The organism is Magnetospirillum sp., assembly GCA_027532905.1.
GTDB lineage: Bacteria > Pseudomonadota > Alphaproteobacteria > CACIAM-22H2 > CACIAM-22H2 > Tagaea.
Genome location: JAPZUA010000001.1, coordinates 284,309 through 399,651 on the forward strand (window position 1 = coordinate 284,309; position 115,343 = coordinate 399,651).

101 protein-coding genes and 2 tRNA genes (2 of these 103 running past the window's edge) are annotated in these 115,343 nt (G+C 63.9%); 56 read left to right on the forward strand and 47 right to left on the reverse strand.

Annotated features, from left to right (window positions below; all coding sequences use genetic code 11):
• From O9320_01400 to O9320_01425, 6 genes are all read right to left on the reverse strand, one after another.
• A protein-coding gene (locus O9320_01400) for a carbohydrate ABC transporter permease (protein ID MCZ8309479.1) crosses the window boundary here: on the reverse strand, nt 1-543 show its 5' portion. It extends 288 nt beyond the left edge of the window; only the first 543 of its 831 coding nucleotides appear in the window; it begins with the start codon at nt 541-543; its stop codon lies off the left edge, out of view.
• Complete coding sequence (locus O9320_01405; GenBank protein ID MCZ8309480.1) at nt 540-1,430, reverse strand: sugar ABC transporter permease; 891 nt, start codon at nt 1,428-1,430, stop codon at nt 540-542. The genes O9320_01400 and O9320_01405 overlap by 4 nt, the downstream gene beginning before the upstream one ends.
• Nucleotides 1,431-1,502: 72 nt before the next feature.
• On the reverse strand, nt 1,503-2,852 hold the full coding sequence (locus O9320_01410; protein MCZ8309481.1) for an extracellular solute-binding protein: 1,350 nt from the start codon (nt 2,850-2,852) through the stop codon (nt 1,503-1,505).
• 46 nt (nt 2,853-2,898) lie between these two features.
• Nucleotides 2,899-3,843, reverse strand: a complete 945-nt coding sequence (locus tag O9320_01415) for a tripartite tricarboxylate transporter substrate binding protein (protein MCZ8309482.1) — start codon at nt 3,841-3,843, stop codon at nt 2,899-2,901.
• A 29-nt stretch (nt 3,844-3,872) separates the two neighbouring features.
• Nucleotides 3,873-5,363 (reverse strand): tripartite tricarboxylate transporter permease, encoded by a 1,491-nt coding sequence (locus O9320_01420; GenBank protein MCZ8309483.1) that lies wholly within the window; start codon nt 5,361-5,363, stop codon nt 3,873-3,875.
• 11 nt (nt 5,364-5,374) lie between these two features.
• Nucleotides 5,375-5,881, reverse strand: a complete 507-nt coding sequence (locus tag O9320_01425; protein MCZ8309484.1) for a tripartite tricarboxylate transporter TctB family protein — start codon at nt 5,879-5,881, stop codon at nt 5,375-5,377.
• Nucleotides 5,882-6,026: 145 nt separating this feature from the next.
• On the opposite strand from O9320_01425, the gene O9320_01430 reads away from it, so the two are divergent.
• Nucleotides 6,027-7,007, forward strand: a complete 981-nt coding sequence (locus O9320_01430) for a LysR family transcriptional regulator (GenBank protein ID MCZ8309485.1) — start codon at nt 6,027-6,029, stop codon at nt 7,005-7,007.
• Nucleotides 7,008-7,034: 27 nt separating this feature from the next.
• On the opposite strand, the gene rhmD is transcribed toward O9320_01430, so the two are convergent.
• Complete coding sequence (rhmD, locus tag O9320_01435; protein ID MCZ8309486.1) at nt 7,035-8,219, reverse strand: L-rhamnonate dehydratase; 1,185 nt, start codon at nt 8,217-8,219, stop codon at nt 7,035-7,037.
• Nucleotides 8,220-8,334: 115 nt separating this feature from the next.
• Here rhmD and O9320_01440 point away from each other — a divergent pair, with 115 nt between their 5' ends.
• From O9320_01440 to O9320_01465, 6 genes are all read left to right on the forward strand, one after another.
• The gene (locus O9320_01440) at nt 8,335-9,000 is read left to right on the forward strand and encodes a GntR family transcriptional regulator (GenBank protein ID MCZ8309487.1); all 666 of its coding nucleotides are present in this window, start codon (nt 8,335-8,337) and stop codon (nt 8,998-9,000) included.
• Nucleotides 8,997-10,139, forward strand: a complete 1,143-nt coding sequence (locus O9320_01445; GenBank protein MCZ8309488.1) for a mandelate racemase/muconate lactonizing enzyme family protein — start codon at nt 8,997-8,999, stop codon at nt 10,137-10,139. Before O9320_01440 ends, O9320_01445 begins: the two co-directional genes overlap by 4 nt.
• Complete coding sequence (locus O9320_01450) at nt 10,136-11,608, forward strand: sulfatase-like hydrolase/transferase (protein ID MCZ8309489.1); 1,473 nt, start codon at nt 10,136-10,138, stop codon at nt 11,606-11,608. Before O9320_01445 ends, O9320_01450 begins: the two co-directional genes overlap by 4 nt.
• 65 nt (nt 11,609-11,673) lie before the next feature.
• Nucleotides 11,674-12,630 carry a tripartite tricarboxylate transporter substrate binding protein gene (locus O9320_01455; GenBank protein MCZ8309490.1) on the forward strand — a complete coding sequence of 319 codons (957 nt, stop codon included), beginning with the start codon at nt 11,674-11,676 and terminating at the stop codon, nt 12,628-12,630.
• Nucleotides 12,631-12,641: 11 nt separating this feature from the next.
• Nucleotides 12,642-13,148, forward strand: coding sequence for a tripartite tricarboxylate transporter TctB family protein (locus O9320_01460; protein MCZ8309491.1), 507 nt, complete (start codon nt 12,642-12,644; stop codon nt 13,146-13,148).
• Nucleotides 13,145-14,629, forward strand: coding sequence for a tripartite tricarboxylate transporter permease (locus tag O9320_01465; GenBank protein ID MCZ8309492.1), 1,485 nt, complete (start codon nt 13,145-13,147; stop codon nt 14,627-14,629). Before O9320_01460 ends, O9320_01465 begins: the two co-directional genes overlap by 4 nt.
• Here the strand turns inward: O9320_01465 and O9320_01470 are convergent.
• Genes O9320_01470 through O9320_01500 form a run of 7 tightly spaced genes read right to left on the reverse strand, consistent with a single transcriptional unit; the run spans nt 14,619 to nt 21,166 of the window.
• The gene (locus O9320_01470) at nt 14,619-15,446 is read right to left on the reverse strand and encodes a carbohydrate ABC transporter permease (GenBank protein ID MCZ8309493.1); all 828 of its coding nucleotides are present in this window, start codon (nt 15,444-15,446) and stop codon (nt 14,619-14,621) included. The two genes, O9320_01465 and O9320_01470, sit on opposite strands and share 11 nt — an antisense overlap.
• On the reverse strand, nt 15,446-16,354 hold the full coding sequence (locus tag O9320_01475; GenBank protein ID MCZ8309494.1) for a sugar ABC transporter permease: 909 nt from the start codon (nt 16,352-16,354) through the stop codon (nt 15,446-15,448). Before O9320_01475 ends, O9320_01470 begins: the two co-directional genes overlap by 1 nt.
• 28 nt (nt 16,355-16,382) lie before the next feature.
• A complete protein-coding gene (locus O9320_01480) occupies nt 16,383-17,699 on the reverse strand; it encodes a sugar ABC transporter substrate-binding protein (protein MCZ8309495.1) in 1,317 nt (438 codons plus the stop codon).
• A gap of 30 nt (nt 17,700-17,729) precedes the next feature.
• On the reverse strand, nt 17,730-18,752 hold the full coding sequence (locus O9320_01485) for an aldo/keto reductase (GenBank protein ID MCZ8309496.1): 1,023 nt from the start codon (nt 18,750-18,752) through the stop codon (nt 17,730-17,732).
• A complete protein-coding gene (locus O9320_01490; protein MCZ8309497.1) occupies nt 18,749-19,051 on the reverse strand; it encodes a UxaA family hydrolase in 303 nt (100 codons plus the stop codon). The genes O9320_01485 and O9320_01490 overlap by 4 nt, the downstream gene beginning before the upstream one ends.
• Nucleotides 19,048-19,944 carry an NAD(P)-dependent oxidoreductase gene (locus O9320_01495; protein MCZ8309498.1) on the reverse strand — a complete coding sequence of 299 codons (897 nt, stop codon included), beginning with the start codon at nt 19,942-19,944 and terminating at the stop codon, nt 19,048-19,050. Before O9320_01495 ends, O9320_01490 begins: the two co-directional genes overlap by 4 nt.
• A gap of 10 nt (nt 19,945-19,954) precedes the next feature.
• On the reverse strand, nt 19,955-21,166 hold the full coding sequence (locus tag O9320_01500) for a UxaA family hydrolase (protein MCZ8309499.1): 1,212 nt from the start codon (nt 21,164-21,166) through the stop codon (nt 19,955-19,957).
• Between the two features lie 84 nt (nt 21,167-21,250).
• Here O9320_01500 and O9320_01505 point away from each other — a divergent pair, with 84 nt between their 5' ends.
• Together O9320_01505 and O9320_01510 are read left to right on the forward strand one after the other, a co-directional pair.
• Nucleotides 21,251-22,279: a LacI family DNA-binding transcriptional regulator gene (locus O9320_01505; GenBank protein ID MCZ8309500.1), complete on the forward strand. Its 1,029-nt coding sequence runs from the start codon at nt 21,251-21,253 to the stop codon at nt 22,277-22,279.
• Between the two features lie 16 nt (nt 22,280-22,295).
• Nucleotides 22,296-23,045 carry an SDR family oxidoreductase gene (locus O9320_01510; GenBank protein MCZ8309501.1) on the forward strand — a complete coding sequence of 250 codons (750 nt, stop codon included), beginning with the start codon at nt 22,296-22,298 and terminating at the stop codon, nt 23,043-23,045.
• Between the two features lie 3 nt (nt 23,046-23,048).
• Here O9320_01510 and O9320_01515 read toward each other — a convergent pair whose 3' ends face one another.
• Together O9320_01515 and O9320_01520 are read right to left on the reverse strand one after the other, a co-directional pair.
• Nucleotides 23,049-24,173, reverse strand: a complete 1,125-nt coding sequence (locus O9320_01515; GenBank protein ID MCZ8309502.1) for a mandelate racemase/muconate lactonizing enzyme family protein — start codon at nt 24,171-24,173, stop codon at nt 23,049-23,051.
• A 20-nt stretch (nt 24,174-24,193) separates the two neighbouring features.
• Entirely contained in the window at nt 24,194-25,081 is an 888-nt protein-coding gene (locus tag O9320_01520; protein MCZ8309503.1) for an amidohydrolase family protein, read from the reverse strand.
• A gap of 109 nt (nt 25,082-25,190) precedes the next feature.
• On the opposite strand from O9320_01520, the gene O9320_01525 reads away from it, so the two are divergent.
• From O9320_01525 to O9320_01540, 4 genes are all read left to right on the forward strand, one after another.
• The gene (locus O9320_01525) at nt 25,191-26,084 is read left to right on the forward strand and encodes an SMP-30/gluconolactonase/LRE family protein (protein MCZ8309504.1); all 894 of its coding nucleotides are present in this window, start codon (nt 25,191-25,193) and stop codon (nt 26,082-26,084) included.
• A 21-nt stretch (nt 26,085-26,105) separates the two neighbouring features.
• Nucleotides 26,106-26,897, forward strand: a complete 792-nt coding sequence (locus O9320_01530) for an SDR family NAD(P)-dependent oxidoreductase (GenBank protein MCZ8309505.1) — start codon at nt 26,106-26,108, stop codon at nt 26,895-26,897.
• A 60-nt stretch (nt 26,898-26,957) separates the two neighbouring features.
• Entirely contained in the window at nt 26,958-28,343 is a 1,386-nt protein-coding gene (locus O9320_01535) for a hypothetical protein (protein MCZ8309506.1), read from the forward strand.
• Between the two features lie 647 nt (nt 28,344-28,990).
• The gene (locus O9320_01540) at nt 28,991-30,928 is read left to right on the forward strand and encodes a PhoX family phosphatase (GenBank protein MCZ8309507.1); all 1,938 of its coding nucleotides are present in this window, start codon (nt 28,991-28,993) and stop codon (nt 30,926-30,928) included.
• Between the two features lie 95 nt (nt 30,929-31,023).
• Here O9320_01540 and O9320_01545 read toward each other — a convergent pair whose 3' ends face one another.
• The 4 genes from O9320_01545 to O9320_01560 form a co-directional block, all read right to left on the reverse strand.
• Complete coding sequence (locus O9320_01545; protein ID MCZ8309508.1) at nt 31,024-32,118, reverse strand: ABC transporter ATP-binding protein; 1,095 nt, start codon at nt 32,116-32,118, stop codon at nt 31,024-31,026.
• Nucleotides 32,119-32,127: 9 nt separating this feature from the next.
• Nucleotides 32,128-33,840: an iron ABC transporter permease gene (locus tag O9320_01550; GenBank protein ID MCZ8309509.1), complete on the reverse strand. Its 1,713-nt coding sequence runs from the start codon at nt 33,838-33,840 to the stop codon at nt 32,128-32,130.
• Nucleotides 33,837-35,141 (reverse strand): extracellular solute-binding protein, encoded by a 1,305-nt coding sequence (locus tag O9320_01555; protein ID MCZ8309510.1) that lies wholly within the window; start codon nt 35,139-35,141, stop codon nt 33,837-33,839. Before O9320_01555 ends, O9320_01550 begins: the two co-directional genes overlap by 4 nt.
• 158 nt (nt 35,142-35,299) lie before the next feature.
• Nucleotides 35,300-36,955, reverse strand: a complete 1,656-nt coding sequence (locus tag O9320_01560; protein ID MCZ8309511.1) for a Na/Pi cotransporter family protein — start codon at nt 36,953-36,955, stop codon at nt 35,300-35,302.
• Nucleotides 36,956-37,091: 136 nt separating this feature from the next.
• On the opposite strand from O9320_01560, the gene phnD reads away from it, so the two are divergent.
• The 4 genes from phnD to phnE (O9320_01580) are packed head-to-tail and all read left to right on the forward strand — an operon-like array spanning nt 37,092 to nt 40,574.
• Nucleotides 37,092-38,177, forward strand: coding sequence for a phosphate/phosphite/phosphonate ABC transporter substrate-binding protein (gene phnD, locus O9320_01565; GenBank protein ID MCZ8309512.1), 1,086 nt, complete (start codon nt 37,092-37,094; stop codon nt 38,175-38,177).
• Between the two features lie 32 nt (nt 38,178-38,209).
• Complete coding sequence (gene phnC / locus O9320_01570; protein ID MCZ8309513.1) at nt 38,210-38,971, forward strand: phosphonate ABC transporter ATP-binding protein; 762 nt, start codon at nt 38,210-38,212, stop codon at nt 38,969-38,971.
• A complete protein-coding gene (gene phnE / locus O9320_01575) occupies nt 38,968-39,768 on the forward strand; it encodes a phosphonate ABC transporter, permease protein PhnE (protein MCZ8309514.1) in 801 nt (266 codons plus the stop codon). Before phnC ends, phnE (O9320_01575) begins: the two co-directional genes overlap by 4 nt.
• Nucleotides 39,765-40,574 (forward strand): phosphonate ABC transporter, permease protein PhnE, encoded by an 810-nt coding sequence (gene phnE, locus O9320_01580; GenBank protein MCZ8309515.1) that lies wholly within the window; start codon nt 39,765-39,767, stop codon nt 40,572-40,574. The genes phnE (O9320_01575) and phnE (O9320_01580) overlap by 4 nt, the downstream gene beginning before the upstream one ends.
• A gap of 507 nt (nt 40,575-41,081) precedes the next feature.
• Here phnE (O9320_01580) and O9320_01585 read toward each other — a convergent pair.
• From O9320_01585 to O9320_01610, 6 genes are all read right to left on the reverse strand, one after another.
• On the reverse strand, nt 41,082-41,729 hold the full coding sequence (locus O9320_01585) for an HAD family phosphatase (GenBank protein ID MCZ8309516.1): 648 nt from the start codon (nt 41,727-41,729) through the stop codon (nt 41,082-41,084).
• Nucleotides 41,730-41,854: 125 nt separating this feature from the next.
• Complete coding sequence (locus O9320_01590; protein MCZ8309517.1) at nt 41,855-42,928, reverse strand: ABC transporter ATP-binding protein; 1,074 nt, start codon at nt 42,926-42,928, stop codon at nt 41,855-41,857.
• Nucleotides 42,925-45,135 carry an iron ABC transporter permease gene (locus O9320_01595; GenBank protein ID MCZ8309518.1) on the reverse strand — a complete coding sequence of 737 codons (2,211 nt, stop codon included), beginning with the start codon at nt 45,133-45,135 and terminating at the stop codon, nt 42,925-42,927. Before O9320_01595 ends, O9320_01590 begins: the two co-directional genes overlap by 4 nt.
• A 49-nt stretch (nt 45,136-45,184) precedes the next feature.
• Nucleotides 45,185-46,219 carry an ABC transporter substrate-binding protein gene (locus O9320_01600; GenBank protein MCZ8309519.1) on the reverse strand — a complete coding sequence of 345 codons (1,035 nt, stop codon included), beginning with the start codon at nt 46,217-46,219 and terminating at the stop codon, nt 45,185-45,187.
• A 232-nt stretch (nt 46,220-46,451) separates the two neighbouring features.
• A complete protein-coding gene (locus tag O9320_01605; protein MCZ8309520.1) occupies nt 46,452-47,348 on the reverse strand; it encodes a LysR family transcriptional regulator in 897 nt (298 codons plus the stop codon).
• 595 nt (nt 47,349-47,943) lie between these two features.
• Nucleotides 47,944-48,020 (reverse strand) — tRNA-Pro (locus tag O9320_01610).
• A 103-nt stretch (nt 48,021-48,123) separates the two neighbouring features.
• Here O9320_01610 and O9320_01615 point away from each other — a divergent pair.
• Nucleotides 48,124-48,882, forward strand: coding sequence for a transglycosylase SLT domain-containing protein (locus O9320_01615; protein MCZ8309521.1), 759 nt, complete (start codon nt 48,124-48,126; stop codon nt 48,880-48,882).
• Between the two features lie 10 nt (nt 48,883-48,892).
• Here O9320_01615 and O9320_01620 read toward each other — a convergent pair whose 3' ends face one another.
• Nucleotides 48,893-49,927, reverse strand: coding sequence for a polyprenyl synthetase family protein (locus tag O9320_01620; protein MCZ8309522.1), 1,035 nt, complete (start codon nt 49,925-49,927; stop codon nt 48,893-48,895).
• 114 nt (nt 49,928-50,041) lie between these two features.
• Here O9320_01620 and O9320_01625 point away from each other — a divergent pair, with 114 nt between their 5' ends.
• From O9320_01625 to O9320_01645, 5 genes are all read left to right on the forward strand, one after another.
• Nucleotides 50,042-50,788: a methyltransferase gene (locus O9320_01625; GenBank protein ID MCZ8309523.1), complete on the forward strand. Its 747-nt coding sequence runs from the start codon at nt 50,042-50,044 to the stop codon at nt 50,786-50,788.
• An 11-nt stretch (nt 50,789-50,799) separates the two neighbouring features.
• The gene (locus tag O9320_01630; protein ID MCZ8309524.1) at nt 50,800-51,651 is read left to right on the forward strand and encodes a S49 family peptidase; all 852 of its coding nucleotides are present in this window, start codon (nt 50,800-50,802) and stop codon (nt 51,649-51,651) included.
• Between the two features lie 22 nt (nt 51,652-51,673).
• The gene (locus tag O9320_01635; protein MCZ8309525.1) at nt 51,674-51,922 is read left to right on the forward strand and encodes a hypothetical protein; all 249 of its coding nucleotides are present in this window, start codon (nt 51,674-51,676) and stop codon (nt 51,920-51,922) included.
• Between the two features lie 1,136 nt (nt 51,923-53,058).
• On the forward strand, nt 53,059-53,757 hold the full coding sequence (locus tag O9320_01640) for a hypothetical protein (protein MCZ8309526.1): 699 nt from the start codon (nt 53,059-53,061) through the stop codon (nt 53,755-53,757).
• 14 nt (nt 53,758-53,771) lie between these two features.
• Nucleotides 53,772-54,521 carry a hypothetical protein gene (locus O9320_01645; protein ID MCZ8309527.1) on the forward strand — a complete coding sequence of 250 codons (750 nt, stop codon included), beginning with the start codon at nt 53,772-53,774 and terminating at the stop codon, nt 54,519-54,521.
• A gap of 365 nt (nt 54,522-54,886) precedes the next feature.
• Here the strand turns inward: O9320_01645 and O9320_01650 are convergent, their stop codons facing one another.
• Nucleotides 54,887-55,753, reverse strand: coding sequence for an alpha/beta hydrolase (locus tag O9320_01650; protein MCZ8309528.1), 867 nt, complete (start codon nt 55,751-55,753; stop codon nt 54,887-54,889).
• On the opposite strand from O9320_01650, the gene O9320_01655 reads away from it, so the two are divergent.
• Complete coding sequence (locus tag O9320_01655) at nt 55,739-56,161, forward strand: DUF4345 domain-containing protein (GenBank protein MCZ8309529.1); 423 nt, start codon at nt 55,739-55,741, stop codon at nt 56,159-56,161. The genes O9320_01650 and O9320_01655 overlap by 15 nt on opposite strands.
• Here the strand turns inward: O9320_01655 and O9320_01660 are convergent.
• Entirely contained in the window at nt 56,154-57,254 is a 1,101-nt protein-coding gene (locus O9320_01660; protein ID MCZ8309530.1) for a DSD1 family PLP-dependent enzyme, read from the reverse strand. The genes O9320_01655 and O9320_01660 overlap by 8 nt on opposite strands.
• A gap of 142 nt (nt 57,255-57,396) precedes the next feature.
• On the opposite strand from O9320_01660, the gene O9320_01665 reads away from it, so the two are divergent.
• The 5 genes from O9320_01665 to O9320_01685 are packed head-to-tail and all read left to right on the forward strand — an operon-like array spanning nt 57,397 to nt 62,850.
• The gene (locus tag O9320_01665) at nt 57,397-58,377 is read left to right on the forward strand and encodes a BMP family ABC transporter substrate-binding protein (GenBank protein MCZ8309531.1); all 981 of its coding nucleotides are present in this window, start codon (nt 57,397-57,399) and stop codon (nt 58,375-58,377) included.
• 3 nt (nt 58,378-58,380) lie between these two features.
• Nucleotides 58,381-59,940, forward strand: a complete 1,560-nt coding sequence (locus tag O9320_01670; protein MCZ8309532.1) for an ABC transporter ATP-binding protein — start codon at nt 58,381-58,383, stop codon at nt 59,938-59,940.
• The gene (locus O9320_01675) at nt 59,937-61,034 is read left to right on the forward strand and encodes an ABC transporter permease (protein ID MCZ8309533.1); all 1,098 of its coding nucleotides are present in this window, start codon (nt 59,937-59,939) and stop codon (nt 61,032-61,034) included. The genes O9320_01670 and O9320_01675 overlap by 4 nt, the downstream gene beginning before the upstream one ends.
• Entirely contained in the window at nt 61,034-62,008 is a 975-nt protein-coding gene (locus tag O9320_01680) for an ABC transporter permease (GenBank protein MCZ8309534.1), read from the forward strand. The genes O9320_01675 and O9320_01680 overlap by 1 nt, the downstream gene beginning before the upstream one ends.
• A 2-nt stretch (nt 62,009-62,010) precedes the next feature.
• Nucleotides 62,011-62,850 carry a purine-nucleoside phosphorylase gene (locus O9320_01685; GenBank protein ID MCZ8309535.1) on the forward strand — a complete coding sequence of 280 codons (840 nt, stop codon included), beginning with the start codon at nt 62,011-62,013 and terminating at the stop codon, nt 62,848-62,850.
• Nucleotides 62,851-62,855: 5 nt separating this feature from the next.
• Here the strand turns inward: O9320_01685 and O9320_01690 are convergent, their stop codons facing one another.
• Nucleotides 62,856-63,554: a YqaJ viral recombinase family protein gene (locus O9320_01690; protein MCZ8309536.1), complete on the reverse strand. Its 699-nt coding sequence runs from the start codon at nt 63,552-63,554 to the stop codon at nt 62,856-62,858.
• A 95-nt stretch (nt 63,555-63,649) separates the two neighbouring features.
• On the opposite strand from O9320_01690, the gene deoC reads away from it, so the two are divergent.
• Genes deoC through O9320_01705 form a run of 3 tightly spaced genes read left to right on the forward strand, consistent with a single transcriptional unit; the run spans nt 63,650 to nt 66,888 of the window.
• Nucleotides 63,650-64,393, forward strand: a complete 744-nt coding sequence (gene deoC / locus O9320_01695; GenBank protein MCZ8309537.1) for a deoxyribose-phosphate aldolase — start codon at nt 63,650-63,652, stop codon at nt 64,391-64,393.
• 5 nt (nt 64,394-64,398) lie between these two features.
• On the forward strand, nt 64,399-65,715 hold the full coding sequence (gene deoA, locus O9320_01700) for a thymidine phosphorylase (protein MCZ8309538.1): 1,317 nt from the start codon (nt 64,399-64,401) through the stop codon (nt 65,713-65,715).
• 3 nt (nt 65,716-65,718) lie between these two features.
• Entirely contained in the window at nt 65,719-66,888 is a 1,170-nt protein-coding gene (locus O9320_01705) for a phosphopentomutase (protein MCZ8309539.1), read from the forward strand.
• 11 nt (nt 66,889-66,899) lie between these two features.
• On the opposite strand, the gene O9320_01710 is transcribed toward O9320_01705, so the two are convergent.
• Nucleotides 66,900-67,736, reverse strand: coding sequence for an NAD(P)H-binding protein (locus O9320_01710; GenBank protein ID MCZ8309540.1), 837 nt, complete (start codon nt 67,734-67,736; stop codon nt 66,900-66,902).
• A 125-nt stretch (nt 67,737-67,861) separates the two neighbouring features.
• Here O9320_01710 and O9320_01715 point away from each other — a divergent pair, with 125 nt between their 5' ends.
• The 9 genes from O9320_01715 to O9320_01755 all read left to right on the forward strand — a co-directional run bounded on the left by O9320_01715 (nt 67,862) and on the right by O9320_01755 (nt 77,834).
• Nucleotides 67,862-68,800, forward strand: a complete 939-nt coding sequence (locus O9320_01715) for an AraC family transcriptional regulator (GenBank protein MCZ8309541.1) — start codon at nt 67,862-67,864, stop codon at nt 68,798-68,800.
• Between the two features lie 77 nt (nt 68,801-68,877).
• Nucleotides 68,878-70,239 (forward strand): oxygen-independent coproporphyrinogen III oxidase, encoded by a 1,362-nt coding sequence (hemN, locus tag O9320_01720; GenBank protein ID MCZ8309542.1) that lies wholly within the window; start codon nt 68,878-68,880, stop codon nt 70,237-70,239.
• 40 nt (nt 70,240-70,279) lie between these two features.
• A complete protein-coding gene (locus O9320_01725) occupies nt 70,280-71,662 on the forward strand; it encodes a M20 family metallopeptidase (protein ID MCZ8309543.1) in 1,383 nt (460 codons plus the stop codon).
• Between the two features lie 83 nt (nt 71,663-71,745).
• On the forward strand, nt 71,746-72,486 hold the full coding sequence (gene modA, locus O9320_01730) for a molybdate ABC transporter substrate-binding protein (GenBank protein MCZ8309544.1): 741 nt from the start codon (nt 71,746-71,748) through the stop codon (nt 72,484-72,486).
• A gap of 1 nt (nt 72,487) precedes the next feature.
• Nucleotides 72,488-73,180 carry a molybdate ABC transporter permease subunit gene (gene modB, locus O9320_01735; GenBank protein ID MCZ8309545.1) on the forward strand — a complete coding sequence of 231 codons (693 nt, stop codon included), beginning with the start codon at nt 72,488-72,490 and terminating at the stop codon, nt 73,178-73,180.
• The gene (gene modC / locus O9320_01740) at nt 73,180-74,289 is read left to right on the forward strand and encodes a molybdenum ABC transporter ATP-binding protein (protein ID MCZ8309546.1); all 1,110 of its coding nucleotides are present in this window, start codon (nt 73,180-73,182) and stop codon (nt 74,287-74,289) included. The genes modB and modC overlap by 1 nt, the downstream gene beginning before the upstream one ends.
• 41 nt (nt 74,290-74,330) lie before the next feature.
• Nucleotides 74,331-74,840 (forward strand): adenine phosphoribosyltransferase, encoded by a 510-nt coding sequence (locus O9320_01745; GenBank protein ID MCZ8309547.1) that lies wholly within the window; start codon nt 74,331-74,333, stop codon nt 74,838-74,840.
• A gap of 10 nt (nt 74,841-74,850) precedes the next feature.
• Nucleotides 74,851-77,226, forward strand: coding sequence for a PAS-domain containing protein (locus O9320_01750; protein MCZ8309548.1), 2,376 nt, complete (start codon nt 74,851-74,853; stop codon nt 77,224-77,226).
• On the forward strand, nt 77,223-77,834 hold the full coding sequence (locus tag O9320_01755; protein MCZ8309549.1) for a DUF938 domain-containing protein: 612 nt from the start codon (nt 77,223-77,225) through the stop codon (nt 77,832-77,834). Before O9320_01750 ends, O9320_01755 begins: the two co-directional genes overlap by 4 nt.
• Here O9320_01755 and O9320_01760 read toward each other — a convergent pair.
• Genes O9320_01760 through O9320_01770 form a run of 3 tightly spaced genes read right to left on the reverse strand, consistent with a single transcriptional unit; the run spans nt 77,802 to nt 84,680 of the window.
• Complete coding sequence (locus O9320_01760; protein MCZ8309550.1) at nt 77,802-78,692, reverse strand: transglutaminase family protein; 891 nt, start codon at nt 78,690-78,692, stop codon at nt 77,802-77,804. The genes O9320_01755 and O9320_01760 overlap by 33 nt on opposite strands.
• 25 nt (nt 78,693-78,717) lie before the next feature.
• Nucleotides 78,718-81,267, reverse strand: a complete 2,550-nt coding sequence (locus O9320_01765) for a circularly permuted type 2 ATP-grasp protein (GenBank protein MCZ8309551.1) — start codon at nt 81,265-81,267, stop codon at nt 78,718-78,720.
• 26 nt (nt 81,268-81,293) lie between these two features.
• Nucleotides 81,294-84,680 carry a transglutaminase family protein gene (locus O9320_01770; GenBank protein MCZ8309552.1) on the reverse strand — a complete coding sequence of 1,129 codons (3,387 nt, stop codon included), beginning with the start codon at nt 84,678-84,680 and terminating at the stop codon, nt 81,294-81,296.
• A 107-nt stretch (nt 84,681-84,787) separates the two neighbouring features.
• On the opposite strand from O9320_01770, the gene O9320_01775 reads away from it, so the two are divergent.
• The gene (locus tag O9320_01775; GenBank protein MCZ8309553.1) at nt 84,788-86,032 is read left to right on the forward strand and encodes a multidrug effflux MFS transporter; all 1,245 of its coding nucleotides are present in this window, start codon (nt 84,788-84,790) and stop codon (nt 86,030-86,032) included.
• A gap of 15 nt (nt 86,033-86,047) precedes the next feature.
• Entirely contained in the window at nt 86,048-86,374 is a 327-nt protein-coding gene (locus O9320_01780) for a hypothetical protein (protein ID MCZ8309554.1), read from the forward strand.
• A 4-nt stretch (nt 86,375-86,378) separates the two neighbouring features.
• Here the strand turns inward: O9320_01780 and O9320_01785 are convergent, their stop codons facing one another.
• Nucleotides 86,379-86,813: a hypothetical protein gene (locus O9320_01785; protein ID MCZ8309555.1), complete on the reverse strand. Its 435-nt coding sequence runs from the start codon at nt 86,811-86,813 to the stop codon at nt 86,379-86,381.
• A 57-nt stretch (nt 86,814-86,870) separates the two neighbouring features.
• Here O9320_01785 and O9320_01790 point away from each other — a divergent pair, with 57 nt between their 5' ends.
• The 3 genes from O9320_01790 (at nt 86,871) to O9320_01800 (ending at nt 89,363) form a co-directional block, all read left to right on the forward strand.
• On the forward strand, nt 86,871-87,068 hold the full coding sequence (locus O9320_01790; protein ID MCZ8309556.1) for a hypothetical protein: 198 nt from the start codon (nt 86,871-86,873) through the stop codon (nt 87,066-87,068).
• 86 nt (nt 87,069-87,154) lie between these two features.
• Nucleotides 87,155-87,595 carry a hypothetical protein gene (locus O9320_01795; protein MCZ8309557.1) on the forward strand — a complete coding sequence of 147 codons (441 nt, stop codon included), beginning with the start codon at nt 87,155-87,157 and terminating at the stop codon, nt 87,593-87,595.
• A 133-nt stretch (nt 87,596-87,728) separates the two neighbouring features.
• Nucleotides 87,729-89,363: an iron ABC transporter permease gene (locus O9320_01800; protein ID MCZ8309558.1), complete on the forward strand. Its 1,635-nt coding sequence runs from the start codon at nt 87,729-87,731 to the stop codon at nt 89,361-89,363.
• Between the two features lie 118 nt (nt 89,364-89,481).
• On the opposite strand, the gene O9320_01805 is transcribed toward O9320_01800, so the two are convergent.
• On the reverse strand, nt 89,482-89,808 hold the full coding sequence (locus O9320_01805) for a hypothetical protein (GenBank protein MCZ8309559.1): 327 nt from the start codon (nt 89,806-89,808) through the stop codon (nt 89,482-89,484).
• 207 nt (nt 89,809-90,015) lie between these two features.
• On the opposite strand from O9320_01805, the gene O9320_01810 reads away from it, so the two are divergent.
• On the forward strand, nt 90,016-91,848 hold the full coding sequence (locus tag O9320_01810; GenBank protein MCZ8309560.1) for a dihydroxy-acid dehydratase family protein: 1,833 nt from the start codon (nt 90,016-90,018) through the stop codon (nt 91,846-91,848).
• 350 nt (nt 91,849-92,198) lie between these two features.
• On the opposite strand, the gene fdhF is transcribed toward O9320_01810, so the two are convergent.
• Together fdhF and O9320_01820 are read right to left on the reverse strand one after the other, a co-directional pair.
• A complete protein-coding gene (fdhF, locus tag O9320_01815) occupies nt 92,199-94,955 on the reverse strand; it encodes a formate dehydrogenase subunit alpha (GenBank protein ID MCZ8309561.1) in 2,757 nt (918 codons plus the stop codon).
• Nucleotides 94,952-96,625, reverse strand: a complete 1,674-nt coding sequence (locus tag O9320_01820; GenBank protein MCZ8309562.1) for an NAD(P)H-dependent oxidoreductase subunit E — start codon at nt 96,623-96,625, stop codon at nt 94,952-94,954. The genes fdhF and O9320_01820 overlap by 4 nt, the downstream gene beginning before the upstream one ends.
• Nucleotides 96,626-97,256: 631 nt before the next feature.
• Between O9320_01820 and O9320_01825 the strand changes: the two genes are divergently transcribed.
• The 3 genes from O9320_01825 to O9320_01835 all read left to right on the forward strand — a co-directional run bounded on the left by O9320_01825 (nt 97,257) and on the right by O9320_01835 (nt 98,225).
• Nucleotides 97,257-97,328, forward strand: a tRNA-Thr gene (locus tag O9320_01825).
• Between the two features lie 35 nt (nt 97,329-97,363).
• Nucleotides 97,364-97,810 carry a heme-binding protein gene (locus O9320_01830; GenBank protein MCZ8309563.1) on the forward strand — a complete coding sequence of 149 codons (447 nt, stop codon included), beginning with the start codon at nt 97,364-97,366 and terminating at the stop codon, nt 97,808-97,810.
• A gap of 73 nt (nt 97,811-97,883) precedes the next feature.
• Nucleotides 97,884-98,225, forward strand: a complete 342-nt coding sequence (locus tag O9320_01835; GenBank protein ID MCZ8309564.1) for a hypothetical protein — start codon at nt 97,884-97,886, stop codon at nt 98,223-98,225.
• A 7-nt stretch (nt 98,226-98,232) separates the two neighbouring features.
• On the opposite strand, the gene O9320_01840 is transcribed toward O9320_01835, so the two are convergent.
• The 4 genes from O9320_01840 to O9320_01855 form a co-directional block, all read right to left on the reverse strand.
• Nucleotides 98,233-98,739 carry a chemotaxis protein CheW gene (locus tag O9320_01840; protein ID MCZ8309565.1) on the reverse strand — a complete coding sequence of 169 codons (507 nt, stop codon included), beginning with the start codon at nt 98,737-98,739 and terminating at the stop codon, nt 98,233-98,235.
• 25 nt (nt 98,740-98,764) lie between these two features.
• The gene (locus O9320_01845) at nt 98,765-101,518 is read right to left on the reverse strand and encodes a hybrid sensor histidine kinase/response regulator (GenBank protein MCZ8309566.1); all 2,754 of its coding nucleotides are present in this window, start codon (nt 101,516-101,518) and stop codon (nt 98,765-98,767) included.
• Between the two features lie 143 nt (nt 101,519-101,661).
• Nucleotides 101,662-102,936, reverse strand: a complete 1,275-nt coding sequence (locus O9320_01850) for a TAXI family TRAP transporter solute-binding subunit (GenBank protein ID MCZ8309567.1) — start codon at nt 102,934-102,936, stop codon at nt 101,662-101,664.
• Entirely contained in the window at nt 102,929-104,173 is a 1,245-nt protein-coding gene (locus O9320_01855) for a cytochrome P450 (protein MCZ8309568.1), read from the reverse strand. The genes O9320_01850 and O9320_01855 overlap by 8 nt, the downstream gene beginning before the upstream one ends.
• A 299-nt stretch (nt 104,174-104,472) precedes the next feature.
• On the opposite strand from O9320_01855, the gene O9320_01860 reads away from it, so the two are divergent.
• From O9320_01860 to O9320_01885, 6 genes are all read left to right on the forward strand, one after another.
• Nucleotides 104,473-105,687, forward strand: coding sequence for a DEAD/DEAH box helicase (locus O9320_01860; GenBank protein ID MCZ8309569.1), 1,215 nt, complete (start codon nt 104,473-104,475; stop codon nt 105,685-105,687).
• Between the two features lie 79 nt (nt 105,688-105,766).
• On the forward strand, nt 105,767-105,955 hold the full coding sequence (locus tag O9320_01865; GenBank protein ID MCZ8309570.1) for a hypothetical protein: 189 nt from the start codon (nt 105,767-105,769) through the stop codon (nt 105,953-105,955).
• A complete protein-coding gene (locus O9320_01870; protein MCZ8309571.1) occupies nt 105,952-107,367 on the forward strand; it encodes an amidase in 1,416 nt (471 codons plus the stop codon). The genes O9320_01865 and O9320_01870 overlap by 4 nt, the downstream gene beginning before the upstream one ends.
• Before the next feature lie 12 nt (nt 107,368-107,379).
• Complete coding sequence (gene pxpB / locus O9320_01875; GenBank protein ID MCZ8309572.1) at nt 107,380-108,108, forward strand: 5-oxoprolinase subunit PxpB; 729 nt, start codon at nt 107,380-107,382, stop codon at nt 108,106-108,108.
• On the forward strand, nt 108,105-109,139 hold the full coding sequence (locus O9320_01880) for a biotin-dependent carboxyltransferase family protein (protein ID MCZ8309573.1): 1,035 nt from the start codon (nt 108,105-108,107) through the stop codon (nt 109,137-109,139). The genes pxpB and O9320_01880 overlap by 4 nt, the downstream gene beginning before the upstream one ends.
• A gap of 8 nt (nt 109,140-109,147) precedes the next feature.
• Nucleotides 109,148-109,909 carry a 5-oxoprolinase subunit PxpA gene (locus O9320_01885; GenBank protein MCZ8309574.1) on the forward strand — a complete coding sequence of 254 codons (762 nt, stop codon included), beginning with the start codon at nt 109,148-109,150 and terminating at the stop codon, nt 109,907-109,909.
• On the opposite strand, the gene O9320_01890 is transcribed toward O9320_01885, so the two are convergent.
• The 5 genes in view from O9320_01890 to O9320_01910 are tightly spaced (at most 25 nt apart) and all read right to left on the reverse strand, a layout consistent with a single transcriptional unit that may run on beyond the window.
• Nucleotides 109,906-111,354 carry an amidohydrolase family protein gene (locus O9320_01890; protein ID MCZ8309575.1) on the reverse strand — a complete coding sequence of 483 codons (1,449 nt, stop codon included), beginning with the start codon at nt 111,352-111,354 and terminating at the stop codon, nt 109,906-109,908. The two genes, O9320_01885 and O9320_01890, sit on opposite strands and share 4 nt — an antisense overlap.
• The gene (locus tag O9320_01895) at nt 111,351-113,072 is read right to left on the reverse strand and encodes an ABC transporter ATP-binding protein (protein MCZ8309576.1); all 1,722 of its coding nucleotides are present in this window, start codon (nt 113,070-113,072) and stop codon (nt 111,351-111,353) included. The genes O9320_01890 and O9320_01895 overlap by 4 nt, the downstream gene beginning before the upstream one ends.
• On the reverse strand, nt 113,069-113,947 hold the full coding sequence (locus O9320_01900) for an ABC transporter permease (protein ID MCZ8309577.1): 879 nt from the start codon (nt 113,945-113,947) through the stop codon (nt 113,069-113,071). Before O9320_01900 ends, O9320_01895 begins: the two co-directional genes overlap by 4 nt.
• A complete protein-coding gene (locus tag O9320_01905) occupies nt 113,944-114,915 on the reverse strand; it encodes an ABC transporter permease (GenBank protein ID MCZ8309578.1) in 972 nt (323 codons plus the stop codon). Before O9320_01905 ends, O9320_01900 begins: the two co-directional genes overlap by 4 nt.
• 25 nt (nt 114,916-114,940) lie before the next feature.
• On the reverse strand, nt 114,941-115,343 hold the end of the coding sequence (locus O9320_01910) for an ABC transporter substrate-binding protein (protein MCZ8309579.1). The gene runs 1,169 nt beyond the window's last position; 403 of the gene's 1,572 nt are visible here — the last part of the coding sequence; the start codon falls outside the window, past its right edge; the stop codon is at nt 114,941-114,943.

Genomic DNA, 115,343 nt, shown 5'->3' on the forward strand with positions numbered 1-115,343 from the left:
CGTGGAGCACCCGTCGATGCGGGCCGCCTCTTCAAGCTCGATGGGCACGTCACGCACGAAATTCGTCATGAGCCACAACGCCATCGGCAGATGCACGGCGACATGGGCCAAAACCAAGCCCAGATAGGTATTGTCGAGACCGATCTCGCGATAGAGCGGGAACCAGGCCGCAACCAGCGTGATCGGCGGCACCATATGGAATACGACGGCCCATCCCAACATCGTGTGCACCGCCCAGCGCGGCGTGCCCAGACGTTCTATCGCATAGCCGCCCAGCGTGGCTGCCACGAGAATGACAAGCGTGCTGCCGGCCGCTACGACAAGACTGTTGAACGTGTTCGACATGAATTCGGTCGAGCGCGAAAACAGCACCTCGCGAAAGCTTGCCAAGGTCGGCGTGAAAAACACCTCGCCCAGCAGCAGCGAAATCTGCGACTTGAATGCGGCTGCGATGATCCAGACGAACGGGATCAGCACAAGGGCTGCGACAAGCAGCAAGCCCAGATGAAAAGCCGGAACCGCGCGTTTTTCCCAGGGATTCATGCGCGCGCTCCGTAGCGTCGGCTGGCGGCAAGCGAGCCGACGATCAGCAAAGAGATCCCGAACAGCACCGCGATCGACATGGCCGATCCGTAGCCCATGCGATCTTGCGTGAAGAACGTTCGGTAGATCGTGTAGCTCAGCACTTCGGTCGCCGACCCCGGGCCGCCGCCGGTCAGCAGATAGATTTCGTCGAACACTTTGAGCGACGTCACGAAGCGGAATAGGAACGTGACCACGATGACCGGCATCATCATCGGGATCAGCACATAACGCAGCTCGGTCCAGGTACCCGCCCCGTCGATGCGCGCGGCTTCCTGCACGTCTTGCGGCAGCGATTCGAAGCCCGCCAGAAGCAGCAGGAAGCAAAACGGCGTCCAGTGCCAGATATCGACCAGAATGACCGACGGCAACGCCCAAGCGCGTGTCCCCAGCCAATCGACGGGATGGAGACCGAGCAGCCCGACCGCCCCGTTGACCAAACCGAAATCGAAATTGAGCATGAGCTTCCACACCGCACCGATCAGAATGCCCGGCACCAGGATCGGCAGAATGAAGATCGTGCGATACAGCGTACGCCCCGATCGAATGCGCGACACCGCCCAGGCCAGGAAAAAGCCAAGAACGACTTGGATCGTCACGCCGACAACCGCGAAGATCGCCGTGTTGCCTATGCCAGCTTGCAGCAGTTCATCCTCGGCAAGGCGGCGATAATGCGTAAACCCGACATAGCTCCACACCGAGTGGCCGGCGACCCATTTGATCTCGTGCACGCTCATCGCCATCAGGTTCAAAACCGGCAGCAGCGACATTGCGACGAAGATCACGGCTGCGGGCGTGAGCGCAATAGCGCGCCATTTGCGGTCGATTTGAATGCCCTGTGCGGTCATGTCATGCGCCGTTCCGTCGGCCCGCTTGCTTGCCTTGGCAAGCTTGCGGGCCGAACTTGGAACGCCCCTTTTCTACAAAGCCGCGATCTTGCCGGTACGATATCCGGCCCGCTCCATAATCGCGTGCGACTCCTCGGCGATCGCGTTGAGAGCGCGCGTCGTCGTCAGCTCGCCGATCACGGCTTGGTTCAAGCGCAGTTCGAGAACGTCGCCGATTTGCGCGCCCTCGGGCACGCTCCACATCAGCTTCACGAACTCCGAGCTTTGCGCCATCGCTCCCATCCAGCGATTCTTGGGCTCGCGCATCAGTCCGGCGTCCGAGAGCACGTCCTGGCGCACGGGCGGAGCCCCCGCCGCCATGTATTTGAGCTGCGCATCGCGGGTCTGGAACCAGTTGAGGAACGCCAAGGCCGCTTCCTGGCGCGGGCGCGGCACGTTCTTGGGGATGCCGGCGAGCCAATGGCCCAAAACCGGAGCGGGCTTGCCGTTGGCCGAACCCGGCACGCGGGCAGCGTTGAGTTTGCCCACGACTGCCGACTTGGTCGGATCGTCCAACTGCGACCAAGCGGCGATCACTAGCATGGCGTGTGCCGCGCGACCCGTGGCGAGGTTCTGGATGATCTGCGCTTGCGCAAGGCCGCCGGTCTGCGGATGGCCCGCTTCCTTGGCCATGCGAATGTAGAAATCGAGCGCTTCTTTGGCCTGCGGGCTGTTGATGGTGATGGTGTAGTCGCCCTTGGGCTCGTCGCGGAACAGACTGCCGCCATGGCTGTAGAGATAGGGCCACCAGTCGTAGGAAACGTCGTTGGGCGCACCGCGTGCACCGCGCTGCACGATGCCGTAGATGCGCGGCGGATTGTGCAGTTTCTTAGCGTTTTCGAGCAGCTGGTCCCAGGTTTCGGGAACCTTCAATTTGTGTTCCTCGTAGAGGTCGGCGCGATACAGCAGCAGCGGAATATTGCCGTTGACCGGCACCGACATGAGCTTGCCGTTCGGGTCGTGCGATTTGGCGGCTGCGTTCCAGTAGACCGTATTGTCGTAGCGGATCATCTGCGGATCGAGGCGGAAGGCCGGATCGATGTCGTTGATCGGCGTCAAGAAGCCGCCATGGTACATTTCCTGGTAGTAGAGGCCGTTCATGATCAGCAAATCGAACTGGCCGTCGCGCGCCCGCACCGAAGCACGCTGTTTTTCGAGGCTGCCGCCGAACGGATTGACGTCGAGATTGACCTTATTGCCCGATTCTTTTTCATAGGCCTCGACGGCACCACGAAACCCGTCGAACCAAGGCGAGTTGTTGATGACGATAGTGAAAGGTGCGCGACGTGCAGCTTGCGCGCGTGCACCCGGCGTCCAGGCCAGCGCGGAAACGGCAGCACCGGCCCCGACAAGCATTTCGCGGCGATTGGGTCCTTGCGACATTTGATTTCTCCCCATTGTTTTTACTTTTTCGGATCGGCAGCGTAAGTCAGGTCGCCGTCACGTTATTGCGTTCAGCAAGTTTCTTCATCGCCTCGTATTGGCGCGCGATTTCAGCTTCGAGTTCGGCACCTTTGAGGAAGACCGCACTCATGTTGAACTCGGCGTATTTTTGCACAACCTCAGGATCGTTCATTGCGGTGCGCAGAGCATCCGCAAAGCGATCGACGCGTGCGCGCGGCGTCGCTTTCGGCATCCACCACCAGTAATTCAAGTTGAGCAGTAGGTCTGTGCCCTGCTCGCGCGCGGTCGCAAGGTTGGGCCAGCTCGCCAAACGCTGAGGAGCAAAGATCGCGACGATCTTCAGATCGCCCGAATCAACCAGCGGCTTGGCCTCGTTGACCGTAAGAAACGCGCAATCGACATGTCCGCCCGCAAGGGCCGTTCGCGTCGGGCCGCCGCCGCCCGTGTTGACGTAGCGGAACTTCGTGCCCGTCGCGTCACCGAGAGAGAGAAAAAGAAAATGGTTGATCGCGCCGATCTGCACGCCGGCCTTGAGATCGCCCGCCTTCGCTGCAGCCAGAAAAGCCGGCAGCGTCTGGTAGGGCGCCTTGCTGTTGACCACCACTGTCACGTATTCGGTCGCGACTTGGGCGACTTGGGCAAAGGCTTCGGGGCCGAAATCCATCACCTTGAGCGTCGCCGCCGTCAGCAACGCCTGGTGGATTGCAAGCACCGTGTGGCCGTCAGGGGCCGCATCCCGGACTTGGCGATTGCCGATCGATGTGCCGCCGCCAACGACGTTCGAGACCGCCAGCGGCTGGCCCAATGCCCTCTGTAAAGGTGCTTGAAAGAAGCGCGCGATGTAGTCAGCACTGCCGCCGGGTGGATTGGGCACGACGATGCGGACAGGTTTGTCGGGATAAGTTTGTGCCAAGGCGGGGACGGCCAGCGATACGGCCAGCGTTCCGGCAACAAAGTCTCTGCGCTTCATGCGTTTTCTCCCGTTTCGTTGATTGGGCGTCAGGCGGGCATTGGTGCTTGCCGCTTGCGCCGATAGTCGCGCCAGAGCGGCCATGCAAACATCAGAACCGAGACAAAGAGAAAGAGGAGTGCCACCGGTCGTTCGACCAGCGGCATCAGTGAGCCGTTCGATCCCATCAGCCCGGCGCGCAACTGCGTTTCGGCCAGCGGCGCCAGTATCAGGCCGATCACGAACGGCCCCAACGGTACGGCCGCCAGCTCGAGCAGAAATCCGACCACGCCGAAGCCGATCATTGTCCAGACATCGAACATGCGGCCGTTTTCGGCGAGCGCCCCGATCACGCACAAGACGATGATGATCGGAAGCACGAACGCGCGCTGCACGTACATAAGGCGCGCGATCATCATGCAGCCGGCAACCATCATGACGAACATCACAATGTGCGCCGCGAGATGCGTTGCCATCAAAGCGCTGACGACTTCGGGCGAATTCGTGAACAGCGTCGGCCCCGGCTGCACGTTGTGCATGAGCAACCCCGCCAGCAGGATCGACGCCGCCGGGCTGCCGGGAATCCCGAGCGTGATCATCGGAATGAGCGCGCCGCCCGTATTGGCATTGTTGGCCGTTTCCGAGGCCACGATGCCGTCTTCGAATCCGGTGCCGAATTTTTCGGGCGTCTTCGACATGTTCTTGGCGGTCGAATAGGCCACGATCGAACTGATGCTGGCGCCCACGCCCGGCAATATCCCGATCCAGACGCCGATGACCGCCGACCGCGCGATATTGAAGGCCTGTCCCAGATAGTCCTTGGGCGACAGAAAAATCCCCTTAACGCTGGGGTCGAGCCGTTCAAACTTTTGGCGCGCGTGCATCGCATCGGCAAGGACCTGGCTGATCGCAAATGCGCCCAGGATGACCGCAAGGTAACTAAACCCGCCGACCATTTCTTCGTATCCGAACGTCAGACGCATTTGGCCCGAGGTTTCGTCGATGCCCGGATACGAAACGAGCATGCCAAACAGGCCCGACAGCAATCCCTTGACGACCGAGCCCTGGCTCAATGCTGCGATCAGCACGAGCGCCATGAAGACCAGCGCAAAATTCTCGAACGGCCCGAACACCAAGGCGAGCCGCGCCATCGCCGGCGCCAGTGTCACGAGGGCCACCCACGACAGCACCCCGCCGATTAGCGACGCTGAAATTCCGAGCCCCAAGGCGCGGCCGGGCCTGCCGCCGCGCGCCATCGGAAATCCGTCGAGCGTGGTAACGACCGAAGCGGGTTCGCCCGGAATGCGCATCAACGTTGCGGTAATGAGCCCGCCGGAAATGCCGCCGACATACATCGAGGTCATCAAGATGACGCCATCGACGCTGCTCATGCGGTAAGTGAACGGCAAGGACAGCGCGAGCAACGCTCCACCCGTCAGCCCTGGCAGAGCCCCCACGACGATCCCCAGAAACGTCCCGACAAGCAGAAGCAACAGCGGCCCGCCGCTCACCAGATGCAAGAAACCCTGGACAAGATCCATATCCGCGGCTCCTAGGGTAAGTCGATCAGGAGGGCGCGGAAGCCATAGTCGAGTCCGACGCTACCGAGCAGAGCGACCACGGCCACGACGGCAAGCGATCGCGGCGTGCGATCGCAAAGCGCCGCACCGAAGACCAACATAAAGAGCACCGAGGCCGCCGCAAAGCCGGCCAGCGGGATCAGCGCCACATACAAAAACGACAGGACCACGGCATAGACCGAAAAGCGCGGAACGACCGCATAGCTGTCGTCGATCGCTTCGGACATCGTGAACAGCGACATTGCAGCGCCGCGCGTCGAATGCTTCAGCAGTACGCGCACGAGCAACGCGCTCGCCAGCACCAGCACCGATACCGCCGTCCAAAACGGCACCGCCGCCGCACCAACCGGATCGTACGGTGCGCGCGGCTGGTTGCGCACGCCCCACATGGTCATCAGAGCTACCGCCATCATTGCCAGCGCGAACAGCGCGTCGGCACGCGCGGATTTCGGTTCCTCTGTCGCGGACGGATCGCTCATCGAAGCGCGCGGCGCTGCATTGTTGCCCCTCCCCGTTCGATCGGCCGCTTTGCGGCTCGATCTCAGTTCTTGCAAAACCCTCGCATAGCAGTCAGAACCGCACAACGCCCATCTGGTCCCAAATCCATAACCATAGGGAATGTCGATGCAGCTTCAGCAGATGCGCCATGTCGTGGCCGTCATCGAACAGCGCAGCCTGGCAGCGGCGGCAAAGACGCTCGGCATTTCACAGCCCGCCCTCAGCAAAAGCCTCCGGCGGCTCGAAGCATATCTTGGTGTCAAACTGTTCGAACGCACGCCGCGCGGCATGCTGGCGACCGAGTTCGGACGGGAGTTCGCGCAGCATGCGCGCGCGATAGCGCTCGAAGTGAACGAGGCCGAGCGCGCGGTCGGCGCCATTCGCGACGGGCGCGAGGGTCGCATCGCGATCGGTTCGGCGCCCAGCGTGATCGCGAGCGTTCTGCCCGTCGCGACCGCGCGCCTGATCAAGAGCCGCAACGCGCTCAAAATCACCGTCGTCGGCGGGCTGCACGACAGGCTATTCGAATGGCTGCGGGCGGGCGAGATCGACGCCGTCATTTCCAATCTGGTCGATCAGCCCGACAATTCGGATCTGGTGCAGGAAACCCTGTTCATCGATACCGTCGTCGTCGCATGTCGGCCCGGACATCCACTCCTCGAAAAGCCCAATGCGTCGCGAAAGACGCTCGAGCAGTTCCGCTGGATCCTGCCCGCAAGCACAATCGTCACGCGCCAGCATCTGGAAATAGCGCTCAAATCGCACGGGCTGGCGGTGCCCAATCTGGCGATCGAAACGAATTCGCTCGCCTTCATGCGCGCAATGATTCTCGAGACCGACTTTCTTGGCTACCTGCCGTCGGTGACGATGGCGCCGGGCCGCGAGTGTGCGGGCGCCATCCCGGCTGGCATCGACTGGCTGGACTGGCATCGGCCTGTCGGCCTTACCTTGCGCGCCAAAGGCGTGCTGTCACCCGCGTGCCGGCGCCTGATCGCGGAATTGCGCAGGGCGTGCGCGGAGCAGTTTCCGACAAACCACAAGACGACCGCGCTCAAGGTCACGCGCAGCGCAAGCGCCAAGACCGCCGACCGGCACGGACTTGTGTGACGAAGGCTGCCCCGGCCGGAAGTTGGGTTAGCGCGGATAGGGGCGATGCAGCGCGCACGCGGGATTGAGACGCACGCCGAAACCCGGCTTGTCGAGCGCCGAGACTTTCATGCGGCCTCCGACCGGTACGGGTTCGTCGAGCAGCAACGGCGAAAACATCGGCACAATCCGGTCCGCCTGCGGCGCCATCATCAGAAACTCGGCGAACGGACTGTTCGTGCGCGTCGCGACGAAATGGTAGCTGTAGACGCTCGAGCCGTGCGGCACCACAAGTGCGCCGTGCGCATCGGCAAGCGCCGAAATCTTGACGAGTTCGGTCATGCCGCCGCACCAGTTGACGTCGGGCTGGATGATGTCGCAACAGCCCATTTCCAGCAGCAGCCGGAAGCCCCAGCGCGTGGCCTCGTGCTCGCCCGTCGTCACCAGCATGCCGCGCGGCACGTTGCGGCGCAGCTCCGCGTAGCCCCAATAGTCGTCGGGCGACAGGCACTCCTCGATCCATTTGAGGCCGTAAGGCGCGCACGCGTGCGCAAGGCGCATGGCATAGTTCAAATCCAGTGCCATCCAGCAATCGAACATCAGCCAAAATTCGTCGCCCACGCGCGCGCGCATCGCCGCCAGTTTCTCGACGTTTTTGCGCAGGCCGGCTTCGCCTTCAGCCGGACCGTGCTGCAGCGGCATTTTGCCGCCCACGAACCCCATCTCCTTGGCGAGGTCGGGGCGGGCGGTCGTCGCGTAGAAGGTAAACTCATCGCGCACCGGTCCGCCCAGCAAGGCATGGACCGGCTCGCCGCGGATCTTGGCCAGCAAGTCCCACAGCGCCAGATCGACGCCCGAGATCGTGTTGAGCACGACGCCCTTGCGACCGTAGAACTGCGTCGCGAAATACATCTGGTCCCAGATTTTTTCGATCTCGGTCACGCAGCGCCCTTCAACGAAGCGCGCGAGGTGCTTCTCCACGATGAAGGCACCGATCTCGCCGGCCGTAGTGACCGCGAAGCCAACAGTACCGTCGCTTGCCTCGATCTCGACGACCAGCGTGCCGAGCACGTTGATGCCGAACGACTGACGGCTCTGTCGGTACTCGGGGTATCTCGCCATCGGCGTGGCGATATGGTCGTCGATCCAATGGTCGCGGCTTTGGTCGTGATAGTCGGCCCCGCCGCCACGCACCGTGAAAGCGCGAATATGCTTGATGGTCGGCATGGCCATGCGCAGATCTCCCTGAATTTTTGATCAAAGATTGACTCTTCTTGTGTATCGACTAACATAATCACGGGGAAAAATTCAAATGATTGACATTTCTTGATCAATCTCGGGGGCGTTGATGTCGGTTGCGATCGCAGCAGGGTCGGTGTGTGCGCAGTTGCGCAAAGACATTCTGGCGGGACTATTTGCCTTCGGCGGTCGGCTAAAGATCGACGATCTAGCCGCGCGCTACGCAACTAGCCACATGCCGATCCGCGAAGCGCTGCGCCAACTGCAGGGCGAGGGGCTCGTCACGGTCGAACCCAATCGGGGCGCGCGCGTGCGCAGCATCGACATCGAATTCATCCGCGACATTTTCGACCTTCGCGTGGCGCTGGAGGGCATGCTGGCGCGGCGCGCTGCCGAGCGCATCACCGTTGTGCAGATCGCACGCATGGCCGCCATCGAAGAAAAGCTCGAAGCGAGTGCCGCACGCAAGGATTTCACAGCCGTACTTGCGGCGAATCAGGCGTTCCACGCCGTCATCAACGAGGCGGCCGGCAATGTCGAAGCGATCCGCGTACTCGAAGTGCACTGGAACCTGATCATCGCTCTGTGGGGCCGCCACGGCTACGGCACAGACCGTGCGGCGGGTGTCATCTCGGACCATCGCCAGTTGCTCGTCGCGTTGCGCGCGCGCGATGCCGAGGGGGCGGTGATGCTGGCAAGTGCCCATGCCGTCAAAGCCAAGCAAGAAATGCTTCGCCGTTTCGAAGCCAGCGCCAAATCGACCAAGGCCGCATGACACGAACGATCACCACCATCGAACTGCTTGGATTTCGCGCCAGCGACAAGACGGTATGGGTGTTTTTGCGCGTCGCAGACAGTGCAGGCGCCGTGGGCTGGGGCGAGGCGACGCTCGCGGGGCAAGAGTCGCAGCTTGCGGCGGCCCATGCAAAGCTCGAACCTGCTTTGCGCGGAACCGCGGCCGATTCCCGGCGCAATTTGTTGATCGAGTTTGGCGCGACCGTGTCCGACCGAGCGACCGCCGCGATCGTCAGCGCCGTCGATCAAGCCTTATGGGATCTCGACGGCCAGCATGCCGGCACGGCGTTGCACGTGATGCTTGGCGCAAACCCGCGCAGCCAAGTGCCGCTCTACGCCAATATCAATCGTCGGACGCGCACGCGCACGCCCGACGGGTTCGCTGCAAGTGCGCAGAAAGCGATGGCGGACGGGTTCGGCACGTTCAAGATCGCACCGTTCGATGGCGTTGCGCCCGGCAGCGCTTCTGGCGCCGAGCACGGGCTTGCCTGCGCAAGGGCTGTGCGCGACGCGATCGGGCCCGCGCGCGCGCTCTATGTCGATTGCCATTGGCGTTTCGACGAGGCCAACGCCGTCAATGCGCTCGACGCCCTCGCTGAGATCGGCATTGGCTGGTTCGAATGTCCGCTGCCCGAACGCCCAGAAAACTTCGCGGCACTCGGCCGGTTGCGAAAGAAAGCCAATGCGCGCGGCATTTTACTGGCGGGCTGCGAAACCGAAACCGCATTGGCCGGCTTCATGCCCTATATCGAACGCGGGCTCTACGACGTGCTCATGCCCGACGTCAAATATGCGGGCGGACTTGCCGAGATGGCGCGCCTATCCAATTACGCCGCACGTCACGGTGTCGCGATAGCGCCCCACAATCCGAGCGGGCCGATTTCGCACGCGTATAGTCTGCATCTGGGCGCAACACTCGCCGGATTTTCGACGCTCGAACACCAGTATGACGAAACACCGGCGTTTTTCGACATTGCGACTGGCGACCTGCCGCGCCCGATCAATGGCGCAAGTCGCCTGCCGGGCACGGAGGGTTTGGGGGTGGGACTCGACCAGGCCGCGTTGACAGATATCGGATCGACCACACGCGGAGCGCACGAACGGGAGACGGCCGGATGAACGATCCGAATCGCCCGAACCTGCTGTTTTTGTTTTCCGACCAGCATGCGCGCCACGTGACGGGTTGCTACGGCAATACGGTCGTTGCAACGCCCCATCTCGATCGTCTGGCGGCAGGCGGCCTGGTTTTCGACAACGCCTACTGCCCCTCGCCGATTTGCGTGCCGAGCCGCATGTCGATGCTGACCGGCTGCTATCCGAGCCAGCAAGATTGCTGGACCAACGACGATTTTCTTGCCTCCGATCGCGCAACATGGCTGCATGCGGTAGCTGCCGCCGACTATCGCCCGATACTTGTCGGCCGGTTGCACGCGATGGGACCCGACCAGATGCATGGCTACGCCGCACGCGAGATCGGCGACCACAGCCCCAACTGGGCCGGCATCAAGCGCCACAATCTGGGTGTACTTGCGAACGCCAACGATCCGTACCGGGCGAGCCTCACGGCCTCCGGCATTGGGCAGAGTGCCTACGAAGTCAAAGACATCGACGCGACGCAGGCGGCGTGTTCGGCGCTTGACCGGTTTGCGGGCGGGGCTGAGCCGTTTTGCCTCAGCGTCGGTTTCATCTTGCCGCATCCGCCCTATGTGGCACGGCCCGAAGACTATGCACGGTTCGAAACGAGCGTCGGCTTGCCGCGCCTGCGGGTTCCCGACGAAGAGCACCCGTGGCTTGCGTGGTGGCGGCGCGATCGCGGCATCGCGGACGCGACGGCGGAAGAGACGCGGCGCGCGCGGCGCGCCTACTTCGCGCTCGTCACGCGCCTCGATGCAATGATCGGACAGATCCTCGACAAGCTCGAAGCAACCGGCCTCGCCCGCAACACCCTTGTCGTCTACAGCTCCGACCATGGCGACCAGCTGGGCGAGCGCGGCCTGTGGTGGAAACATACATTCTATGAAGAGTCCGTCGCTGTACCATTGATCTTGCGCTGGCCCGGGCGACTGGCCGCTGGCGAGCGACGCAAACAGATCGTTAATCTGACCGACGTCAGCGCGACCATGCTCGATGCGTTGAGTGCGCCCGCCTTGCCCAATGCATCGGGCCGAAGTTTCCTTGGCGTCGCGCGCAATGCGACTGCTTCTTGGGACGATCAGACCTTCTCAGAATACTGCACCGATGCAGTGCCCGCCTGGACCGGTGGCCAAGCCGTGCGCCAGCGCATGATCCGCCGCGGGCGCTGGAAGCTTGTCTATTATCACGGCTACGCGCCGCAGCTCTTCGATCTTGTTGCAGACCCCGACGAATACCGCGATTGCGCCGCCGACCCAACCTATGCCGAGACCCGCGCCGAATTGACAACGCGCCTGCTGGCCGATTGGGATCCGGACGAGATCGAGCGGCGCATGCGCCGTCGACGCGCCGACAAAGACCTGATCGGTACATGGGCACAAAAGACTGCACCCGGCGACCAGTATCGCTGGGAGATGCGTGCCGACCAAAATCGCCTCGACGCATCGCCGCCATGACACGTGACAAAAGCCGCTGACGTGTCATGCTTGGAGCCGAAAAAAGACAAAAGGGAGGAATGAAAATGGTCAGAAAACTCGCTGCAGCCTTGGTCGCCATGTTTTTTGCCGCGACGCCCGCGCTGGCCCAATGGCCCGAGAAACCGATTCGCGTGATCGTGCCGTTCGGCCCCGGCGGGACGACGGACATTCTCGCGCGCACGATGCAAAAGGTGATCGACGAGAAGAAGATCGTCGCACAGCCGGTCGTCATTCAGAATGTCGGCGGCCATTTCTCGGTCGGCGCGCGCCAAGTCATGACGGCGGCACCCGACGGCTACACGTTCCTCGCCATCCATTTGGCGCTGCTCTCGGGCGAGATCGTCGATCCCAGTCGCGGCATTTCCTACCGCAACTTCGAACCGGTGGCACTGACCGGCGGCTTCTGCTTCCATCCGATCGTGCGCGCGGACGCGCCTTACCGCACGCTCACGGAGTTGCTGACGGCGGCCAAAGAACGGCCGAACACGCTCGTTGCGGGCGTCAATATCGGCGCACTCAACCATATGGGCGGCCTGTTCTTGGAGCAGGGTTTTCCGGGCGCCAAATTCCGCTACGCGCAGATCGGCGGCGGCGGCGAAAACTTCGCGGCCATTATGGGTGGCCACACACAAATGACGATCCTGTCGAGTTCGGAATACCAGACCTACAAAGCCAACGGCGTGCGGGCACTGGGCTATACCGGCCCCGCGCGACTGGCTCTCGAGCCCGACATCCAGACGACGCGCGAGCTTGGCCTTGGATTCGACTATTGCGCCGAAAACTTCTGGTTCGCACCCAAAGGGACGCCCGCTGCCGCGATCGAAGGGATGGCCAACGCGCTCGAACGCGCTACGGCAACGCCCGAGATGAAAGACTTCTTCAATAAGCAAGCCCAGACCGGTCAGTTCCTGCGCGGCGCTGCCTTCGCCAAGCACCTCGTCGATATCTACCAAATGATCGAACCGGTCGCCAAACTCGCAACACCGCCCCAACAGCGCTAGACGGACCGGCCGTGCCCGATAGCCAAGCGGCAAAAGAACGCAAACTCGACGCGGTCGGCGGCGCCGTCGTCGTCGCCATCGCAGCAATCATGTACGTCGCCGCGAGCAGGGAACCGCCCGCCTTCTACGATCCGCTCGGGCCAGGTTCGATCCCGATGGCGGTGTCGGCATTGCTAGGCTTGCTTGGTCTCGTGCTGCTAGGCCGCGCGGTGCTCGGCTGGCGCACGGGCCAAGCCACGCAAGCGATGATCTTGGGGCTCGATAGCGACGAGTCCGTCGATTACGCGCTGCGGCCGGGCTTGGCTGCGTTCTGCTTTGCGATGACGGCGGCATACACGGTGGCACTTGAATTCCAAGTGCCATTCATGTGGGCGACGTTCACCTTTCTGTTCGTATCGGGAGCAGCGATGGCCGGATTCAAGCGTCGCGAAACCGCTTGGGTTCTGGCCGCCTCGATCGCCGGTACCGGGGTTTCTGTCTATCTGTTCCAGTACGTGCTGCAGGTGAACCTGCCATGACGTTGCTCGATGCCTTCCAGCATTTGATCGAGCCGGCGCCATTCCTGCTGATGATGATCGGCGTAACTGTCGGCATTGCGGTGGGCGTCATGCCGGGCATTACGGCCGGCATGTTGATGGCGCTGACCTTGCCCTTCACCTATGCGATGGCGCCGGTCGATGCGATCATTCTGCTGATCTCGATGTTCGTAGGCGGCGTGTCCGGCGGCCTTGTGACCGCGACCCTAATGCGCATTCCAGGCGAGCCGTCGGCGATCATGACCACGCTCGACGGCTACCCGCTCGCCAAAAAGGGTTTTCCAGGACGCGCGTTGGGTCTTGGCAATGCCGCTTCGATCGTCGGCGGCATCGTCGGCTGGATCGCTCTTGTTATGCTGACCCGGCCAATCGCAGATTTTGCCGTGCAGCTCGGACCGTGGGAGAATTTCTCGCTGGTCCTCACAGCACTCGTGCTCGTCTCGTCGCTTAGTCGCGGCTCGTTCCTCAAGGGCATGATCTCGGCCCTGCTGGGCGTGCTGCTCGCCCTTCCCGGCGTCGACCAGACGTCGGGTCTTGTGCGCCTGACCTTCGGGTTTGACGCGATGACCAACGGGTTTCAGTTGCTGCCCGTCGTCATCGGTCTGTTTGCGATGTCGCAGCTCGTCGCCGATACGATGCATGTGAACCAAGGAACCGACCATATCCGTGCCAACATGAAGGGCGTGCTGATCGCATTGAAGGACTACACAACACACGGCTGGAACATGCTGCGCTCGTCGCTGATCGGGTTGTGGATCGGGATCCATCCGGGTGTGGGCGCAACGGTTTCGTCGATCGTCGCCTACACGGTCGCCAAAAACATGTCGAAAACGCCCGAAGAGTTCGGCAAAGGCAGCGAGGAAGCAATCGTCGCGGCCGAAAGCGCCAACAACGCCACGACGGGCGGCACGCTCATTCCGCTGCTGGCGCTCGGAATTCCCGGTGGCATTGCCGATGCGATTCTGCTCGCAGCGTTGGTGATGCACAATCTACGGCCGGGGCCTCTACTGTTCACGACCAATCCCGAAATCGTCAACACGATCATGGCAACGCATCTGGTGGCGCATCTGGCGATGTTCGCGACGATGACGCTTGGCACGCTCGTCTTCGCGCGCCTAATGCTGATTCCGCGTGCGATTCTGTTTCCGCTGATCATCGTCTTCTGCGCGATCGGCGCTTTTGCCATGGACGGCCAGATCTCCGACGTTTGGATCATGCTGCTGTTCGGCCTTGTGGGGCTTGCAATGGAGATCGCGCGCTTCCCGCTTGCCCCGTTCGTGATCGGCTTCGTGCTTGCACCCTTGGCCGAAGGCAAACTGCGCTCGGCCCTCATGATCTCGGATGGGTCGCTATGGCCGCTCGTGACGCGGCCGATTTCGCTGCTGTTGCTGCTCGTGTCGGTCGCGTGTTTCGTGTGGCCAATCTGGCGCGAATGGCGCCAGCGCCGCAGATCTACTGCTTGACAGATCCCGCTGCCAAGCCCGCGACCATGTAGCGCTGCAATGGCAAGAACATGAGCAGCGTCGGTAGCGTCGTGAGTGCGGCACCCGCCATCACGTTGCCCCAATCGGTTACGTTCTCGCCGAAATAGATGTAGAGCGCGAGCGGCATTGTCTTCATCTCTTCGCGAGTCAGGATCGCGACCGAAAAAAGATACTCCGACCAACACAGCAAAAACGCGTAGGTCGCTGTCGCCACGATGCCTGGAAACATGATCGGGAAAATCACGCGCCAGACGACTTGGACATAGCTCGCTCCGTCCATGATTGCCGCCTCGTCGAGGCTGCGCGGCACCGAGCGCAGATATCCAACCAGCAGATAGATCGAGAACGGCACAGATACGGCGATATAGACAAAAATCATGCTGATCCAACTATTGAGAAGCCCCATGCGCGCGAACAGAATAAAGATCGGCGTCACAAGAATGATCCACGGAAAGGTCTGGCCGAGCAGAATTGCGCCAAACAGCGTGTCGCGCCCGCGAAAGCGCAGTCGCGAGAACGCATAAGCCGCATTGACCGAAATGACGGTCGATAGCACGACGGCCGTCGTGCAAAGAAAAAGGCTGTTGAAAATGTTGTGGCCAAATCCGGCATCCATCAAACGCGTATAGTTGGCAATTGTCCAATCCCAGTTTCGCGCCGAAAACATCGTCTCAGGTGTCTTGAGCGACGCGACGAACACCCAGAATGTGGGATAGACAAGAAAAGCCAGTATCGCGGCCGTGGCGGCCACCGTGGCAAGTTCTCCCGCCCAATTTTTGGCGTCGCGCAGGCGCATCACTTGCTCTCCTCGACAAGTTCGCGCTTTGCGATGACGCGCAGATAGACAAGCCCGAAAAGCGTCATGACCGTCGCCATGACGACGCCTGTCGCGGCGCTGTAGCCGAGCCGCCCGTCGATAAATCCCTTGATGTAGATTTCGGTCGCCATCACGTTCGTGTAAAGCCCTGGCCCCGCACCAGTCGTCAGCCACACATAGACGAAATTGTTGAAGGTCCAGAAGGTCGACATCAGGACCATCACGATGATGGCCGGCTTCAGATGCGGCAGATAGATGTAACGCAGCAATTGCAGCGGGCCCGCGCCGTCGATCTCGGCCGCTTCGACCAGCTCGGCCGACAGCGACTGCAGGCTCGCCAAGAACGTGAGCGTAACAAGCGGCAACGTGTTCCACGTAATGATCAGCAGGATGGCTGGCCACACCCAGTTTGCGTCCGACAGAAACGGGATTGCCTGGTCTACGACGCCCGTCGCCGTCAATGCGGCATTAATCGACCCGACACGCGGATCGAGCATCCAGCGCCACACAATGATCGCGACTACCGGCGGCGTTGCCCAGGGCACGATGAGCAGCAGACGGGCCGCCGTTGTCAGGCGCCATTTCCGCAAAGTCCGGCTGTTGAGCAAGAACGCAAGCGCGAGCCCCAGCACGATCCTGACCGTTACGCCCGCAAGTGTGAGCCAGACGACCGTGTTGAACAGTACGCGCCGAAAATCAGGACTGGTCAGCAGTTCGACGTAGTTCTCGACGCCGATCCAGTCGCCGCCACGACGCAATGTGAATATTCCAAGATCGGTCAGGCTCGTTTGGATATTGAAGACGCTCGGATAGACATAGAAGCACGCCAGAAAAAAGAAAGCGGGCAACAACGCAAAGACGAGAAAGCCGCGTGGTGTTGTATGCATCGTTCCCGCTTCCGTTTCGTCGAACCGATCAGCGTTGCGTGCGCGCCAATTCGCGCGCGATCGTCTCGTGCAGTTCGGCCGCCGCGACCGCCGGGGTTTTTTCGCCAATGAAAACCGACCCGGCCGCACGCCCGACCGCGTTCCACATGAACGGGATTGGCACGGGTCCGGTTGCGTAGGGCCCCCAACTGCGGGAATTGGCGAGTTGGCGCGGATACCCCGCCAGTTCCGGCGCCCAGTTGCGGCTCGTCAGCGCCGAGCGCTGGGCGGGCGTGTAGTTCGTGTAGTGCTTCGTGAAGGTCGGCTCGGGCGTAACCAGGAAGCGGATCAAGCGCCACGCCTGCTCGACATTGCGGGCATTCGGGCTGATGCCCAACATGCGACCGCCGAAATTCGTGACCGACCCGTTGCGCCCGCCCGGATGCGGCGCGGTCGCGAAGGGTGCTTTTTTGCCGGGATTGCGCTGCTCCCACTTGGCGAGAATTTCCATCGCGACCGTGTCGGGGACGCTGGCGATGGCCGTGTTGCCGGACAGCATCGCTTCGACGAGTTCGGGAGCACCCCACAAACAGACCGACATATTGCTGCGCGGATTGTGGCCCTCGTCAATATAGCTTTTGAAGTACTCGAGCGCTTCTTGCGCTTGAGCGGGTGTCACGCCCATGACGTATTTTCCATCGGCGGCTTTGTCGATCCAGCCCGGTCCATTCGACCAGAAGAAATAGTTGATGTAGAACCAAATCGACGGCGTGGCGCAGCTCCCCGCCGGAAAGCCCCAGCCGGCTTTGCCCGTGCGCTGCGCCACCGTGCGGCTCGCCGCGCGCAACCCGTCCCAACTCGTCGGAAAGGCAGTGATGCCGGCCTGGGCGAACATCTCGGTGTTGTACATCATCGTGAAGGTGTCGGTCGTCCACGGCACGGCATAGATTTTTCCGTCGGCACCTTCGGCCAAATCGCGCGCGAAGAAATCTTCCCAACCTTTGGCGCCGAGCGACGCGCCGTCGCGCTTGATCAGATCGTCGAGGGCGCGCAACGCCCCGCCGCCGCCAAACGAGCGCGGTTGGACGAAGGAGATGTGCACGACGTCGGGCGCGGTTCCGGTCGCGGCTTCGCGCAAATACTGGGCCTGCATGTCGGCCCAGCTGATGCGCTGCATGTTGACCTTGATCGTCGGATTGGCCCGTTCGAACTCGTCGAGAGCGGCACGCATCTGCGGCGCTTCGGGATCGTTGAAGCGGAACGTGATCGTCGTCGGCGTCTGCGCCCGAATGGCGGGTGCGGCGAGAATTCCGGCGGCCGCAGCGCTACCAACGACAAAACTGCGGCGGGCGATTTTCTGGTGCATGGTTTCCTCCCGAGTTGTTTTTTTTGGATTTCAGTTGGGCAAAGGCGCGTCGATGTCGACAAGTCCGTCGGCACGCAGTTTTTTCCAGAATTCTGCAGGAATAGTGGCGCTGCAGGCCGCCAGCGCCGTCGCGACTTCGGCTGGCGAGCGATATCCGGCAGCCACACTGGCAATCGCCGGATGGGCGAGTGGGAACTGCGTCGCTGCGGCTTGCAGCGAAATGCCGTGCTGCTTGCACAGCGTTTCAATGCGCCCAACGCGCGCCAGGATGTCCGGCGGTGCGGGCGCATACCAATAGACCGCCCCGGGTACCGCCCCGGAAGCCAAGATTCCTGAATTATAGGGTGCTGCGAGCACGATCGAAATGCGTTTGCGCACGCAAATCGGCAGCAAAGCGCCAAGCGCACTCGTATCAAGCAGCGTGTAGCGGCCGGCCAGCATGAAACAGTCGAAATCGCCGTCGGTAGCGTAACGCTCGAGAATGCCGACATCGTTGATGCCGACGCCGATGGCCCCAATGGTGCCCGCTGCACGCAGTTCGGCCAGCGCTTTGTAGGCGCCTGTCATCGACTCGACGTAGCGCTGTGCGAGCAAGTCGCCCTGCCATTTTGGCGTCATGTCGTGGATATAGACGATATCGATCCGTGCCATCCCCAAACGTTGCAGGCTGTCTTCGATCGAACGCATCGCGCCGTCGTAGGAATAGTCGTAAACGATATCGAAAGGCAGCGTCGTCGAAAATGGCCCCACCGACCGCGAATGCTGCAATTGCGGCTTCAACAGTCGGCCAACCTTAGTCGACACCACGTAGCGCTCGCGCGCGTGGCCGCGCAAGGCTTCGCCCAAACGATGTTCGGAAAGTCCGTGCCCGTAGAAGGGTGCTGTGTCGAAATAGTTGATCCCGGCCGCCAACGCCGCATCGACGGCCGCACGCGTCGCATGGTCCGGCACGTCGGCCAGCAAGTTTCCAAACGGTGCCGCGCCAAAGCCGAGTTGCGAGACCGCCAGCCCCGTCCGACCGATCGTGCGCCGCTGACTCGGAGCGAAGCTCATGGAACGGCCTTCTTCGCACGGTTGCTCGCGACGTTGTGGACATGCACGTGTTGGCCCTCGGCGATGTCGCTTGTGGCAAGCGCGATCGCCGCGCCGTATTTCAGGACCGAAGCACCCTTGGCGATCGCGACCGTCGCTATCTTGTGGCCGAGCGCGATCGCGTCGATTGCCGTGACCTCGCGAATTCGTCCGTCGATCCGAACGGCGACACGCTCTCCCGCAGCAACATCGCGCAAGACCACCGCAACGCTATCGCCAGGGTGGATCGCAACGGCCGACCATGTGGCGCCCGCACTCACGATGCGGTCCTTACCTTCACGCCCGCCTTCTCTTCGCGCATCTTGACGAAGACGCCGACATCGTTGGCGCCGAAACCCTTGTCGAGCCCTTCTTGGCATGCCGCCAAAGTCGCGCGTCCGATCGGCGCGTCGAGCCCCATCGCGTCGATCATCTGCATTGCGATGCGGCAATCCTTGTGCGCCAAGCGCAGCATGAAGCCCGGCGCGAAATCGCCCTTCAGCGGGCGCAAAGGAAACGCCACGGCCAGCTGGCTGTTCCACGCCATCGTCTTTTGCATGACGCTGGTCATCGTCTCTAGCGTGAGGCCCGCCTTGATTCCGGCGGCCAGAATTTCGGCGTTCAAGGCGACCAGCGTTGTCGCCAGGAGATTGTTCGTCGCCTTCATCGCGTGCCCGTTGCCGAGCGCGCCGCACGCAAAGAAGTCCGTGCCCATGCAGTCGAGGATCGGGCGGGCGCGGGTCACCGCCTCCGGCGCTCCGCCCACCATCAAAGTCAGCGTGCCGGTCACGGCGTGGTCGGCCGTCTTGCCGACCGGACTGTCGACCATTGCGCAGCCTTTCGCCGCAAGGGCCGCACCGATCTTGCGCGTCGTCTCCGGGGCACTTGTGCTCATGTCGATCATCATGGAGCCGGGCTTGATGCCCGCCAAAATCCCATCCGGCCCGAGGGCGACGCGTTCAACATCCGGTGCGTCGGGCAGCATAGTGATCGTGAACGCACTCTCAGCAGCAAGTGCTGCAGGGGACGCGGCCGCGGCCGCCCCAAGTGCCACCAAACGCGCGACAGCAGACGCATCGATGTCGAAAACCCCGACGCGGTGCCCCTTCTTCAGCAGGTTCGCCGCCATAGGCGCCCCCATGATTCCAAGGCCGATGAAACCGACATTTGCCATCTTCGCCTCCCTACATCGACGCGCCGACGCGCACGAATGCTTCCCCGCCCTCGCCGTGGATTTCGCCCCACGTCGCAGCGCCTGACGCAACCGCCAGAACCGTTTCGAACAAGCGCTCGCCGAGCGGTCCGATATCCTCGCGCCCGAGAAACGCAGCACTTGCATCGAAGTCGATCTGGTCGGGCAGCAACTTTGCCGTCTGCGGTCGACCGGTAATCTTCACAGTCGGTGCGATCGCACTGCAGAAACTGTTCCCCGCACCCGTCGTGAATAGCATCAGTTGCGCGCCCGACGCCGCAAAGCCCGTCAGCGACTCGGGCGAAAAACTCGGCCCGTCCATCAGATGCAATCCCGGTACGCTCGGCCGCTCGGCCACTTGCAACAGACCGCGAATTGGCCGCGCGCCCGTCTTGGCAATGGCGCCAAGCGATTTCTCTTCGATCGACGACAAACCGCCACGAATGTTTTCGCTGCCTGGATTGTTGCCGGTAAGGCTTTGACCGCTTGCCGCGACTTCGGCTTCGCGGCGAAGCACGGCGGCAACGATCGCCTCGGCGACCATTGGCGTCGCGGCGCGGCGCGCCAGAATATGCTCGGCGCCGAGCCATTCCACCGTCTCGCCGACGACAGCCGTGCCGCCCGCATCGACAAGCCGATCGACACAACTGCCCGCAACGGGATTCGCGACGAGCCCCGATGTTGCGTCCGAGTGGCCGCATTCGACGCCCAAGAAGAGACGCGACGCAGGCTGGCGCGTGCGCTGAAGACGCGAGGCCGCATGCACCAGTTCGCCCGCAATGCGAATGCCCGCCGCACTCGCCGCAAGCGAATCTTCGTGGGTGTCGTCGAGGGCGACGATGCGCACCGGCTTGCCGCCCGATGCGGCCAAGGCCGCGATATCGTCGACTGCGCGACGGTCGGCGCCAACGATCAAGACTGCCGCGACATTGGGGTTGAGACACAGCCCTCCCAGTACGGCGCGATGCAGGGTTTTGTCGGCGCCATACTGCCCGCGCCCGTAGGGCGTTTCGACCAGCAATGTGCCTGCGACAGAATCCGCAATGCGCGCGGCAACGCGGTTGACGAGCCCCAGAATGGAGACAACTAGAACATGGTTACGCACGCCCACACTGCCGTCGGCACGCAGATATCCCATGAATGTCGCCGACAGGCCGTCCGACAAAGCGCCCCCCATACCGGCCCGATGCGCACTGCATCGCACCACAAGTTTCTTGATATTTCCTCAATGTTAGCGCATACATATCAATAGGCAAGAAAAACATTTCCGAACGGCTGTCTCCGATACATGGCCCGCAAACAAGCCGCCCGACCGTTCGTATTGCGCCCGCGCCTGGCGGACGTGGCGCGCGACGCGGGCGTTTCGACCATGACGGTCGTCCGCGTGCTGCGCGACCCAGACAAGGTGGCCAAAACCACGCGCGAGCGCGTTGCGGCATCGCTCCACAAAACCAAGTACACGCCCGATCTTGTCGCGCGTGCCCTCGTTTCGCGCCGCTCCGGTATCGTGGGCGCAATAGTGCCGACCTTGGCAAATTCACTGATTGCCGAGGTGATGCAAGGCATGACGGCTGAACTCGGTTTGCACGAACAGCAACTGATCGTCGGTACTTCGACCTACTCGGCGCGACACGAGGAAGCTCTTGTGCGCAGCTTCCTGTCGCGTCGCGTCGATGCAATCTACTTGACGGGCACCAGCCACACGCCCGAGACCGTAAAGCTTCTGAAGGCTGCGGGCGTGCCGGTCGTCGAAGGCGGCAATTTGCCGCAAACGCCCATCGACCTTGCCGTCGGCCTGTCGAACTTTGCGGCGGCCGGCAGCGTGGTCGAGTATTTGCTGGCGCGCTACGGAACAAATCTTGGCTTTTTGGGCGGCTCCACGACCAACAACGACCGCATGCGCGACCGGCGCCACGGTTTCAAAAAATGCCTCGCGCGCGCGGGCGTGCGACCGGACCCGCGATACATGATCGAGGTGCCGATCTCGATGGCGGGCGGACGTACCGGCATCGGGGCCTTGCTGGCGTTGGATCGACCACCGCGCGCCGTTTTCTGCGCGACAGACGTGATCGCAGCCGGTGCCGTGCTGGAATGTCGGCGCCGCTCGATCGACGTGCCCGGCGATATCGCGATCGCCGGCTACGACGACCTCGATATTGCATCCGAGCTCGTTCCGTCGCTGACGACGGTGCGGTCGCCGCGCTACGAGATCGGGCGCAAGTCGGCGCAGCTGATGCATCTCTGCCTCACGGGCAATCGTCCGCAGCAAAGCATTTTCGACTTAGGCTTCGTGCTTATGCCGCGCGAAAGCGCCTGAAAAGGGAGAACGGAAAGTGACAAGAACGCTAGTCGTAACCGGTGCAAGCCGCGGCATCGGTGCCGCCACCGCCATCGCGGCCGCCAAACAAGGCTGGCAGGTCTGCATCCATTGCAACAGCCACGAAGAAGACGCGCTTGGCGTGCTGCGCGCCGTCGAAGCGACAGGCGGCAAAGGCATCGTCGTCAAGGCCGATGCGGCCGACGAAGGCGCACTTGGCGCCATGTTCGCGCGCTGCGATCGCGAACTCGCACCGCTCGGCGGGCTTGTCAACAACGCGGGTTTCCTCGGCGGCGAAAGCGACATCGAGGCGTTCGACGCGAACGCCATGCGGCGCCTGTGGGACGTCAATGTCGTGGCGTATTTTGTTTGCGCGCGCGAGGCCGTGAAACGCATGTCGACCAAAAACGGCGGCCGAGGTGGGGCCATCGTCAACGTGTCGTCGATGTCGGCCGACAGCGGCGGCATTGGCCCGCGTATTCACTACGCCACCACCAACGGAGCGCGCCGCACGTTCACGTTCGGCCTTGCCAAGCAGTCGGGACCCAAGGGCATTCGTGTGAACGGCGTGATGCCCGGCGTTATCGACACAAATTTCAACGACAGCTTCGACAATGAAGGCCGCAACGCGCGCCTGCAGCCGTTGATCCCCGTCGGGCGCGTGGGCGTCGCCCCCGACGTTGCGTCGACCATTGTTTGGCTGCTGTCGGACGACGCTGCCTATGTGAACGGCGCCGTCATCCCGGTCAATGGCGGGTTCTTCTAGCGCCTAAGCCAACGGCAGATCGAGCAACGCCGGATCCACGCCCAAGCCTGGCGCTTCGCCAAGGCATGCGACGCCGTCGTCGAGTTTCAGCCGATCGCCAACGATGCGTTCGCGCCACGGGTTGGGATTGGTATCGATCTCGAGCAAGCCGGTGCCCCCCGCAGCCGCCAGCAAATGCGCCGACGCCAACAATCCGATGCCGCCGCCCAAATAGTGCGGACAATAGACTCGGCCAGCAGCCACCGCCTGGCGCGCGACGGCAAGGCAGCCCGACATGCCGCCCCATTTGGCGGCGTCGGGCTGGATGTAGGCAATCGCGCTGCTTGAGATTGCCGCATCAAACTCGGTATGCGAATTGAGATTCTCGCCCGCCGCGATCGGGATGCCCGTGCTTGCCGCAAGCTTGACCCACTCCGCCATCGGCCGATCGGCCGCCATCGGCTCTTCGAGCCATGTGAGAGCGAATTCGTCGAGCGACGGCATGTGCACAGCGGCTTGCGCAAGGTTCCAGGCTTGGTTGGCGTCGGCCATCATCTGGCAATCGCGCCCAATTTGCTGACGCAGCCTTTTCAATCCGTCGCGGTCGACTGCATCGCCAAATCCGATTTTGAGCTTGAAGGCGCGATGGCCCGCCGCCAGTTCGCGCGGTGCGACGACATCGACATCTTCGCACGCGATGCCGCTTGCATAGACCGGAATACGGTCCGAGACTCCGCCAAGGAACCGCCACAGCGGCAGGCCCGCCCGGCGCGCGGCCAGATCGTGGCATGCGATGTCGATCGCAGCGCAGACTTGGCGAAACGGACCGAACTCGCCCGACTGCAGGACCATGATGTGGAAACGTTTCATCAGCCGCGCGAACAGACCGGCCAGCGGCTGCTCGCCTTGCATACACAGAACGGGGCCGACCAATTCGTTGACCAGCCGCGCGCGATGCTCGGCCCCGACAGGCGGGAAGTTGCACCAAGCTTCGCCCCACCCGACATGGCCCGCACGGTCGCGCACACGCACGAACACGGCCGGCCGATTGCGCATCTCGCCAAAGGAACTGCGCACCGGCACAGCGATAGGTGCGCGCAGCGCCCAAGCTTCGACTTTCGCAAGATCAATCGTGACTGCCGTTGGCATCGACGCTCTCCCCTGGCTTTCTAGAAACGATAGAGCCGACGGCACGTACGCCCGAAGAGATCGGCCGATTCGTCCGGGCTCAAAGTCGACAAAATTGCCTGCAACGTTTCGACTTGGCGCGCCATCGTGCACATCGACCGCTCAATCGGCAGGTTGCTGCCATAGAGACAGCGCGCGGGTCCGAACAGCTCGACCGCCGTTTCGACCCAGAGCGAAAGGGCAGCACGGTTCCAGGCCCGATCAATCGGCCACAGTCCCGAGATTTTGAGCGCGACGTTGGGCAAACGCGCCAACAAGCGCATGCCCGAGCGCCATTGCAGAAACCCATCGCGCGACACATCCAACGGCCAGCCGAGATGGTTGATGACAAAAGTCAGCTCCGGAACCGCCGCGCAAAGCTGTGCCGCTTCTTCCATCTGGCTTGGAAAGAGACTGAGTTCGAACAGCCAACCGCGGGCGGCGATGCGCCGCAACCCATCGGCAAATTCCGCGCGCGACAAAATCGCCGGATCGTCGATCACAGAGCGACCATGCTGCAAATCGAAATTGACGCGCAGCCGCACGCCGCGCACAGGTCCCGCCGCTTCATGCGCCGCAAGCTCGGCATCGAGATCGGGCGAGCGCGGATCGACCCGAACGACCAGCACGAACGGGCGACCCATTGCAGGCGCTTGAGCGGCGAGCCAACGCGTTTCGTCGAGCGCGGTGTTGGGCGCGCACTCGGCCTGCACATGCACGCTGGCCAAAAGATCGAGGCCGTGCGCGTCGGCTGCGTAGTCGGCGGGCAAATAGGGACCCGCAATCGGCGCTTTGTCGCCGAACGGCGGATTGGGTGCCGCCGGCGCAAGCCACGGATAGGCAAGCATCCGCGGATCCCATAAATGATGATGCGCATCGACGATCTGCATGCCTGCCTTGATTCGCGAGCAGCCCGTTGCTTGACGTAGGATACCGATTATGTGCCATATGTTAGCGAATAACATCAAGATTTCGAGGATATTCAAAGGGCTGCACGCCATGGCGCACGCGACGATCGTCAGTGCCGAAGTTTTTGGGCTTCACCATGCCCATGCCATGACCGGCGAAGCGCCTTGCTGGGATGCACGGACCGGAGTTTTGTGGTGGATCGATATTCAAGGCCAGCGTCTGCTTGGCCATATGCCGGAAAGCGGTGTCAATCTGGAGTACGCGCTGCCGAGCATGCCAGGGCTCGTCGTGTGCCGTCGTCAGGGCGGACTGGTACTGGGCCTTGAAGACGGGCTCTATCCGTTCGCGCTGCAAGACGGGCTCGGGACGCGCCTTGTCGCGATTGAGGCCGACGATCCCCGGACGCGCATCAACGACGGCAAACCAGATCCCCGAGGGCGCCTATGGTTCGGCACGATGGACAAGACCGGGGCCGGAACGCCGATCGGCGCGCTCTATCGTCTCGACCTCGACGGCACCCTCGAGAAGATCCGCACCGACATTCGCATTCCCAATGCGATCGATTTTTCGCCCGATGGATCGCATTTTTATTTCTGCGACACACAGACGCATCTTATCGAGCGATTCGCGTATACCCCCGCAACCGGGACGCTGGGCCCGGCCACGGTTTTCGCAGCCTATCCCGACACGATCTCGCCCGATGGAATCTGCGTCGATCGCGACGGCGGCGTGTGGATCGCCCTTGTCGATGCGGCACGCCTCGAAAGACGCTTGCCCGACGGCACGCTCGATACCGTCGTCGAACTTCCTGTGTCGCGCCCGACCATGCCGATGCTCGGCGGGAGCGACGGACGCACCCTTTTCGTCGTCTCGCAGCGTCGTTTTTTGCCGGCACCGCAATTGGCACGCCAACCGCTGGCGGGCGATTTGCTGGCCTTGCGCGTCCGCATACCGGCCAAGGAAGCGTGCTTCGCATCCATCTAACGTCTCCAAAGGAGCCTCGGTATGTCGGATATTTTTTCGATGCGCGGGCGTACAGCCCTTGTCACAGGCGGCAGCGTGTCGATCGGTCGCGCGATAGCACTCGGTTTTGCCGCGCACGGCGCATCGGTTGCCGTCCAATCTGCAGCGAAGGCCGATGCAGTCTTCGGCTTGCCCGATGCCGCGCGCGATACGGCCGTCGATATCGCCAAACTCGGCGTCGCAGGGCATGCGATCGACGCCGATTTCGCGGAACCGGATGGCCCGCGCCGCACCTTCGACGCTGCAATTGCAGCACTTGGTCGCGTCGATGTGCTGGTACTGTGCGCGTCGATCCAGACGCGCGTGGCCTTCGACGACATCACGCCGGCCCAGTTGGCGCTCGAGATGCGCATCAACCTGGAAGCGTCGATCGAGTTGCTGCAACTCGCCGTGCCGCCGATGCGCGAACGCCGCTGGGGCCGCGTGCTGACGATCGGCAGCATCAACCAGGTGCGGCCCGAGCCGCAGCTTGCGACCTACGCGGCACTCAAAAGCGCCCAATGCAATATTGCAATGAACCTCGCCAAGCAGTCCGCGTGCGACAATGTCATGATCAACAATCTGTCGCCCGGGATTGTGGCGACCGAGCGAAATCGGTGGCGACGCAAAGATGCCGCCGAATGGCAAGCCATCCAGCAGAAAGCTGCCGGTACCGTCGGCCGCGCGGCGCAGCCGTCGGAAATGGTCGGGGCTGCACTTCTGCTGTGCTCGGATGCCGGCAGCTACATCGCGGGCGTCGATCTTATGGTAACGGCCGGCGCGCATCTTCCCTGATCGACCCGACTGGTCTGACGGCGGCCCGTCAAATTCCGAATTTGAAAGGCGAACACCCAAATGAAGCGCGACCTTGGAATCATCGTGTTTCCCGAATTCTTCCAGACCGAGGGCGTCGCGCAAGTGCTCGACAATCTCCAACAGCGCACCGGTCTCGCTGCGATCGCAACGTCGCCCTATGTGATGCGGCCAACACTTGACGGCGACGGCGGACGCGAACCGCCGATCGACGGTGGTGCGGGATCGGTTCGCCTGCTCGATCGACCCTTGTGGGGTCGGCGCGAATTGTTCGTACGAACATCCGTCGCCTACGAACCCAACCGCGCGTTTTATGAAGGACTGCGCTATCAGCCGCCGGCACCCGACAGCCATACGTCGGCGGACGGCGCCCTGGTCGGCAAAGCCTTGGCGCAGGCGCGCCAACGCGGTTTGCGCACCTATTTGCAGATCCAAGCGGCGATTCCTCCAGGCTACCGCGTGCAGTTTGGCGGCCCCGATCCGGACGACGAGCCGCGCCATGTCGATGGCCGCATCGTTGGGGACCGGCTCGACAAAAACGGCTCCCTGGCGAGCCCCCATATCCGCGACTACACGGTGGCACTGCTGAAAGATCTGGCGCACGCCTATCCCGACATCGACGGGTTTCATATCGATTGGCCGGAATATCCCCCCTACACGCTCGACAGTGCATTTTTGGATTTCGGCACCCACGCCCAGGCGGCGGCAGCGCGAATGGGGCTCGATTTTGACGCAATGGTCGCCGACGCGACGCGCTGCCACGCTTGGCTCACGCAACGTCTGACGCTAGACGAACTCGCGCGCGGCATGACTGCCGTCGCCGACTATCCGGGCGTTGTCGCCATGTGTGGCTTGAAGGCCCGTCTGGCTGCCGAATGCGCGGCCGCTTGGCGCACGGCGGTTCCCGATAAACAAATCGTGTTGCGAAGTTTTCCGCCGCCTTGGACGGCGATCTCTGGATTCTCCTTCGAAGCAATGGCGCCGTTTGCCGACGCCATATCGGTTAAACTTTTCACGATGCATTGGCCGATGATGGTGGGATCGTGGACCGCGCGTCTGCTGCGCGACAACCCGGCGCTCGGCTCCGCAAAAAGCGTTGCTCCGCTTGTCGCAAAAATTTTCGATGTCGCGGACACGCCCGAGGAATTTGGCGATGCCATCGGCCAGTATCCGGATCCGGAGGCGCCGCATCCGGTCGGTGCGGCGGCCATGGCGCGCAAAATCGAAGCGGCGCGGCGCCGGAGCGCGCCGACTTCCGTCTACGCGATGGCGCACGGCTACGGTCCCGTCGACGATTTTCGCGCGCGGCTGTCGACTGCCTGGGCTTCCTCGGCCCACAAAGTGTGGATCAATCGGTACGGGTATCTTTCCGACGAAAAACTCGACGCGATTGGGCTGGTTTGTCGGCCGCCGATGCTGCCGACTTGAGCCTTGCGCATTTCGACGCGACGGCGGTTGACTGATATGGACACCGGCAATTGCAGTGTTCGCTACGCGAGCCGTCGGCCGCTTTCTTGTACGAATATGCACTGTGCCGAAGCTCGATGGCGCCCCAAGATTTCGGATCGTGGATGTCTCCGACAATCCGTTTTAGGGGCGGCTTAAAACCGTTTTCCAACGAACGGCTCTGCCGATGGTCGGAGCGAGAGGATTCGAACCTCCGGCCCCTAGCTCCCGAACTATTGGGCTTTCCAGTGAAATCAATATGAGTTGGAAGATTTTCGGACCTTTTTGGGGCAAACTTCGGTTCCCCTGCGCTTGACCACCCGTTCCAAAACTTCTGCTCAGCTCGAATGCCTTCGCCATCCTCAACGTGCGTCCGTGCCCGCGCATGGCCGTTGCGAGAAAAATTAGACTGTCAGCAAAGTATGCACCTGAAGCGTTGCGCTGCAGACAGCGGAAATCGAGCAAGACGAGCTACCCTACAGCCACGATCATCGGCACGGCGATGCCTGCAGCGAATGCGGACGTGATTTTGTCGAACTCGGACACGAACAGACTAATAAACGGATTCGCCTGGATCGCGGCGTCACGGGACCGTAACATAACTGTCATAATTTGAGTGGGAGGGGAAAATGGCGAATTCAAACGATGATCCCGAAATGCACGGCATCGAACGGCCGATGGGTCGCGTCTTCGCCGATATTGCGGCTGAACGCCTGTCGCGCCGCACTGTGCTTGCCGGTGCCGCTTCGATAGCTGTCGGCGCAGCCATGCCCGCCGAAGCGCAGACGCGGCGGAACGCCTTGCGCTTTGCCGATGCGACGAGCGATCTCGACGGGAACGACCATGTGTCGCCCGGCTACAAGCGCCAAGTCGTGGTGCGCTGGGGCGACCCGCTCTTCGTCGACGCGCCCGAATTCGATCCAACCACCCAGACCGGCGCCAAACAGGAGCGCCAGTTCGGCTACAACAACGACTTTATGTGGTTCTTTCCCCTACCCTACGGCTCACGCAGTTCGACGCGCGGCCTGCTGCATGCGAACCACGAATACTGCAACGGCAATCTGATGTTCCCGGGCATCGGCGAGCGTGGCAACCAGACCAAAGCACAGTGCGACGTCGAGATGGCGGCACACGGACTAAGCACGGTCGAAATCGCCAAGATCGACGGGGCTTGGCGCGTGGTCAAAGACAGCCGATACAATCGCCGCCTCAGTGCGGCGGGTTCGGCGTTCCGTGTTTCGGGTCCGGCCGCTGGCCATCCGCGGCTGCGCTCGAACGAGGACCGCACGGGCACGCTCGTCGTGGGCACCCTGAACAACTGCGCGGGCGGCGTCACGCCGTGGGGAACGGTTCTGTCGGGCGAGGAGAACTTCAACGGTTATTTCGGCGGCGACGCGTCCAAGACGCCGGAAGCAGCCAACCATCGCCGCTACGGCGTTTCGCCGTGGCAAGGGGCACCCTGGGCCAATTACTTCGAACGCTTCCAGGTCGAGACGAATTGGAACGAACCCAATCGCTTCGGCTGGGTCGTCGAATACGATCCCTACGATCCGCAGTCGACGCCGGTCAAACGCACGGCATTGGGGCGCTTCAAGCACGAAGGTGCGACTTGCGTCGTGTGTCCCGACGGGCGCGTCGCGGTCTATTCGGGCGACGACGAGCGGTTCGAGTATGTCTACCGCTTCGTCACGCGCGGCACCTACGATCCCAAGAACCGGCGCGCCAACCGCGACCTGCTCGACGACGGCACGCTGTCGGTCGCGCAGTTCCAAGCCGACGGCACGCTGCGCTGGCTGCCGCTGGTGCACGGCCAAGGACCGCTGACGGCCGCCAACGGTTTTGCGAGCCAAGCCGACGTGCTGATCGAAGCGCGCCGTGCCGCCGATCTCGTCGGTGCCACGCCGATGGATCGGCCCGAAGACGTCGAAACCGATCCCGTCACGGGGCGCACCTACGTGGTGTGCACCTACAACGAACGCCGTGCAGCGGCCGACGCCAGCGATGCGCGCGCACGCGCGAACGGCCCGAACCCGCGCGCCGACAACCGCACGGGCCACATCGTCGAGATGATTCCGCCGGGCGGCCGCGGGCCGCGCGCCGACCATGCGGCCGATGTGTTTCGCTGGGACATTCTGCTGCTTGCGGGCGACCCCGCCGATCCGGCCGCGCGCGCCAAATACGGGCCGGGCGTGGGTCCGCACGGATGGCTCGCAGCGCCCGACAACATCGCCTTCGACCCGAAAGGGCGCATGTGGATCGCGACCGACGGCATGCCGACCCAAGCCGTGCCCGCCCGCTCGGACGGCATCTTCGGCACCGAACTCGAAGGGCCCGGCCGCGCCGTGACCAAACGCCTCTACGGCGCGCCGTCGGGGGCAGAGGTTTGCGGGCCCTGCTTCACGCCCGACGGCAAGACGCTGTTTCTGGCGATCCAACATCCGGGCGAAGCGCGCGGTTCGAACTTCGAAAATCCATCGACGCGATGGCCCGATTTCCGCCCCGACATGCCGCCGCGTCCGTCGGTCGTCGCGATCGAGAAAATCGACGGCGGCGAAATCGGCAGCTAGGCGGAAAGCTTCCAGTCGGCGGCCATTCGTCGCGGCTACGTGGCGACAAATGGCCGCCGACAGAACTTGACGAGTGCATGCATACACCCTGCCGCTTAAGCGGTCAGGAACTGCATGCGCTCCGGCGCCAACGAGACGGCGACCAAAGCGCCAACCTCGATCAGACCCGACACACTTTGGAAGGGTGCTTCGACCGTCACTTCGCTGCGGCCCAGGGCCACATTGTAACGGACCGCGGCGCCCAGAAACTCGCGATGGACCACCTTGCCCGTCAGCGCATTATCGGCACCGTCGTCCTTTGCGCGCACCAGTTCGGCATATTGCGGACGAAAGACCAGCCGTGCAGCGTGAGTCGCAGTCACGCTCGGCGGGATCGGCAATCTGGCGCCGCCTTTGATCTCGAACATGCGATCTGCACCGTCGGTCAACACCTCGCCCTCGAGAATATTGGCAGCCCCCAAAAAGCCGGCGACAAACAAGTTTGCTGGCTTTTCGTAGAGTTCCATTGGCGTACCGACTTGCTGTACAATACCGTCATTCATTACGGCGATACGATCGCAGATCGTGTTGGCCTCTTCCTGGTCGTGGGTTACGAAGATTGTCGTGAGCCCCAAACGCTGCTGCAGATCGCGAAGCTCGCGGCGCACCTGCACGCGCATCTTGGCGTCCAGGTTCGACAATGGCTCGTCGAGCAGCAACACCTTGGGTTCGACGACCACGGTCCGCGCCACGGCCACACGCTGCTGCTGCCCACCCGAGAGTTGCGAAGGCCGACGTTCGGCAAGATGGCCAAGGCCGACGAGGTCGAGTGCTGCTGCCACGCGCCGAGCGATTTCGGCCTTCGGCAACCTGCGTTCTTCGAGTCCAAAGGCAACGTTCTTTGCCACCGTCATATGCGGCCATAGCGCATAAGATTGGAAGACCATCCCGACATCGCGCTTCCACGGCGGCAGCGCCGAAATGTCGCTGTCGCCGATCATCACGCGGCCCGACTGGGCGACGTTGAATCCGGCGATGAGCCGCAACAATGTCGTTTTGCCGCAGCCGGACGGCCCAAGAAAAGCGAAGAACTCGCCCGGCTTCACTTCAAGATTGATGTTCTTGAGAACATGCGTGGCGCCGTAGGAGAGGTTCACCTCCTCGACCAAAACGCCTGAGGCATTGGCTCGGGCTGGTGCTTCGACAAACATGACGATGCCTCAATGTTTGACTGCACCCGACCGTTCACGGTCAAGCAGCCAGTGGGAGAGAAAAGTACACAAACCGACGATGATGACCGCGATCATGCCAAGGGCAGCGCCCGGGCCGCGGCCCGCAGGGGATTGCATGTAGACGTAAAGCCCATAGGCCAACGGCGCATCGGAAGTGTTCTGCACCAGCATCATCGTGGCCGAAAGCTCGACCGAGGCAGTGGCAAAGGCAGTGACGAAGCCCGCGAGCATGCCGCCGACCATCAGCGGCAGCAAGATCCGGCGCACCGTACGCGCCTTTGTTGCCCCAAGATTCTCGGCCGCCTCTTCGAGTTGCGGCGAAACCTGCTGCAAGCCGGCTGTACAGGCGCGCAAAGCGTAGGGAAGCCGCCGAACCGCCAGCGCGACGACGATGATGACCCAGAACGTCGCAAGCGACTGGCCGGACGGCAACGTCACGCCGTAATAGGTGCGCAGGTAGCCGATGCCGATCACCACGCCAGGCACGGCAAGCGCACCCATCGCCAGATAGTCGAGCATCTGTCGGCCCGGAATCTTCGTGCGCTGCACAAGCCATGCAATCGCCGATCCAACAATGACGGCGATGATTCCCGCCAATGTCGAATAGATAAGCGTGTTCCAGATAAACTGCGGGCTCTCGGTCAGGACTTTGCCGTAGTGCGCAAGCGTGTAGTCGTCGGGCAACGGCGCAAAAGACCAGACCGTGGCGAACGAGAGCAAGATCAGCCCAATATGGGGTGCGAGCGTCAAAGCGAGGATCAGAAACACGACGCCATAGGCCGCGACCTTGTCGATCCCCTTCATCTCGCGCTTGGCAAGACCGCCGCCGCCACGCTGGACGGTGGCGTAGTCGCGCCCGCGCGTCGCAAAGGTAGCGATCCACATAGCGATCATCGACACCGAAATAAGCACGACTGAAATGACGTAGCCCATCGGATCGTTCAATCCGATCGAAGTGATGCGCAGATAGGCTTGCGGTGCAAGCAGGTCCTTGGCGTTGAGCAGCAGCGGCGTGGCAAGGTCGTCGAAAACCTTAATGAAGACGAGGCTGGCTCCCGCCACGTAGCCCGGCATGGCGAGAGGGAAAACGACTTTGGCGAAGAGCCGGAAGCCCGACGCGCCAAGATTCTGTGCACTTTCCTCCATCGCTCGGTCGATATTGGCAAGTGATGCCGAGACGTTGAGCAAGATGAACGGAAAGTAATGAACGGCCTGCAACAGAATGACGCCGTTCAAACCCTCCATGAACGGAATGTTGATGTCGAACCAGTCGCCGAGCAGCAGATTGAAGGTGCCATTCCGCCCGAACAGCAGTTGCATGGCAACCGCACCGGCAAAGGGCGGCATGATGAGCGGCACGACACCCAGCGTCTGGATTAATACTGCGCCCCGAAACTGGAAGCGCGAGGTGATATAGGCCAGCGGAAGCGCAAACACCGTGCCCCAAAGAACCGACATCGTCGAAACATAGACCGAGTTCCAGAGCGAGCGGACGAACAGATCGTTGCGCAGGAAATCGGCAAAGTTTACGAGCGTGAAACCGCCTGTGCGCGGATCAACGAAGGCGACGACCACGACAGTTGCGACTGGAACTACCAGAAACAGAAGAAGAAATGCCGCCACTGCCCCGGCCAGCAGATACTGACCGAGTGGAATCGATTGCCTGCGCGATGCGGCAGCGGCGGCGGCAGTTGCGCTCAAGGTGCGAGCCGCGCCGCCTCGGCGGTCTTGGCCATCGCGGCGGCATACTTCTCCTTAGCGAAGCTCGACCATTGCTGCTCGAGCTCGGCTTGACGCGGGGCTTTGGCCTGCGGCGTGCTTGCTTGAAAGGATGCGCGGATCTCTTCCGACACAGCTTGCTCTGCCGTAATGGGCATGGCTGAGATCAGGGCGCGTGCCTCGGCGAGTCGAGCCCGCGCGGCCGGATTGTCGCGGCGCGCAAGACGCGCTTCAACGTCGTGGATCGCCTTGGTCACGGCTTTCAAAGGCTCGAGATTGAAGGTGATCAATTGATCGAACAACACGTCGACAACCGCGTAGCGGCGCTCGGAAACGCCGACATCGAATTCGAATCCTGGCAGCCCGATGGCGCCGGTGAACGGATTGGGATAGCCCTCCGGCGCCTTGGCATAGGTCGCCGGATTCACAGGCAAGCGGCTGATCGCCGGGGTAAGCAGAAGTTCTTGACCTGCGTCCGACAGAAGAAAATCGACGAAGGCGCGCGCTGCAGCCTGATTGGGCGCATTGGCGATGATGCCGACATTGGCTGGCACAACGGTCGAGACGGTCGGGTAGACGAACCTGACAGGGAAGTTTGCGGCGCGTGCCGAAAAGGCAAAAAAGTCGATGACGACGCCCAGTCCGACCTGTCCTGAGTTGACGGCATCGGGCACGCCAAAGGAGCGATCGGTGATCGCGCGCATGTTTCCCGACATTGCCTTCAGTGTCGCCCAGCCTTTTTCCCAGCCTTCGCCCTGCAATATCGTCTCCACCGTCAGATGGGTGGTTCCCGAGCGCGACGGCGTGGTGATCATGGCGTGATCGAAATAGACGGCTTTGCCAAGATCGGACCATTCCTTGGGATCTGGCAGACGGTTGGCGCGGGTATAGCGCTCGTTCCACATGATGCCGTAGCCCGACGCGGCAAAACCGAAAAACATGCCGTCGGGATCGTTGATGTTGTAGGGACCGAGCTTTGCCGGGATGCCCGGCGCATTCGGCTTGTGGGCCTGGAGAAGCCCCGCGCGCTTGAGGACCTCGAACGCATCGGGTGCCGACGCCCAGAAAAGATCGACTTGGTTATTGGCGCGTGTTTCCTGGACGAAACGCACGCCCGCATTCGTATTGCGGTTCTGCACCTCAAGCGTGACGCCCGGCACGGCCGTTTCAAAGGCCTTTTTGAAAGGGTCCGTTACGTCCTTCGAAAAGGAAGTCACCACGGTTACCTTGCCGCTCGGGGCTTGCGCCTGGGCGTTGCCGAGGGAAAAACCGAGTGCCAGCACAGCGGCGGTCGCAGCGGTCACAAAGATTGCAAAGCGTCGGTTCGACATGGGGGGCTTTCCTCTTTGGTTTCGACTTCTTGCAGCCATCGACGGCTGCCAAGTCATTTCAGAAAAAGATACAGTCAGCTTGGATGCAGCGAAAGAGCCATGAGATGCAGCTAGGCTGCGGGCGACGTCAAACGCGAACCGCGCAACTCCCCGGCGGCTTCAAGAATGGGGTGGGCAACGCTGACAAGATGCGCATTGATGCGCTTGAGGTCGCGCAGGATGTCGAGATGCAGAGAGCTCGTCTCGAGCGAAGCGACTGCACCTTCGCGCAATCGCGCAAGATGGCTTTCCATCGCCGCTCGTTCGGCAGACCGGATCTGATCCTTCTCGCGGATCAGCTCGCGTGCCATCTCCGGATCGTTCGTCATGAAAACTGCGATAGCAAGCTTGAGCTGCTTGACGACGCGGGCATGGAATTCGTTCAGTTCGCGCCAACCTTCGGGCGAGAACGAAACGCCCGAGCGTCGGCGCTTGGCTGCGAGTTCGAGCAGGCTCTTGTCGATGATATCGCCGACATGTTCGAGATTCGTGGTGAAAAGAATAAGGTCGAACGCCCGCCGCGCGTCGGCTTCGGCCAAAGGCTGGCGCGTTAGGCGCGTGAGATAAAGCTTGATGGCATCCTGAAATCCGTCGACTTCGTCGTCGAGCTTGCGAATCGCCTTGAGGCGGGCTCCGTCCGCCTCGTTAAAGGTCAGCATCGTCTCGCCAAGCATGGTCTCGACCCGCTCGGCTTGCCGCAGCACCTCGCGCGACGCCGCCCCAAGCGCCAGATGCGGCGTGGTCAGCAGCGCTTCGTCGAGATGCAGCACCTTGTATTCGCCGGCTGCCTTCTCGTCGGCAGCGACAAGCCGGACCAAAAGCCGCGCCGCCGGCCCGACAAACGGGAGAAAAACAACAAGAAGCGCGAAATTGAAGCCGACATGGGCCGCCGCCAACTGCTGTGCAGGCGGCCAGTCGATCGGCGCCATCAGCGGCCACGCAAACGGCAAAACTGCAAGCGCCAAGACCACGCCGAGCAGGCGGAAGCCAAGATTGCCAAGAGCGATTCGGCGCGCGATGGCGGATTCACGCCAGACGAGGGCCAGCGCAGTCAGGCCCGACCCGATATTGGCGCCCAGAACCAGATACAGCCCAATTTGAACCGACACCACACCCGACGTCGACAGCGCAAGTACGAGCAGAACAAACGCCACGCTCGAGTGCATCGCCCATGCCAGCAAAGCTGCAATGACGACCGCCAAGACCGGCTCGTCGCCGAGACGCGACAACACGATGTCGAGCGTGCCGCCGCCGCGCCAATCCGCGGTTGCCGCCGCGATCATGCTGAGCGACAGCACGATCAAGCACAAGCCGATGCCGATCCGTCCGATCTTGCGCACGCGGGCCGAGCTTGAGATCATGAACGCGGCTATGCTCGCCGTCAGCAGCGCTGGAACCAGCGCTTTGAGATCGTACGTCAATATCTGCACCACGAGGCTGGAGCCCACGTCGGCACCGAGCATCACCGCAATCGCTGGGGCAAGCGCGATAAAACCACGCGTCGCCAAGGATGTCAGAAGCAACGCCGTGGCAGTCGAGCTTTGCAACGCCAACGCGATTCCCAATCCAAGACCGGCGGCGCGCGGTGCGTTGCCCGCTGCATGGGCCAAGATAACGCGCAATTCGCTGCCGAAGGCCCGAACCACACCGCTTTTGACCAGATGCGTGGCCCATAGAAGCAGTGCGATCGCGCCGAGAAGCGCCAGGAAGCCGGTCGGATAGATCACTTTTTCGTTTAACTCCGAAGTTGCTTTGTCGAATTGCCAAGCGGCGGCGCTTGTCAGGTTTGTTATAAACTGTCATAAAACCGTAACATAAGCGGCGCTAGGCCGAAAGAGCAGTGATTTGAGGGAGAAGAAAACCATGACGTTCATCCAAGTGCGCTTGGGCGTGATCGCGGTTGCTATGCTCGCATCTGTGGGCCCGTTTGTGTCGCGCGAAGCCGCGGCACAGGATACGTGCTCCAATCGCGGCCAACTCGACACGCTGTATTGCGACGCCAACAACGATCTTGTTGCTGACCTCCCGGCCACCAACCGTCAACGCGATCCCTCGACGATGATCTTTGCCTATACGCCCGTCGAGGACCCAGCCGTCTATGCCAACATTTTTAAGCCCTTGATGGACTATTTGGGTACATGCACGAGCAAGCGCTGGGTGTATTTCCCAGTTCAGTCGAATTCCGCCCAAATCGAGGCGATGCGCTCGGGCCGCCTGCATGTGGCCGGTTTCTCGACGGGCCCAACAGGCTTTGCCGTGAATATCGCAGGTGCGGTGCCGTTCGCTGCGAAGGGTTCGAACGAGGGTGTGCGGGGGTACCATCTTCTGGCCATCGTCAAAGCCGATTCGCCGTTCCAGAAATTGGCCGACCTCAAAGGCCGCAAAGTGGCACACACATCGCCGTCGTCGAACTCAGGCAATCTTGCGCCGCGCGCCCTTTTCCCGGCAGAGGGTCTGACCCCGGGGACCGACTACCAGCCGATCATGTCGGGCGGGCACGACCGTTCGGTGTTGGGCGTCAACACAGGCGACTACGACATGGGTGCCGTTGCGTCCGATGTTTTCGATCGCATGGGCAATCGCGGCACCGTGAAGGCCGACAATTTCCGCATCATCTACAAGAGCACGGTCTTCCCGACCTCGTCCTTTGCCCACGCGCACGACCTTGCGCCGACCCTGGCGGCGAAGGTCAAGCAATGTTTCTACGATTTCAAATTCCCGGCCGAGATGGTCAAGGAGTTCAACGGCGACGACCGCTTCTTGCCGATCACGTACCTGAAAGATTGGGCGCCTGTGCGCGAGGTCGCCGAAAAGACCAATACCCCCTACAACCGAGCTGCGTATGATGCCGAAGCGCGGCGTGAGGCCGAAGCCGCCGCGCGCCGTGCCGCACCGCCGGCAGCGGCGCCAGCACCTGCCGCTCCGGCACCCGCAGCCCCACGGCCGTGAGGGTTGCCGAACGAGAGGGACGGCCGCACGCGGTGAACCGCGACGTTGCGATCCGTGCTTTGCGCAAAGAATATCGCGCAGGCCAGCCGGTTCTGCGCGACGTTTCGGTGACAATCGCCGGGCGCGGACTGACGGCTATCATCGGCCCGTCGGGGACCGGCAAATCGACGTTGATCCGCTGCATCAATCGTCTCGTCGATCCGACGGCGGGCGAAATCCTTTTCATGGGGCGCGATCTTGCGACCCTCAAAGGCGCCGAGTTGCGCGCCGCACGCCGCACCATCGGCATGGTGTTTCAAGAGTACAATCTGGTCGAGCGGCTGTCGGTAATCGAGAACCTGCTGTGCGGCCGGCTCGGCTATATCCCGTGGTGGCGTGCGATGCTGCGCCGCTTCTCGGCCGAAGACGTGGAACGCGCCTTTGCGCTTCTCGATGCCGTCGGCTTGGGCGACATGGCGACGCGCCGGGCCGATGCGCTTTCGGGCGGCCAGCGCCAGCGGGTCGGGATTTGCCGTGCGATCATGCAGAATCCGGATTTAATTCTGGCCGACGAACCGACCTCCTCGCTCGATCCTAAAACCTCGGTCGAAATCATGGAGATTCTCGAAAAGCTGGCGGCTGAGCGCGACATTCCGGTTGTCGTCAATATCCATAACGTCGATCTCGCCAAGCGTTTTGCCGACCGCATCATCGGGATGTCCAAGGGTGCGATCGTGTTCGACGGCAATCCGTCGGCGCTGGAGGAGCGACACCTGATCGAAATCTACGGCGGCAAGGATTGGCTGCAGGAATGAGCGCTGTCGGAGCCGGTCGTACCCTGCGCGATGCGTTTCCGACCAATTGGAAGGTGCGCGCGCTCTGGCTAGGGCTTGTGCTCTACGTCGCGCATGCGGCAGGCATTTTGCAGATCACTTGGGCGCGCTTTGTCATCGGACTCGATCAAGGCGAACGGTTTCTTGGCCGCATGTGGCCGCCAAACGTCCAGGCACAGAAAGTCCAGCTTATCGTCGATGGCATGCTCGAGAGTCTTCAGATCGCCGTGCTGTCGACAGCGTTTGGGGTGTTGCTGGCGCTGCCACTCGGACTGCTTGCGGCGCGCAATTTGACGCCAGCATGGGTATCGTGGGCGGCGCGCGCGTTCATCGCGCTCTTGCGCACGTTCCATCCGGTGATCGTTGCGATCCTGTTCGTCAAGGCGGTAGGTTTTGGTGCGCTTGCAGGCGTACTCGCACTCGTCGTTGCCTCGATGGGCTTTGTGGGAAAACTCTTTGCCGAAGCGATAGAAGAAATCTCAATGAAACAGGTCGAGGCCGTACGCGCTACGGGCGCCGGCTTCCTGAGCGTGCTGATTATGGGCGTGCTGCCCCAAGTCATGGCGCGCTTCGTCGGTTTCGTCATCTACCAGCTCGATTCCAATCTACGGAACTCGACCATGGTCGGCATCGTCGGCGGCGGCGGCATTGGCGCGACTTTGTTCACCGCGTACCAGCGCTTCGACTACGACGTTGTGCTGACCATTCTTCTGGCGATCATCGCCATCATCATGCTGTTCGAAGTGGTCTCGACACGCATTCGCCGGGTGTTCCAGTGAGTGCGGCCGTCGGCACCGGAATTTCCCGCGTGTGGCAGCGCTTCACGCCCGCCGAGCGGATGGCGCGCTATGCCGTCTATGTGGCGAGCGTCATGGCCATCCTTTGGTCGTTGCGCACGATCGAGGTGATCCCGGAGTTTCTCTACGACGCGCCGGCACAGTCCGCCGATCTGTTCCAGCGCATGTGGCCGTTCGACTGGCGCTTTTGGCCGACCGTGTGGACCGGGCTGGTCGAAACGCTGCATACCGCGACGCTCGGAACCTTGATCGCATTGGTGCTGGCTGCACCCGTGGCGCTGCTGGCTTCCCGCACCATCACGAAGTCGGTGTTGCTGAACCAATTTGCCAATCTCATTCTCGTGTCTTCGCGCTCGGTCAATTCGCTGATATGGGCGCTGCTGTTTGTCGCAATCTTTGGCCCCGGCGCATTGGCGGGCACGCTCGCGATCGCGTTTCGCTCCATCGGATTTGTCGGCAAGCTGTTGAGCGAGGCGATCGACGAAACGCATGTCGGGCCGATCGAAGCGCTGACCGCGACGGGCGCTTCGCGGCCTGCCATTCTGCTCAAAGGGTTTTGGCCGCAGGTGGAGCCGTCCTTCTGGTCGGTGGCGCTGTTCCGGTGGGACATCAATGTTCGGGAAAGCGCCGTGCTGGGGCTGGTGGGTGCGGGCGGCATTGGCGTAGCCCTCGATACTGCAATCAGCAATCTCTATTGGGACCAAGCCGGGCTGGTGCTTGCCACGATCTTCGCCGTGGTCGTGCTCACCGAGATCGTCACGTCCCGCATTCGCTCGAAGATCATCTAGGGCTAACGCGATATTCAAAGAACAGTTTCCCGCGAAGAAAGCGATGAGCTCCAGGCGAAGAGCCCAGCGACGTCGAGGCGGTAGAACTGGTACGGGATCGCGGCGCGTCCATCGTGCAGGTGGAGCGCGGTCTGGCTATCAACGAAAACTTGCTCCGTACACCGACTCAACAGAGGCAACCGAGCCGAAGGGCGCGTTCCCAGAAAAAAGAAAGAGAAAGCTCGAGCATCTGGACATCGAGCCGCCGCGCAGCGAAATCGTGGAGCTATCTAAACAAAAGCCGCGGCTTGCTTCGCGAAGGGGGCTCGGCGACGGCGCCAGATACGTCGATCACCGGTCCCTGTTGGCCGCCGAGCTAGAGAAGATTGCCGATGCGATAGAGAAAATCGAAGCCTATCGAATCGATTACAATGCGAGGCGGCCGTATAGCGCGATCGGCAAATCTATTGCAGACCGCATTGTGCAATCTGCGCCCGCTTTGCAAGCCCCTAAGTCTGAGACGCAAATCTATCGCCTCGCCGCTTCGATCTGGTGCCACTCCCCGACGAAATCGCGTACGACCCGCCCGGCGCCGACGGCCAGAAGCGGGTGTCCTTCGATGGGATGGTGACCTGCGGCATCGACTCCTATGGTCGCTATTCCAGCCGCAACAGAAGACGTAACGCCGACTATCGAATCTTCGTAGGCAAGAGCCTGCCCAGCTTCGACGCCAAGCTGCATCAACCCTTCGGCATAGGGCATTGGGTCCGGCTTGCCGCGCGCCAACTCGTCGCCACTGATCAATGTCTGAAACACGTCGCGAAGCGCCAACCCGGACAGCATGCGCTCGGCATTGGCGCGCGGCGCGTTTGTAACGGCTGCAACGCGGATTCCAGCGGCCAAGATGCGTTCGAGAAACGCGACGAGCCCCTTTGTCGGCGTGAGCGCCGACAGTTTGGTGCGAAAAAGAGATTCTTTGCGCTCCGGCAGGCTTTCGCGAGCCGCTGCGGGCAAATGCGCAAAGTTGCGCAGCACGATATCGACGCTCGTCAGCCCGACGAAATTCAGATCGTAGTGCCTGCGATCCAGCACCATTTCATATTCCGTCAGTATCTCGTTCCAGCTCGCGAAATGAAGGTCTTCGGTATCGACCAGCGTGCCGTCGATGTCGAACAATACGGCCTGGATCGACGGCAGGTAAAAGTTGGATTTTTCGCTCAAGAGACACCGCAATAAAAACCGCCATGCAGGCAGAACTGCCGCACAACACATGTCCGACGCGATCTGAACGCCGATTTCATCTAAGGCCGCACAAGGATTGCGCCCTTTGGATCGAGCATAACGCGCACGCGCGAGCCGACAGGACGAAACTGCGCGGCGCGCGGGACGACGGCGAACAGGTCGCCGAGTGCCGTGTCCACATGGTATTCGACATGCGAACCCATGAACGTCGCACGGGCAACCTGCCCTTCCAAAGCATCTGCAGCCGCATCCGGATCCACGAACGAGATCGCCTCGGGCCGAATAACCAAATCGACTGGACCCAGCGGAAGATCGCGATGCGGCAGCGTCACGAACGCGCGGTCGAGTGCCACGCGTCCGGCAGCGCCGTCCTTTGCATCCAGATTGCCGCGCACATGGTTCGCCTCGCCCATGAACGTCGCAACGAAAACATCGCATGGCGCGTCGTAGAGTTCTGCCGGAGTTCCGGCCTGGGCGATCTCGGCTGCGCGCATCACCACGATCGTGTCGGAAACAGCCAAAGCCTCGCTTTGGTCATGCGTGACGTAGATGGCCGTAAGTCCCAACTTCTGCTGGAGTGCGCGGATCTCTTCGCGCATCGACCGGCGCAATCGCGCGTCAAGATTCGACAGCGGTTCGTCGAAAAGCAGCACGTCGGGCTCGAGCACGAGGGCGCGCGCCACGGCAACGCGCTGCTGTTGGCCGCCGGACATTTCCGAAGGCAATCGCTCACCGTAGCCAGAAAGCCCGACCGTCTCCAATGCCCGCGCCGCCTTTGCCGCCGCGTCGGATTTGTTGAAGCCGCTCGAGATGAGGCCGTACGCGACGTTTTCCGCAACGTTCATATGCGGGAAAAGCGCGTAGGACTGAAAAACCATCGACACGTTTCGCTCGCGCGCAGACAGCCCGGTCACGTCCGCGCCGCCGATTTCGATACGGCCTTCGCTCGGAGTTTCGAGCCCCGCGACCATTCGCAAAAGCGTCGTTTTGCCGCAGCCCGAGGGCCCCAGAAGCGTCACGAGCGTGCCTGGCTTGATCTCCAACGACAGTTTCTTGACCGCAACCACGCTGCCATATCGTTTGACGATACCCTCGAGCCGGACACCGGCATTCTCGCGTTTTACGTCCCTCATGCGCGCACTCCAGCGACTTGCGGTGTCGCACCCGCGGCGCGGCGCCCGATACGACGACGTCCGACCAAAAGCTGTATGAGGCCGATCGCCGCCATCATCAACACGATCAGCACGGTCGAATAGGCAATGGCGATGCCGTAGTCGCCGTTGATCACGCGGTTGATGATGTAGACCGTTGCCATCTCATGCTGCGCCGAGACGAGGAAGATCACGGCGCTCACCGTGGTCATCGCGCGCACGAAGCTGTAGACAAGTGCTGTGACGATAGCGGGCTTCAGCAGCGGCAGCACGACCTTGCGGAGCGTGCGCGCCGTCGAAGCGCGCAAGGTCGACGACGCTTCGTCGAGGCTGCGGTCGAGCTGGCTTATCGCCGCAAGGCCCGAGCGCACGCCCACCGGCATATTGCGGAACACGAAGCAGATGACGAGAATCGCTGCCGTTCCGGTGATCTCGACGGGCGGAATGTTGTAGGCGAGAATATAGGCAACGCCGATGACGGTACCGGGGACGCAGAAGCTAAGCATCAGTGCAAACTCGAGGACAGCGCGTCCAGCGAATCGCTGACGGGCGAGAACCCAGGCCGCGAGCAGCCCAAGTCCCGCCGTGACCGGTGCGGCAAGGGTCGCAAGCTGGATCGTCGTCCAGAACGAATTCCATGCGCCGCCAGACCACACAATGCCGCCGGCCGCGAATTCGAACGAAAAGGCGCGTTGAAAATGCGAGAGCGTCGGCGTCCAGTCGCGACCCCAGACCGTGACAAAGCCGCCTGCCAGGGCCAGCGTATAGACGACAACCGTCAGCGCCGCCCACGGCAACGCCAGCGCAAATGCGACACGGCGGATCGGCGTCGGCAGCGGTGCCGCGAGCCCGGCGTCGCCCTTCCCGGACATCGAGACGTACGACCCCCGACCCACGATGTGCCGCTGCAGGAAGAAGGCGCCGAGTGCATAAACGAGAAGTATCGTTGCGAGCGTCGCCGAACGACCGAAATCGGCCTGGGCACCGACAACGGCGAAGAATATCTCGGTCGAGAGCACGCCGAACGAGCCGCCCAGCACGATCGGGTTGCCGAAATCCGCGATGCTCTCGATGAAAACAATAAGAAAAGCGTTAGCAAGCCCCGGTCGCATCAACGGCAGCGTGACCGTAAAGAAGGATCGCATGCGGCTCGCACGCAGCGTCTGCGAGGCCTCTTCCATCGTCGGCGAAATACCCTCAACGACGCCGATCAGGACAAGAAACGCCGTGGGTGTGAAGCTGAATACCTGCGCAAGCAGTACGCCCTCGAAGCCATAGATCCAACGGCCGAGATCGACGCCGAACCAAGCACTCGCGGCCTGGTTTACGAGTCCCGAACGGCCGAAAATCAGGATAAGGCCGAGACTGATGACAAAGGGAGGGGTGATGATCGGCATTACCGTCAGCATGCGGAGCGGACGTTTGAAACGAAAACCGGTCCGCGTGACGACCAATGCGAATGCGAGCCCCAGCAGCGTGGCGCATGACGCCGTCGATAGCGCCAACACGATCGTGTTCCAAGCGACGCCGCAGTTCGACGACGACACGACGCAGGCAAGGCTCCAGATCTTCGGCGCCAGAAGACGCTCGGCCGTCGCTTGCGCCAACGAGAGCCCTGAGGGCGCGGAGAAAACTTGGCCGAGGAGCGTCGCGACCGGCCACACGGTAAAGAGCGCGATCGACGCGACCAGGATCCCGATACTTGCCGAAACGAACCGATCGCCGCCAAACCGCCCCTTCAGCGCCAGCCCATCCGTTACCATCATCATGAAACCGATGAATGCCAACGCACCGCCCCAGCCGATGCCAAACTGGCGATCGTCCAGGGTGCCAAAGGTGCTTTCGATCCAGTCGTAGCGCCAACCGCGTACGCCGATCAGCCAGCCTTGTGCGGCGAGCATGGCGCACCCGACAAGTCCCGCAGCCAAAAGCCAGTTTGCCCGTTTGCCTCGCGACAGATCGAACACGAAGGCTGGCACTGCAAGCGCGAGTGCTGCGCCGACGGGCCAGAACCACCAGCGCCCGTGTGCTGCAGCCTGCGCGAGGGCGGACGCCGCTTCGACGTCATCCGCAAACGCTGCAAAGTAGCCAGCGAGCGCAAGTTTCTCCTGCGCCATGTGCCACGGCAGCACGGAAAAACCGAGAGCCGCGACAAGCCACCAAACGAAGGCAGGATCGATCCGCTTCATCGTGCGCTTCCTGTTCGCGGCCGAGCGCAGCTGCGCCGACCGACGGCTCTCAGCGCGGCAGCGACCCGATGTCCTTGTCCCACTTCGCCAGCAGACGACGCCGTTCCGACGCCTGGCCGTACTTGACGAAGTCGTACTCGACAAGACGCAACTTCGAGAGGTCGGGCGCATTGGGCGGCAGCGGCGCCGACTTGTTGGAAGGCATCTGCAATTGGCCGGCTGCTTCGAAGCCAAGGCGCTGGGCTTCGGGCGTCAGCGCCCAGTCGTAGAAGCGGCGCGCCTGCGCGATATTGCGCGCACCGCGCACGATCGACATCGACCCGATTTCGTATCCCGTACCTTCGCTCGGCGTTGCCCAGCCGACCGGAAATCCTGCGTTGGCTTCCGTCACGGCATCGTGCACGAACGAAATCGAGACCGCCGTTTCGCCCCGCGCGACTGCCTTGATAGGGCCGGTCCCGGAGCGGGCATATGCGTTGATGTTCTTGTGGAGAGCAGCGAGATACTCGAACGCGTTCGCTTCGCCCATCAACTGCACGAGCGTCGCGATCACGACATAAGCGGTACCCGACGAATTCGGATTGGCGATCTGAACTTCGCCCTTGTAGACGGGCTTCAAAAGATCCGACCAGCTCGAGGGTGCGGGAATGTTTTTCTTGGCGAGCAGTTCTTTGTTGAAACCGAATCCAACGGCGCCCGAATAGATCCCGATCGACCGACCTTTGGATATCTCGTATTGGCGCAACGCCCACGGCTGCAGTTGATCGTTGGCTGCCGACCGGTATTCGACCGTTAGGTTCTCCTCCGCCGCGATCAAATGCGGATCTCCGGTGCCGCCGAACCACACGTCGGTGCGCGGGTTCTGCGCTTCGGCACGCAACTGCGCCAGGGCTTCGCCCGAACCGCGCTGCGTCATGTTGACGGTAACGCCTGTCGCCACCTGGAAGCGCGTGGCGACAGCCTGGCACCACTCGACCTGCACCGAACACGCAAGATTGAGGGTTCCTTGCGCCGACGCGGGGTTTGCCGACACGGCGCACCAGCCAAGCGCCACGACAGTCATCGCAATCGATTTTCTGACCATGATTTCCTCCGCTTCGGAGCCTGCGCGAGTCGCGACACGCTCTCTGTAGTTTTGTTACGTTTTTGACAACGAGGCGCGCGGGTGACCCGCATTTCGTCATAAAACTGTCATAAACTTAAATGTAAGGTCAAAGCAAGCCTATTATTTCGGCAAGCCCGTATTGATCGACAAACGTAATAAAACTAGATTTTAGTGCGTTCGCTGCTCGACCACACGCCAAATCGTGCCAAGATCATCGACCAGCGAGCACGCGAGCCTCGCGCCGAAACAGCGCGCCAAGTGCGTCGGCGGCACGCCGAACCGCGGCGACCCGACGGAGATCACGGTGCACCACCATGTACATGTCTTCGTCGAGCTCGGGGATCGGCTTGGTCAAGCGCACGAGACCCGGCTGGCCGTCACCCAGATGGCAAGGCAGTAGTGCAGCGCCAAGGCCGTCGCTGGCAGCCTGCACGCGCAGTACAGTCTCCGAAACACGCATAATGGTGCGAACGCGGCCTGCGATGGTGCGCGAAAAGCGCGCTTGCGGCGAATCTTCGGACCCGGTTTCCCGCGCGACGTAATCGATCCCGTCGATGCCGTCGCTTTCGCATCGCCCCGTTCGAGCAAGATAGCTTTGCGCCGCATAGACGGCGTTCGCCACGCGCGCCACCTTTCGTCCGGTCAGATCCGGCGCATCGGGGAGACGCAACATGCGCAAGGCGATGTCCGCCTCCCGCCGCGCCAAATCGACGGGCTGGCGCGTGGCCGTAAACACAAGAACAACCCCACCCAGCTCGGCTTCCAGCGCTCCGAAACGACGAACCAGAAACCAGGCGATCGAATTGACCGAGGTGACCACGACGGGCCTGCGCTCCGGCTCGCTGGCGAGTTTCGCGCGGCGCAGGATCGTGGCAGCCCCGTCGTCCATCGCGCGCGCGCCGTCGAGCACTTCGCGCCCGAGAGGCGTCAAACGCAAAGCGTTCGGTAGTCTATCGAAGAGCGGCGCGCCCAGACGCACCTCGAGCGCTCGCACATGGCGGCCGAGCGTGGTTTGGCTGAGTCGGCTCGCTTTGGCGGCCTTCGCAAGGCTGCCTGCGCGCGCGACCGCCAGAAATGCGCGGATATCGTCCCAATCGGTCTCGCTCATCGGCGCCATCGTCGCGCAATCCAAGCGACCAGGGAAGGCCAATGCGGCAAAGGCAAGAGGACGGCTTCGCCGACGCGCGGACAGCCCTGTCCTCCGGGGCCGGTACCTAGATCGAAGAAAGGTGCGTATTTCATGTGCCCGAGCATGCCCGGACCTCGCGCCCTGGCGGCCCCGACAAGTTCGGGACCCTCCCCTTCACAACTGAGGGGCTCGGTGTCGCGATACGGCACTTCGACGCAGTCGGAAGATAGACGACACAGCCGGTCTAGACGCGCAGCGGAAGAGCAGGCATCGACGATCGCGACGTTGCCCGGCGTAGGCGGGACTGCCGTCTTTTGTCGCCGGGCTCAGTCAACGAGTATCCCGTCGGCGACGCATTCTTACAAGCCGACACAAGGCGCGCTTGCAGCGCCTTGAGGCCAGCGCTGCGGCGCGCAAGCCCGCAAAACTGATCCGCAATTGCGAAACGCTGTAGCAACACCGTGTGTCTGGATCGTGCCACGAATGGGCTTGTAGAGGCCTAATTCGTACCCGGTTCCGACCAAGACGCCTTGTGCCTTGGCCTGCAAGAAATGCAGGTTCTCTCGGGAATTGTTGGTCGGAGCGAGAGGATTCGAACCTCCGGCCCCTAGCTCCCGAAGCTAGTGCTCTACCAGGCTGAGCTACGCTCCGACCGATCGGGAGCGCTCGTATAGCGCTCCTCGCCGGGGCGCGCAAGCCTTGCGCTTCGTAAGGGTCTCGGGCTTGGCATGGGGGTTGCTGTACCGAGGGGGCCATGATCGAAAAAACCGCCCAGAGCCCCGCCCAGACACCCCGCGTGTCCCCGCAGATCGCCAGCGCCTTGGCCGAGCCCGCCAAACGCGGCAAGGCCGGCTTCGACGAGCTTTTGGCCATCGCCAATCGCGAAAGTGCATTGAAACCCAACGCCCAAAGCAAAAACTCGTCGGCGACGGGCTTGTTCCAATTCACCGAACAGACCTGGCTCGACCTCGTGCGCAGCCACGGCGCCAAATACGGCATCGGCGATCTCGCCAAAAAGATCGCGAAGAACCAGACCACCGGCCGGAACGAAGTGCCGAGCCAGGAAGACCGGGCGGCAATTCTTGCCCTGCGCAAGGACCCCAAAATGGCGGCCGCCATGGCGGGCGAACTGACCGAGAAGAACCGCACCTCGCTGCAGAAGGTGCTCGGCCGCGAACCCACCTACCAGGAAGTCTACGCCGCCCATTTCCTGGGTGCGCGCGGGGCCATCCGGCTCATCAAAGCGGCGGAAGAATCGCCCGATACGCCCTCCAACAAATTGCTGCCCGCCGCCGCCAACGCGAACCGCGCCGTGTTCCACGACCGCGAAGCGCGCCGCTTCCGCACGGCGGGCGAAGTGGCCCAGCGCCTCGAAGTGGCGCAGACCCAAGCACCTTCAGCCCAGACTTCAGCGCAGCCCGCGAGGCGCGACTATCTCGACGGCATTGCGACAGTGCGGGGATCCCAAGCGCCCGTGCTGTCCTCGCTGCTGCAAGCGCAGCTCGCGAGTTAGGGTTCGCGAGCTAATAGCCGCGCTGGATCGCGAAATCCACGAGTTCGACCAAAGCGCGCTTCTCCGGCCCGTCGGCGAAGATGCCGAGCGCATCGCGCGCGATGCGACCGTAATGGCGCGCCCGCTCAATCGTGTCGTCGAGCGCCCGGTGCTTGCGCATGAGCTCAAGCGCATGGGCGAAATCGCCCTCTTTCTGATCGAGCTCTTCGAGCGTGCGGCGCCAGAACACGCGCTCGCTTTCCTCGCCGCGCAGGAACGAGAGAACCACCGGCAGCGTGATCTTGCCGTCGCGGAAATCGTCGCCGCTGTTTTTGCCCATGTCGGCGCTCGAAGCGCCGTAGTCGAGCACGTCGTCGACGAGCTGGAAGGCGATGCCGAGATTGAGGCCGTAGGTTTCGAGCGCGTCTTCCTCGGCCTTGGGCCGGTCGGCGACGGCAGCACCCACGCGACACGCCGCCGCGAACAAGGCGGCCGTCTTGGCGCTGACGACTTCGAGATAGGCCTGCTCCGAAGTTTCGGTGTCGTTGGCGGTGGCAAGCTGCAGAACTTCGCCCTCCGCGATCGTGGCCGACGCGGTCGAAAGGATGCCGAGCACGGCAAGCGAGCCGTCTTCGACCATCAGCTGGAACGAGCGGCTGAACAGGAAATCGCCGACCAACACGCTCGCCTTGTTGCCCCACAGCGCGTTGGCCGTGGCGCGGCCGCGGCGCAGATCGCTTTCGTCGACGACGTCGTCGTGCAGCAGCGTGGCCGTGTGGATGAACTCGACGCAAGCCGCAAGCTGGATGTGCCGGTCGCCGCGATAGCCGCACATGCGGGCTGCCGCCAGCGTCAGCATCGGGCGCATGCGCTTGCCGCCGGCCGCCACGATGTGGCTCGCGAGCTGCGGGATCAGCGGCACCGAAGAATGCATGCGCCGCAGGATCGCTTCGTTGACCGCTTTGATGTCTTCCGCGCACAACGCGACCAGCGCATCGAGACCGTTTTTCGCGGCCCCGCGCGCGTTGCGCCCACGCTCGCCTTCGAGATTTACGACGACTGCCACCGGCTGCTCCCCCTTGCCGCTTGACGCGGCCTGCTACCGCGACCGAGCATAGGCGCTGAGGCGCAGAATTCAAGTCTCGCCTTCGCCTGCCCTCTTGCCGAAACGCTGCCCCTTTTGAGCGATCCTGCCTTCACCGACGACCGACTGCTCGACGGCCGCGTGGCGCTGCGCCAGAGTGCCGACGGCTATCGTGCGGCCATCGATCCCGTCCTTCTCGCAGCTGCAATCCCATTGTCGATACGCCATGCGCTCGAGCTTGGCTGCGGTGCCGGGGCTGCGAGTCTGTGCGCCCTTGCGCGCCTGCCGGATTTGCGCATCCTCGGCCTCGAACGCGATGCGGGCACAGCCGAACTTGCGCGCACCAACGCCGCAGCGAACGACATGGCCCAGCGCTTCGAAGTCGAGATCGGCGACGTACGCAGCTTCGCAAAAACCGGCTTCGATCTTGTGTTCGCAAACCCGCCCTATCTGCCGCCGCAGCGCGCGCAAGCCTCGCCGCACGCGGCACGCGCGACCGCCAATGTCGAAGGCGATGCGACCCTTGGCCACTGGATCGCGGCTGCCTTGCGCGCCGTGGCGCCGCGTGGGCATGTGCTGTTCGTGCAGCGCGCCGACCGGCTCGACGATCTCATCGCAGGTTTGCACGGCCATGCCGGCGAAATCGTGGTGTTTCCGCTATGGCCCAAAACAGGCGTGCCCGCCAAACGCATCCTCGTGCGTGCGCGCAAAGGTATCGCGACCCCGCTGCGCCTCGCCGCCGGCCTCGTGCTGCACGAAGCCGACGGCAGCTACACGGCGGCAGCCGATGCGGTTCTGCGCGGCCGTTCGGCACTGGCTCTCGATGCACCCGAGCGTGTATAGATAGGCGGAAGATGAATCTCCGCGACACGATCGAACGTTTTCTCGGCCGCACGCCGCCCGCGCGCGTGGCGGTCCTGCGCCTCGAAGGCGCCATCGGCATGGGCGGTTCGCGCGGGCTATCGCTTGCCCGGCTTGCAGGCCCGCTCGAAGCCGCGTTCAAGGCCGAGGATTACGCTGCCGTGGCCCTCATCCTCAATTCGCCGGGCGGCTCGGCCGCACAATCTGCGTTGATCGGCAGCCGCATTCGCGCCCTTGCCGACGAACACAAAAAGCCGGTCTACGCCTATGTCGAGGATGTGGCGGCCTCGGGCGGCTATTGGCTTGCCTGTGCCGCCGACGAGATCATGGCCGACGCCAACTCGGTCGTGGGCTCGATCGGCGTGATCGCAGCCGGCTTCGGCTTTGCCGAGGCGATCGCGCGCCTGGGCGTGGAGCGCCGCCTCTACACGGCGGGCCGCAACAAATCGCTGCTCGATCCGTTTGTGCCTGCCAAACAAGAAGACATCGACCGCCTCAAGGCGCTGCAGGCCGAGATCCACGCCAATTTCATCGCCTGGGTGCGGAACAGGCGCGGGACCCGCCTTGCGGGCGACGACGCCACCTTGTTCGAAGGCGCTTTCTGGACCGGTGCGCAGGCCAAACAACTGGGCCTCATCGACGCGCTCGGCGACGCGCGCAGCGATCTGCGTCGGCGCTTCGGCGACAAGGTGCGCTTTCGCCGCTTCGGGGCGCGCGACGGCGCTTTGCGGCGCTGGATCGGGCTTGCGCAAGGCAATCCCTTCGGTGCGGGTGCTGCCGCCTGGCCGCAGGAGGCGCTCGAAGCGCTCGAGACGCGCGCTTTGTGGGCGCGCTACGGGCTCTGACGGCGATGGAGAAAATTTAACCATGGGCTTTTCCTTCGCCAAACTCCTGCTGCTGATCGTGGTGCTGGCCGCCGTGTGGTTCGGCTGGCGCTACTTGCGCATCCGCGAGAAGGAGCAGGAGATCGCGGCCGAACGCGCGCGCCAGGGCGGTGTAGCCAAAGCCGCCCTCAAAGAAGAGGCCGAAATCCTGGCCCCCTGCCGCGTGTGCAAGGCGTTTGTCGCCAAAGGCTCCGCCCCGTGCGCCCGCCAAGACTGCCCGCAACGCGGCTGAAATAGGTTACCAAACGCGACAAACAGCGACGGTCGCCGATTTAACCCATTGATATTTCACAAATGTAACCACGACGACGATTCGAGGTTACATATTGCGGCGGCCGGTTTACGGGGCCACTGCCGTTCGTCTTTCTTTACATTTCAAACAGCGCACGCCGCTGGGCACGCCCCCGACAACGATGGCTGATTCGACTATAGCGTATCGATTTTATCAAGAACAAAGTAACTAATCCAAAATAGGTAAATAACCTTATCAAATACGCGAAAACCGCAATTGCGCGAATAAAGCACCTATATCCCGCTGCGTTCGGGACCAAACGTCGCTGGTAGTCACAGCAGCTAACCTCGCGTGCGTTGGAGTCAAGTTTCGTGACCCCGCAAACTTGCGTCCTTGTGACGTGGGAGTAGATCAAAGTCGCGATTGTCACAAAGACAACTATAGGGTAAATTCATATTCTCATCCTCTCCTCCCCCCGGTCGTGCGTCCGTCCAAAGCCGTGCGACCGGGGTTTCTATTTGAACAATGCGATTGGAGCCGCACGCGGCCATGGTCTGCTAATTGCGAATTCTCAAAGAGAGTCTCTTTATCGGATTCGATAGAAACTTGATGGAAGAATTGCCTTTGAGGAATGCACCTATACAAAGCAATTGCGGAAGAAGTACTAAAAGAGACTCCCAAAGTTCCACTGGAAACGGTGGGGTTTTTCATTCGTTTAAATATGGAGTGTGGCAATACCCAACTCCCTTTAATCCATCCGATTGGTTCGGCTTTGTATATCGCATAACGGAACTTGATACTGGCCACGAATACATCGGCAAGAAGAACTTTACGCGGACCAACCGAAAGAAGGTCGCTGGGAGGAAGAATCGTAAACGTGTCGTATCCGAATCAGACTGGCGGACATATACGGGTTCATCGACGTACTTAAATGAAGCAATCCAAAAGCGGGGGATCGACGGGTATAAGTTCGAGATAATCTAACTGCATAAAACGAAGGGTTCACTTCATTACGCAGAAGTTCGCCAGTTGATATTGGAGGATGCACTGCGCGCGACATTGCCTGACGGCGCACGAAAGTTCTATAATCAGATGGTGAACTCGGTACGTTTCATTCCACCGATGGATTGAATGTGATGTCGAAAAGCAATTGGTCTGAACGGATCAAACCACTCAGCATAGCCCTCATATTGTGCTTTTTCTTCGCCTTACTGGCATTATCCAGTATCGTATTCATATGTCTGTGGTGGGCCTCAGACGACAACGAAGCAAAACTACAGGCAATCGCCTCACTACTTGGAAACGCATTGGGTATTATCGGTGCTGTATTCGCAGTGATGCTTGCGATACGAGCCGAGCGCGATAACCAAAAAGAAGATGTTAACAAACTGCGCTTGTCGATAGGAGTCTCGCTTATACAAATCAGTAGAGACATCGAACTCGCGTCACGAAGGCTAGATGAACTTATCGATCCCAATCCCGTTACGGAGGAAGCTAGAAATAAGCGATTCAATATGTTTGCTCGATACCTTCATTTCATAAATCTGAGTATTTTCGAGAGTAATACTACAAAACTTCATGCGATAAATGGCTTACTGCCAGTTTATGCAAGTGACGCAATCGTAGCAAGAAACTATCTAAACACTGTTATAGATTCGATCTATAGAAACCCTGCATTGGGATATCAATATAATGCAGCAGATTTGAATCATGAATTTTCAAAGTTAGTAAGGTGCATTATTAACATTGGATATAGTCTCGATATTCGACTTTCAGATTTTGTGATGAGTCGTTATGAGGACCCAATTGTACGCGCATTTAGAGAGAAAAACTGAAATTTTTGTGTGACATGAACAAGATCAAGGAATGGCTCGTTGCCAACTATCCCCGCGTCCAGTTCATATTTGATGGGTATGCCAAGTTCCTAGGCCGAATTGGGGTTCGCGGGAAGATCGCCTTGTGTGTTGGCGTAGTCTTTCTCACTTCAATTGGCCTCGAATTTCTGAGTCTTTGGTTTGCAGAGAAATCCGACGGTGATCGCCTTCAAGCCTTGGCATCAATCATCGGAAACATTCTGGGTGTTGTCGGTGCAGTGATCGCAGTTATGATTGGCATCAAACACAATGAATCAAAAGAGAAGGAGAAAGTTACCCTTATCGAACGAGGTCTTGGTCTTTGCGCGCACATGAACCTGCTGATTGCTGAGAATTTATATCTTACAGTTAAAAATGTATCAGCATTCGCGATGATTCCTGATGCCATTGAAAGCCCTAAATCACTGCACGCCTCAATATCCTGGGAACCATTCGACACGAATCATGATGTATTGCATCAGATAAGCAGTATGTTGGTATTCTCCTCGAATTCCGTAAAGGTAGTGCAGGATCGTATATCAACAGTGTTTAGAAAATTAGAAAATCAAGTGATGCTCGAACAAGAATTGAAGAAAGAACTAGAACTGGCTTGTTACGACTATCTTGGTGCCTGTATCTTTTTGTGTGATTGCTTGAATGTTCCAGTTAATCCAGTTGTAAGAAAACAATATGCCGGATTATGGGACCTCGATAAAGAAGCCAGCGACAATGCGAAATTTAGATAGGGCCCAGTGATGTTTGAAATTTTGGTGTGAAATAAAAAATGGACTACACACAAATTCATTAGTTTCAAATTTTTAGGGTACCCGCTCTATCAGAGTCCTAGAGCGCCGTCCCAGTTCCCAACGATCAAACGTACATGGACTTGCTCGATCCACTTAGTGGACTCGTTTGAGATCGTTCTTAAAATCCAAAGTAACATCATAACGCAACTCTAGGAAGTCCGTAGAGTAGTGGGAACGATCTGTATCCCAAACCACAAAATCCAACTGACGGGCTTCTAATACAACAAGGTAAACTTACATTATGGATTATTACGTTTCCGCCGCGTAGCCGCACCCGTCAAAGCATCAGCCTATCGCTTCCCCCCTCAACACCCACCCTCCCGGTTCGCCGCAAGAAACCGGTCGAGATCGTCGAGGCTCGGGGGCACGCCGCGGAAGGGGCGCGCGAAGGCGGCCACGATGTCGGCGTGGCCGACATTGTCGTAGAGCTTCGTCGTCGCCCGGCCGCCTGCTTGTTCGATCGCGGCGCCAAGCGCCGTTGCGTTGCGCGGCGACACGATGCCGTCGTTGCGGCCGGCCAGCAGCAGCATCGGCGGGGCTTTTGTGTTCGAGAATGCGATGGGCTGCGTTTTTTCGAGCGGCTCGGCCTGCCCGAAAATCGCCACGAGGCTGCGGCCTTTGAGCGGCAGGAAATTGTAGGGGCCGGCAAGGCCCACGAATGCCGAAATGTCTTTGCAGAGATCCACGCCCGCCGCCGCGAGCCATTGCGGATCGAGGGCGAGCATCGCGGCATTGTAAGCGCCCGCCGAATGGCCGATCAGTGCGAGCTTGCCGTTTCCAAGATTGCGCGCGGCGACATGGCCGCGGATCGCGGCCACCGCTGCCGCACTGTCTTCGAGGAACGCCGGAAAGCGCACTTGCGGATAAACCCGATAGTCTGGGATCGCAACCACGTAGCCGCGCTCGGCCAGCGCTTGGCCTGCGAACAGATAATCGGCCTTTTTGCCGCCGGTCCAGCCGCCGCCGTAGAAAAAAACCGCGACCGGTGCGGATCCAGTCGCACCCTCGGGCACGTACAGATCGAAACGCTGGCGCGTATCCGGGCCGTAGGCGACATCTCTCTCGAGCGTGTAGCCGCTCTTCGGCACCAGCGCGTTGATCGCATCCACACCCGAACAACCCGCAACCAGCAGCACGCCCACAAAGGCAACCGCACCATGGAACCAACGCATTCCCAAACTCCGTCTTCTTTGCTGCGGCAGAAACGCGCCTTGCAGAGCTGCGTGGCCGTGTTGGCCGCGATCCCGCTTGGCATCGGTGCTGCGGGGGTTGCGACCGGCACCAATTATCTAGGGGCCGAAGGGCCGACAATCGACCTCGACAGCCATTTTCGCTATCTCTCCGGCATTTTCATGGCGCTGGGCGTCGTTTTCTACAGTTGCGTGCCCGCGATCGAACACAAAGGGCCACGCTTCGGCCTTGCGGCCGCACTCGTTTTTGTGGGCGGGATCGGGCGGCTCGTGGCGTTGCTCGCGATGGGCGCACCAACATGGCCGCATCTCATCGGGCTCGGGCTCGAGCTTGGCGTGGTCCCGGCCCTCGCCCTATGGCAGCGCCGCGTGGCGCGACGCTTTATTTGATCTTGCCGCGCGCGGCGACGGGCCAGGTCGCCACGTGTTTGCCGCCTTCGAAGATTTCGTAGGCATCGTGCAGGTTGATCGTGGTGTCGCCGTGTCCGGGCAATATGCGCAGTTGGCTGCCGAGTGCAGGGGCTGGGGCCGGATTTGCGTGGGTCGCATCGCGCAGGAGCTTGCCGTGCTCGTCGCCGCCGAACGCGAATGTCCAGCCCGGCAGATCGACCGCCTCGGGCAAGCCGCCGTCCAGCGACAGCGATTTCAAACCGGCATCGACGACGACGCGCTCGCCGCCGTGGGTGCTGTTGACCGTCGCCAGCACCCACAAAGCCTGTTCGAAGGGCTGGTAGGTGTTGCCTGCCTCGTCGCCGATGTCGCGATATTGCTTGTCCATGAAGATGTAGGTGCCGCACTGCCATTCGGTGTAGCCGGCCTTCGCCTGCTGCGCGAAGCTGCCCGTCCCCGCCCCTGACACGATGGCCGGAGGGAGGCCTGCCGCTTCGAACGCGACGATGAAGCGCGCGAGCGTCGCGTTGGCGGCAGCGATCGCCGCCGTGCGTGCGGCGAAACCGTGCACATGCTGCACCGAGCCGTGATAGGCCTGCAGCCCGTCGAAGCGCAAGCCCGGGGTGGTTGCAATCTGGCGGCCAAGGGCGACGGCGGCGACAGGCTCGGCAACGCCCGTGCGCCCGTGGCCCAGATCGCAATCGACGAGCACGCCGATCTCGACGCCTGCCGCGTGGGCGGCGTCGGCGATCCAGTCGATGCCTTGCGCGTTGTCGGCGACCGTGCGGACCTTGGCAAAGCGCGCAAGGTCGGCAAGCCGCGCCAATGCGCGCGGGGCCACAATCTCGTTGGTGACCAGAATATCGCCAATGCCGCCTTCGACCAGAATTTGCGCCTCGCCGACTTTCTGGCAGCACAGGCCGACGGCCCCGGCGGCGATTTGCATACGGCCGAAGATCGGCGATTTGTGCGTCTTGCCGTGCGGACGCAGCTTGATGCCCGCTTCTGCGGCATGTGCCTTCATGCGGGCAATGTTGCGCTGAACGGCATCGAGATCGACGATCAGAGCGGGCGTTTCGAGGGCGGCTTCCAAGGTTTTTTCTTTCTTGTGCGAGGCGCGACGCGGAGGTGGGATTGTGCGGCCCGCCCTCGGGAATTCCAAGTCCCAGATTGATTCTCCCGCACGGCTTTGTCACATTGCCGCCATCGCAGCGTTTTTGCCGGAGACTCCCCCCATGAAAAACACCGCCCTCGCCCTCGGTTTTGCCGCCGCCCTCGTCGCGGCCCCCGCCTTCGCGCAGACGGCACCGGCCGTGATGTTCGACGTCGGCGGCAAGTTCGACCGCTCGTTCAACCAAGCCGCCTTCGAAGGGGCCGAGCGCTTCAAGCGCGAAACCGGCCAGCAATATGCCGAGTTCGAAATCCGCAACACCGCCGAGCGCGAACAGGCGATCCGCAATCTGGCGCGCCGCGGGGCGTCGGTCGTCGTTGCTGTCGGCTTCAGCAACCGGGCAGCGGTCGAAACCGTCGCCAAGGAATTTCCGGACGTGAAATTCACGCTGATCGACAGCGTCGTCAATCTGCCCAACGTGCAGTCGATCACCTTCCGCGAGCATGAAGGCTCGTTCCTGGTCGGCATGGCCGCCGCCATGGCGAGCAAGACCGCGAAGGTCGGCTTTGTGGGCGGCATGGACATCCCGCTCATCCGCAAATTCGCCAAGGGCTACGAAGAGGGTGCCAAGCACGTCAACCCGCAGATCGAAGTGGTCCAGAACATGACCGGCACCACGCCCGCCGCCTTCGCCGACCCGACGCGCGGCGGCGAGCTTGCGCGCGGCCAGTTCGATCGCGGCGTCGACGTCGTCTATGCGGCGGCAGGGGCCACGGGCCTCGGCGTCTACCAAGCCGCCAAGGACGCGGGCCGCCTCGCCATCGGCGTCGACAGCAACCAGAACCATCTGCATCCCGGCACGATGCTGACCTCGATGATCAAGCGCGTGGACGTGGCCGTCTACAACGCGATGTCGGACGCCCGCAAGGGCACGTGGAAGGCCGGTGCCACCTCGCTCGGCCTCAAGGAAGAAGGTGTCGGCTACGCAATCGACACGAACAACCGCGCCCTCGTGACGGCCGACATGGAGCGCCGCATCAACGAAGCGCGCGACGCGATCATCGCGGGCCGCCTGCAGGTGACCGACGTCACGGCCCAGCGCTAAAACATGGCCGGGGAACCCGCGCTCGACCTTGCCCTCGAACTTGTGGGCATCGACAAAAGGTTCGGCGCGGTCCACGCCAATCGGGCGGTCGATTTGTCCGTCGCGAAAGGCTCGATCCACGGCATCGTGGGCGAGAACGGGGCGGGCAAATCGACGCTGATGGGCATCGTCTACGGCTACTACGCGGCCGATGCGGGCACCATCCGCGTCGACGGCAAACAGGTGCGCATCGCCTCGTCGCAGGACGCGATCGCGGCGGGCATCGGCATGGTGCACCAGCATTTCATGCTGGTCGAAAATTTCACCGTGCTCGAAAACGTGCTGCTGGGGGCCGAAGGTGGCGCCCTGCTCAAGAAGGGCGAAGCGGCCGCACGCGCAGCGCTCGGCAAAATCATGGCCGATTACGGGCTCGAGGTCGATCTCGACGCGAAGATCGAAACGCTCGACGTGGGCACGCAGCAGCGCGTGGAAATCCTCAAAGCGCTCTATCGCGGTGCCCGCATCCTGATCCTCGACGAGCCCACGGCCGTGCTCACGCCGCAGGAGGCGGATGCGCTGTTCCGCCTGCTCGACACGTGGCGCAGCCAAGGCCGCACGGTCATCCTCATCACGCACAAATTGCGTGAGATCCTCGCGGCAACCGACCGCGTCACGGTCATGCGCCAGGGTGCGGTCGTCGCCACGCGCGACACGGCAGCGACGAGTCAGGAAGAACTCGCCGAACTCATGGTCGGGCGGCGCGTGCAGCTGCGCGTCGCCAAAGACGCGTCCGTGCCCGGTGCCGAAGTGCTGCGTGCTGAGGGCTTGCGCTACGTCGATGCGCGCGGCGTCGAGCGGTTGCGCGGCGTGTCGCTCAATGTACGTGCCGGCGAGATCGTCGGCATCGCCGGCGTGTCCGGCAACGGGCAGAGCGAATTGCTCGAAGCGCTCGCAGGTTTGCTGCCGCTCAATGGCGGCGAAATTTTCTACAAGGGCGAAAAACTCGCCCCGCCGGGCACGGCCGCCGCAAGCCGGGCGGCACGCCTGCACGGCATCGCGCACGTGCCCGAGGACCGCCACCGCATGGGCATGGTCGTGGGCTATTCGGCGGCCGAGAGCACGATCCTCGGCTATCACGGCGACGAAGAATTGGGCCTCGGGCCGCTCTTGTCGAACCGCGCCGCCACGGCGCGCACCGCGCGCCTGATGGGTGCTTTCGACGTGCGCCCGGCGACGCCCGCGTTGCGCTCTGGCAATTTCAGCGGCGGCAACCAGCAGAAGATCGTGCTCGGCCGCGAGATCGACCGCGATCCCGAATTGCTGCTGATCGGCCAGCCGACGCGCGGCGTGGATATCGGCGCCATCGAATTCATCCATCGCCGCCTCGTCGCGATGCGCGATGCGGGCAAAGCGATCCTGCTCGTGAGCTGCGAACTCGACGAGATATTGGGGCTCGCCGACCGCATCCTCGTGATGTTCGACGGCCGCATCGTGGGCGAGCTTGCGCGTGCGGCGGCCGACGAGCGAGCGCTCGGCCTCATGATGGCCGGTGTGGAACCCGCACCTGCGGCAGCCGCACAATGAATGCGGGTGCGCGCCTGCCGCGTTGGGTCGATCTGGGGCTCCTGCCGCTGCTCAATCTTGCGGCGGCCTTCCTGCTGTCGGGCCTCGTCGTGCTCGCGATCGGCGAATATCCGATCAAAGCCTTGCGCATCCTCGTGAACGGGGCCATCGGCTATCCCGAGGCGATCGCCTTCACGCTCTACTACACGACCAATTTCATCCTCACCGGCCTTGCGGTCGCACTCGCCTTCCATGCCGGCCTCTTCAATATCGGCGGCGAAGGCCAGGCTTACGTGGCCGGCCTCGGCGTGGGCCTCGCGTGCCTCTATCTCGATTTTCTGCCCGGCTACGCCGTGGTGCCGATCGCGATCCTGGCGGCCGCCGCCTTCGGGGCCGCGTGGGCCGCAATCCCGGGCTGGCTCGAGGCCTATCGCGGCAGCCACGTGGTCATCACCACGATCATGTTCAACTTTCTTGCGGCCGCGCTGATGACCTATCTCATCACCAACTGGCTGCTCGATCCCGCCCACGGGGCGCCCGAAACGCGGCGTTTCGCCGCCCACACGACCTTGTGGACGATGCAGGAGATGCTCGGCTGGTTCGGCATCAAGGCCCCGCGCTCGCCGCTCAATGCGGCGTTTTTCCTCGCACTGGCCGCCGCCGTGTTCGTGTGGATCTATGTGTGGCACAGCCGGGCCGGCTACCGTTTGCGCACCGTGGGCAGCAGCCACAAGGCGGCGCTCTATGCCGGCATCGATCCCGCACGCACCATCGTCGTCGCGATGGCGATATCGGGTGCGCTTGCTGGGCTCATGGCCGTCAACGAAATCCAGGGCGCGCAAGCGCGCCTGCTTTTGTCGTTCACCGGCGGCTACGGCTTTGTCGGCATTGCGGTGGCGCTGATGGGCCGCAACCATCCGGTCGGCGTGTGCCTGGCGGCGCTCTTGTTCGGCGCCCTCTACCAGGGCGGGGCCGAGCTTGCGTTCGAGATGCGCAACATCAACCGCGAAATGGTGATCGTGATCCAGGGTCTCATCATCCTGTTCTGCGGCGCGCTCGAAAACATGTTCCGCCCCACCCTCGCGCGGATGTTCGCCGCCCGCGGGGCCGCGTGATGGAAGACATCGTCATCCAGACCGTGTCGCTGCTGGCCTCGACCGTGCGCTTGGCAGTCCCGCTGATCTTGTGCGCGCTTGCGGGCCTGTTCGCGGAGCGCTCGGGCGTGGTCGATATCGGACTCGAAGGCAAGATGCTGGCAGGCGCATTCGCCGCCGCCTCGGTCGCGTTCTGGCTGCAATCGGCGTGGGCGGGCTTGGCGGCCGCGATGCTCGTATCGATCGCGTTTGCGCTCGTGCACGGCTTTGCCTGCATCACGCATCGCGGCAACCAAGTGGTGGCGGGCATGGCGCTCAACGTGCTGGCTGTGGGGCTTACGGCCGTGCTCGCCTTCGCATGGTTCCAGGAAGGCGGCAAGACGCCCGCTTTGGCGGACGCCGCACGCTTCCGGCCGCTGCACTTGCCGTTCGCAGCCGAGATCGCCGGCGTGCCGGTGATCGGGACCATCTATACGCGGCTGCTGTCCGGCCACAATGCGCTTGTCTATCTGACGGCGGCCCTGGTGCCGGTCGTCGCGTTCGTCGTGTTCCGCACGCGTTTCGGCCTGCGCTTGCGCGCGGTCGGCGAAAATCCGCACGCGGTCGACACCGCCGGCATTTCGGTCGCGCGCTTGCGCTACCAAGCAATGCTCGCGAGCGGTGCCTTGTGCGGCATTGCGGGTGCCTATCTTTCGACGGCGCAATCGGCCTCGTTCTTGCGCGAGATGACGGCAGGCAAAGGCTTCCTCGCCCTTGCCGCCCTCATCTTCGGCAAATGGATGCCGATCCCGACCTTGTTCGCGTGCCTGATCTTCGCGTTTGCCGACGCACTCCAAGGCCGCCTGCAGGGCGTTGCCCTGCCGGGTATCGGCGTGGTTCCTGTGCAGGCGATCCAGGCCCTGCCCTATCTGCTCACGATCCTGCTGCTCGCAGGCTTCGTGGGCAAAGCGCATGCGCCGCGCGCGAGCGGCATTCCCTACAGCAAGGAAAAATGACGATGACGGCGACGACGACGGCCGGCCCGCACGATGCCGCGAAGTTCCTGCATGCGCGTTTGGGCGCGCGGCGCCCCAAAGTCGCGATCGTGCTGGGTTCGGGCCTTGGGCCGCTCGCCGACCGCGTGGAAGACGCCGTCGCGATTCCCTACGGCGAAATCCCCGGCTTCCACGTGTCGAGCGTGGCAGGCCATGCCGGCCGCCTCGTCGCCGGGCGTTTGGCCGGCGTCGAAGTCGCGTGCCTGCAGGGCCGCGTGCATCTCTACGAGGGCGTGGAACCCGCCGCGATCAAGCAGCCGATCCGTACGCTCAAAGCGCTCGGCATCGAGCGGCTCGTGCTGACCAATGCCGCCGGCAGCTTCCACATGAGCAGCGACGAAGGCTCGCTTGTGCTGCTGAGCGACCATATCGCGTGGGCGGGCTTGAACCCGCTGGTCGGCCCCAACGACGACGAATGGGGCGGGCGCTTTTTCCCGATGACGGACGCCTATGACCCTGCGATGCGCGACGTGCTGAAAGCAAACGCGGCCAAGCTCGGCATCGCGTTGCCCGAGGGCGTGTATGCCTGGTATCTCGGTCCCAATTTCGAAACGCCGGCCGAAATCCGCGCGTTGCGCGGCATGGGTGCGGATCTCGTCGGCATGTCGACCGTGCCCGAAGTGCTGGTCGCCCGCCATTGCGGCCTGCGCGTGGTCGCAGTGAGTGCGATCACGAACATCGCGGCGGGCATGCGCAAAGGCCAGCATTTGAGCCACGACCACACGCAGAAAATCGCCAAGCTTTGCGGCGAGCGCCTTGAAAAACTGCTGACCGCGAGCCTCGCCGATCTTCTGACGGCCTGAGCGCGCTAGAGCGTCGGCCAGAATTTGTCCCAGCCGGTGCGGATGCGGACCCAGAAGGCCGGGTCGGGCAAAACCTCGACCTGCACGCCTTCGCGCGCTTCGGCATCCCACACGAAGAGATGCGCGCGTGCCGCACGGCAGACCATCAGCTGGTGTTGGATCTGCGCATAGTCCGACGGCAGCGTGCGGCCCGCGACCGCCAAGCGCCAACGCTCGTGCGCGCGTCCGCGATAGGGCGTCTTGATTTCGAGCACCGTGCGGCAATCGGCCGAAATTCCGTCAAGACTGCAGCCATACGCCCCATCCACATACATGGCCGCATCGGCAGCCCCGTGCTTCTCGGCATAGGCCGCGCGCGCAAACGGCTCCTGTTCGGTGCCCTTGCGCATCGCGGCATTCACGAAGATGCGTTTGCCGCGCTTTTCGTCGCGCAGATTGGCAAGTGCGTTCGAGAACGACGACAGCCCAAGCACCGCAGGCGTTTCGCTTGCCATACGCAAGGTCCGACGAAGGGCGCGCCACGCGTCGGTCCCTTGTGCGATCTCGACGCGCTGCGGGCGGGCGGATGGCAGGCTTGCAAGCGGATCGTCGGGCCCTTGCGTGTCGGCCAGAAACGCCGCATCGCACGCTTGGCACGCGATGGGTCCGCGATGGCGCTCGGGCACCTCGCATTCGGCAACGCAGACGGGGCATAGACGAATCATCGAATTTTTCCCACCACGCGACGCAGCGCCCTTTGCCTGAATCGCAGGAAAATGCTAGCACCTGGGCCTTCGAAACCCCCGGAAATTCCGCCCCCATGACCGACCAGGATTTTGCGCTGCGCGCTTTGGCAGCCCTCGATTTGACGAGCCTCAACGACGGCGACGACGCGGCCGCCGTCGAGAAGCTCTGCCGGCGCGCGACCACGCTCTACGGCAATGTCGCCGCCGTCTGCGTGTGGCCGCGTTTTGTCGGCGTCGCCAAAGCCTCGCTCGCGGGCAAACCCATCAAGATCGCGTGCGTGGCGAATTTCCCGAGCGGCAGCGAGGCGCGCGCCGACGTACTCGCCACGGTCGAAGCGGCCTTGCGGGACGGGGCCGACGAGATCGATCTCGTCTTCCCCTATCGCGAATGGCTGCGCGGCGAAACGGTGAAGGCCGAAACGATGGTGGCGACCGTGAAGCAAGCCTGCGGCAACAAGAAGCTCAAGCTCATCCTCGAAAGCGGCGCTTTCCCCGACATGGCGCGCCTTGCCGCAGCGTGCAAAGTCGGGCGCGATGCGGGGGCCGACATGCTCAAAACCTCGACCGGCAAGATCCCGACGGGCGCCACGCCCGAGGCTGCGCGCGTGCTGCTGGCGGCGGGCGGGGGCTTCAAAGCATCGGGCGGCGTGCGCACGCTCGCCGATGCCAAAATCTATCTTTCGCTCGCCGACGAAGTCCGCGGCCCCGGCTGGGCCACGCCCGACAATTTCCGCATCGGCGCTTCGGGCCTGCTCGACGTGCTGCTCGCGATCCTCGACGGCCGCACGGCCGCCGCCCAAGAATCGGCCGTCTATTGACCGCCATGCTGCCGCAGGAACTGATCGCCAAGAAGCGCGACGGAACGCGTCTCGACGACCATGAAATCGGCCAGCTCGTCGCCGGCATTGCCGACGGCAAGGGCTTGGCCGACGCGCAAGTGGGTGCCCTTGCCATGGCGCTGTTCCTGCGCGGGCTCGATACGGGCGAGCGCGTGGCACTCACGCGCGCGATGACCGCCTCGGGCGACACGTTGCGCTGGGACGATCTCGATCTGCCCGGCCCCATCGTCGACAAACATTCGACCGGCGGGGTCGGCGACAAGGTGAGCCTGATGCTGGCGCCGTGGGTCGCAGCGTGCGGCGGCTACGTGCCGATGATTTCGGGGCGCGGGCTCGGGCACACGGGCGGCACGCTCGACAAGCTCGGCAGCATTCCGGGCTACGACGCGGTTCCGGACAATGTGCGCTTCCGCGCCTGTGTGCGTGACGTAGGCTGTGCGGTGATCGGCCAGACCGCCAATCTCGCTCCGGCCGACAAGCGCCTCTACGCGATCCGCGACGTGACCGCGACGGTCGAATCGATCGGCCTCATCACCGCCTCGATCCTGTCGAAGAAACTCGCGGCGGGCTTGGACGCGCTCGTGATGGATGTGAAGTTCGGCTCGGGCGCTTTCATGCCCAGTTACGAGAAATCGCGCGAGCTTGCGCTGTCGATCGTCGACGTCGCCAACGGCGCAGGCCTCAAGACGCGCGCGTTGCTGACCGACATGGACAGCCCGCTCGGGCGGGTCGCCGGCAACGCGCTGGAAGTGCGCGATGCGATCGCGTTTCTCAAAGGCGACGGCGACGCGCGCACGCTTGCCTGCACACGCGCTTTGGCTGTCGAGATGCTGGATCTTTCCGGCATTGCGCCACGCGATGAAGCAGGCGCCAAGCTCGATGCCGCCTTGGCGAGCGGTGCAGCGGCCGAGCGTTTCGCGCGCATGGTCTCGGCCCTTGGCGGCCCCGCCGACCTTATGGAGCGGCCGGACAAATATTTGGCGCAAGCCCCGATCGTGCGCGAAGTGCCGGCCTTGGCGGCGGGCTTTGTCGAAAAAATCGATACGCGGCAGGTCGGGCTCGCCGTCGTCGATCTCGGCGGCGGACGCACCGATCCAGCTGCCGCGATCGATCCGGCCATGGGCTTTGTCGAGCTTGCGGAGATCGGCGCCAGCGTCGGCCCTGGTGCGCCGGTCGCGATCGTGCATGCGCGCGACGAAGCCAGTGCCGCGCGCGCTTCTCTTCGCTTACAAAACGCCTATCGTATCGGCGCGACGCGAAGTGCTTCGGGTGCGGTCGTGCGCGAAACCTTGGGAGCTTGAGCGATGGCGCGCGCGTTTGTGCTGGTTATGGACTCGTTCGGCATCGGTGCGGCCCCCGACGCGGCGCGCTTCGGCGATGTGGGGGCCGACACCTGGGGCCATATCCGCGCGGCGCACAAGCCGTACGTGCCCAATCTCGTGCGCCTTGGTCTTGATGCCGCCCACGCGACCGCGACCGGTTTGCGTTACGACGGCCCGCCGCCGCAAGCCTGGCACGGGGCCGCGCGCGAGCGTTCGTTCGGCAAGGACACGCCCTCGGGCCATTGGGAAATGGCGGGGGTACCCGTCGAATTCGATTGGGGCTATTTCCCGAAGACCGTGCCGAGCTTTCCGGCGGCTTTGATTTCCGAACTCGTCGCGAAGGCAAAGCTGCCCGGCGTGCTCGGCGATTGCCACGCTTCGGGCACGCAGATCATCGACGAACTCGGGCTCGAGCATATCGCGACGGGCAAACCCATCGTCTATACCTCGGCCGACAGCGTGTTCCAGATTGCCGCGCACGAAAGCCATTTCGGCCTCGCTCGGCTGCTCGAGCTCTGCAAGATCGCGTTCGAGCTTGTGCAACCCTACAAAATCGCGCGCGTGATCGCACGGCCCTTTGTGGGCGACACTCCCGGCCGCTTCAAGCGCACGGCCAATCGCAAAGACTATGCGGTGCGCCCGCCCGCCCCCACTTTGTTCGACAAACTCACGGACGCCGGGCGCAAGACGATCGCCATCGGCAAGATCGGCGACATCTATGCCCATCAAGGCACGCAGGAAGAAATCAAAGCCGACGGCAACGACGATTTGATGGTCAAGACTTTGGCCGCGATCGCCTCGGCCCCCGACGGCAGCTTCACGATGACCAACTTCGTCGATTTCGACACGCTCTTCGGCCATCGCCGCGATGCGGCCGGATACGCCGCAGCCTTGGCGGAATTCGACCGGCATCTGCCCACGGTCGAAGCCGCACTGCGCCCCGGCGATATCGCCGTATTGACCGCCGACCATGGCTGCGACCCGACCTGGCCCGGCAGCGACCATACGCGCGAACATGTGCCCGTGCTGTGCTTCGGTCCCGGCCTCGAAGGCCGGGACCTCGGCGCACGCGACAGTTTTGCCGATATCGGCCAGAGCTTGGCAGCCCATCTCGGCATCGCCCCGCTCGGCCACGGCAAGAGCTTTATCTAGCCTGCCCCCGCTTAACCAAGCCAAGCCGCGCGGTGGTCTTTGGCATAGGTCGCAAACGCGATCGGCTTGCGGCCCACGATTTTTTCGACCGAATCCTCGATGCGCGCCGCATAGCCCGCCTTGAAGTAACCGAGAATGACGAGCAGGAACTCGGCATAGGCCTGCGGTAAGCCAGCGCCGAGCAGGCCTTGCAGCATTGCTTCGGGGGCGATGTCTTCAAACGTGATTCTTTTACCTGTTTCGCACGAGAGGATAGCCGCAACTGCATCGTGGTCGAGCGCTTCGCTGCCCGTAAGGTCGAAAGCTTGGCCGTCATAGCGGCTCGACGTCAGCAATTTGGCCGCAACGGCCGCAATGTCGCGCGCATCGATGAAACTGCCTTTGGCCGTGCCCACTGGTAGGCGGATTTTTCCTTCCGCCAGGATCGAGCCAATCCAATAGCTGTTGAAATTCTGCATGAACCAGTTCGGGCGCACGATGTTGTAGGCAAGGCCCGCCTTCTCGAGATGCAATTCGGCTTTGCGCAGCGGTGCGGCATCGTCGGCATTGGCCCCCATCGCGGTCATCAGCACGATCTTGCCGACACCCGCCGCTTTGGCCGCGTCGATAAGCGGGATCATCAACTGATCCTGGTTCGTGAAGCCGGGCGGCGACAAGAAGAATGCGCGCGCCACGCCGCCAAACGCCGCCGCGCGGCCTTCGCCGGTCGCGAGATTCAAATGTACCTCGTCCGCCTGCTGCGGCTGTTTGCTCGTGGCCCTCAGAACCGTTTCGTCCTTGGCAGTCAAAAGCCGCACGAGATTGCTGCCGACCGTGCCGTTCGCGCCGACGACCAAAGTTTTTGCCATGTGGATGTTCCTTTGCGGATGAGATCGAGGCCGCAGGTTCGCCGGAAAAGATGGAACGTTTAATGGCTAAAAATACAGTTTCCATGTCTAAACGTACTGATATATCGTATTCTACGATGGATTTGTTGAGCGATATTCTGCGCCAGGCGGGCCTGCGCCATCGCGTGCTCGATCTGCGCGCCTTGACGCCTGCCCAAGCGCTGCGCTTTCCGTGCGACAAGAGCCTTGGCCTGCATGTGGCGCTGCAAGGCCCCGTCTATATCCACAGCCCGGGGCGGGCGGCACCGCTCGCCTTGCAGTCCGGCGATATCGCGATCATGGCGCGGGGGCACGACCATGTGGTTGCGACCGATACCAAGCTCGACAAACGCCGCATTGCGACGATCTTCGACCAGCCGACAGGCAGTGTGCGCCCGCTCGTGCCGGTCGGGCGCTGCCGGCTCATCAGCGGCGCCTACCAATTCTGGAACGCGCCGATCCATCCGTTTTTCGCCACGCTGCCCGATTGGTTCGTGCTGCGGGGGGCCGAATTGCCGCGCCTGGGGCCCGTCGCGTTGACCGTGGGCCTCGTCGGCGAAGAAGCCGCCAATGCGGGGCCCGGGGCGCAGACGATTCTGCACGGGCTGCTCGACGTGCTGTTCGCCTATCTGCTGCGCGAGATCGCGGCGCGCAATGCAGAAACCGGTCCCGGCCTCGGCAAAGCGTTGGCCGATGCGCATGTGAAACAGGCGATCGCGTTGATGCATGCCGACTATGCGCGCGGCTGGACGCTGGAGGCGCTGGCCGAAGCGGTCGGCCTGTCGCGCACGCGGCTCGCCGAACGGTTCCGCGCGGCCATGGACGACACGCCGCTTTCCTACTTGCGCACTGTGCGCATGCAAGCCGCGATGCGGCTCTTGAGCGAAACCGACAAGAAGCTCGACGACGTCGCGGCGCAAGTGGGCTACCAGGACGCGTTCGGTTTCTCGAAGGTGTTCAAGCGCACGGTTGGCGTCGCGCCCAAGGAATTCCGCCGCCGCGACCACGAAGACCGCGCTTCGCCGTGGCGGCTTACCGCATCGTGACCGAGCGTTCCGCTTTTTTGCGGGCGATTTGACGCACGTCAATTCGTGCACGCGGCGACTTGGGCACACTCGGGTCTATGCAAAACCCGGAAACGCTGTCCCGCGCCGAAACGCTCGTCCCCCGCTACACGAGCTATCCCACCGCCCCGCATTTCACGCCGCAGGTCGGGGCCACCGCCGTCGGCGGCTGGCTCGAGCGGCTCGATCCCACGCACGGCGTGTCGGTCTATATCCACGTGCCGTTCTGCGCAAAGCTGTGCTGGTATTGCGGCTGCAACACCAGTGTGTCGGCTCGCTACGAGCCGGTGCGCAGCTATTTCGACACGCTGCTCGACGAAATCGCCGCCGTGCGTGCGCTGCTCAGCGGCAAGCTGCGCGCAAGCCACGTGCATCTGGGCGGCGGCACGCCGAATGCGCTCGCTGCAGCCGATCTGGCCCGCCTCGCCGACGCTTTGCGCAACACGTTTGCGTTCGATGCCGACACGCGCTTCGAGGTCGAGATCGATCCGCGCACGCTCGATGCCGCGACCGCACGTGCACTCGCTGACGCCGGTGTCACGCGCGTCAATCTCGGCATCCAGGATTTCGACCCGAAAGTGCAGTCGGCCATCAACCGCATCCAACCGCTCGAGCTTGTCGGCGAGAAGCTGGCCCTGCTCTACGGGGCCGGCCTCGAACAGTTCGGCGTGGATCTGCTCTACGGCCTGCCCTACCAAACGCCCGACACGCTCGCGCGCACGGTGGCACAGGTGGACGAGTTGGGTGCGAGCCGCGTGGCTTTGTTCGGCTATGCGCATGTGCCGTGGATGAAGCCGCACCAGAAACTCCTCGAGCCGCACGGCCTGCCCGACACGGCCGAGCGTTTGGCGCTCGCCGCCTCGGCGCATGTGGCATTGGCGCAGCGCGGCTATGCGCGCATCGGCATCGACCATTTCGCGCGTCCCGACGACGAAATCGCCGTGGCGGCGCGCGACGGCGTGCTGCGGCGCAACTTCCAGGGCTACACGACCGACACGGCCGACACGCTGCTGGGCTTCGGCCCGTCGGCGATTTCGGCCTACGCGCAAGGCTATGCGCAGAACCATACGCGCCTCGACAGTTGGCAAGCTTCGGTCAAAGAAGGCAGCTTGCCGGTCGCGCGCGGCTTGAGCCTCAGCGGCGAAGACCGCGTGCGGCGCAACGCGATCGAACGGCTGATGTGCGACATGACGGTCGATCTCGGCAAAATCGCGCAAGCGCATCGGCTCGCCGCCCACCCGCTCGATTATTTCGCGACGTCGCTCGCCCAGATCGACCGGTTGGCGGCGGACGGGCTGTGCATCCGCAACGGCCTGCGCGTCACAGTACCGCCCGGCATGGCCAACTACGCGCGCATCGTCGCGTCCGCGTTCGACCAATATCTGGCGCGCGGCGACGCCAAGCATTCGGTCGCGGTCTAAACCGCTCGACCTTGGGCGAAGGCGGCTGTTTAATGGCGGCATGACCCGCCAGACAGCCCTTGCCGCCGCCGCCCGCTATTTCGACAGCGGTGCTCTCAAAACCGATCTTGCGCGCCGTATCGCGTTCAAGACCGAAAGCCAAAACCCCGATCGCAGCGCCGAGCTTGCCGCCTATCTCGAAACCGAGATGCGGTCGAGCTTCGAAGCCCTCGGCTTTAAGGTCGAACTGCTCGCCCATCCGCGCGCCAAGGGGCCGTTTTTGCTAGCCACCCGCCTCGAGGATCCGGCGGCCCCCACCGTGTTCGGCTACGGGCACGGCGACGTGATCCGCGGCCAGGATGCGCAATGGCAAGACGGCCTGTCGCCATGGCAGCTCGTCGAAACCGACGAGCGTTGGTACGGGCGCGGGACGGCCGACAACAAAGGCCAGCACACGATCAATCTGGGAGCACTCGCCGCCGTCATCGAAGCGCGCGGCAAGCTCGGCTTCAACGCGAAGTATCTCATCGAGATGGGCGAGGAAGTGGGCTCGCCGGGTTTGCGCGAATTGTGCGCCGCGCACAAAGAAAAATTCGCCGCCGACGTTTTGATCGCGTCCGACGGGCCGCGCCTCAGCGCCGAGCGGCCGACTTTGTTTTTGGGTTCGCGCGGGTCGATGAATTTCGATCTCGAGATCGACGCGCGCGGCGGTGCGCACCATTCCGGCAATTGGGGTGGGCTCATCTCCAATCCGGGCCTGCAATTGGCGCACGCGATCGCCTGCATCGCCGGGCCCACGGGCCAGATCCGCGTGGCCGATTGGGTGCCGCGCGAATTTCCGGCTTCCGTGCGCGATGCGTTGGCCGACTGCGAAGTGGATGGCGGTGCGGACGGCCCCAAGGTCGAGCCCCTTTGGGGCGAGCCTGGCCTCACGCCCGCCGAGCGCGTGTTCGGCTGGAATGCGTTCGAAGTGCTCGCGTTTCGCACCGGCAATCCCGACAACCCGGTCAACGCGATCCCGGCCAAGGCGTGGGCGCGCTGCCAGTTGCGCTTCGTCGTCGGCACCGAGCCCGAGACGATCCTGCCGGCCTTGCGCCGCCATCTCGATCGGCACGGTTTTGCGATGGTCAAGATCGCCGCCGCGCGCGAAGAGATTTTCCGCGCGACGCGCCTCGATCCCGAACATCCGTGGGTTCAGTTTGCGCGCGACAGTCTTGCAAAAACCGCGAACGCGAAGCCTGCGATCCTGCCCAATCTCGGCGGTTCGCTGCCCAACGACATTTTCAGCGAAGTGCTAGGCCTGCCGACTGTATGGATCCCGCATTCGTATCCGGCCTGCCGCCAGCACGCGCCCGACGAACACATGCTGCCGCATGTGGCGCGCCAGGGCGTGCAGCTGATGGCCGGGCTCTATTGGGACATCGGCGAGAAGCCGCGCGCCTGACCCCGCCCGCCCGCTCCCGCGAGATTGACAAAACGTCGCAGCGTGTCGTTATATCCGAGTGGATATAGCGGGGGTGATGCGGGGTGAAACGCGTTCTGGCAATCGTTGTTGCGTTGTTGGCGCTGGGCACACCTGCCCACGCGCAAACGCAGCTGATCTATGCGGCGGCTTCGCTCACCGATGCGCTGAAGGAAGCCGTGACGGCCACCGGCAACGCCGCGCGCTTTTCGTTTGCGGCGTCGTCCACGCTCGCGCGCCAGATCGAAAACGGTGCTCCCGCCGACATTTTCGCGTCGGCCGACGAGGAATGGGCCGACTATCTCCAGCAGCGCGGCAAGCTCGTGGCCGACACGCGGCGCAGCTTTCTGTCGAACCGCCTTGTGATCGTGGCCCCTGCCGACCAACCGACCCCCTTGGCGCTCGAAACGCCCGGCGCCTTCGCGGCGCGCCTCGGCAACGGCCGCCTTGCGACCGGCGATCCAGCACACGTGCCGGTCGGGCGCTATGCGCAGCAAGCACTCGCATCGCTCGGGCTGTGGACGCTTGCCGAACCGCGGCTCGCGCGCGCGGAATCGGTGCGCGCGGCCATGGCGCTCGTCGAACGCGGCGAAGTACCGCTCGGCATCGTCTACGCAACCGATGCGGCAGCAGCCCCGCGCGTCGTACGCGTGGCCACCTTCCCGGCCACGAGCCACGCGCGTATCTCGTATCCGTTCGCACTGGTTGCCGGCCGCGACACGGGCGCCAATCGCCGCCTGCTCGACGCCCTGCAATCGCCGGTCGCTTTGGCCGTGTTCGCCAAACACGGCTTTGCCGTCGACTGACATGCCGGATTTCACGCAAGCCGAACTCGCCGCGATCGGCTTGAGCCTGCGCATTGCGCTGACGGCGGTGGCCACCGCTTTGCCGCCCGCGATCCTCGTGGCATGGCTGCTCGCGCGCCGCGACTTTCCCGGCAAAGCGCTGCTCGATGCGGCCGTGCATCTGCCGCTAGTGCTGCCGCCGGTCGTGGTCGGCTACGCCCTCTTGCTGCTTCTCGGCGTGCGCGGCCCCCTGGGTGCCTGGCTAGAAGCACAGTTCGGCATCCGCCTTGTGTTCACGGCCGCAGGGGCGACGCTTGCGACGGCCGTGATGGTATTCCCGCTGCTTGTGCGCGCAATCCGCATTTCGGTCGAAGCGCTCGATCCGGGCCTCGACGAGGCGGCGCGCACTTTGGGCGCAAGCGCGCTCGACCGCTTCTTTACGATCTCGCTGCCGCTGATTGCCCCCGGCATTCTCGCCGGTGCGGTGATCGCGTTTGCGGCAAGCTTGGGCGAGTTCGGCGCTGTCATCACCTTCGCCTCGAACGTGCCCGGCGAAACCCAGACCTTACCACTCGCGATCTATGCCGCCACGCAAAGCCCGGGCGGCGACGCGACGGCCGCCAAGCTCGCGGCCGTGTCGCTCATACTTGCCATCGGCGGCCTCGTGCTCGCCGAGGCGATCGCCAAGCACATGCGCAAACGTTTCGGCCGCTGATGCCGCAACTCGATTTCCGCCTGAAGCAAGGTACGTTTGCGCTCGACGTGAAGCTCGATGCGGCCACCGGCGGCGTGCTGGCGCTGTTCGGCCGTTCGGGGGCCGGCAAAACCACAATCGTGCGCGCGATCGCGGGCCTCGTGCGGCCCACCGCCGGCACGATCAAAATCGCAGGCCGTACTTTGTTCGATGCCGCCGCCGGCATCGACGTGCCGACGACGCAGCGCCGCATCGGCTACGTGTTCCAGGATGCGCGGCTGTTTCCGCATCTGCGCGTGGCGGCCAATCTGCGCTACGGGCAGGCGCGCGCGGGCAGCAGCAAGGGTATTGAATTCGACGCCGTCGTCGATCTGCTGGGTTTGCGCGATCTTTTGGCGCGCCATCCGTTCGGCCTGTCGGGCGGCGAGCGCCAGCGCGTTGCGATCGGCCGCGCCTTGCTGGCCCAGCCCGACATTCTGCTGCTCGACGAGCCGCTCGCCTCGCTCGATGCGCCCCGCAAGGCCGAATTGCTGCCCTATCTCGAGGCGCTGCATGCGCGCACGCACGTGCCGATCGTCTATGTGAGCCACGCGCTCGACGAGGTCGTGCGCCTGGCCGACACGCTCGCGATCGTCGATGGCGGGCGCATTGCGGCGTGCGGGGGCTTGGCGGACGTGATGTCGCGGCTCGATCTGCGCCCGCTTGTCGGGCGGTTCGAGGCGGGGGCTGCGATCGACACGACCTTGCTGCGGCACGATGCCGCCTATGCGCTGAGCTATCTGGCGTTCGGCGGCACGGAAATGGCCGTGCCGCAGATCGACGCCGAACCGGGCGCGTTCGTGCGCGTGCGCATCCGGGCGCGCGACGTGCTGCTGGCAACACAGCGCCCGGAGGGATTGTCGGCGCGCAACGTTTTGGCCGGCAATATCGTCGATTTGATCCCTGAAACCGGAGCTTACGCCGAACTTGCCGTCGTCGTTGGCGGCCAGCGCCTGGTCGCGCGCATCACGCGGGCGGCCCTCGATGCACTCGATCTCGCGCTTGGCAGCCCGGTTTTTGCGGTGGTCAAGGCGGTCGCCGTCGAGCGGATCGTGCGGCGCCGAGATTCGTCTGGACGAAATGCGGAGTGATGCCTAATCCTGCGCTCCTGCCGCCCGAGCCAGGAGCCCCTATGGACCTCAAATCCTATATCCACGATGTGCCGGACTTTCCCAAGCCCGGCATTCTGTTCCGCGACATCTCGCCGCTGCTGGCCTCGGCCGTCGCGTGGAAGGCGGCCGTCGACCGGCTCGCCGAGGCGATCGCCCCCTATAAGCCCGATCTGCTCGCCGGCATCGAAAGCCGCGGCTTTCTGGTGACGGCCCCGCTCGCACTCACGATGGGCTGCGGCTTCATGATGGTGCGCAAGCGCGGCAAGCTGCCCGGCAAAACCGTGCCGCACACCTATGCGCTCGAATACGGCGAAGACACGCTCGAGATCCAGGAAAACGCCGTCAAGCCGGGCACGCGCGTGGTCGTGCTCGACGACGTGCTGGCGACCGGCGGCACGCTGAATGCAGCGATCGCGTTGCTGCAGAAATCGGGTGCGGACGTGCGCGCGGCGGCATGCCTCATCGAACTCAAATTCCTCGAGGGTCGCAAACGCCTGCCTGTCGCCTTCGACAGCCTCGTCCAGTACTGAGCCCGCGGCCATGGCAGCCGCGATTGCCCCTGCGATCGTCGCTGCCGCCGCGTTGGCCTTGTGCGGCTGGCTCGTCTGGCGTGCCAGGCACGCGCAGGCCGAGCTCGTGCGCCAGCGCCAGTTGGCGCAAGCCGCCGCCGATTTGTTCTGGGAGGCGGGAAGCGACGGCGCACTTCACGCGCACGCACCCAACCTTGCGCCGTCGCTGGCGGGCTGCCGCACGCTCGCCGAAATCCGCGCGAACCTCGATCCGATGGCAGCCGCAAGGCTCGACGACGCGCTCGACCGGCAGGCGCCGTTTCGCGACGTGATGCTTGCCGGGCCCGGGTCCGACGGGCAGCGCTGCGTGCTTGCCCTTGCGGGCACGCCTATCTTTGCGGGTGGCCGCTATTCGGGCTATCGCGGCACGGCGCGCATCGCGACGCAAGCGGCCGACCTCGAATTCGAGCTCGCCGAGAAGACCGCCGAGCTCGACCAACTGCGCCAGCGCCTCGCCGATTTCACCGCCCTCTCGGCCGACTGGCTGTGGGAGGAAGATTCCGAGCATCGCCTCGTCTATCTCCAGCGCCCGACGCGCGACACGCTCACGCCGATCGAACATTCTTTCATCGGCCTGCGGCGTTGGGAGCGCGGCATCGACACAGCCCTTCACGCCGACATGGACGCGCACAAGGCCGACCTTGCCGCCCGGCGCGAATTCCGCGACTTCCGCCTGCGCCGCGTGCTGCCCGACGGTGCGGACCGCATCGTGACGGTGTCGGGTCGGCCGATCTTCGGCGAAGACGGCGCGTTTCTGGGCTATCGCGGCACGTCCAAAGACATCACGGTCGAACTCGCCGAGGCCGAGCGCACGCAGATCGCCGAGCAGCGCCTGCTGCGCGCCTTCGACTCGCTCGATGCAGCGATCGCGATCTTCGACCGTTCGCACCAGCTCGTCTTCTTCAACCGCGCCTACTGCGAGCGGCTCGGGCTCGGCGACGTGCTGCAGCCCGGCAAGACCTACGAAGAACTGCTCGACGCGATGTTCGCGCGCAAACGCCTCGATTGGCGCGACGGTCCGCGCGGCAGTTGGGACCTCGAACTCGAAAAGATCGATTCGGGCGAGGCCAGCGTGCGCACGATCTTCTATGCCGACGGCAGCGCCGTCGACCGCCGCCTGCAGCCGCTCGACGACGGCGGCTTCGCCGTGATCGCGGTCGACGTCACGCAAGACCGCGCGCGCGCCAAGGAAATCGCCGAAAAGACCCAGATTCTCGAAAGCACGATCGAAAACATCGACGAAGGCATCCTCGTCTACAACGGCGAGACCAAACTCGTGGTGTGGAACGATACCGCTAGGCGCATGCTCGAAATTCCGGCGGAGTTTCCGCTGACCGGATCCGATTTCGCGACCAATCTGCGCTACCAGCTGCAGCGCGGCGATCTTGGACCCGTCGACGACATCGAGGCCGAAATCGCGAATCGTATGGCGCGCAACCGCCAGCCCGTCGCCTCGATCGCCGAAGGCTGGCGCAAAAACGGCCGCTACATCCAGACGCGCCGCTCGCCTTTGCCCGACGGCGGCTGGGTGATGCTGCTGCTCGACCTCACCGAGCGGCGCGAGACCGAAGAAGCGCTGCGCCGCGCCAAGGAAGCCGCGGAAGCCGCCAACCGCGCCAAGTCCGATTTCCTCGCGCATATGAGCCACGAGTTGCGCACGCCGCTCAACGCCGTGATCGGTTTTTCGGAGATCATCTTCCGCGAAATCTTCGGTACGGTCGGCGAGCGGCGCTACGCCGACTATGCGCGCGACATCCACGCGAGCGGCACGCATCTGCTGAACGTGATCAGCGACATTCTGGACATCTCGAAGGCCGAATCGGGCAGTGCGGAACTCGACGAAGAGAAAGTCGACGTCGCAGAGCTTGCGGCCGCAAGCCTGCGGCTGGTCGAGCCGCGCGCGACAGTGGGCAAAGTGCGCGTGATCAAGAAACTCGCACCCGACCTGCCCGACATCCGCGCCGATGCGCGGCGGCTCAAGCAAGTGCTGCTCAATCTCTTGTCGAACGCCGTCAAGTTCACCCCGCCCGGCGGCCATGTGGAACTCGAAGCGCGCGTGGCGGACGATGCGGGCGTGCAGATCGTCGTGCACGACACCGGCATCGGCATGGACCCCAAGGATATTCCGCGCGCCCTCGAACCGTTCGCGCAGGTCGACAACGCCCTGTCGCGCCGCTTCGAGGGAACCGGGCTCGGCCTGCCTTTGTCGCGCAAGCTCGTCGAGTTGCACGGCGGGACGTTGACCATTGCCAGCGAAATCGCCAAAGGCACGAGCGTCGTCGTGCATCTGCCGCCCAACCGCACGCTCGCGCGCGTGCGCCAGATATCGGCCCAAGCTTCGCCATGACGCTGCGCGATCCGCGCCGCAGCTCGCCCGCCGCCTTGCGCAACCGCGAACCCATCCTGGCGGCGCTGCAACGGCATCTGCCGCAGAAATCCGGACGCGTGCTCGAGATCGCGTCGGGTACCGGCGAGCATGCAGTCTTCATGGCGCAAAAACTGCCGCATCTCGTCTGGCAGCCGAGCGATCCCGATGCGGCGAACCGCGATTCGATCGCCGCCTATAGCGAAGACAGCGGCCTCGCCAATCTCATGGCGCCCATTGATCTCGACACCACACAAGCCATCTGGCCTGTGGCGGCGTGCGATGCGATCTTCTGCGCCAACATGGTCCATATCGCGCCGTGGCAGGCGACATTGGGACTGCTGGCGGGGGCCAAGCGCACGCTGGCGCCAAGTGGCGTACTTGTGCTCTACGGCCCCTTTATCGAAGACGGCGTGCCGACGGCCGCCTCCAATCTTGCGTTCGACGCCGATTTGCGCGCGCGCAATTCGGCTTGGGGTCTTCGCCGCGTTGCCGAAATTGCGGCGGCCGCCGCAGGGTTCGATGCCCCGCAGCGCGTTGCGATGCCCGCCAACAATCTATGCCTGGTCTTCGTCCAGAACGGGCTTTAGATCGACCGACACGTCGAGCCGGTGCGCGCCCCCGCCCAGAATGACGCCGCGAATGGGGGCGATGTCGCCGTAGTCGCGGCCCCAACCGAGCACCACATGCTCCTCGCCGACCACGAGATCGTTGGTCGGGTCGAGATCGATCCAGCCCGCCCCCGGCACGAAGGCCGAGATCCAGGCGTGGCTCGCGTCGGCTCCTTGGCGGCGGATCTGCCCTTGCGGCGCGTAGGTGCGGATGTAGCCCGACACGTAGCGCGCCGCGAGCCCCATCGCGCGCACGCCCGCTATCATCGCATGCGCAAAATCCTGGCATACGCCGCGGCGCATCTGCATGACGTCGGCGACCGGTGTCGCCACATTGGTCGCGCGCGGATCGAACGTAAAATCGTTGCGGATGCGCTTGTTGAGATCGAGCAGGCACGCGAGCAGCGGCGCACCCGGCTGGAACGAAGCGGCCGCATAGTCGCGCACGGCATCGTCGATGGCGGCCATGGGCGACGCGCGCACGAATTCGACCGCCTGCGTTTCGACCGGCAGGCCGCCGCCGTCGAGTGCGTCGCGCACCGTCTCCCACGCCGGGGTCGCGTCCGCGTCGGGCACGGGCGCCGCGCGCACTTCGACGAGCGCGCGCGCATCGACGACGAGTTCGGCGTGCGGCTCCTCGAGCGACATGTGGGTGACGGCATTGCCGAAATAGTCGATGCCGTCCTGCACGCGCACGGGGGCGGGCGTGACGATCGTGCCGGCGCGCAGAATGCGCTGGGTCGGCAAAGCGCGCGGCAGCACGCGCATCACGTGGTACGAAAGATCGACGGGTTCTTCGTAGCGGTAGGTGGTGCGGTGCACGACGTCGTAGATCATGGGCGCGGCTCCGCCGCTTGGGAGATCATGGGCGCGGCTCCGCCGCAGGGCCGATCTCGTAGCCGATCGACTGGGCGGTTTTGACGTGGCTGAAATAGGCGCGCGTGATCGCTTCTGAAAGATCGGAGAGCCGCGCGCGCGTGTCGCCGAGCAGAGCTTCGAGGGCTGCCATTGCCGCACGGTCGAAAGTGGAGCCCACGCGCTCGACGTCGAAAAGTTCGATGCCCGCGAGGACCGCGCGCGCGATGCGCTGCTCGGGCTGGGAATAGGCGCGCACGTCGCGCTGCACGAGTTCGCACAGATGCGTTTCGATCTGGCGCAGCTGGTAGGCGATCGCGCGCGGGTTCGTCTCGTCGCACAGCACGAGATCGAGCACGGGGGCGGGCTGCACTGCCGCCATGTAGCGCGTGCGGTAGGTGATGGCACTGTCGCTCACTTCGAGCAGCAGCCGCAGCCATGGCTCGGCCCCCTGGCCCGATGCCGCAAAAACGTCGTGCACGACCGACACGCCGTGCGAGGCGCGCTCGATGCGCTGGCCGAGATCGAGGAAGCGCCAGCCCGAGCCGTGCGTCATGTTTTCGGCCGCCATGCCATGGAAGGCGGCGCACACGCCGATCGTGTAGTCCATGCCTTCGAGCAGCCGGTCGAGATCGCCCGGCTGGCTTTCGAAGCGCAGGCGCGCGTCGCGCATCTGCTCGTTGACGACGTTCCACATGTCGGCCGACAGCCGGTCGCGCACGGTGGGGGCGATACGCTGCAAGGCTTGGAACAGATGTGAGAGGCCCCCCTCGGGCCCGCACGCATGGCCGAGCGCTTCGGCCATCGCCCGCCCGTCGGGCAGGCCGCCGATCGGCCGCTCGATGAGGCCGCGCGCCGCGAGCATGCCCGCCAGTACCTGGAACTCGGCGATTTCGCGCGCCGAACTGCCGCCGGCGGGCGCGCGCATCAGACACGCGCGCATCAGGCGGGCGGCGTTGTCCAAGCGCTCGGTGTAGCGGCCGAGCCAGAACAGATTGTCGGCAAGCCGACTCTGCAGCTCGCCCGCCGAGCGGCGCAACGGCTCGCGCACGGCCGAGGCGCGCGGCCGCACCACGATGGGCGCATGCTCGTGCTGGATGATCCAGGTGTCTTTGGCGGCCCCGCCGCGCTGCATCGAAATGTCGAAGCCGTTGTCGTCGGCGGCCACGCGCGTCATCGCACCGGGCATCGGCACATAGCCGCCTTCGTGGCGGATGAGAAAACAGCGCATCAAGAGCGGGCGCGGTACGAGGCCGTTCTGCGTCCACACCGGCATCGCCGATTTGTGCATGCGCGCTTGCGCCACGTAGCGATGGGGGGCTGCGCGCAGCCGCTCAAGCAAATGGCGGCGGCGCGGGGCGTCGAGCTGGGCGCCGACGACCGAGGCTTCGAGCATGTCGCCCGCAAAACACGGGCGGATCACGTAGTCGTCGAGCCGTCCGGCGACTTCTTCGAACACGGCGCGCTGGCCGAGCCACCAGGTCTCCACCGACGGCATCAGCATCTCTTCGCCGAGCAGATGTTTGGCAAGGCCGGGCAGGAACGGCATCATCGCCGGCGTCTCAACGACACCGGCACCGAGCGCGTTGGCGATCGTGACGTTGCCGGCACGCACCGCATCGACAAGCCCGGCAACGCCGATCGCCGATTCCGGACGCAGCTCGACCGGATCGCAATAATCCTCGTCGAGGCGGCGCAAAACGACATCGACCTGCTGCAGACCGCCCAGCGTCTTTAGATAAAGCTTGGCGTTGCGCACGGTGAGGTCCGCCCCTTCGGCCAGCGTGAGGCCGAGTTGGCGGGCGAGATACACGTGCTCGAAATAGGTTTCGCTGTAGGGTCCGGGTGTCAGCAGCACGATGCGCGGATTTTCGCGCGCACGCGGGGCGAGCTGTGCCAAAGCCGTCTGCCACAATTCGAAGAAGGGTGTGAGCCTGCGCACATTGGCCGACTGGAAAAACTCCGGCAGCGTGCGCATCAGCACGTTGCGGTTTTCGAGCGCGTAGCCCGCCCCCGATGGGGCATTGACGCGGTCCGCGCACACGCGCCAGCGCCCGTCGCGCCCGCGTGCGATGTCGGCGGCATAGAAATGCAGATAGGGTGCGCCGTTGGCGGGCTTGACGCCGTGACAGGCACGCAGGAACGCCGGGTTGGCCTGCACGAGAGCCGGCGGCATCAACCGCTCGCGGATCAGGCTTTGCGCACCATAGACGTCGGCGATGATGCGCTCGAGCAGCGTGGCGCGCTGCACGAGACCTTTTTCGATGTCGCGCCATTCCTCGGCCGGCACGGGCAGCGGAATGAGATCGAACTGCCACGGGCGCTGCGGCTGGCGCGATTCGGCGAACACATTGTAGGTCACGCCGTTTTCGTCGTACTGGCGGCGCGCGCGTTCCATGCGCTCGGCCATCGCACCGGGGGCAAGCGTGCGCAAGGCGCCCATGAGGGCTTGCCAATGGCTGCGAATCTGCCCGGCCCCGGTGACCATCTCGTCGAAGGGCGGAGCAGACGCGTCCGCATCGGACGGTGCGGCACGATTGAGACGTAGGTCTTCCATGCGCGCCTTGGCGGGACTCCGTCGGTTCAGCTCAAGCTTGGCGGGGACGTGCGGCGCAGGTCAAGCGTGAGCGGGAAATCCGGATCAACGGTCGGGACTTGCGGTATCAGAGAACCTGGCGAATGTCCGATCCCGAAGAACCGGGTGCGGCGGCGCGCTTCGGCCTCGTTGGCGTTGACCGGGAAGCGGTCGTAGTTGCGCCCGCCCGGATGCGCCACGTGATAAGTGCAGCCGCCGATCGAGCGCTTGCTCCAGCTATCCACGAGATCGAACACGAGCGGGGCATGCACGCCGACGGTCGGATGCAGGGCCGAGGCCGGATCCCACGCGCGGAAGCGCACACCGGCCACATACTCGCCCTCGACGCCGGTCGGATGCAAAGGAACCCGCACGCCGTTGCAGGCGAGCACATGGCGCTGATCGACGAGATTGCGCACGCGCACCTGCAGCCGCTCGAGCGAGCTGTCGACATAGCGCACGGTGCCGCCGGCCCCCGCCTCTTCGCCCAGCACGTGCCAGGGCTCGAGCGCATGGCGCAGTTCGAGATCCACGCCGCGATAGGCCGCACTGCCGAGCTTGGGAAAGCGGAACTCCCAATGCGGATCGAACCAATTGTCTTCGAACGCGTAACCCGCTTCGCGCAGCGTCTGCAGCACGTCGCCCATGTCTTCGGCGACGAAATGCGGCAGCATGAATTTGTCGTGCACGGTGTTGCCCCAGCGCACGAGCTTGTGCGTGTAGGGCTGCTCCCAGAAATGCGCGACGAGGCTGCGCAGCAGGAGCTGCTGCACGAGACTCATGCGTGCATGGGGCGGCATTTCGAAGGCGCGCAGTTCCACAAGCCCGCGTCGGCCGCCGGCATTGTCCGGCGAAAAGAGCTTGTCGATGCAGAACTCGGTGCGGTGCGTGTTGCCGGTCACGTCGACGAGCACGTTGCGCAGGATGCGGTCCACGAGCCACGGCGCAATGCCGGCTGTTTCCTTGGTCGGCAGCTGCGAGAGGGCGAGCTCAAGCTCGTGCACCTGGTCTTTGCGCGCCTCGTCGATGCGCGGATGCTGCGAGGTGGGGCCGATGAAGAGGCCTGAGAACAGATACGAGAGCGCCGGATGGTTGTGCCAGAAGCGCAACATCGAGCCCAGCAAATCGGGCCTGCGCAGCCACGGCGATTGCGAGGGCGTCTGGCCGCCGAGCACAAAATGATTGCCCCCGCCGGTGCCGACATGGCGGCCGTCGAGCATGAATTTCTCGCTTCCGAGCCGCGTCTGGCGCGCTTCTTCGTAGAGCGAAACCGTGCGGTCGACGAGCTCGCCCCAGTGTTCGGCCGGATGCACATTGACTTCGATCACGCCCGGATCGGGTGTGACCGAGAAATGGGCGACGCGCGGATCGCTCGGCGGCGGATAGCCTTCGATGAGGATCGGCTGGGCGAGATCCTTGGCCGTATCTTCGATATGCGCCACGAGATCGAGATAGTCTTCGATCGTGGGAACTGGCGGCAAAAACACATGCAGCAAACCGTCGCGCGGTTCGACGCACAAGGCCGTGCGCACCATGCCGCTTGCCGATTGCTGCGGGCGCAGGCTCGAGCGCTCGCGTTTGCGCAGATCTTCGATCGCTTGGCGATCGGGCATCGGCTGGCCCTGCGGCCCAATACCCGTGCCAGTACGCGTGTTCGCCGCGGCACCGCCCACCTGCAAGGCGCGCTCGCGCGGATCGCGCTTGGGCAAGGGCGGCAGCGCTTCGAACGGGTCGCGCTCCCAATGGTAGGGATAGTCGCCGGGCGCCGACCACGGCAGAGAGTCAAGCGGCAGACGCAAGCCCATCGGCGAATCGCCGGGGACCAAAAACATGTGCTGCGGCCGCACGAACCAGAAGCCGCTCGACCATTTGCGCGGGCCGCCTTGCCAGCCGCGCGTGATCGGCAAGGCCATGCCGACCGGGCTGTCCAGCCCTTGTTCGAAGACGCGCGCCAGCCGCGCGCGCTCTTCGGCGTCTTTGAGGTTCGATTTGAGCGGATCGACATTCACCGGCAGGCGCTGCTCGCGCCACAGATAGTACCAAGCGTCTTCGTAAGCACGCTGAGCAAAGATCGGCGGAATGCCCAAGCGTTCGCACAGGCGCTGAGCGAAACGCTCGGCATGGTCGAAGCCGACATTGGTCTTCAACGAATCGTCGGCCTGCAAGGCGGGATCGCGCCAAATCGGCTCGCCATCCTTGCGCCAGAAACAGCCCAGCGCCCAGCGCGGCAATTGCTCGCCCGGATACCATTTGCCCTGGCCGTAATGCAGCAAAGCGCCCGGCGACCAGATCTTGCGCAAGCGCTTCAAGAGCTGGCCCGCAAGCCGCCGCTTGGTGGGGCCGAGGGCGGCCGTGTTCCATTCGGCCCCTTCCATGTCGTCGATCGACACGAAGGTGGGCTCGCCGCCCATCGTGAGGCGTACGTCGCCGCGCGTCAGATGCGTGTCGACATGGTGGCCGAGCGCTTCGATGCGCGCCCACGCGGCTTCGTCGTAGGGTTTGGTCGTGCGCGCGGATTCCGCAATGCGCGTGACCTTCATTTCGTGCCCGAATTCGACCTCGGCCTTTTCGATGAGGCCTTCGACGGGGGCCGCCGATTGCGGGGCAGGCGTGGCCGCGAGCGGAATATGGCCCTCGCCCGTCATCAGGCCCGACGTCGGATCGAAACCGATCCAACCGGCACCGGGCAGATAGACCTCCGTCCACGCATGCAGATCGGTGAAATCGATCTCGGTGCCCGACGGCCCGTCGAGCGCCTTCTGGTCGGCCACAAGCTGGATCAGATAGCCCGACACGAAGCGTGCGGCCAACCCGAGATGGCGCAGGATCTGCACGAACAGCCAACCTGTGTCGCGGCACGAGCCCTTGGCGCGCGTGAGCGTCGTTTCGCAATCCTGCACGCCGGGCTCGAGGCGGATAATGTAGCCGATATCCTTCTGCAAGCGCTGGTTGAGGGCGACCAGGAAGTCGATCGTGACGGCCTCTTCGCGCGGCACCTTGGCGAGCCACTGCGCCAGCATGGGCCCGGCCTTGTCGGGCTTCATGAACGGGGCGAGATCGTCGAGCAGCCCGTCTTCGTACTTGAACGGAAATTTCTGCGCGTAAGGCTCGAGGAAAAAATCGAACGGATTCTGCACCGCCATGTCGGCGACGAGATCGACATCGACCGTGAAATGGTCGGTCTTTTCCGGGAACACGAGGCGTGCCAGCCAATTGCCGTGCGGATCTTGCTGCCAATTGAGGAAATGCGGCTCGGGCGAGATTTTCAGCGAATAGGCAAGCACCGGCGTGCGGCTGTGCGGCGCTGGGCGCAGGCGCACCACTTGGGGCCCAAGGGCGATCAGGCGATCGTATTTGTAGGCCGTGCGGTGGTGCAGTGCCACGTTCAGCGTCATGGGCGGGGATTACCTACGGCAGGGGAAAAAGACAGGACAAAAGACGGCGCAAAATGCGCCGGATTGCGGCGTGTTGCAAGGGAGTGCAAGCCGCACGCCAGCTTGCTATGGTCGCGCTCATCGTGACAGCCACACCGCCGCCCGCTCCACCTTTGGCCCCGACCGCTCGTCCGCCCCTGTGGCTGCTGATCGCGATCAGCAGCTGCGCGCCGTTCGCCCTCAACGTGTTCATCCCATCGCTGCCGCGGCTCGCCGAGGCGTTCCAATCGGACTACGGTACGGCGCAGCTTGCTTTGACGCTGTTTCTCGTTGGAATTGCGCTGGGCCAGCCGATCTACGGGCCGCTCTCCGACTGCTATGGCCGCCGCCCGGTGCTGCTCGGCGGCCTGGTGATCGGTTTGTTTGGCAGCATCCTTTGCCTCGTTGCCCCAACCATCGAAATTCTGCTCGTCGGGCGCTTCCTGCAAGCTTTCGGCGGCTGCGTTGGCCTCGTGCTTTCGCGTGCCATGGTACGCGATCTGTTCGCGCGCGACCGTGCGGCCAGCGAACTTGCCTATGTGACGATGGGCATGTCGCTGATGCCGATGGTGGCCCCGTCGATCGGCGGCCTGCTCGACGAGCATTTGGGCTGGCGCGCCAGCTTCGTGCTGCTCACGGCGTTCGTCGCCGTTGTGCTGCTCGGGTCTTGGGCGCGCGCTGCGGAAACCAACCATCAGCGCCAGGCACGCGTCGATTTCGGGCATCTGGCGCGCGGCTGGTCGCTGTTGGTGCGCAGCCCCGTCTTCGTCGGCTACACGCTGGCGATGTCGTTCAATACCGTCGCGTTTTTCGCGTTTCTCGCGGTTGCCCCCTATTTGATGGTCACGGTCATGGGCCGTGCCCCTTCGGAATACGGGTTCTGGTTCGCCGGCTGTGCGGCAAGCTACCTCATCGGCAATTTCGTGACCGGCCGCTACAGCCAGCGCATCGGCCTCGACCGCATGGTGCGGGTCGGCAATGTGTGCAGTTTGGCGGGTACCGGCTTCGGGCTCGTTTGGGCGCTCGCCTTCCCGCTTGAGGTCTGGGCGCTGTTCTTGCCGATTTTCGTGGTCGGCATCGCGCATGGATTTTCGCAGCCCAATCTCATTGCAGGGGCCGTCAGCGTCGATCCAAGGCTCGCAGGCTCGGCCTCGGGCCTGCTCGGTTTCGTGCAGATGTCGCTGGGGGCGATCGCAACCTTCGTTTTAGGCCATATCCAAGACGGCACCAGCCTGCCGCTCGCAAGCCTCATGTTCGGTTGCGCGCTCGTGTCGCTCGGTAGCCATCAGCTTGCGAGCAACAGCCGCTTGAGCATTGCAAAACCAGCCGAATGACCTTATTCATGGCCTATGAGCACAGAAGAAAAGAAGCTGAACCTCGACGAAAAGCGGCGCCTGGAGCTGCAGCATATTCTCAATCGCTGCAGCGTGATCGCAGGCATTTTCGACACGCGCATGGACTCGGTGAACTGCAAACAGTTCCACGCGATCCGCGAGATTATGGACATTTATTTGGCCGCCGGCATTCGGGCGATCAACAGCAATGTCGATTTTATGGACGAGAATGTGAAGCTTAAGGACGAGGAAAAAGCGAGCCTCGACGCGATCATTCTGCGGATTTTCGGCGAACAAGAGGTCAAGCCGAACATCGAAGACGCCAAAGGCCCAAAGGCCTGAAAATCTAGCGCGCGCGCACGCGCCACACGCGGCAGGCGGTCGTGCTCTGCTGCTCGAACACGTACAGCACGTTCGGGGCAGCCACGCCCTTTGCATCGGCCAAATCGTCGCCCGGCGACTGGGCAGCACCGTAAGTGCGGCCCGCCAGAACGACCGTGGCGCGATGCTGCTCGAACTGGCCGAAATCGCGCGCCCGGCACGCCGCCGAGGCTTTGGCGTCGTATTTCCCCAGCTCGGCCAAGCTTTTCGGACTGCGCAGCAACACCGGGCGGGGCCGCGCGACTTCCGGGGTGCGTGCGGTCTCGAGCATTTGCGGGCCCACCGGATCGAATTGGCGTTGCAAATGCCGCTCGTCGGTCCGGCGCAGATCTTGCGCTGCAGCCGGGCCAACCGCCGCCGCGATGGTGACTGCCAGCAGGGCTGCCCAAATGCGTTGCATGCCGAAATCTACCACACGAGCATGGTGCGCCGCCGCTCTCGCGGGTAAAATCGAGTCATGCACAGCGATGCGATTCGCCCCGGCCAGCGCTTTGTCAGCCACGAACTCTATTCCTGGGTCGTGGAAGCGGTTCTGCATGACGGCTACAGCGTGCCGCATGCGCGCCTGCGTGCGCTCTACGATCCCGAGGTCACGCGCATCGTCGCGTGCCCGGTGCTGCTGAACCAAGCCCGCTTCCGCCCCGAAAACGCCTGACCAACTAACCGCCCGCGTGAGCGCACGAATATCCGCATTGACTCGGGCTATATAAACGGTATTTTAATAAATTACATTTTGTATTTATGGGAAACAGTATGTATCCGGGCGACTATGCCGAGGCAACCGAGCTCAGCGAACGCCACTATCTGGTGGCGACATTGCTCTACGATTCTTGGCTACCGCGCGCTTTGGTGGCCGACCTCGATCTGGCCGAGCAAAAAGCCATCTATTGGAGCGAGATCTACGGCGCACCGCGCACGCGCATCAGCGAAGTATGGGTCCCGACAAAACGGCCAAAGATGCGGCCAACGCCGCAGGCGGCTTTTGTCGCGATGGCGGCACCCGCCCCGCCTTACCAGCCCCGCCCCCGATCCAGCTGGGCGCAAAGCCTGGCCAAGCTCGATCGGCCCCTCGATCCGACCTATGCCAAGGGCCTCATCGACGGATTTTTGCTGTATGTCGGCACGCAGATCGCCTTGCGCGTTCTCGAAATGCTGAAATTCGGCAGCTTCGGACTCGCCTAACGCTCGACAATGGCCTAGAAGATTTGCGAACCATTCGCATTCTCACGAGGCCGATTTGTCGGACGTCGCCGCAACCCTGCCCCCGCACGCGCCCATCCGGCGGACCGCCCGCCGGACCGCCCAGTTGACGCCTATGGCGTGGTTGGCACTGGCAGCGGCCGGCTTTGCGATGCTGCCGATCGTGGCGGTCGCGGCCAATCTATTGCTGTCGCCGGGCGATGCGTGGGCGCATCTGTGGGCGACGACCCTGCCCGCCATTCTTGCCAACACCGCCTTGCTGCTCGTGGGCGTCGGTGCAGGCACGCTGGTGCTTGGCGTTGCGTGCGCCTGGTTCGTGACGATGTGCCGCTTTCCGTTCAGCCGCGCGCTCGAATTGGGGCTGCTACTGCCGATGGCGATCCCGGCCTACATCATCGGCTACGCCTACACCGACCTGCTGCAATTCGCAGGGCCCGTACAGACGGCCTTGCGCGACGTGTTCGGCTGGCGGCGCGGCGACTATTGGTTTCCCGACATCCAGTCGCTCGGCGGTGCCGTCGCGATGCTCGTCCTCGTGCTTTACCCGTACGTTTATCTGCTCGCGCGCGCGGCGTTTCTCGAACAGTCGGTGTGCGTGCTCGAGGCAAGCCGCGTGTTGGGCCGCAACGCGTGGGGTGCTTTCGCGCGCGTGGCGCTGCCGCTCGCCCGGCCCGCGATCGCGGCGGGGGTCGCCCTCGCCCTCATGGAAGCCTTGGCCGATTTCGGCACCGTGCAGTATTTCGGCGTCGATACCTTCACGACCGCGATCTATCGCACCTGGTTCGGCATGGGCAATCGCATTGCCGCAAGCCAGCTCGCGACCGCCCTGCTCGCCTTCGTGCTCGTGTTGCTGTGGCTCGAGCGCTCCTCGCGCGGGGCCGCGCGCACGCACCACACCACGCGACGCTACCGCCCGCTGGCCCCGTTGCGCCTGACGGGCTGGCACGCGGCCGCCGCATTTGCGACATGCGCGCTGCCCGTCCTGCTCGGCTTCGTCGTACCGGCGATCATGCTGCTGCGCATGGCATGGCGCGAGGGCGATCCGCTGTTCGCCGCGCGCTTTGCCGAATATGCCGGCAACTCGCTTGCGCTGGCGAGCCTTGCTGCCGCCGCAACCGTGGCACTCGCCCTTGCCCTGGCTTACGCGCGGCGTCTGACGCCGACGCCATTGGTGGCGGGTGCCGTGCGCGTGGCCGGTATCGGCTACGCGATCCCGGGCTCGATCGTCGCGGTCGGGATCCTGGTGCCGCTCGGCCTGTTCGACAATGCGCTCGATGCAAGCTTGCGCGCCACGTTCGGCGTGTCGTCGGGGCTGCTGCTGTCCGGCACATTGGTGGCCCTCGTCTATGCCTATGTCGTGCGCTTCCTCGCGGTGGCACTGGGGCCGGTCGAAACCGGCATGGCGAAGATCACGCCAGCGATGGACGATGTGGCGGCAAGCTTGGGGGCGCGAAAGCCCCGCGTTCTGCGCTTCGTGCATATGCCGCTGATGGGCGGCTCGATCCTGACGGCGGCGTTGCTCGTGTTCGTGGACGTGCTCAAAGAACTGCCCGCCACGCTGATCGTGCGCCCCTTCGGCTTCGACACTCTCGCGATACGCGTCTATTCGCTGGCGTCCGACGAGCGCCTGGGCCAAGCCGCGACGGGGTCGGTCGCGATCGTGGCGGCCGGCCTCATTCCCGTCGCGATTCTGAGTTGGATGATCGCGCGCGCACGGCCGGGTGCGGCTGCAACTGCGCGCGCGCGCTGACGCGCCCTTTACACAAGCCCCCGCCAGGGGGAAAAAACCTGCGGCCGGATCGCCGATTTAGCTCAGCGGTAGAGCAGCGGTTTTCTAAGATCCTGACCGGGCCTTAAATCTCTGATTTTCAAACTGTCGGCGCGAACGAAACAGGCCAAAAGGTGCGCGTTTCGGCACCGAACTCCCAATGCAAGTCCCGATGCGAACGCGGTTGCGAATGCAGCATGTTTTGCATTCGAATCATCTTGTCGCACGCGCTAATGGGGCGTGCTCTCAGCCTGCTCCGGCGGCGATGAAGCGCGACCAGTTGGCGCCCGCTGCGTTCCAGACCATCGACCGCGACACAATCGCCCGCGGAGCCCGGCACATCCGTCACCGCCTCGAACGAATTCGGGTCACGCTGATCGCGTGATGCGTCGGGCAGTGTCGGCGGGGTCGGTTTCATCGATTTCATCTTCGTCCCATTCACCGTTCCGATGAGCCGCAAACCTTCCGGTGCACAAATGACCGAATCTGCCCTGTGGATACTGACGGCGAATACCAGAACAAAGGGCTATATCTGCAGATTGACGCAAATTCGCCCAGGATGTCAGGGTTCAATCGGTTCAGACGATTTATTGGGGAAATGTCGGTCTATTATGTAAGTTCAATGGACCATCAAATGTCGGCCACACGCCAACGGCCCCATAACATCCCGACGGAGGAAACCTTGACTCGCCCGCTACGGTCCCGCCAGTGGTTCAACAATCCCGAAAATCCCGGCATGACTGCTCTGTATCTTGAGCGGTATCTCAATTTCGGCATGACGCTTGACGAGCTCAAGTCGGGCAAGCCGATCATCGGCATCGCGCAGACGGGATCCGACCTGTCGCCGTGCAACCGCCACCATCTCGAGCTTGCCAAGCGCGTGCGCGAGGGCATCATCGCGGCGGGCGGCGTATGCTTCGAGTTCCCGTGCCATCCGATCCAGGAAACCGGCAAGCGCCCGACCGCGAGTCTCGACCGGAACCTTTCGTACCTTTCGCTGGTCGAGGTGCTGTTCGGCTATCCGATCGACGGGGTCGTGCTGACGACGGGCTGCGACAAGACGACGCCCGCACTGCTGATGGCGGCCGCCACCGTCAACATCCCGGCGATCGGTCTCAATGTAGGCCCGATGCTGAACGGCTGGAATGGCAAGGAACGCGTGGGCTCGGGCATGGTCGTCTGGAAGGCGCGCGAGCGCCATGCAGCCGGCGAAATCACCTACGAGCAGTTCATCGATATCGTCAGCTCGTCCGCACCATCGAACGGCCACTGCAACACGATGGGCACCGCCTCGACGATGAACGCGCTTTCCGAAGCGCTCGGCATGTGCCTGCCCGGTTCGGCGGCGATCCCGGCTCCCTACCGCGAACGCGGCCAGATCGCCTACGAGACTGGCCGGCGCATCGTCGCGATGGTCGCCGAGGACCTGAAGCCGTCGGACATCATGACGCGCGAGGCGTTCGAAAACGCGATCGTCGCCAGTACGGCCATCGGCGGCTCGACCAACGCGCCCGTGCATGTGAATGCGATCGCCAAGCATATGGGCGTGAAGCTCGACATTGCCGACTGGGAAAAGCACGGCTTCGAGATCCCGCTTCTCGTCAACCTGCAGCCGGCGGGCGAGTATCTTGCCGAAGAGTATTACCGCGCCGGCGGCCTGCCTGCGGTGATCGCCGAGCTGATGAGGCACGGCAAGATCCGCGAGAATGCGATGACGGTTTCCGGCAAGACCATCGGCGAGAACTGCAAGAATGCGAAGTCCGGCGATCCCGAGGTAATCCGGAGCTGGGACAATCCGCTGCGCAAGAACGCGGGCTTCCTCAACCTCAAGGGCACGCTCTTCGACAGCGCCATCATGAAGACGAGCGTCATATCGAAAGAATTCCAGGACCGCTATCTCTCGAACCCGAAGGACCCCAATGCCTTCGAAGGCAAGGTCGCCGTGTTCGAAGGGCCGGAGGACTATCACCACCGGATCGACGATCCGTCGCTCGGCATCGACGAGCACACGATCCTGATCATTCGCGGTGTCGGCCCGATCGGCTATCCCGGTGCGGCCGAAGTCGTGAACATGCAGCCGCCGGCAGCGCTCATCCGGCGCGGCGTGCTGTCGCTGCCTTGCATCGGCGACGGACGGCAGTCGGGCACGTCGGGCACGCCCTCGATTCTGAACGCCTCGCCCGAGGCGGCGGTCGGCGGCGGCCTCGCGATCCTGAGGACCGGCGACCGCATCCGCATCGATCTCAACAAGCGCACGGCCGACATCCTGCTGCCGCCGGAAGAGATCAAGAAGCGGCACGCCGATCTGGCCGCCAAGGGCGGCTTCCCCTATCCGGCCAGTCAGACGCCGTGGCAGGAGATCCAGCGCTCGATGGTCGACCAGCTGTCAGAAGGCATGACGCTGAAGCCGGCGGTCAAATACCAAAAGATCGCGCAGACTTCGGGAACGCCGCGCGACAATCATTGATAGATCACTTTTGCCGGAGCCATCCATGCGCCGCTCTCCCGATCTTCACGGACCGGGAGAGCGGCGCTGGCCATGATTTGCGCATTCGAGGACCGGAGGTTTCGGAGGTTCGCAACGGACAAGTGGATGAACCTGCTGCATCGGCTGGATGTGCTGCGGCGAGATGCCCGAAATGGCCGCTTTGATCGGCGCCGTCATCGTGATCGGCAGCTTGGCAGTCAACATCGCCGCCGGAACACGAGTGAAGAAAGTCTGAACCGGGACAGCACTTCCAAAAGAGCGCGCGGGTCGTCGGCGTCGCCGTCTTGCTCAGGCTGGTGGAACGACGGCGCCCCGTACCCGCGACGGCTTCAGGCGCGCAAGACGCGTGCGGCGGTGTATTTGAATTCGGGAATCTTGCCGACCGGATCGAGTTCCGCGTTCGTCAACCTGTTGGCCGGCGCCTCGCCGAAACAGAAAGGCATATAGATCATGCCGTCCGGCACGTCCGGGTCTGCGCGCATGCTGACCTCGAGCGCACCGTGGCGCGTTTCGACGCGGACGGCAGCGCCCTCGGCAAGTCCGCGCGCCGCGATCTCGCGCCGATTCATCGAGGCGATCGCGACGGGTTCGAGACTGTCGAGCATCGCGGCCCGGCGCGTCATTGCCCCTGTGTGCCAATGTTCGAGCAACCGGCCGGTGCTGAGCACCAGCGGATAGTCGGCGTCCGTTTCCTCGCCCGGGCGCAGGAAATCGACAGGCACGAGGCGCGCCCGGCGTGTCTTCGTGGGAAACCCGTCGCCGAACAGGATATCGTGGCCGAAATGATCGGCATCGTCGGCGGGGTAAGTGACCGCGCCCTCGCGCAGCAGCCGCGCCCATGGCAGACCGGCGAGCGAGGGCATCGTGGCGCGCATCTCCTCGTACACCTCGTCCACGCCGGCATAGCGCCAGTCGAGCCCCATGCGCCGCGCAATGTCGACGATCAGTTCCCAGTCTTGCCGCGCTTCGCCCGGCAGCGGAATAACCGGTCGACCGATCTGCACCTGTCGGTTCGTGTTCGTGAAGCTACCCAGCTTCTCGGCATGCGCCGAGGCTGGCAGCACCACGTCGGCGTGCCATGCCGTCTCGGTCAAGAAGATGTCCTGCACGACAAAATGTTCGAGCTTGGCAAAGGCCGCGCGCGCATGGCTCTGATCGGGGTCCGACATGGCGGGGTTCTCGCCCATAACGTACATGGCGCGAATCTCGCGTCTGTCGATCGCGTCGATGATCTCGACTACGGTCAGGCCACGCTTGGGATCGAGCGTTCGGCCCCACCGCTTCTCGTAGTCCGCGCGGTAGCTCGCGTTCTCGACCGGATGGTAATCCGGATACATCATCGGAATAAGGCCTGCGTCCGAAGCGCCCTGGACGTTGTTCTGGCCGCGCAGCGGATGCAAGCCCGTGCCCGGCCGACCGATCTGTCCGGTGATCAGGGCGAGTGCGATCAGGCAGCGCGCATTGTCGGTGCCGTGAATGTGCTGGGAAATGCCCATGCCCCAGAAGATGATCGAACGCTTCGACGTAGCGTAGCGCCGGGCGACCGCGCGAAGCGTGGCGGCATCGACGCCGCAGACCGGCGCCATGCGCTCGGGCGCGTATTCCGCCACACGCGCGGCAAGTTCGTCGAATCCGTCCACGTTCGCCGCGACATAGACCGGGTCGTAAAGTTTCTCTGCGACGATCACATGCAGCAGTGCGTTCAGCAGCGCCACGTCGGTGCCCGGCGTGAAGCGCAACGCATGCTCGGCATGGCGCATCAGCCCCTGGCCGCGCGGATCGATGACGATCAGGTGCGCGCCGCGCCGAGCGGCCTGTTTAAGAAACGTCGCTGCCACCGGATGGTTCTGCTCGGGCCTCGCACCGATCACGACGATGCAGTCCGCCTCCTTCGCCGCAGCGAAAGGGGCGGTGACGGCGGCCGAGCCCACGCCTTCGAGCAGTGCCGCGACTGACGAGGCGTGGCACAGACGCGTGCAGTGGTCGACATTGTTGGTGCCGAAGCCTTGGCGCACGAGTTTCTGGAAAAGATACGCTTCCTCGTTAGACCCCTTGGCGGAGCCGAAGCCGGCAAGCGCGCCGCCGCCATGCGTGTCGCGCACGCGTTTGAGGCCCTCGGCGGCGCGACCGAGGGCTTCTTCCCACGTCGCCGGACGAAATACAGCCCAAGGGTTGGATGAGTCGATGCGGATATCGCCGAATTTGGGCACGCCGTCGCGCCGGATCAATGGCTGCGTCAGCCGGTGAGGATGGCGCACATAGTCGAACCCGAAGCGACCCTTCACGCACAGGCGATTTTCGTTGGACGGCCCCTCCCGCCCATCGACCTGCACGATCCGGTCGCCGACGACGCCCACGCGCGTCTGGCAACCCACGCCGCAGAAAGGGCACAGCGTATCGACCGATCGCTCGGGGAGCGTCGTTCGATGAATTCCGGCCTTGTCCATCAGGCTTTTCTCGAACAGCGCGCCCGTCGGGCAGGCCTGCACGCATTCCCCGCAGCCAACGCAGGTCGATCCGCCCATCGGGTCGTCAAGGTCGAAGACCGGCGCCGTGTCGCAGCCGCGATGGCCCATGCCGATCACGTCGTTGACCTGCACCTCGCGGCACGCGCGCGCGCACAATCCGCACGCAATGCAGGATTCGAGATTTACCGCGATCGCGGCGTGCGATGCATCGTGCCCGTCGGAGCACCGCTCGCGCTTCGGCAATCGGCCGGCTGCAACGCCCAGTTTCTCCGCCCATTGCCAGAAAGGTGCGTCGGGGTCCGGGCTGTCGGCGCGTGCAGGCATGTCAGCGGCAAGCAGTTCGAACACCATGGCGCGTGCTTTTGTCGCGCGCGGCGTCTCGGTCGAGACGTTCATCCCCGCGGCGGGTTTGCGGATACAGCTTGCCGCCAACACGCGCTCGCCTTCGATCTCGCACACGCAGGCCCGGCAGTTGCCGTCGGGTCGGTAGCCCGTCGAATCAAGATGGCATAGATGCGGGATCTCGTTGCCCTCGCGCTTGGCGACATCCCATATCGTCTCGTCCGGCGCTGCGACCACCGCCTTGCCGTCGAGTGTAAAGCCGATCGGACCGCTCATTGCGACTTCCCGTCGGCGAAGAAGCGCAGCACGCTGCGCACCGGGTTGGGAGCCGCCTGGCCGAGACCGCAAATCGACGCATCGCGCATCACGGCCTCGAGATCGCCGAGCGTGTCCGCCGACCAGTCGTCGGCAGCAAGCAGGGAAGCCATCTTTTCGGTGCCCGCCCGGCACGGCGTGCACTGGCCGCAGGATTCGTCGCGGAAGAAGCGGATCAGATTTCCGGCGACGGCACGCGGATCGTCGGCCTGGGACAGCACGATCACGGCATGGCTGCCGACGAACGCGCCTTGCGGGTCGAGCGTGCCGAAATCGAGCGGCAGATCTGCAAGCCTTGCCGGCAGTATGCCGCCCGATGCCCCGCCCGGAAGATAGCCGAGCAGTTCGTGGCCGGGCGCCATGCCGCCGCAGAATTCTTCGATCAGCTCGCGGGCGGTGATACCGGCCGGTGCGATCTTCACGCCGGGCGAGGCCACGCGGCCCGAGACCGAAAACGTACGCCTGCCCTTGTAGCCGCGTCGCCCGGCATTCGCGAATTTCTCGGGGCCGTCCTCGAGAATTTCGCGCAGCCAGTGCAGCGTCTCGACATTGTGGTTGAGCGTCGGCCGCCCGAATAGACCGCGCTCGGCGATATAAGGCGGGCGATGGCGCGGCAGACCGCGCTTGCCCTCGATCGATTCGATCATCGCGGACTCTTCGCCGCAGATGTAAGCACCCGCTCCGCGACGAAGCTCGACATGGCCGGGTGCGACCAGCCCCGCGCGCTCGAGTGCTGCGATCCCGTCGCCGAGGATCGCGCGGACGGCCGGATACTCGTCGCGCAGATAGATGTAGACACGTTCCGCCTCGACCGCCCACGCGGCGATCAGGATGCCTTCGAGCGTGCGATGAGGGTCGCTTTCCAGATAGTGGCGGTCCTTGAAGGTGCCGGGCTCGCCCTCGTCGGCATTTACCGTCATCAGGCGCGGTGCTGGCTGGGCGTGCACGCTCTTCCATTTGCGCGCAACCGGAAAACCGGCCCCGCCAAGTCCGCGCAGACCCGACGCGTCGAGGGCCGCGAACGTGGCCAAGCGCGCGTCGGGGGCTGCGCGCAGTCTTTCCAACAATCGATAGCCGCCCTGCGCACGATATGCGTCGAAGGCAATATGGAACGGAATCGCGGCGTGCGCGTTGTCCAAGGCGATGGCCTCGGCGAGGCGGTCCTGCGTGGCACTCTCGATCGCGTACTGGCCCAGCATCGCAGCGGGAGCGGCAGCGCAGCGCCCGATACAGGGGGCCCCGACGACACGGACCTTGGCGGGATCGGCGGCCGCACGCATCGCATGGAGCAGAGCCTCGGCACCCATCATCGCGCAGGACAGCGAGTTGCAGATGCGCAGCGTGCGGGCGGGCGGCGGCGCCTCGCCTTCCTTCACAATGTCGAAATGGTGGTAGAAGCTCGCGACCTCGTAGACTTCGGCTTCCGACAGGCGCATCTCGTGCGCGAGCGCGTTGAGATGGCGCGCAGCGAGATGGCCGAAACGATCCTGGATCAGATGCAGATTCTCGATCAGCCTATCGCGCGTGCGCGGCACCGTGCCGAGGAGCGTGCGCAGCTCCGCCAGCGCCGCCTCGTCCAGCGCCCGGCCTTTCCGCCCGTTCTTTCGGTCGCCTCCGGTTTGCGACGGCATAGATACGGTTTCTCCCGCGTTTGGACCCACATTTTCCAGATGGGTCTTCGAAGCCGCCCAAACCGTAGCATGCTCGGCCCGGCGCTCAAGCTAGTTGAGAAAATCGGTTTGGCCCAAAAAAACCCTGTCAGATCATGCTTGGAGCCTGAAACGGTTCCGACAGTTCCGACAGCGGACAGACCGGACGAAGCGATGCAGCCGCTCGCGTGGCTCGCCCTCTTCGCAAACGAAAGAATCTCCGCCAAGGAATATCTCGTCGCCTTCACGCCCCCAGGAAGCCGCAAGCCACGCTCTATAAAGTCGTTGCAAGGTACGTGGATCAATGCGCTTCGGCGCCTTGGGTTGGAGGGGCGTTATCGCTTTCACGCTATTCGGGCCTCCGACGTGACCCACTTGGCAACGGTCGCCAGCAGTGCCGTCACGCAGGGGTCGGCCCGCCAAAAATCCGCGGCTACAACGGCTCTTTACACGCGGGTCGCCGATGGGGCAAAACGCGCTGCTGTGTTGGCAATGCGCTCCACCTCTGGCCTTGCGGCGGAGGAATTCGGCAGGCAAAGTCCCAGTCGAGAGTCCCGCTCTCGAAAGCAGTCAGTGTCCTAAGTGCCATCAAGCTACTGATTTTAAACGGATCGCCGGTTTAGCTCAGCGGTAGAGCAGCGGTTTTGTAAACCGAAGGTCGGGGGTTCAATCCCCTCAACCGGCACCGTTTCTTTTCGCGCGCGAAAGACGCATTGGCGCATGACCGTCCTCACGCTCGCAAAAGCCGAAAGCCTCGCCGACGCGGCGCTCGCCGAAGGCAGGCGCTTGCGCCTTGCACCGCTCACACTCGTGGTGCTCGACGCAGGCGGCCATGTCGTGACCGCCAAGCGCGAGGATAGTTCGGGCATCCTGCGTTTCGAGATCGCCTACGGCAAAGCCTGGGGGGCCCTCGGCATGGGCTTCGGCACCCGCGAACTCACGCAGCGCGCCGCGACCTCGCCCGCCTTTGTCGCCGCGATATCGGCCGCCAGCGGCGGGCGCATCGTGCCCTCGCCGGGCGGGGTTCTGGTGCGCGCGAACGGTGTCACGCTGGGTGCGGTCGGCATTTCCGGCGACACGGGCCCGCAAGACGAAGCCTGTGCGCTTGCCGGCATTGCCGCCGCCGGCTTCGATGCGGCAGCGGGCGTGCCGGATCTGTCCGCCTGAATTTTTCCGTTTGGCGACCCGGCCGTGTCTATGTTAGGTTGCTTTACGATTAGCAATCCAGGATCGCGCGCCCATGGATATCGACGGCATTTATGTTTACAGCTTCAGCGACGATAGCCATACCGCGTTCTCGTTGGTCGTCGTTCGCGGCGGCACGATCCGTTCTGCCAACCCAGCAGAGCGCGCCGAGGACGGCACCTATCGCATCGACGAGGCAGGCGTTCTGCAGGCCTCGATAACCACGTCGTTTGCAGCGGGGGCGCAGCTTCTCGGTCGCAGCCCGGGGCACGAGGCATGGCAATTCACGCTCGATTTCGCGTTCAAGCGCGGATTCGACCAGCAATGTTTCGTCGTCGAGACGCCCGTGGGCGATCTGGAACTCGCTATTTCGAAGGTTTCCGGCTTGAAAGGGTAGCCCCCCTTTACGCCGCTTCCGAACCCAGACCGCGCTTGAAGGCGAGCAGACGGTCGACTTCGAGCACCACCAAGAGCTTGCCCTTGAGGCGGTAGATGCCGCCCGAGACTTCGCGCCAGCGCGGATCGAGCGTGTTGGGATTGCGCTCGTACGTGTCCGACGACAGCGACAGCACTTCGCCCACGCTGTCGACCATCAGCGCGTAGAGTTCGCCCTTGTGGTCGACGACCACGTTCATGCCCTGCCCCTCGCCTTCCCGCTTCGGCAGGCCCAGGCGGCGGCGCACGTCGCACGCCGTGACGATGCGCCCGCGCAGATTGAGCGCTCCCGCCACTTCGGGCGGGGCAAGCGGCACGCGCGTGATGCGCTGCGGCCCCAGCACGTCCTGCACGGTCAGCACGGGGATGCCGAAAAGTTGCTCCGCCACGGTCATCGTGACGAAATCGTTGGCGACGTTCGTGCCTACCGTCTTGACGGCAGTGCCCTTGTCGGCGGGAACCAGCGCGTTGCTCATGTTCGTCTCTCCTCTTTGCCGCCGCCTACTGCGCCGCGACGCGGGCAGCGGCACCCAGCTCGTTCAGCGAGGCCAGCAGGCCTTCGCGGTCGAGCTTGGGGATGAAGTCGGTGAAGCCCACGTCGCGCGCGCGCTCGATGTCGCGCGGATGCGTGTGCGAAGACAGCGCCAGGATCGGCGTCTCGCGGAAGCGCTCGGTGCGCCGCAGCGCCTCGGCGAATTCGAAGCCGCTCATGCCCGGCATTTCGATGTCCGACACGATCACGTCGAACTCGCGACCCGCCTCGCACATTGCCAAAGCCCCGGTCGCGGTTTCGGCTGTCGTGACCTCGAAACCCGCCACCGACAGGATCGGCTGCAGGAGATTGCGGAAGAACGGGCTGTCGTCCACGAGCAGCAGACGGCGCAGCTGCGTCTGGCCGAACGGCGAATCGGCCTTGCCGAACCAGTCGCCGAACGCGAGCGACAGATAGTGCGCGGTGTCGATGACGTCGGTCGCTTTGCCCGAGATGATCGCCGAGCCCACCATGCCGGGGCGCACGTTGTTCATCTCGACCTGCAGACGCTCTTCGACGATGTCGACGATTTCGTCCACGAGCAGGCCCATGTTGCGGTTGCGGTCGGCGAACACCAGGATCGGCTGGCGGCCTTCGGTGCGCACCGGATAGGACGGGTCGATCGTGACCAGCGGCATGAGCTTGCCGCGATACTGCAGCACGGGCTTGCCGTCGGAGAATTCGATCGTCGCTGCGTCCGCCTCTTCGAGGCGCGCGATGAGCGACAGCGGCACGGCCTTGGGCGCTTGGCCGCCGGCGCGGAACACCAGAAGTGCGATGCGCTCGGCTTCGCTCGACGACTTGTCGTCGTCGGCGGCCGCTGCGGCTCCATGTTCGCCCATCGACGCCGCTTCGCCGGAGGCTGCCGCGATGCCGTTGGGATCGAGGATCATGATGACCGAACCGTCGCCCAGGATCGTGTTGCCCGAGAACATCGAGATGTCGCGCAGGATGGGTGCGACCGGCTTCACGACGATTTCTTCCGTGTCGAACACGCGGTCGACCATGATGCCGAACGTGTAGGTGCCGACTTGCGTGACCACGATGAAGCTCTGGTCGGGCTCGACGCCGCGGTCGTCGCCCAGACGCAGGAGATCGTGCAGGCTCACGAGCGGCAGCAGACGGTCGCGCAGGCGCAGGAACGGCGAGTCGTTCACGCGCTCGATCGTCGTCTCGGATCCGGCCTGTGCGCGCACGAGTTCGAGCACGCTGATCTGCGGGATCGCGAAGCGCTCGCCCGAGCATTCGACGACGAGCGCCGAGACGATCGCGAGCGTGAGCGGGATCTTGATGACGAAGGCCGTACCCTTGCCGCGCTGGAAGCGCAGCTCGACCGTGCCGCCGATCTTTTCGATGTTGGTGCGCACCACGTCCATGCCCACGCCGCGCCCCGAAACCGAGGTCACGACGGCGGCGGTGGAGAAGCCCGCCTTGAAGATGAACTGGGCAACCTGCTGGTCGCTCAAGCCGGCGGCTTCCGCTTCGCTCACAACGCCGTTCTGGATGCCCTTCTGCTTGATCTTGTCGATATTGAGGCCGCGGCCGTCGTCCGAAATCTCGATGATGATATGGCCGCCTTCGTGGAAGGCGTTGAGATTGACGCGGCCCACTTCGGGCTTGCCGGCGGCACGGCGCTCTTCGGGCCGCTCGAGCCCGTGGTCGGCGCAGTTGCGCACGAGATGGGTGAGCGGATCCTTGATGAGTTCGAGCACCTGGCGGTCGAGCTCGGTTTCCTGCCCGTGCATGACGAGATCGATCTTCTTGCCGAGTTCGTGGCTGAGATCGCGGATCAGGCGCGGCAGCTTCGACCACGCATTGCCGATCGGCTGCATGCGCGTCTTCATGACGCCTTCCTGCAGCTCGGACGTGACGTGGTTGAGACGCTGCAGAGGTACTGAGAATTCGCTGTCCTTCTGCGAGCGCAGGATCTGCAGGAGCTGGTTGCGCGTAAGCACCAGTTCCGAGACCATCGTCATCAGATTTTCGAGCACGTCGACGTTGACGCGGATCGAGGAGGCCGCAACTGCGGACTCGGCCACGTCGCCGCGCGGTTCGGCCGCCTTCGGCGCTTTGGCGACGGGGGCTGCAACGGGTACAGGCGCAGCGGCAACCGGGACCGGCACGCTCGGCGCCGGTGCGGCAGGGGTTTCGGCCGCCGGCGTTTCAACCCCACGGTTCGCGGCGAGCGCATCGGCCATCGCGGCGGTCTTGCCGGCGGGTACCGGCACAAAGCCGTGTTCGTCGGGTTCGGGTTCGGCTGCGACAACCGGGGCCGGCGGGGCTGCCGGTGCGGCGGCGGGTGCGGCCGCATTCGGCGCCTTGGGTGCTGCCGCCGTCGGATCGGTCTTGCCCGAGGCATAGTCGTTGAGGCGCTGAATAAGATCGCTGTCGTCGCCTTCGGGTTCGGCTTCGGTCTGTTCGAGCACCGATAGGATGCTCTTGATGCGGTCGAGCGCTTCGAAGATCAGCGTCACAGCCTGCGCATTCGGCGTAAGGATGCCCTCGCGGATCTTGTCGAGCAGGTTTTCGCCAGCATGCGCCACGCGTTCGAGGCGCGGCAGGCCCAAGAAGCCGCACGTGCCCTTGATCGTGTGCATGATGCGGAAGATGCTGCCCACGAGCCCCGGATCGTTGGGGTTCTGTTCGAGCCGGACGATCTCGGTGTCGAGCACGCCGAGATTTTCGTTGGTCTCGGTCAGAAAGTCGCGCAGCAGATCGTCCATAACGGGTTTCTCCATCTTCCATCTCGGCCGTTGGCCAGCCGGGCATAGGAAAGCGTTTTAGCGCCAATCGTGTTACCGAAACGTTTATAACGCCTTCGGTACGCGCATTTTTCGATAACTAATTGGACAACAATAGAGAATTTTCATTGCGGCGCAACGATTTCGCGCACGAATCGGATGTGGAGACGCAAATTGTAAAGCGTGTCGGCGTAGGACGTCGGCACGCGCAGCGCCTCGGCCGCCTGCTGCAGGGCCGCCAATTCGGCCTGCAATCGAGCCTTTGCGTCGCTCGAGGGGTTCGCACGCAGATCGCGCTCGATGCGCCGCAACTGCTTGTATTTAGAGAATATTTTGCTCCGCACCTGCCAGCGATAGGCGGGCGGGGCAATGCGGGCGAGCGGGATCAGCAACGTCAAGAGCGGGATCAGCAGCACGAGGAGGCGTTCGGCCAGCACGGCCGCCCAAAACGGCAGGAAACGCACGGCGAAGCTCGGGCCGCGCTCGATCAGGCGTGCGGCATCTTCGTGCAATTCGAAATCGTTGTAGTTGGTCGTCGGGAACGTACCGCCGGGGGCAAAAAGCTGGCGCGGCTTGTGGACCTGCTGGGCCGCGCGCAGCAACAGCCCGACGAGGGCCGGATGCAGATCCTCGCGCACGACAAGCTGCGCCACGGGGGCGAGCAGAATCGTCTCCTCGCGCGGCAGATCGCGCGCCAGATCGAGCCCGCCCGCCGGCAGCACCACCGACGACAGAAACGGGAATTGCAGCCGATAGGCTTCGTGGCGCGCGAAGCTGTAGAGGCGGTGGCGCCCTGCCGCCAAAAGATCGGCGAGTGCGGCCGGCGGGCGCGCCGACACGACGAACGCCGCGTCGATCTGCCCATCGGCAAGGGCCGCAAACGCAGCATCGGTGCCGAGATTGGCGGCCAGTATGTCGCGCGTCGCGTCGAGGCCATTGGCGCGCAGCATTTGGCGCACCAGCACTTGCGTGCCCGAGCCTTCGCCGCCGACCGCCACGCGAAGCCCCCGCAGATCGTAGAGCTTGGCCACGGCAAGATCGCTGCGCAGGACGAGCCACACGGGCTCGAAAAAGACGCTCGCAAGCGTGGCAAGCCCGGGTGCTCCTTCTTCCGAGCCAACGCCGCCCTGCACGAAGCCCGCATCGGCCGTCGGCGGCTCGGCATTCAGGCGGCGCAGATTGTCGAGCGAGCCGGTCGTCGCGCGCACCTCGAGCACGATGCCCTCTTTGGCGAGCAATGCGCGGTAGCGCTCGGCGAAATCGGCATAAGCACCGCCCGGTGCGCCGCCGGCAAACGCAAAGCTCTTGGGCGGGGCGGGATCGACGAAGCGCCAAGCGAGCGCAAAACCCGCTGCGACCAGCACGAGGATCGGTAGCCAAACCTTCAAGACCTCACGCATGCGCCCGATCCCTTGCCGCAATGCCGATCGCGATTTCGAGCCGGTGCAGGCCGCGCACGACGAGATTGTCCGACCAGTCGAGCGGCCCCGGCACAAGCGCCAATTTCGGCAGCCGCACGAGCAGGCGCTGGAACGCGATACGCGCCTCGAGCCGCGCCAAAGGGGCGCCGATGCAGAAATGGATGCCGTAGCCGAAGGCGAGATGCGGCATGTCGGCACGCGAAACGTCGAACCGGTCGGGTGCCTCGCAAACGTTGGGATCGCGCGCGGCCCCTGCCAGCATCAAAAACACGCGCTCCCCCTGACGCAGCCTGGCCCCGTTCCAGTCGATGTCTTCGCGCGCGATGCGCACTTGTGCCAAGCTTGGCCCGTCCCAGCGCAGCATTTCTTCAACCGCACCGGCGACGAACGCGTCGTCGTCGACATGCGCACGCAAGGTGGCAAGCTCGGCCGGATGCGTGAGCAATGCCCACAACCCGTTGCCGAGTAGATGCGTCGTGGTTTCGTGGCCCGCGAACAGCAGCAGCACGCAGGTGGCCGTCAGCTCGGGCCCGTCCATGGCCGCGATCGCGTCGGCGGCTTCGATGAGCCATGAAGCGGCATCGGTACCCGGCTTCATGCGGCGCGCGGCCACGAGGGCGTCAAAATAACTCTGCATCTCTTTGGCCGCCGCTTCGGCGCGCACGTATTTGTCGGGGCTTGCGCGCGCGGTCAGCACGAAAGCGCCCAGATCGTCCGACCAGCGTTTGAGCAGATCCACGTCCGCGATCGGCACGCCGAGCAGATCGGCAATCACGCAAGCCGGCAGCGGATAGGCAAATTCGCGGATGAAATCGATCTGCGGGCGGCCGGCGAAGCCGTCGATCAAAGAGTCGACGCGCGCTTGGATCGCGGGTGCGAGGCTCTCGATCGCGCGCGGGCTGAAGGCTTTGTTCATGAGGCCGCGCAGCCGCGTGTGGATCGGCGGATCGACGAACACGGCCCAGCGCTTCATCATCGCTTCGAGGGTCGCGACCGCATCGCGCGCTTGCGGCGGGAGATGGCCGAAAAACGGCGTCATGCGATCGGCCGACAGGCGTGGATCTTTGAGCAGTGCCCTGCAGTCGGCGAAGCCTGCCGCAACCCAGCCGCCCAGTTTTTTGGAATGGAACAAGGATGCCGCCGAACGCGCTTGCGCCAAGGCGGGATAGGGATCGGCGATAAATGCCGCCGAACGCGGTTCGAAATCGAACGCCATAGGACCGAGCCTACCAAATGTCGCTGCCATCCGCACGGTTCAGCCGCACCGCTTGACATATTGCGGTGCAGCGCGCATACATCCGCTCGCGCTGCCTTTGTGCAGCCTTTGGCCGTTGGCCTGCGTGAGCGCGATTTTCGACGAAGATTTGGGATCGCGACCCGCCCTCGGCTCCAAAACGCCTCGCCCGGACACGCACGGGCGTTCAACAACCCCGTAGCCCCACCTTCGTGCGCCTGGCCCATTCTCGGGTTCGGCTCGCACGAGCGAGCTTTTTGCTTTTTCGAAACGAGAAAAACGTGACCCAACAGACTGAAAACAACAACACCCCCAACAACAACGTTGCCGCAACACCCGCCCCGACCGGTTTCGACCAATTGAACCTGCATCCGGCCCTGCTCGCCGCCGTCAAGGCGGAAGGCTACACGACGCCGACCCCCATCCAACAGCAAGCGATCCCCGACGTGCTCGTCGGCCGCGATCTGCTCGGCATCGCCCAGACCGGGACCGGCAAGACCGCCGCCTTCGCGCTGCCGATCCTGCATCGCCTCGTCGCCAACCAAGTGCGCCTCGGCCGCAGCCTCACGCGCGTGCTTGTGCTTTCGCCGACGCGCGAACTGGCGAGCCAAATCGCCGACAGCTTCCGCACCTACGGGCGCGATCTGCCGGTGCGCGGCGCTGTCGTCTATGGCGGCGTTTCGTTCGGCCCCCAGGCGCGCCAGCTGCAGAGCGGCGTGGACATCGTGGTGGCCACGCCCGGCCGCCTGCTCGACCACATCACGCAAGGCACCTTGAAGCTCGACAAGACCGAGATATTCGTGCTCGACGAAGCCGACCAGATGCTGGATCTCGGCTTCATGCGCGACATCCGCAAGATCGTGGCGCTGCTGCCGCAGAACCGCCAGAACCTGTTCTTCTCGGCGACAATGCCCAAGGAAATCGGCAATCTCGCGGGCGAATTGCTGCGCAACCCGGCACGCGTGCAGGTGACCCCGGTCGCCAAGACCGCGGACCGCGTGGAACAGCGCGTCGTGTTCTGCGAAGGTGCGCGCAAGCGCGCCATCCTGGCCGAGATCCTCACCAAGATCGCGACCACGCGCACGCTCGTGTTCGCGCGCACCAAGCGCGGCGCCGACAAGGTCGCCGAATATCTCGAAAAAGGCGGCATTCCGGCCAACGCCATCCACGGCAACAAGAGCCAGGGCCAGCGCGAGCGCGCCTTGAACGCCTTCCGCAACGGCCATTGCCGCGTGCTGGTCGCGACCGACATCGCCGCGCGCGGCATCGACGTCGACGGCGTGGGCCATGTCGTGAATTACGACCTGCCCAACGTACCGGAAAGCTACGTGCACCGCATCGGCCGCACGGCGCGCGCCGGTGCCGAAGGCATGGCGATCTCGCTGTGCGATCCGAGCGAACGCGCGTTCCTGCGCGACATCGAACGGCTGATCCGCCAGACCATTCCGAAGCTCGAAATGCCGGGCGAAGCCCAGGCCCAGCGCAAAGCGGCCTAACGCCTCACACGAGCTCGGTCGTTTTTCGGAACGAGGTTTGCTAGGCTCCTGCGGTCAAACGCCGCAGGAGCCGCAGCAAATGTCCAAACTCGACGACGCCTACACCACCAAGACGGCCGCCTTGCTGAATGTGGCGGTCTCGTCCACCGACGCGGCGCGCATGGCCGCCCAAATCGCGCCGCCGCTCGCCATCGTCGCGGCCCAGCATCTTCCGTTCGACAGCGAACCTTCCAATCTCGTGCGCAATCTGCGCGGCGGTGCGAAATGAGCCGCCTGCCTGCCGATCCCACGCACGCAACGCTCGTCGATCTTGCCGACGCGATCGCCGCCCGCGAAATCTCGAGCCTCGAAATCGTCGACGCGTCGATCGCGCGCATCGGCAAGTGGCAGCCCGCCATCAACGCTTTCATTGCCCTCGACGCCGAAGGTGCGCGCGCTGCTGCCAAGGCCGCCGACGCAAAACCGGCCTCCGGCAAGCTGCACGGCGTGCCGCTTGCGCACAAAGACATGTATTACCGCGTCGGGCGCATCGCGACCTGCGGCTCCAAAATCCGCCGCGACTGGAAGGCGAGCACGACGGCAACCGCCCTCGCCCGCCTCGATGCGGCGGGTGCGATCGATCTCGGCACGCTCAACATGGCCGAGTTCGCTTTCGGCCCCACGGGCCACAACTACCATTTCGGCCATGCGCGCAATCCGTGGAACACCGATTACATTACTGGCGGCTCGTCCTCGGGCTCGGGTGCGGCCGTGGCAGCACGGCTGGCGTTTGCCGCATTGGGCTCGGACACTGGCGGGTCGATCCGCATGCCGGCTTTGTGCAACGGCCTTGTCGGTATCAAGCCGACCTGGGGCCGCGTGAGCCGCCATGGCGCCATGACCTTGTCGTGGACCATGGACACGGTCGGCCCGCTTGCGCGCACCGTGCGCGACTGTGCGCGCGTGTTCGGCCTGATCGCCGGGGCCGACGCCAACGACGCGACGGCCGCAGAAATGGCCGTGCCCGACTACGAAGCCGCCTGCGCCAAGCCTGTACGCGGCTTGAAGCTCGGCATTCCGCAAGGCTATTTCGACGCCGATCTCGATGCCGACGTTGCGGCCGCGTGGGACCAAGCCGCGGCGATCTTCGAAAAACTCGGCGTGACGATTGTGCCCGTGAAACTGCCGGACCTTGAAGCCGTCAACGCCTCGGGCGCTTTGACGACCGCATCGGAGGCCGCAACCGCCCATCGCCCGTGGCTCGAATCGCGTATCGACGACTATTCGCCGCAGGTGCGCGCGCGCATGGTGGCGGGGCTGGCCGTGCCGGCCGTCGCCTATCTCGACGCGCAGCGCATCCGGGCGGCCACGCTGGCCACGTTCAATGCCGAAGTGTTCGACAAGGTCGATGCGCTGCTCGCCCCCACCCTCAACACGCCGATCCCGCGCATCGACGAAAGCGACGTCGCCGACAGTGCGGCGATGCCCGCTTTGCTCGGCCGCATGACGCGCCTGTCGCGGCCTTTCAATGCGATGGGCTTGCCCGCCTTGTCGGTGCCGATGCGCTTCGATGCGAACGGCCTGCCGCTCGGCTTCCAGATTGCGGGCCGCGCGTTCGACGAGGCGACGCTGTTTGCATTGGGTGCGGCCTTCGAGCGCGAAGTGCCGTTCCACAACCAAGCGCCGACGCTGAAAGGCTGACGGGTCCGCGCGATGGCGCTGCCCCTTGCGTTTCGCATTCGCCCGTGCGGCGATGCCGCATTGACGGTCGAGTTCGGCGACACGGTCGATCCCGATCTCAATGCGCGCGTCCTCGGGCTCGATGCCGACGTGGATGCTGCAAAGCTGCCGGGCGTGATCGAAACGATCCCGACCTATCGGTCGCTGTTCGTGCAGTACGATCCGGTCGCGGCCGATTTCGCGTCGCTGTCGCAAACGCTGCGCACCCTTGCCGAAACCGCAAAGCCGCACGCCGCATCGGGGCGATGCTGGCGCATCCCCGTCGTCTATGGCGGCGAGATGGGCTTCGATCTCGAAGACGTCGCCCGCACGCACAATATGTCGCCAGCGGAAATCGCCAAGCGCCACCAAGCGGCGACCTATCGCATCTACATGATCGGCTTCACGCCGGGTTTTGCTTATCTGGGCGGGCTCGATCAAACGATCGCAACCCCGCGCCGGGCGGCTCCGCGCGCCGTAACGCCGCCGGGGGCGATCATGATAGGCGGCGTGCAGGCGTGCGTGCAGTGCCAAGCGGCACCCAGCGGCTGGCATGTGTTGGGCCGCACGCCGATGCGCAATTTCCTGCCGTCGCGCGAACCGATGTTCCTGATGGCGCCCGGCGACAATGTGCGCTTCCACGCGATCGAAGCGCGCGACTGGCCTGCCCTTGAGCGCGATGCGGTGCGCGGGCTGCCAGTGGCCGAGTTGGTGCCGGCATGAGCGTGCTGCGCATCGATGCCGCAGGCCCCGCCACGTCCGTGCAGGATGGTGGGCGCTTCGGGTTCCTGCGCTACGGCCTATCCTCGGCCGGAGCCATGGACCGCACCGCACACGAGACCGCCAACGCGCTCGTCGGCAATGCAGCACAAGCGCCGGTCGTCGAGATCGGCCCGTTTCCGGCGCGCTTTGCGGGCGAAAACGCGCCCGTGCGCCTCGCCCTTGCCGGTGCCGCACGCGCGGCCGACATCGGCAATCGGCGCATTGCTTTGGGCGAGAGCTTCTTGCTGGCGCCCGGCGAGGCGCTGAGCCTCGGGGCGGCACGCGGCGGCGTATTCAGCTATCTCGGCGTCGCGGGCGGCATTGCCGGCACGCCGATGTTCGGCAGCTTTTCGGTTCATGCGCGCGCCGATCTCGGCAGCCCGCTGCCGCGCCCGCTCTCCGCCGGCGACAAGCTCGAGGTCGCCACGGCCGATCCGCTTGCGGGCGACTGGCGCTTGGCCCTGCCGCCGCCGGACCCATCGCCGATCCGCGTGGTGCTGGGCCCGCAGGACGATTGGTTCGGCGAGGCGGCCGTTGCGCAATTTTTGGGCACCGAATGGCAGGTCTCGCCCGCTTCCGACCGCATGGGCTATCGCCTGCTCGGGCCCAAAATCGCGGCTGCGCGCGGCCACAACATCGTGTCGGACGGTATCGCGCTTGGCCAGATCCAAGTGCCCGGCGACGGCCAGCCGCTCGTGCTGATGGCCGACCGGGGTACGACCGGTGGCTATCCCAAAATCGCCGCGATCGTCTCGGCCGATCTCGGCCGCTTTGCACAAACGCCCGCTGGGACGAGTGTGCGCTTTGCGGCCGTCCCCATCGACGACGCGCAGCGCATAACGCGCCTTTGGCGGCAAAAGCTTGCGACCCTGCCGCTCGCGCGCGAAACTGCCGCTCGCCCGTTGCCGACGAGCGAAGCGCTGCTCGCCGCCAATCTTGCGGGTGCCGCCGTCAACGCCCTCGATCCGCAGCCTTGGACCCACAAAGAATAGGAAGCACGATGCAGGTCGATCTCAACAGCGATTTGGGCGAAAGCTTCGGCGCCTGGCGCATGGGCGACGATGCGGCGATGCTCGACATCGTGACGAGTGCGAACGTCGCCTGCGGCTTCCATGCGGGCGACCCGGACGAGATGCGCGCCACGGTCGAGCGCGCCAAGGCGCGCGGTGTCGCGATCGGCGCGCACCCCGGCTTCCACGATCTGCAAGGCTTCGGCCGCCGCCAGATCCAAGGCCTCACGGCGCGCGAAATCGAATCAATGGTCGCCTACCAGATCGGCGCATTGCAGGCGACGGCGGCACTTGCCGGCCACAAGGTCACGCATGTGAAGGCGCATGGCGCCCTGTCGAACATGGCCTGCGTGGACGACGCGATGGCGACCGCCCTTGCCGCCGCAATCAAAGCCGTCGACCGCGATCTCGTGTTCGTGGTGATTCCGCTGACCGCCCTCGAGCGCGCGGGCGAGCGCGCCAACCTGCCGCTCGCGCGCGAGATCTACGCCGACCGCGCCTACGAGGACGACGGCACGCTCGTATCGCGCAAGAAGCCGGGCGCGGTGCTGCACGACCCCGAAGAAGTGGCCGCCCGCGTGCTGGCGATGGTCGAAGCGCGCGCGATCGTCAGCGTCTCGGGCAAGAAGCTTGCACTCGGCATCGACACGGTGTGCATCCACGGCGACTCCCCCGGTGCCGTCGCCATGGCGCAGGCCGTACGCCGCACGCTTGTTGGAGCAGGCGTGAAGATCGCGCGCTTCGCCGCCTAGCTGTCTTTGGGTGCCCGCACCGCGCGCCAGAAATGTGCGGGCGTCTCCAAGAGGGACTGCAGGCCCAAACGCTCGACCAAGAGCTCGGTTTCGCGCTGGGCAGCGTCCAGGATCGCGTCTTCGTCCACCAGCATGGCTTTGCGGTTTTCGAGTGCGACCACGCCGTCGACGATGACCGTGTCGACATCGTTGCCGTTGGCGAAGCATACGACGCGGTAGAGCGGCATGTTGGCCGGATACATGTGCGCGCGGCGCAGATCGACGAGCGTGAGATCGGCCTTCTTGCCGATCTCGAGCGAGCCGATCTGGTCCTGCATGCCGAGACCCTTCGCACCGTCGATCGTGCACATTTCAAGCACGCGGCCCGGCGGCAGCACGCCCGCGTCGCGGAAATGGCGGCGATGGTAGTGCATGCATTGCTGCATATGCCGGAACATGTCGCCCGAGCGGTCGGGCGCCGTGCCGTCTGAACCCAGCGCCACCGTGGCCCCCGCCTCGATGAGTTCGGGGGCAGGACACCGCCCGTAGACCGAGGCGATGGCGCTCGGATTGTGCGCGATCGCGGTTTTGGTCTGGCCGCAGATCGCGATTTCTTCGTCCGTGAGATCGGTCGAATGCGAGAGCAGCGCATCGGGGCCGAGCAGGCCGTGGCTGTGCGCGAAGGCGACGCTGCCCTTGGTGTGGCCGTCTTGCGTGAAGATCACGCCGCGCCTGCGGCTCAGATCGCGCATCTTTTTGGCTTGGTCGATGGCGGCGGAAATCTCGGCGGCTGGCAGCTCGTCGAGATGTTCGGGCCGTAAGGTCGGCGTGATGATGGCGATGCCGATGCGCCCGTTGCCCGCCCCGTGCCACGCGTCGATCAGACTTTCACAGGTGGTAAACTGGTCTTCGAAACTGACCTGGCGTTCGGTTTTGACGTTGCCGTTCCAGCGCGCATAGGTGCGCGGATGCGGCGGGCGCGTCGAGCCCACGGCCACGACCGAGCGCGTGCCCACCCCGAGCACGCCCTGGCAGTGCGCGGCCCCATAGGACGGCTCGTCGGTGCGCATGATCGTGTCGCCGCCGCCGAGCAGCGAAACGCCGGTCGTGACCCCGAAGCGCAGGCGCTCGAGGGCGGCAAGCTGCGCTTCGGCGAACCAGAACGCGTCGGTGGAACCGACCGTGTAGGCCTGGCCGCAGGCGTCGTACCAAAGCTTCGAATTGCCCCCACCCATCGTTTTGATGAGGCCGTGGCCCGCATGCGCATGCGCGTCGATGAGGCCCGGCAACACGGCCTTGCCCTTTGCGTCGATCGTGCGTTTGGCCGTGTGGCGGGCCTTGAGCACGTCGCTGGGGCCGACATCGACGATGCGGTCGCCCGCGATCGCGACCGCCCCATCGTCGTAGACGGTGCGCGAAGGGTCGAGCGTGGCGACAACGCCGTTTGCGACAAGCAGATCGATCATAAAGCGGCTCCTGTGGGTTCGAGACGGTTGCCGATGCGCGCGACGTTGGGCACGAGCGACAGCAGGCGTTTGGTGTAGGTGTGCTGCGGGTTCGAGAACAACGTCTCACAATCCGCCATTTCGACGATGCGCCCGCCTTGCATGACGGCGACGCGGTCGCACATTTGGCGCACGACCGCGAGATCGTGCGAGATGAACAGCAGCGTGAGGCCCGTGGCGTCGCGCAGATCCTTGAGCAGGTTGAGGATCTGCGCCTGCACGGAAACGTCGAGCGACGAGGTGGGCTCGTCGCACACCACGAGCTGCGGTTCGGCCGCAAGGGCGCGCGCGATCGAAAGGCGCTGGCGCTGGCCGCCCGAAAACGCGAACGGGTAGCGGTGCTTCGCATCGGATGCGAGACCCACGGCCTCGATCAGCATCGCGATGCGCGCATCGGCATCGCTGCGGCCTTGCGCCACGCCGTGGAACAACATCGGCTCGGCCAACGCGTCGTCGATACGCATCCGCGAATTCAGCGATGCGTACGGGTCCTGGAACACCATCTGCATGGCCCCGCGCAAGGCGCGCGGCCGCTTGTCGCCGATCGCTTGGTCGGCAAAGCGAATGGTGCCCGCAGCCGCACGCACAAGTCCGGCGACGGCGTTGGCGACCGTCGTCTTGCCGCTGCCAGACTCGCCGACGATGCCGAAAATCTCGCCGCGCTTGACCGCAAACGACACGTCGTCGACCGCGCGGAAGCCGCCCTTTCGGCTGAGACCCAAGAGTCCGCCCGAGCCGTATTCGACGGTGAGATTGGCGACCTCAAGAATGGCGTCGGGAAGCTTCTCGGCGCGCGGGCGCATGTAGCGCGTGCGCAGATCGCTGCGCGCGGCCTGCGCACCCGCCGTCTCGTCGCCGATCGTGGCGAAACGCGCGAGGCGCTTATCGATGCGCGGTACGGCCGCCACAAGGCCTTGCACATAGGCGTGCTGGGGCCGCGTCAACACATCGGCGACCTTGCCGCTTTCGACGACCTTGCCGCCGCGCATTACGGTGACGCGGTCGGCGATCTCGGCGACCACGCCCATATTGTGCGTGACGAGCAGCACGCCCAAGCCGCGCTCGCGTACGAGGGCGCGCACGAGATCAAGGATCTGGGCTTGCACTGAAACGTCGAGCGCCGTCGTCGGCTCGTCGGCCACCAGCAATTTGGGATCGCACGACAGGGCGGCGGCGATCACAATGCGCTGGCGCTGGCCGCCCGACAATTGATGGGGATAGGCCTTCAAGCGCCGCTCGGGCTCGGGAATGCCGACGGCGCGCAGAAGTTCGAGCGTACGCGCGCGGGCCGCCGTCCGGTCGAGCCCCAGATGGAAGCGCAGCGTTTCGCCGATCTGGCTTTCGACCGTGAAGAGCGGATTGAGGCTCGTCATCGGGTCCTGGAAGATGGCACCCACATCGCGCCCCTGCACGATGCCGGCGGCCCGGCCCGTGCGGAAATCGACATTGTGCCCGGCGATCGCGACGGTGCCTGCCGCCACGCGGCCGGGCGCGTCGAGCAGTCCCATCAGCGCGTTGCCGACCGTGGTTTTGCCGGCTCCCGATTCGCCGACGAGCGCGTGGATCTCGCCTTGTGCGATTTCGAGATCGAGCCCGTCGACGGCCGCAAGGATGCGCCCGTCTTCGAGCGGGTATTCGACGCGCATGCCGCGAATCGACAAAGCGGCGGCGGCACTCATGCGAGCGACCGGAGCTTCGGATTGAAACGGTCGCGCAGCCAGTCGCCCACGATGTTGACGGCGAGCACGCCGATCACCAGCGTAAGCGCCGGGAAAAACGCGATCCACCAGATGCCCGAGAACACGAACTCGTTGCCGATGCGGATGAGCGTGCCGAGCGAGGGATAAGTGGGCGGCATGCCCACACCCAGGAACGACAAAGTCGCCTCGGTGAGGATCGCGCCGGCCAGATTGATCGTCGCGATCACGAGTACGCTGCTCATCACGTTGGGCAGAATGTGGCGACCGAGGATGCGCAAAGGCGGCAGGCCAATGACTTTGGCGGCGCGCACATATTCGCGCTGCACCTCGACCATCGTGGCCGCGCGCACCGTGCGCGCATACTGCACCCATTCGTGGATCGCGATGGCGCCGATCAGGATGAACGGCGCCCACGAGGCCGACGCGGCATTCGGGATCAACGCGCGCGCAAGGCCGCTCACCAGCAAAGCCAGCAGGATCGTGGGCAGGCTCAAGATCACGTCGCCCACGCGCATGATCACGGCATCGATCCAGCCGCCGAAATAGCCGGCGATCAGCCCCAACGTCACGCCGAGCAAGGCGGCAAGTGCGACGGCTCCGCCGCCAATCAGGATCGAGACGCGGGCACCGTAGAGAATGGCCGACAGAAGATCGCGCCCCTGATTGTCGGTGCCAAGAAAATAGCGCGCCTCGCCGCCGGCCACGAAAGACGGCGGCAATTCCGAATCGATCAGATTGTAGGAGGCGATGTCGGTCGGGTCGGCGGGTGCCACCCACGGGGCGAGCAACGCGGTCGCGATGAGGGCAATCGCGACAGCCCCTGCGATCGCCACGCTTTTCGGAATACGCTTCACCGCGCACCGCTGCGCAAGCGCGGATCGACGATCGCGTAGAGCACATCGACCGTCATGTTGATGGCGACGAACAGGAAGCCCACGAACAGCAGATAGGCCGCCATCACCGGGATATCGACGAAGCTCACGGCCTGGATGAACAGAAGCCCCATGCCGGGCCATTGGAAGACCGTCTCGGTCACGATCGCAAACGCGATCAGCGAGCCGACCTGCAGGCCCGTGACCGTAATGACCGGCATCAGCGCGTTGCGCAAAGCGAGCGTGAAATGGATGTAGCGGCGCGGCAGGCCGCGCGCGCGCGCAAAACGGATATAGTCGCTGGCCAGAACATCGCGCATTTCCGCGCGCACGAGCCGCATGATCAGCGTGATCGAAAACAGGGCGAGCGTGACGGCCGGCAGCACCAGCGAGCGCAGACCGCTTGGCGTCAAAAGCCCGGTCGTCCACCAGCCGAGTGCGACCGTCTCGCCGCGCCCAAAGGACGGCAGCCAGCGCAAGCCCACCGCGAACAGCATGATAAGGCCAATGCCGGTCACGAAAGTCGGCATCGAAATGCCGAGCAGCGACACGGCCTGGATCGCCTGCGCGTACCAAGCCTTGGGATGCAGCGCACTCAGCACGCCGAGCGGAATGCCGAGGCCGAGTGCTATCGCCATCGCGACCGCCACAAGCTCGAGCGTGGCGGGCAGGCGCTCGGCCAACAATTTGGCCACGGGACGCTGGTTGCGATAGCTGATGCCGAGATCGCCCACGGCGACGCGGCCGACGAACTTCGCATACTGCACGATCACAGGCGCCTCGAGGCCGAGTGCCGCGCGCAGTTCCTCGCGCTCGGCCGGCGTTGCGTCCTCGCGCGACATGATCAGCACCGGATCGCCGACATAGCGGAACATCGCAAAGGCGATGGCGGTCACTGCCGCCATCACCAAAAGCGCCTGGGCCAGTCGGTTGAGCAGAACCCCCGTCATCGGCGGCCGTTGCGGCCGATGGCGCTCACTTCAGGTTCGCGAACCAGAGCCGCACATACTCGTCGGCGAACACCGGCACGTCGAGCGCGTTGCGCATCGCCCAGGCGACCGGCTGCTGGTGGATCGGGATAAACAAGGCTTCGTCGCGCGCGATCTTCAGCGACTCGGTCAGCATTGCGCGCCGCTTGGTCTCGTCGAGCTCGGTGCCGGCCGCGTCGGCCAACGCGTCGAGGCGCGGCACGACCAGGCCGTTCGGGTTGTTGCCGCCGAACGTGCCGCGGCGCGAGGCGAAGATCGCCGACAGCACGCTGTAGGTGTCCATCGGCGGCAGCGTGGCCCAGCCCAGCATGTACATGTCGGTCTCGCCGCGATCGACCTTCGGGAAATAGGTCGTGCGGCTTTCGATCTTGAGATCGACCTGCACGCCG

Coding starts and splice junctions, on each gene's coding strand:
- O9320_01405 (MCZ8309480.1), bottom strand. CDS start 1,430: ATGACCGCACAGGGCATTCAAATCGACCGCAAATGGCGCGCTATTGCG.
- O9320_01410 (MCZ8309481.1), bottom strand. CDS start 2,852: ATGTCGCAAGGACCCAATCGCCGCGAAATGCTTGTCGGGGCCGGTGCT.
- O9320_01415 (MCZ8309482.1), bottom strand. CDS start 3,843: ATGAAGCGCAGAGACTTTGTTGCCGGAACGCTGGCCGTATCGCTGGCC.
- O9320_01420 (MCZ8309483.1), bottom strand. CDS start 5,363: ATGGATCTTGTCCAGGGTTTCTTGCATCTGGTGAGCGGCGGGCCGCTG.
- O9320_01425 (MCZ8309484.1), bottom strand. CDS start 5,881: ATGAGCGATCCGTCCGCGACAGAGGAACCGAAATCCGCGCGTGCCGAC.
- O9320_01430 (MCZ8309485.1), top strand. CDS start 6,027: ATGCAGCTTCAGCAGATGCGCCATGTCGTGGCCGTCATCGAACAGCGC.
- rhmD (MCZ8309486.1), bottom strand. CDS start 8,219: ATGGCCATGCCGACCATCAAGCATATTCGCGCTTTCACGGTGCGTGGC.
- O9320_01440 (MCZ8309487.1), top strand. CDS start 8,335: ATGTCGGTTGCGATCGCAGCAGGGTCGGTGTGTGCGCAGTTGCGCAAA.
- O9320_01445 (MCZ8309488.1), top strand. CDS start 8,997: ATGACACGAACGATCACCACCATCGAACTGCTTGGATTTCGCGCCAGC.
- O9320_01450 (MCZ8309489.1), top strand. CDS start 10,136: ATGAACGATCCGAATCGCCCGAACCTGCTGTTTTTGTTTTCCGACCAG.
- O9320_01455 (MCZ8309490.1), top strand. CDS start 11,674: ATGGTCAGAAAACTCGCTGCAGCCTTGGTCGCCATGTTTTTTGCCGCG.
- O9320_01465 (MCZ8309492.1), top strand. CDS start 13,145: ATGACGTTGCTCGATGCCTTCCAGCATTTGATCGAGCCGGCGCCATTC.
- O9320_01470 (MCZ8309493.1), bottom strand. CDS start 15,446: ATGCGCCTGCGCGACGCCAAAAATTGGGCGGGAGAACTTGCCACGGTG.
- O9320_01475 (MCZ8309494.1), bottom strand. CDS start 16,354: ATGCATACAACACCACGCGGCTTTCTCGTCTTTGCGTTGTTGCCCGCT.
- O9320_01480 (MCZ8309495.1), bottom strand. CDS start 17,699: ATGCACCAGAAAATCGCCCGCCGCAGTTTTGTCGTTGGTAGCGCTGCG.
- O9320_01485 (MCZ8309496.1), bottom strand. CDS start 18,752: ATGAGCTTCGCTCCGAGTCAGCGGCGCACGATCGGTCGGACGGGGCTG.
- O9320_01495 (MCZ8309498.1), bottom strand. CDS start 19,944: ATGGCAAATGTCGGTTTCATCGGCCTTGGAATCATGGGGGCGCCTATG.
- O9320_01505 (MCZ8309500.1), top strand. CDS start 21,251: ATGGCCCGCAAACAAGCCGCCCGACCGTTCGTATTGCGCCCGCGCCTG.
- O9320_01515 (MCZ8309502.1), bottom strand. CDS start 24,173: ATGCCAACGGCAGTCACGATTGATCTTGCGAAAGTCGAAGCTTGGGCG.
- O9320_01520 (MCZ8309503.1), bottom strand. CDS start 25,081: ATGCAGATCGTCGATGCGCATCATCATTTATGGGATCCGCGGATGCTT.
- O9320_01525 (MCZ8309504.1), top strand. CDS start 25,191: ATGGCGCACGCGACGATCGTCAGTGCCGAAGTTTTTGGGCTTCACCAT.
- O9320_01530 (MCZ8309505.1), top strand. CDS start 26,106: ATGTCGGATATTTTTTCGATGCGCGGGCGTACAGCCCTTGTCACAGGC.
- O9320_01535 (MCZ8309506.1), top strand. CDS start 26,958: ATGAAGCGCGACCTTGGAATCATCGTGTTTCCCGAATTCTTCCAGACC.
- O9320_01540 (MCZ8309507.1), top strand. CDS start 28,991: ATGGCGAATTCAAACGATGATCCCGAAATGCACGGCATCGAACGGCCG.
- O9320_01545 (MCZ8309508.1), bottom strand. CDS start 32,118: ATGTTTGTCGAAGCACCAGCCCGAGCCAATGCCTCAGGCGTTTTGGTC.
- phnD (MCZ8309512.1), top strand. CDS start 37,092: ATGACGTTCATCCAAGTGCGCTTGGGCGTGATCGCGGTTGCTATGCTC.
- phnE (MCZ8309514.1), top strand. CDS start 38,968: ATGAGCGCTGTCGGAGCCGGTCGTACCCTGCGCGATGCGTTTCCGACC.
- O9320_01590 (MCZ8309517.1), bottom strand. CDS start 42,928: ATGAGGGACGTAAAACGCGAGAATGCCGGTGTCCGGCTCGAGGGTATC.
- O9320_01595 (MCZ8309518.1), bottom strand. CDS start 45,135: ATGAAGCGGATCGATCCTGCCTTCGTTTGGTGGCTTGTCGCGGCTCTC.
- O9320_01600 (MCZ8309519.1), bottom strand. CDS start 46,219: ATGGTCAGAAAATCGATTGCGATGACTGTCGTGGCGCTTGGCTGGTGC.
- O9320_01605 (MCZ8309520.1), bottom strand. CDS start 47,348: ATGAGCGAGACCGATTGGGACGATATCCGCGCATTTCTGGCGGTCGCG.
- O9320_01615 (MCZ8309521.1), top strand. CDS start 48,124: ATGATCGAAAAAACCGCCCAGAGCCCCGCCCAGACACCCCGCGTGTCC.
- O9320_01630 (MCZ8309524.1), top strand. CDS start 50,800: ATGAATCTCCGCGACACGATCGAACGTTTTCTCGGCCGCACGCCGCCC.
- O9320_01635 (MCZ8309525.1), top strand. CDS start 51,674: ATGGGCTTTTCCTTCGCCAAACTCCTGCTGCTGATCGTGGTGCTGGCC.
- O9320_01640 (MCZ8309526.1), top strand. CDS start 53,059: ATGTCGAAAAGCAATTGGTCTGAACGGATCAAACCACTCAGCATAGCC.
- O9320_01645 (MCZ8309527.1), top strand. CDS start 53,772: ATGAACAAGATCAAGGAATGGCTCGTTGCCAACTATCCCCGCGTCCAG.
- O9320_01655 (MCZ8309529.1), top strand. CDS start 55,739: ATGGAACCAACGCATTCCCAAACTCCGTCTTCTTTGCTGCGGCAGAAA.
- O9320_01650 (MCZ8309528.1), bottom strand. CDS start 55,753: ATGCGTTGGTTCCATGGTGCGGTTGCCTTTGTGGGCGTGCTGCTGGTT.
- O9320_01665 (MCZ8309531.1), top strand. CDS start 57,397: ATGAAAAACACCGCCCTCGCCCTCGGTTTTGCCGCCGCCCTCGTCGCG.
- O9320_01670 (MCZ8309532.1), top strand. CDS start 58,381: ATGGCCGGGGAACCCGCGCTCGACCTTGCCCTCGAACTTGTGGGCATC.
- O9320_01675 (MCZ8309533.1), top strand. CDS start 59,937: ATGAATGCGGGTGCGCGCCTGCCGCGTTGGGTCGATCTGGGGCTCCTG.
- O9320_01680 (MCZ8309534.1), top strand. CDS start 61,034: ATGGAAGACATCGTCATCCAGACCGTGTCGCTGCTGGCCTCGACCGTG.
- O9320_01685 (MCZ8309535.1), top strand. CDS start 62,011: ATGACGGCGACGACGACGGCCGGCCCGCACGATGCCGCGAAGTTCCTG.
- O9320_01690 (MCZ8309536.1), bottom strand. CDS start 63,554: ATGATTCGTCTATGCCCCGTCTGCGTTGCCGAATGCGAGGTGCCCGAG.
- deoC (MCZ8309537.1), top strand. CDS start 63,650: ATGACCGACCAGGATTTTGCGCTGCGCGCTTTGGCAGCCCTCGATTTG.
- deoA (MCZ8309538.1), top strand. CDS start 64,399: ATGCTGCCGCAGGAACTGATCGCCAAGAAGCGCGACGGAACGCGTCTC.
- O9320_01705 (MCZ8309539.1), top strand. CDS start 65,719: ATGGCGCGCGCGTTTGTGCTGGTTATGGACTCGTTCGGCATCGGTGCG.
- O9320_01710 (MCZ8309540.1), bottom strand. CDS start 67,736: ATGGCAAAAACTTTGGTCGTCGGCGCGAACGGCACGGTCGGCAGCAAT.
- hemN (MCZ8309542.1), top strand. CDS start 68,878: ATGCAAAACCCGGAAACGCTGTCCCGCGCCGAAACGCTCGTCCCCCGC.
- O9320_01725 (MCZ8309543.1), top strand. CDS start 70,280: ATGACCCGCCAGACAGCCCTTGCCGCCGCCGCCCGCTATTTCGACAGC.
- modB (MCZ8309545.1), top strand. CDS start 72,488: ATGCCGGATTTCACGCAAGCCGAACTCGCCGCGATCGGCTTGAGCCTG.
- modC (MCZ8309546.1), top strand. CDS start 73,180: ATGCCGCAACTCGATTTCCGCCTGAAGCAAGGTACGTTTGCGCTCGAC.
- O9320_01745 (MCZ8309547.1), top strand. CDS start 74,331: ATGGACCTCAAATCCTATATCCACGATGTGCCGGACTTTCCCAAGCCC.
- O9320_01750 (MCZ8309548.1), top strand. CDS start 74,851: ATGGCAGCCGCGATTGCCCCTGCGATCGTCGCTGCCGCCGCGTTGGCC.
- O9320_01755 (MCZ8309549.1), top strand. CDS start 77,223: ATGACGCTGCGCGATCCGCGCCGCAGCTCGCCCGCCGCCTTGCGCAAC.
- O9320_01760 (MCZ8309550.1), bottom strand. CDS start 78,692: ATGATCTACGACGTCGTGCACCGCACCACCTACCGCTACGAAGAACCC.
- O9320_01765 (MCZ8309551.1), bottom strand. CDS start 81,267: ATGGAAGACCTACGTCTCAATCGTGCCGCACCGTCCGATGCGGACGCG.
- O9320_01770 (MCZ8309552.1), bottom strand. CDS start 84,680: ATGACGCTGAACGTGGCACTGCACCACCGCACGGCCTACAAATACGAT.
- O9320_01775 (MCZ8309553.1), top strand. CDS start 84,788: ATGGTCGCGCTCATCGTGACAGCCACACCGCCGCCCGCTCCACCTTTG.
- O9320_01780 (MCZ8309554.1), top strand. CDS start 86,048: ATGAGCACAGAAGAAAAGAAGCTGAACCTCGACGAAAAGCGGCGCCTG.
- O9320_01785 (MCZ8309555.1), bottom strand. CDS start 86,813: ATGCAACGCATTTGGGCAGCCCTGCTGGCAGTCACCATCGCGGCGGCG.
- O9320_01790 (MCZ8309556.1), top strand. CDS start 86,871: ATGCACAGCGATGCGATTCGCCCCGGCCAGCGCTTTGTCAGCCACGAA.
- O9320_01795 (MCZ8309557.1), top strand. CDS start 87,155: ATGGGAAACAGTATGTATCCGGGCGACTATGCCGAGGCAACCGAGCTC.
- O9320_01800 (MCZ8309558.1), top strand. CDS start 87,729: ATGGCGTGGTTGGCACTGGCAGCGGCCGGCTTTGCGATGCTGCCGATC.
- O9320_01805 (MCZ8309559.1), bottom strand. CDS start 89,808: ATGAAATCGATGAAACCGACCCCGCCGACACTGCCCGACGCATCACGC.
- O9320_01810 (MCZ8309560.1), top strand. CDS start 90,016: ATGTCGGCCACACGCCAACGGCCCCATAACATCCCGACGGAGGAAACC.
- fdhF (MCZ8309561.1), bottom strand. CDS start 94,955: ATGAGCGGTCCGATCGGCTTTACACTCGACGGCAAGGCGGTGGTCGCA.
- O9320_01820 (MCZ8309562.1), bottom strand. CDS start 96,625: ATGCCGTCGCAAACCGGAGGCGACCGAAAGAACGGGCGGAAAGGCCGG.
- O9320_01830 (MCZ8309563.1), top strand. CDS start 97,364: ATGACCGTCCTCACGCTCGCAAAAGCCGAAAGCCTCGCCGACGCGGCG.
- O9320_01835 (MCZ8309564.1), top strand. CDS start 97,884: ATGGATATCGACGGCATTTATGTTTACAGCTTCAGCGACGATAGCCAT.
- O9320_01840 (MCZ8309565.1), bottom strand. CDS start 98,739: ATGAGCAACGCGCTGGTTCCCGCCGACAAGGGCACTGCCGTCAAGACG.
- O9320_01845 (MCZ8309566.1), bottom strand. CDS start 101,518: ATGGACGATCTGCTGCGCGACTTTCTGACCGAGACCAACGAAAATCTC.
- O9320_01850 (MCZ8309567.1), bottom strand. CDS start 102,936: ATGCGTGAGGTCTTGAAGGTTTGGCTACCGATCCTCGTGCTGGTCGCA.
- O9320_01855 (MCZ8309568.1), bottom strand. CDS start 104,173: ATGGCGTTCGATTTCGAACCGCGTTCGGCGGCATTTATCGCCGATCCC.
- O9320_01865 (MCZ8309570.1), top strand. CDS start 105,767: ATGTCCAAACTCGACGACGCCTACACCACCAAGACGGCCGCCTTGCTG.
- O9320_01870 (MCZ8309571.1), top strand. CDS start 105,952: ATGAGCCGCCTGCCTGCCGATCCCACGCACGCAACGCTCGTCGATCTT.
- pxpB (MCZ8309572.1), top strand. CDS start 107,380: ATGGCGCTGCCCCTTGCGTTTCGCATTCGCCCGTGCGGCGATGCCGCA.
- O9320_01880 (MCZ8309573.1), top strand. CDS start 108,105: ATGAGCGTGCTGCGCATCGATGCCGCAGGCCCCGCCACGTCCGTGCAG.
- O9320_01885 (MCZ8309574.1), top strand. CDS start 109,148: ATGCAGGTCGATCTCAACAGCGATTTGGGCGAAAGCTTCGGCGCCTGG.
- O9320_01890 (MCZ8309575.1), bottom strand. CDS start 111,354: ATGATCGATCTGCTTGTCGCAAACGGCGTTGTCGCCACGCTCGACCCT.
- O9320_01895 (MCZ8309576.1), bottom strand. CDS start 113,072: ATGAGTGCCGCCGCCGCTTTGTCGATTCGCGGCATGCGCGTCGAATAC.
- O9320_01905 (MCZ8309578.1), bottom strand. CDS start 114,915: ATGACGGGGGTTCTGCTCAACCGACTGGCCCAGGCGCTTTTGGTGATG.